Genomic DNA, 114045 nt, shown 5'->3' on the forward strand with positions numbered 1-114045 from the left:
TCACGCGCGAGCTCGCGGTCGTAGCCCTCGTAGGCCAGCGGCGGCAGCTTGCGCACGTTCGCTGAGCAGCCGAAGTTCGCGCAGATCAGCGTCCCGATCGTGTCCCCGTTGCGGCCGGCGGCACCCGCCTTGCGGGCCGAGAAGAACTGCACGTCGTTGCGGAGCGTGACGTCATCGCACCAGGAGCACTGCGCGCGCATGGCCGTGCGCTGCTCGGTGCGCTGCAGCAGGATGCCGACGTTGTGGTCGTCGACCTCGGCGACGACGTATGCCCGCCGGGGCATCTTGGGGTCGAACCAGCCGAGGAAGTCGATCCTCTCGAAGTCGATCTCGTCGAAGTCGAGTGGCAGGTTCAGGGAGGAGACCTCCTTGCGGGAGGCGTTGCGGAAGGAGGCGCGGATGACGCGCTCGTCGATGGGACGCATGAGGAAGTGCTTTCTGTGTCAGGACCGCCGAAGCCGGCGGGAGAGGTGGGACGCGCCCGGATGCGGGTACGGCCGGAGATGAGGGCGGTCCCGGAAGCCGGGTACGCCGAGAAGAAGATGAGCCCGGATGCCGGGCATGACGCTTCTCCGGTGACGGGAGTTCCGCCGCCGGATCGCTCTCAGCCTCTGCCGTCGGCGCGTGACGCGCCGACGATCACCTCTCGCGCCACGAAGGCGCCCTCTGCGAACAGCACGTCGCCCAGTGTACGCCGCCTGCGCTCCCGCTAATCTGGACGCAAAGAGGGGGGCTCTTCATGGCGACGAAGCCGGGCGCAGGTATGCCGCTGCGCGACTACCGCATCCACCGGTACGTGAATGCGTTCTGTCCTCGCTGCCATGAGGACAAGCCGGACCAGCCGCTCAGCGAGGTGCGCCGCCTGTCGGGCTGGCTCGCCGACCGCGACGGCACGGTCTGGCTGGAGCGCGGATGTCCCGAGCACGGGCTCGTCTCCACGCTCTACGACGAGAACGCCGACATCCTGCGGTACCTCGAGCAGTGGACGGCGCCGACCAAGGTGCACACGCCCGACACGATGGGCAACTTCAAGCCCGTGCCGCAGGCGTACGAGGACGGCTTGCCGCAGATGCAGACGCAGCACACCTGCATCCTGCTGGAGGACATCACCGACCACTGCAATCTGAAGTGCCCCACCTGCTTCGCGGAGTCGAGCCCCGCGGCATCCGCCGTCGCCCCGCTCGCCGAGGTGCTGGCATCCGTCGACGCCAAGCTCAGCCGCGAGAACGACCGCATCGACGTGCTCATGCTCTCCGGCGGCGAGCCGACGCTGTACCCCTGGCTGGAGCAGCTCATCGAGCACCTGGTCGCGCGGCCCATCGTGCGCATCCTGCTGAACTCGAACGGGCTGCGGATCGCGAACGACGACGAGTTCGTCCAGTTCCTGAAGAAGCACCGCGAGCGCGTCGAGGTGTATCTGCAGTACGACGGCGAGGAGGCGGCCTCCGTCGCCTTCCACCGCGGCGCGGACATCCGCCGGTTCAAGGAGCGGGCGTTGGAACGGCTGTCGGATGCCGGTATCTTCACGACCCTGACCATGACCGCGGCACTGGGCGTCAACGACCACGAGATCGGCAACGTCATCCGGCGAGCGCAGGCGACGCCGTACGTCGGAGGGGTGACGATCCAGCCGGTGTTCGGATCGGGACGGAACTCGGGGATCGACCCGAACGAGCGACTCACCCACACCGGCGTGCTCGCCCGGATCGGCCCGCAGACCGAGGGCGAGATCACCTGGCGCGACCTGACCGCGCTCCCCTGCAGCCACCCGCACTGCTGCTCGGTCGGCTACTTCCTGAAGGACGACTCCGGCGATTGGAAGTCTCTCGTGGGGTTGATCGGGCACGAGAGGCTCAAGGAGTTCCTCGACCTCAACCCCGACCTGATCGCCAACCGCATCGCGGACTCGAACGTGAACAAGGCGATACGCGACGTGGTGAAGAACTCGCTGCTGGATCTGCTCAGCGAGCAGTCGTCGCTCTCGCACCCCTCGATGGGCGATATCTGGCGCGACATCTGCGTGAACTGCGACCTGGGCGTGGGCACACTCGCGACGCTTGCCGCGTCGAAGCTGCCGGGTCAGCACAAGCGGATGCGGGCCATGCTCGCCGAGCGGGTGCTGCGCGTCACGGTCAAGCCGTTCATGGACATCAACACCATGATCGAGGAGCGCCTCACGCAGTGCTGCGTGCACGTGGCCACGGTGAACGAGCAGACGAACGCGCACCAGTGCGCCCCGTTCTGCGCGCTGCAGGCGTGGGCGCCGCTCAGCCGCACGCGCATCTCCACGGCGCTCGGGCGTCCCGCGTCGTCGACGACCGAAGTGCGCGAGACGGGCGGGCGCACCCGGCTTCCGGTGGTGCAGGCGTCATGACCTGGGCCCCCGAGCCTGTCGAAGGGCACCCGCTCAACCAGTTCGACCCCGCAGTCGGTCATCCCGCGCCGCCGTTCGACCCGCTGCGGCTGTGCGTGTTCACCACGATCGCGGCGATCTCGTGCGTCCTGGGGCCGGCGGCCGTGCTCGTGTTCGCGCTGGTCGCGATCGCCGGCTATGCGAAGGCCCGCCGTGGCGGGCTGCTGCGGTCGCGCTGCAAGCTGGGAGACACTCGCCTGGTGCTGGCGTACCTGTCGGTGCTCGCGGTGGCGTCGGCGGTCGGCATCCCGTTCTGGGTGATGCTCTGGATGCGGATGCTGGGCGGCTGATATGTTCCCCACCCTGCACGACATCGCCCCCTGGCTGCCGCGGCTGGACACGCATTCGGTGTTCGTCGCGCTGGGGATGCTGGCCGCCATCGCGGTGTTCCTCGTCGAGAAGCGCCGCCGCGCGGTGCGCGACCCGCGGATCGTCTACCTGGTGCTGGGGGCGATGGCGGGAGCCGCGATCATGGCGCGGCTCGGCACCTGGGCGCAGCATCTGGACCCGTCGAAGAACCTCAACCTCGGTGAGCAGCTGCTGCGGGGCAACGCCTCGGTGCTGTCGGCGCTCGTCGGCGCATGGCTGGGTGTGCACATCGCCAAGAAGCTCTGCCGGTACCCGGCTCGCACCGGTGATCTTTTCGCGCCGGCCGTCGCGCTGGCGATGGCGATCGGGCGGATCGGATGCCTGCTCACCGAGCAGCCCGGGACGCCGACGGGCGCAGCCTGGGGCATCGTCCTGGACGCGGACGCCGCGGCCCGGACCGGCTCGCCGGCCGGCGTCCCGCTGCATCCGAGCTTCGTGTACGAGATCGCCTTCCACGCGGTCGCCTTCGCGGTGCTGTGGTTCTGGCTGCGGCATCGTCCGATCGCCGCCGGTGAGACGCTCACGATCTACATCGCCGGGTACGCGGTGTTCCGCTTCCTCATCGAGTTCGTCCGCGGCAACGATGTCGCGTGGATGGGGCTGACGAGACCGCAGCTGTTCCTGGCGGTCACGATCCCGCTGCTGCTGGCGCGGATCATCTGGATGCTGAGGCGCGGGCGCTTCCGCGCCGAGCCCGCTGTGGAGAGGAAGGTGCCTGATGGACAGCCAGCCTGAAGACCCTGCGCAGAATGCGCCGCTGCCTGCGGACGAAGGATCGGCGACGCCGCCTGTTCCGCCATCGTCGGAGGGCACGCCGTCGGCGCAGCCCACGGCCGCCGACCCCGCGCCGCCTCCGCCGCCTGCCTACGATCCCTCCCAGGTGGTGCCGCCTCCGCCGCCGGATGCACCGGCGCCCGGCTATCCCAACGCTCCCGACGTGCCCGCACCCGGCTATCCCCCGCAGCAGCCGTCGCCGTTCCCCGTCGATCCGGCCCAGGCGGCTCCCGGCTACTACGAACCGAATCAGCAGCCCGGCTACTATCCCGGAGCGAATCAGCAGCCCGGCTACTACGACCCCGCATACGGCGTCAATCCGCTCGGGCTCGTCGATGAACGCGGCTACCCGATCGGGTACGCGCCACCGGAGCCGAAGAAGATGTCCGGCGGAGCCAAGGGCGTCCTCATCGGCTGCGGCGTGGCCGCGGCGTTCGGGCTCATCGTCGTGTTCGGATTCGTGATCGTCATCCTCGGTCCCTGCATCGGCCTGAACACCTACTGACCGGAGACAGCGCGTGACTCTGCCCAGCGATCATCCTCGCCGCGAGCCCGGCCAGCGCGGCATCGGCACCGGGCTGCTGATCGGGCTCGCCTTCCACGCATTCGGTCTCCTGCTCGCCCTCGGGTCGCTGAGCGTGATGTCTCAGCTCGGCCTCTTCGCCCTTCTCTGGCCGTTCATCGCGATCGTCGTCGTCTCCGTGATCGTCATGGCGACCGCCGGCGCGAACCACCAGCGGCGGCGCATCGCCGGCGGCGTGCTCATCATCTCGGCGGCCGTGTGGCTGATCATCATCGGGCCATGCGTCGGACTCGTGTACTCGATCCCCTGAGCGCCGCCTGGGAGAAGTGTTTCCTCACGTTTCGCGCGTGATCGACGCGCTGAGAGAGCGGTCGTAGCCTCGGATCAACCGATCGTGAGGAGATCACCGTGACCAGCCCGCAGACCCGCCTTTCGCCCCTCGAGGTGCGTGAGCGTGCTGCGTGCATGTGCGACCACGGGTACGCCTGCTCCTCGTTCGCCCCGGGGCACGCCCTGCACCTGATCCAGGCGCGCCTCGCCTCGGCGACGCCGCTCGGCTGGGTGGATGCTCTGGTCGACTCCGCGGATGCCACGACCGGCGAGATCGTGCTGCGCACGCTCGACGGCGACGTCGTCACCGTCTGGAACGCCGGGGGCGCCGCGCTCGAGGCATCTGCCGGCACTCCCGTGGCGCTGCACCGCGACTACGCCGTGCTGGCGATCGGCGCGACGAAGTACAACGTCGCGCGCTGAGTCGTCTGTCGGCCGGGCGTCAGGACGCCATCTTCATCATCGATTCGCGCATGGCCTCGCACGCGTCCATGCAGGCCTTGCACGCCTGAGCGCACATCTTGCAGACCTCGCTCATGTCGGCGTGCTCCATGCACTTGTCCATGCAGTACTGGCACATGGCGATGCAGGCGTCGAGCATCGACATCATCACGGCCGGGGTCATGCCCTGCATCCGCATCATGCCGCGCATCATCGTGTTGCACATGTCGGCGCAGTTCATGCAGGCGGGACCGCAGTCCATCATCTGCATCGAACAGACCGTACAGGCCTGCTCACAGGCCGAACACGCATCCATGCAGGCCTGCATGGCAGCCATGTCCATCATCTCCATGCCCGGCATCTGCATGTCCTTGGACATCATGTCCATCATCATCGAATCCATCGCGCACCGCTCCTCGTCATCGGCTCTCGCCGGCTTCGGGCGGGCAGGTGGACCCGCCTGATGGTCAGATTGCGCCTGCCGGATCACTCCGTCGATGGTCGATTCCGCTCTTCCGCCCCCGACGTCCCTCACCGGATGTAGGGTCGGTCCGTGCCGACGTTCACCCCGTTGCAGCGACTGGTCGTCTCGGTCGCCATCCTCGCCTCATTCGTGACCTTCCTCGACGGCACCGTGGTCAACGTGGCGCTGCCGGCCATCAGCCGGGAGCTCGGCGGCGGCATCGCCACGCAGCAGTGGGTCGTGGACGCGTACCTGATCACGCTCAGCTCGCTGATCCTGCTGGCGGGCTCGGTCTCGGATGCCTACGGCCGCGTGCTCGTGATGCGGATCGGCCTGATCGCGTTCGGCGTGGCATCCGTCGCCGTCGCCGCCGCACCGGACCCGCTGATCCTCATCATCGCGCGCGCCGCGCAGGGCGCGGCGGGTGCCCTGCTGGTGCCGAGCTCGCTCGCGCTCATCACCGCCACGATGCGCGGCGAGGTGCAGTCCCGCGCGATCGGCGTGTGGACGGCGTTCACGACCGGTGCACAACTGGTCGGCCCCGTGATGGGCGGCATGTTCGTGGATCTGCTCTCGTGGCGGTTCGTGTTCCTGATCAATGTGCTGCCGATCGCCGTGAACCTGATCCTGCTCGGCAGGCTTCACCTGCCCGCGCACCAGCGCACCACGAGGGTGGACTGGTGGAGCGGCGTGCTCTGCGCGATCGGTCTGGGCGGGCTCGTGTTCGCGCTGATCGAGCAGGAGCGGATGGGCTGGGCGGCCGCTGCGATCTGGATCCCCGGCGCGCTCGGCATCCTGCTGCTGATCCTCTTCCTTCTGCGACAGCGGGGATCGGATGCTGCACTCATGCCCCTCTCACTGTTCACCGTGCGCAACTTCGCCTGGGGCAACCTGGCCACGCTGTTCATCTACGCCGCGCTCTCGCTGAACGGCTTCGTGATCGGCGTCTACCTGCAGCAGGGCCCCGGGCTGAGCGCGACGGCGGCGGGACTCGCGAGCCTCCCCATCACGATCCTGATGATCCTGCTCAGCTCCCGCGCGGGTGCCTGGGCCGGCAAGCTCGGGCCGCGCCTGTTCATGACCGTCGGCCCCCTGCTGATGGCGGTCGGCGCCGCGCTGCTGCTGACCGTCGGCGTCGAGTTCGACTACTGGTGGCAGGTGCTGCCGGCGATGATCGTGCTGGGCGTGGGGCTCTCGCTGACCGTGGCACCCCTCACCTCGGCGATCCTCGGGGCGATCGACGAGAACCGCAGCGGCATCGCCTCGGCCGTCAACAACGCCGTCTCCCGCGTCGCCGGACTGCTGGTGGTGGCGCTGCTGTCCACGATCGTCGGCGGAGCGCTCGATCTGAACGGATTCCACAGCGCCGCACTGGTCACGGCGGGCCTGTTCGCGCTGGGCGGCGTGGTGTCGTGGATCGGCATCCGCCGCAACCCGGTCGAGGAGCCCGCCGCGTCCTGATCGGCTCAGTCCACCGCGCGGATCGTGGCCTGCACCGCTTGGAAGGCCGAACCGTCGAACGCCACGATCCGGGCATCCTCCAGCTGCACCTCGGCCGCGAGGATCGTGTCCACCGCGACCTGGATCGCGTCCTCCCGCGGCCAGCCGTACACGCCGGCACTGATCAGCGGGAACGCGATGCTGCGCGCTCCCAGCTCGTCGGCGACCTGCAGGGAGCGGCGATAGCAGGAGGCCAGCAGCTCGCGATCGCGCTGCCCGGCATTCCAGTTCGGGCCGACCGTGTGCACCACCCAGCGCGAGGGCAGGTCGCCGCCGGTCGTCCAGCCGGCGTCGCCGGTCGCGAGGCCCCGCGGGAATCGGGCGATGCAGTGCTGCAGGATCGCCGGTCCCCCGGCGCGGTGGATCGCGCCGTCGACTCCCCCGCCGCCGCGCATCGCGTTGTTCGCGGCGTTGACGATCGCATCGACCTGCTGGGTCGTGATGTCGCCGTGGACGGCGGTGACGGTGGGCATGCCACCAGTCTGCTCCGGCCGGATGGCCGGCGGAACCCGTGCCCGCGTCGGCCCTGAGTCAGCGGATGCCGTGGTCGTGCACGGTCGTGCTGAGGTGCGTGCCGTTGAGCTCCAGGTACAGCTGCCGCTCGGTGACCGACACGGTCATCGTGTTGCGGCGCGCCAGCGCCGCCGCGGCATCGTCGAGGAAGCCCGGATCGAAGCTGTGCAGCACGATGGCATCCGCCTCGTGGATGGTCTTCCCCGCCCAGTTCGCGATGACCTTGGCGGGGTCGCGGTAGGTGTACACCGTGGTGCGATCGGCCAGTTTGCTGCCGAAATGCAGGCGGGTGGCGTCGGGCGCGCCCGCCTCGATCCACGCGGTCACCCGTCCGGTGAGATCGCGCACGAGGACGGCGGGCTCGTCGGTCGCCGCGACACCCTCGGTGAACGCGATGCCCTCCTCGTACTCCAGGCAGTACGCCAGCAGGCGGGTGAGCATGTAGGCGTCGGTCTCGGAGGGATGCCGCGCCATGCGCAGCGTGAAGTCGTCGTAGACGCCGCGGTCCACATCCGCCAGCTGGACGTCGAACGTGTGGATCGTGGAGCCTGTCGCCATGAGTGTCGAGCCTACGCGGGAGGTGGCGGAGCGCTCGAATCCGGACGCGTCCAGGTCGTCATCCCCTTCGCACGCCCGGTCCCGGGCGACAGCCCGGCCAGTTCCAGCGAGCGCCGCACATGCCGCGGCAACCCGGGCAGCGCCGCCGCGGCGCCCTTCGGCACGCGGGCGAGACCGGCGATGAGCGAGACATCCACGGCATCCGTGCGCACCTCCACGCGCGCCTCCTCGCTGTCGGTGCGCCAGCGCAGCATCCGGATGTCAGCGAAGTCCACCTCGAATCGCTCGGCGTCCGCGACGATCCGCATCCTGCCCGGCGCGAACCACACCGACGCCTCGATCGTGCGCCGATGGTAGTAGGCCATCAGTCCGTAGTAGGCGGGGAGCCCGATCACCGTGCCGAGCAGGATGACCGTCATCTTGGGCCCCAGTACGAACGCGTCGAACGCGATCAGCAGCGCGACGGCGCCTCCGCCGAGTACGACGACGAGGACGACCACGGCGATCCGCAGGTCTCGGATGGGCATGCGCACGGCGGGGAAGCGCACGATCGAGCCGTCGTTCTCGCGCCCGAAACCCGGCACGACCTTCTCCACCCGCGGTCGCTGCACGGCGCTCGTCACCCGGCCGATCAGGGCGAGCCAGGTCCAGCCGACCGCCGGGATCGCCGCCATCTGCAGCAGCACGAGCAGCGCCCGGAACCAGTCCGGGAGGCCCGTCGGCGGGATCACGTCACCGAAGATCACCGTGGCCACGACGGCGGCGGCCAGGAGCGCGACCACCACGTGCAGCACGACCCCGCGCCGCTGCGGCATCCGCAGGGTGAGGTTCACGAAGGAGAAGCCGAAGGTCCAGCCGCCGACGAGCGTGAGCAGGTACGGCAGCAGGTCGAGGCCGACGCCCGAGAGGTACCACGGCAGCGCGATGAGCAGCAGCAGCGCGCCCCACGCCCAGGGGCTGCGCCACGGACGCCAGGGACGGGGACGGACCTCGGCTTCAACCTTCTCGAGCGTCACTCGGCGGGCTCCGTCGCACGATCGCGCGGCCGCAGCACCAGCCACGCGAGCGCAGCTGCATCGCCGCGGGCGTGCAGGCGGGCGAGAGTCATCCGATCAGGATGGCACAGCACCGCACCGAGCCGCGCACGGATCGCGTCCGCGGCTCGGGCGCTGGAGCGTCAGCGACGCGGGTGGCTCTCCGTGCGCAGCCCGAATCCGTGACGGAACAGCGGATCGGCCGTGTCGAACGGCACGTCCTCTCGGGACGCCTCCACCGCGGCCATCGACGACGGGATGTCGAAGGGCAGGATGCCGGTGAGCGGCGCGATGCCACGGAAGGCGTCCAGCACGACGGCATCGGCGGCGCCGAAGTCGCCGATGAGCATCGTCGAGCTGTCGGTCATCGGCGTGAGCACGGCCGGTCGCTCGAGGTACACCGAGAGGTAGACCGGCGCCGAGGCCGAGTACCGGGCGATCTTGGCGACCGTGGCCGCATCGAACTCCAGCCTGCCGCCGCGGAAGAAGTCGCCGAGCGATCCCTTACCGGGCTCGAACGGAGCATCCAGGCGCACGACCACGGCATCCGCTTCGGCGAGGTCGTCGACGGGAACGAGTCCCGCATCGGTCGCGGCCTGGGCGTCGACGCCGTCGAGCAGCACGCGCGCGCCGTCGGCAATGCGGTCGCCGCGATCGGCGAGCAGCACCAGCGACTTCCGCTGCGCCTCCACTCCGGCCGCCGCGAACGCCGGCGAACCGCAGATCTCCGCGGTGGCCGCGGTGTCGACCCGTCGGTTCTCGAACACGCCCAGGCGGAACTTCTCGCGCAGCAGCCGGCGGATCGACTCGTCGATGCGGGACTCGGAGATGCGCCCGGAGTCGACGAGCTCCTCGATCAGAGCCGCATTGCGGTCGCCGCCGAACTGGTCCACCCCCACGTCGAGCGCGATCGCGGCGCGTTCCAGCGGCGTGAGATGCTCGAGTCCCCAGCCGTTCGGACCGAACTCCATGCCCGCCATGTCCTCGGACTCCAGCAGGTTCCAGTCGGTCACGACGATGCCGTCGAACCCGAGGCGCCGGCGCAGGATGTCGCGGACGACAGGCTCGTTGAACGCGAAGCCCACCTCGGGCCATTCGGTTCCGACGGGCTTGCCGTAGTAGGTCATCACCTGGCTCGCGCCCGCGGCGAACGCGCGCTCGAACGGCTTCAGGTGCAGCTCCTGCTGTCCGCCCGGGTACACCTGCTCGGGGTAGCGCGGGTCGTGCGCGTCGTCTCCGCGCAGCTGGGGACCGCCTCCGGGGAAGTGCTTCACGACCGCCGCGACCGAGTGCGGCCCCAGCTCGCCACCGCCCCGCAGCGCCTCGATGAAGGCGACCGTGAGCTCGGCGACGCGTTCGGGGTCCTCGCCGAAGGTGCCCGAACCGCGCGACCACCGCGGCTCGCTGAAGATGTCGGCCATCGGACCGAGCAGCACCCGCACGCCCATGGCCAGCAGCTCCTGGCGCATGGTGTCGCCGAAGACGCGCGCGGCGTCCGTCTCGCCGATCGCCGCGACACCCGGGTAGTCGGGCCAGCGCGACAGGCTGTCCATGGCCTGTCCCGTGAACAGGTTGCTGCGGAAGCCGTGCCGGGGATCGGTCGACAGCGTGACCGGGATACCGAGGCGGGTTCCCTCCGCGATCTCCTGCAGGGTGTTGTGCCACTCGGCCACGGCCACGCTGTCCTCGCCGCCGAGGACGTTGAAGTGGCTGATGCCGACCTCTCCCGCGTATCGCTCCGCCGCGGCGACCGCATCCGCCTGGCTCAGGCCGTCACCGGCCGGCGCGGTCGAGGGGTGGAACATCATCGCCGCCTTCTCGGCCACGGTCATCCGTCCGAGGAGGTCGTCGACGCGGCGCTCGATGGGCAGAGCGGAATCGCGGTAGTCGTTCATGTCAGTCCTTCAGGTCGTCGTCGGGTCGGTTGCCGTGCGCGGGTCAGCGCGTGGAGCGCACCATCAGCATCGGCACGAACGCGAGCAGCGTGAGCACGGCGCTGACGATCAGCAGCGCGGGGTAGTTCGATCCGCCTCCGCCGATGCCCAGCAGCAGCGGCGCGATGAACGGCATGACGGAGTACGGCAGCGAGAGGGCGATGTTCACGACGCCCAGGTCGCGGGCCGCGGTGGCGGGATCGTTCATGGTGGCCACGGCGAACCCGATGTAGCTGCCGTAGGCGATGCCCGTCCCGAGTCCGGCGACGAGGACGAGTCCGATCATGAACATCGGAACAGTGGTGGCGAACGCGAGCACCAGGATGCCGGCGGCGATGAACACGGCGGCGGCGCCGAGCACGGCCTTGCGGCGGCCGGTGCGGTCGTTGAGCCAGCCCGCGACCGGGGCGCTGAGCACCGCGACGACACCGGGGATGACATAGGCGAGCGTGATCAGGCCGGGCAGCTCGGCCTCGGGCGGGGAGACGCGGTCCTGCAGCAGGTACACCGTGTAGGTGGAGATCACGCCCATTCCGCAGGCCACCAGGAACAGCGCGACGAGGAACTTCGCGAAGTCGGGCGAGGTGCGGGGGTTGATGTAGAAGCTGCCGAAGAACTCCTTGAAGTCGAAGGGCTCGATGTCCGCCGGTGCGGGTTCGTCGTCGCGGAACATGGCCACCAGCAGTCCGGCGAACAGCACGGCGACGAGCACGGGGAGCCCGAACTGGGCGAGCACGTTGGTGGGGAACCACTGCACGAAGAAGACGCCGACCAGGACCGCGGCCGAGGAGGCGGTGCCGGAGAGCGCGCCGACCAGGCCCTGCTGCTTCACCGGCACACGGTCGGGGACGATCGCGAGCGTCGCGGCGATCGCCGCGTTCACGAACGCCTGCATGATGATCCAGCCCAGCAGCAGCATCGGGAACGAGCCGCTCAGGCCGATGATGATCGCGCCGACGATGGTGCCGGCGAGCCCGACCACGATCCACGGGCGGCGACGCCCGAAGCGGCTGCGGGTGCGATCGCTCAGTCGTCCGAACAGCGGGTTGGCGATGAGCGCCACGAGCGTGCCGACGCCGGCGGCGATCGAGTAGCTGACGTTCTTGCCCTCGGGGTCGATCTGCGAGATGCGCAGGGCGAGAGTCACCGAGGCGGGCAGCATGATCGACATCCAGATGCCGAACATGGCCAGGGCGTACAGCCCGATGAAGGGAGCGCCGACCGGCTTGGGAGCGGGTGCCGTGCCGGCGGCGGTCTGGGGAGATGACATGGGGTCCTCGTCGTTGAGCGATGATCGGGTATTGATGACGTTACCGGTAACGTTTCCGGAATCGTCACCATAAGATATGTCGGAGGACGATTCCGTGTCAAGAGCCGAAGGAGCCGACATGTCGCGACGGGTCACCCTGGCCGATGTCTCCCAGGCCGCCGGAGTCGGCATCGCCACGGTCTCACGCGCGCTCGGAGATCACCCCGATGTGAGCGAGTCCACCCGGGAGCGCGTGCGCGAGATCGCGACCCGCCTCGGCTATCGCCCGTCCGTGGCGGCGCGGGCCCTGCGCATCGGCGGCTTCCATGCCATCAGCGCGATCGTGCCCGACGCGGGATGGGGATGGTGGGAGCCGGTGATGCGCGCCGCGCACGCCACCGCGACCGCCCGCGGGTACCAGCTGCTCGTGCACCCCGTCGACGCCGAGGGCGGACTCACCGCCACGGTGGACGGGCTCGCCAACATCCCCACGGAAGGCGTGATCGTGGTGAGCGTGCCGGATCAGGATGCCGTACGTGCGGCGTGCGATCGCATCGGCCTGCCCGCCGTCGCGATCGACGACACCAGCCGTGCCACCCGGTTCCCGACCATCTCGGCAGCCAACCGCGACGGTGCACGCCTGGTGGTCGAGCACCTCATCGCCCAGGGGCGTCGCTCCATCGCCCTCGCGCACGGCTTCCTCGGCGGCGCGAGCCCGGAGTGGGGCGACGGCCTCTTCCTCGAGGAGCGCGCGCTCGGCTACCGCGACGCCCTGGAGTCGGCCGGGATCGCCGTCGACGAGCGCCTGATCATCGACGTCGCCGACCCCTTCGACGAGACGGTCGCGACCTTCCCGCAGATCGACGCGCTCCTCAGTGACGGACCGGCGATCGACGCGATCTTCTGCGCCGCCGACCTGATGGCCGCGCCTGTGCTGCGGTCCCTGCGGGCCTCCGGCCGGGCGGTGCCCGGCGATGTCGCCGTCGCCGGCTTCGACGACGAGCGCGCGGCGCTGCTCGTCGATCCCCAGCTCACGACCGTGCGGCAGCCCTACGAGCAGATGGGCGCGACCGCGGTCGACATGCTGCTGCAGACCATCGCCGGCGAGCGGGTGCCGGAGCACCGCACCGAGCTCGCGCCGAGGCTGGTCGTGCGCGCATCCACCGCCTGAGCTCAGCGGAATCGCTCCTGCACCTCGGCATAGCGGAGAGCTCCGTCGAGGAACCCGAGGGTGCCCGTCTCGCGCAGTTCACGACCGGCGCGCTCGACGAACGCGAGGGCGGCGCGGGCGAGCCCGCCACCGATGCTCACCCGCTTGACTCCCAGTGAGAACAGGGTCGGCGCGTCGATGAGCGTGGGCGCGAGCCCGGCCACGATGTTCAGCGGTGCAGGGATCTCGGATGCCAGTCGGCGGATGCTGTCGGCGTCGTCGACGCCGGGGACGAAGACGCAGTCGGCACCGGCGTCGACATAGCGCTGTGCGCGAGCCACGGTCTCCGCGAACGGATCCTCGACGTGCGAGTTCGGCGCGAAGTAGGCGTCGGTGCGGGCGTTGATCACGAACGTGCCGCGAGGGGCCGCTTCTCGCGCCGCCGCGATCTTCTCGGCCGCCAGGTCCGCGTCGAACAGGCGGCCGTCCGCGGCATCCTCCAGGTTGGCGCCGACGACTCCCGCCTCGAGCGCACGACCGATCGTGACCGCCACTTCCGCCGGGGTCGAACCGTAGCCGTCCTCGAGGTCGGCGGTGACAGGCACGTCGACGGCATCGACGATCTCGGCGATGCGCTGCAGCATCCGCTCGGCTCCGGTCCCACCGCCGTCGGGCAGCCCGTACGACCAGGCGATCCCGGCGCTGGTGGTCGCGATCGCCGGGAAGCCGGCCTGAGCGAGGATGCGTGCTGACCCCGCGTCCCAGGCGTTCGGGATCACGAAGCCGGGCCCGTGATGCAGGGCGAGCAGGGCGGAGGCGAGATCTGCGGACATGGTGACCCCTTCGAATCGTGCAGGACCATCACACGCCCCGTTCGGGGCGGCGTCAAGCCGCGGGCCGGCGCGGGCCAGCGATGCAGTTCGGCCGGATCGGGCGGAGAACAGCGACCGGATCCCGACCGTCGGAAGATTCAGTCCACACGGGTAACCTCCCTCGCTAGAATCCAGATATCCGGGGGGCTGTCTGGGGCAGAGAGGCGGTACCACCGATGCGCGCAGCCGTGCGTGACACCGCGCCCGACCCCCTCTTCCTCGGTCGCGATGCCGAGCTCGCCGACCTGGTCAGGACCGGCCGCGCCGGTCTCACGAGCGGCCGTTTCCTGCTGGTGCGCGGCGAGGGCGGCATCGGCAAGAGCACGCTCATCGACGCCGCGGCAGCCCAGGCCCCGCCGGAACGGCACGTGCTGCGCGGCGCGGCGGATGCCATGGATCGACGTCTCACGTACGGCCTGCTGCTGGACGCGCTCGGGCCCGTGCTCACGGACGAGGATCGACGCGTCGCGACGGAGCACGACGAGCGCATCGCTGGCGAACGGCTGCTGTCGGTGATCGACACGGCCACCCGGGAGCCGCTGGTGCTGATCCTGGAGGATCTGCACTGGGCGGACAGCGCCTCGCTGCGCCTGCTCGCGCGCCTCTCGCGCAGGTTGCCGCGGCTGTCTCTGGTGATCGTGGCCTCGCTGCGGCCGCAGGCCCGCCACGAAGTCGCTCCCGCGCTGGACCATCTGCTCGACGAATTGGGCGAGCGCGGTCTGCTCCACTCCTTCGAGCTCGGCCCGCTGCCGGAGAGCGCCTGCATCGCGATCGCCGAGCATCTCGCGGGAGCCCCGGTGGGCGAATCCCTCGCGCACTATGCGGCGACGGCGGGCGGCAACCCGCTGTTCCTCACCGAGATGGTGCGATCGCTGCTGCGCGACGGCGCCGTCGCCGTGGGTCCGGATCGAGCGGAGCTGCGCAGCAGCCCGATGGGCCCCTCCCCCTCGCTCGCCACGGTGATGATGCGCCATCTCAGCCGGCTCAGCATCGACACGCGCGAACTGCTGTCCACCGCGGCGCTGCTCGGCGCGCGGTTCCCCGCCGCGCAGCTGCGACTGGTGGCGGATCGGCCGATGAGCGACCTGCTCCCGCTGCTGCGGGAAGCGCTCGCAGCGGGATTCCTCACCGAGATCGACGAGGATGCCCTCGGGTTCCGGCATCAGCTCATCCAGGAGGTCCTGCTGCACGACCTGCCGCATTCGGTGCGCGCCGAGCTGCACCGCGATGTGGCCCTGAAACTCGATGCCGCCGGCGTGCCCGCGGCCACCGTGGCCGAGCACTTGTTGCGTGCGTCCACGACCCGCACGGATCTGGCGTGGATGCTGCGGCTCGCCGAGCGCACCACCGCATCGGCCCCGAGCATCGCCGTGGAGCTGTGGGGGCGGGTGCTCGCCCACAGCGACGACACCGACCCGATGCACCTGATCGCCACCGACGGGATCGCCCGCGTCGCGCGTGACAGGTCGCTCGCGGAGACGGCGCTGCGCGCGTACACCGAGGTCGGCGCCGATCACGAGGCGGCGCGCGCCCGGGCATCCTTCCGCCAGGCAGGGGTGCCGGTGACGCTGCCGGCGCGGTCGCGACCGGCGTCCGGGTGGGAGTCGCTGACGCGCACCGAGGAGCGTATCGCCGGTCACGTGGCCACGGGCGAGACGAATCTCGAGATCGCGCAGAGCCTGTTCATCTCGCGGCGCACGGTCGAGACGCATGTGTCAAACATCCTCGCCAAACTCGGCCTGCGCTCGCGGACCGAGCTCGCCATCCGCTTCGCGCATCGGCTCGACCAGGCGGGTCAATGACGCCATCAGGTCGATCCACCCGCTGAATCGCAGTTCGCGCGCAGAGTCGCCGACCCGCCCCTCGGGAGGGTCGGTGCCATCCAGCCAGATGTCGATGTGCACACTGCCAGGGTCGTCCCGCGCGCGTGCAGGGACCATCCGTGAGATCACGGAAGTTCGGCGGCCGCCCTGTTCCGCGGATGCGGGCGGGTGTAGTTTCAGCGCATCGCGCACCCGCTGGGGAGAGGATGCACGACGCGGATGCCGAGAGCTGGGGACGGCGTCCGCTGTCCCGTTGTCGATCGACGATGCGCATCCGCACACCGCCCCATCCCAGCCGTCATCACGAAAGGGATGACCCATGAAGAAGAACAATCGGATGCGGCTGGTCGGAGCGCTTCTCGTCGCAGGGGCTCTGGCGTTCGCCGGTGCGCCCGCTGCCGGCGCGGCGGCGCCCGGGAGCGTCACCTGTTCCGAGGGGATGCTGGCAGCCGGCAGCTACACGGACGTGACCGTGTCGGGGATGTGCATCATCGACGGCTCGGCGCAGATCAGCGGCAGTGTGACCGTCATGAGCAGGGCGAAGGCCGTGCTCACGGGCGCCGAGGTGGGCGGGAGCGTCCGCCTGGCCGCGGACTCGATCGTGAGCGCCAGCGGCACCACGGTGCACGGGAGCATCAGTGCGGCGAACGCGAAGGCACTCTACGTGTTCTTCAGCCACATCGACGGGAACGTGTCGTTCATCGGAGGCGGCTTCGGCCCGACCTGCATGAACCCGAAGGCGCTCGAGGGCCAGGGCCACAACACCATGATCAAGGACAGCACGATCGAGGGGAACGTCACCTTCAACGGCTGGTCGGGATGCTGGTTCGGATTCCTGCGGAACACGGTCGGCCACAACGTGCTGATCGCGAACATGTACGCCAACCCGGAGAACGTCATCGAGTTCATGGGGATGACGATCCATCAGGGCCTGGACTCCACCGAGGTGGTCGCGAACCACGTCGCCGGGGTGCTGAACTGCACGGGCAACACGCCTGCCGCGCAGATCGGCGACGCGATGCCGGTCGGCAACACCGCCGGCCACCTGCTGGGTGAGTGCGCCGCGTATTAGCGGCCGCGATCCAAGGGGAGCCGGCGCTGGGCGCCGGCTCCCCCTCGCTGCATTCAGCACCCGCGGACGGATAGGGTGGCGAGGTGACAGCAGCCGCTCCGCCGAGCCCGAATCCCGCGCCGCGCGCCGGTGCCGTCTACTTCTTCGGACGGGCGATCCTCAGGCCGCTGTTCTGGGTGATGTACCGTCCGCGCATCGTCGGTCGGACGAACGTGCCCGAGCACGGTCCCGTGCTGCTGGTGAGCAACCACCTCTCGTCGCTGGACACCGTCATCATTCCGACCTCCGCCGTCCGCCCCGTGCAGTTCCTGATCAAGGCGTCGTACTTCGCGGGTTCCGGGGTTCTCGGACGCTTCAAGCGCTGGTTCTTCGGTTCGATCGGGGGCGTCCCGGTGCATCGCGCGACCGGCCGGGACGCGCGTGCCGCGCTCGACGCGGGGAGCAGCATCCTGCGGGCCGGGAGCGTGTTCGCCGTGTTCCCGGAGGGGACGCGGTCACGCGACGGGAAGCTGCACGAGGGCCACGGCGGTGCCGCGTGGATGGCGCGCGACACGGGAGCCGCTGTCGTGCCCATCGGGCTGATCGGGACCGGCTCCGTCAGACCGCTGAGCCATCTGCTGCCGGGCAGGCCGCGCCTCGAAGTGCGCTTCGGCGAGCCGCTCGACCTCACCGATCTCGCGGGGATGCCCGATGGCAGGGCTCGTCGCGAGATCACCGAGCGCATGATGGCCGCCATCGCGCGGCTGAGCGGGCAGGAGCGCTCCGGCAGCGTGAACGCGAGTTCGCGCGACTGAGCGGCGTCCTCGCGCGTCGCGTCAGCGGCTCGCGGTCAGCCGTAGCCGCGGCGGAGCAGCGTAGTCGCCGCACGGGCGAAGTCACCCGGTGACGGGATCTCGAAGTCCAGTGCGTTGGCGTTGCGGGTGATGATGTTGAAGACAGCCCCGACCGCAGCCGCATCGCGCAGGTCGTCCACGCTCAGCCCCGCGTCCAATGCGGCCCGCACGTCGTCGCCACCGAGATCGTCGGGGTCGTTCGTCATCCGGTCCAGAAAGGCCAGCGCGGCGCGCAGCCGGTCGCTGATCGGCGCCGTCCGGTAGTCCGCGAGCACCGCCGCCGCGACGGCGTCGTCCATGCCGAGCACCGCGACAGCACGGTGAGCGCCGACGCAGAACGGGCACTCGTTCCACGTCGCGACGGTCGCCGCCATCAGTTCCCGTTCCGACACCGACCAGGCGCTGGGTCCGCGCATCGCACGGTTCGTCCACTCTCCCAGTGCCCGCCCCGCGAAGTCCCGGTCGTAGAAGGCGACGCGGGCGGCATCCGGAAGGCGATAACCCGCGAAGCGCGAGATCATCCGGATGAGCAGCCGATGCCGCAGCGTGTCGCCGCGCTCGACCTCAGCGAGCCGCATCGCCCGCCTCTTCGATCGCCCGCATCGCCGCATCCCACCGTCTCAGCCCCGCACCGACGCTCGCCGCCATCACGATCTCGAAGGCAGCCTGGTCAGAGCCCACCGCGTCGCGCACGGCATCCACGTGGGCATCCGTGACGCGGAACGACGCGCGCCCGACCTGCTCGGCGAGCATCCGGTAGGGCTCGGTCAGGTCGCTCGGCTGGCCGGCGCCGGCATCTACCGCGCCCGCGTTCACACCGGGCGCACCCGCGCCGACGCTACGCGCCTGCGCCCGCAGGCGTTCCGCGAGGTCGTGATGCGAGGCATCCTTCGACATGCCCCGATGCTACTCGCGGTGCTGCTCGCCGCGGGGTCGAGTACGGCCGCCCCACGTGGGCGTGCAGATGCGACGATGACAGTGCTCCCCCACCAGGACCCGTGCCATACGGCGCGGGAGTGCGCAACCCGCTGTCGACCGGCGACGGCGGCGACTACGTTCAGGGCGACCGGCATCGGCGACGAGAAGAGGAGATGCGAGATGGCCCGCAATGCGAGGGTGATGCACTGCACACCGGAGGACGTGTTCGAGGTGCTGGCCGACGGCTGGCTGTATCCGTCGTGGGTGGTCGGGGCATCCCGGATGCGGGACGTGGATGAGAACTGGCCGCGACCCGGTGCGCGTCTGCATCACTCCGTCGGGGCGTGGCCGATGCTCATCGACGACGAGACCGTCGCGGAGGAATTCGACTCTCCGCGAGCCATGGTGATGCGCGCGACAGGCTGGCCCCTCGGCGAGGCCCGGGTCACGCTGCACGTCAAACCCCGCGGGTCCCATACGATCGTGCGCATGCAGGAGGAAGCGATCGCGGGTCCCGCGAGATACGTGCCACGCGCGATCATGGACATCATGCTGCAGTGGCGCAATGCCGAGACCCTGCGCCGGCTCGCCTTCCTCGCCGAGGGGCGCTCATCACGGCGTGCAGGTGAGCCGGTGACGCCCTCCGCGATTCCCGCCGACGAATCGGAGATGCCCGCATCGTGAGCACGCACAGCGGTGACGCCGGGCTGGACGCGATCGTCGTCGGTGCCGGACCGAACGGCCTCGCCGCCGCCGTGACGCTCGCCCGCGCAGGTCTGCGCGTGCGCGTCTACGAGCGCGCGAATCAGGCCGGCGGCGGCGCCAGCACGCGCGAGCTGACGCTGCCGGGGTTCCATCACGACGTGTGCTCGGCGGTGCATCCGATGGCCTTCGAGTCGCGGTTCTTCCGCGAGTTCGGGCTGGCCGGCAGGGTCGAGTTCATCACGCCGGAGGTGTCGTTCGCGCAGCCGCTCGACGGCGGGCGCGCCGCGGTCGCCTACCGCGATCTCGAGCGCACCAGCGCCGCACTCGGCGCCGACGGACCCGCGTACGACCGGCTGATGCGGCCGCTGGTCGAGCGCTCCACCGAGGTCGCCGACTTCACCGGGTCGTCGCTGCTGCGCATCCCGCGCAACCCGCTCACCGCCGTCGCCTTCGGGCTGCGTGCGCTCGAGCAGGGCACGCCCGCGTGGGGCGTCCGCTTCCGCGAGGACCTGGCGCCCGCCCTTCTCACCGGGGTCGCCGCGCACACGATCCTGGCGCAGCCGAGCATCGCCGGGGCGGGCGCGGGGCTCGCCCTCACCGCCTTCGCGCACGCGCGCGGCTGGCCGATCCCGATCGGCGGCAGTCAGGCGATCTCGGATGCCATGGTCGACGACCTGCGTGCGCACGGCGGCGAGCTCGTGCTCGAGCATGAGGTCGCCTCGCTCGCCGAGCTACCGCCCTCGACCGTCACACTGCTGGATGTGACGCCCAGGGCCCTGATCCGCCTGGCCGGTGATGCGATGCCGGGCCGGTACCGCCGGTCGCTGGAGGCGTTCCGCTACGGCGACGGCGTCGCGAAGGTCGACTTCGCCCTGAACGCCCCGGTGCCCTGGACGAATCCGGACCTGCACCTCGCCGGCACGGTGCACGTCGGCGGCACTCGTGCAGAGATGGCGGATGCCGAGAACCAGGTGCAGCAGGGCGTCCATCCCCAGCATCCGTACGTCCTCGTCTCACAGCCGTCGCTGTTCGACACCGGCCGCGCACCGGCGGGGATGCACACCCTCTGGACCTACACGCACGTCCCCGCGGGCAGCGACGTGGATCGGCGGGAGGCAGTGATCGCGCAGATCGAGCGGTTCGCTCCGGGCTTCCGCGACACGATCGTCGCCACCAGCTCGCGCAGCGCGCGCGAGGTCGAGGAGCACAACCCGAACTACCCGGGTGGGGACATCGCCGCCGGCGCCCCCGACCTGTGGCAGCTGTTCCGCCGACCGGTGCTCAGCCCCGACCCGTGGCGCACGCCCATCCCGGGCGTGTACCTCGCGTCGGCGTCGGCGTCGCCGGGACCGGGGGTGACCGGGATGCCCGGATGGCTCGCCGCACTGAGCGCGCTGAGGCACGAGTTCGGCACGCGGATACTGCCTGACCTTTCGCCGGAGGGCGCGTGAGACCGCACCCCTAGACTGGGCGCCATGCGCGACGATCCGCACGGGGCAGGAACCGGTGATCGTCCGCGCGAAGTGCTCCGCATCCGCCCGTTCGCCCTGTTCTGGAGCGCCACGACGCTGCGATCCTTCGGCGGGGCGATCGCCGGCGTCGCCTTCCAGGTGCTGATCGTCACCATCGTCGCCGCCTCACCGGCGCAGATCGGCGTGCTGAGCGCACTGAGCGTGGTCCCCTATCTGTTCCTCGGGCTGATCATCGGGGCGCTCATGGACCGGTGGAGCCGCCAGCGCACACTCGTGCTGACGAGCATCGGGCGTGCCGTCGTGCTGGCCGTAATCCCGGTGCTGCTGCTGTTCGACGCGCTCACGTTCTGGTCGCTGGCAGCGGTGATGCTCGCGCTGGGTGTGCTGACGCTGTTCGCGGATTCCGCGGCGCAGCCCCTGCTGCCGAGCCTCGTCCCCCGTACGTCGCTGGTGCAGGCGAACGCCCGCCTGGGCCAGAGCGAGACGGTCGCGGGCACCGCCGGCCCCGCAGTGGGCGGGGCCCTGCTGAACCTCGTCGGTGCGCCGATCCTGTTCGTCTTCGAGGCGGTGATCCATGCGTGCGCCGCAGTGCTGCAGGCGCGCATCCCCGTGCAGGAGGCTTCCCCGCCGCCCCGCGCACCGGGCCGGCACATCGGCCACGAGATCGCCGAGGGCATGCGGTACACCTACCGCCACCGCACTCTGCGTCCCCTGGCGATCTCGGTGCACATCTGGTTCCTCGGCAACAGCCTGGCTGCCACGCTGTTCGGCGTGTACGTGATGCGGGAGCTGAAGGTCGCACCGTGGGCCTTCGGCGTGGCCCTCGCCTTCGGCGGGATCGGCGGGCTCGTCGGAGCCCTGCTCGCGCCCGTGCTCGGCACGAGACTCGGGGCGGGGCGCGCGATCCTGCTGGGGCGGGCGCTGGTGGTGATCCCGTGGGCGGCGCTCGCGCTGATCCCGGCCGATGCCCTCGGCACGGTGCTCGTGGCGGTGGTGGTGATCTCGGCCGTGCAGTTCGTCTACGGACTGTCGATGGGCATCGAGGATGCCAATGACAGCGGCTATCGGCAGGCCGCAGCGCCGGATGCCATTCAAGGACGGATGAACTCGACCATCCGCACCATGAACCGGATCATCTTCTTCTTCGGAGCCCTGCTCGCAGGTGGCCTGGCGACATTCACGGGCTACTCCATCACCTTCGGCATCGCGGCATGCGTGTTCGCCCTCGCTGCGGCCGTCGTCGTGTTCTCACCGCTGCGTGACGCGCGGCACGAGACCGCGCGGGCGGGGTGAGTCGGTCCCCTCGCTTCCGGCGATGTGGCGATGCGTGATGAGGGCGCCAGAAGGTGCTTCTCCGGCAGAGTGGTCGGCAGGCGACACGGAGCGAAAAGACTGAGGGCCCCTGCTTGCGCAGGAGCCCTCAGATCATGGCGGTGACGGTGGGATTTGAACCCACGGTAGGGGGTTACCCTACACAACTTTTCGAGAGTTGCACCTTCGGCCGCTCGGACACGTCACCGTCGTCCAGCTTACGATACGGACCGGCCTGCGCGCGAATCGAGGCGCAGAGCTCCGCAGACTAGCGCGTGACATATTACCGAGCTAGGCTCGAGTCATGCCCGACGTCATCGCCGATCTCACCCTCGTAGGCGCTCAGTCCATCGCCGAGCGCGTCAGCATGTCGGCCGCGGTCGCCGAGCTTCAGCGCGTCCTGCACGCCGGCTTCGATCCCGAGGGAGACCTCCCCCGCGGCATCCTCGACGTGCCCAACGGGCAGCTGCTGCTCATGCCCGCTGCCGTCGACGGCGCCGTCGGCCAGAAGTTCGCCACGGTCGCCCCCGGCAATCCCGCGCTCGGCCTCGAGCGCATCCAGGCGGTCTACATCCTGCTCGACGGCACCACCCTCGCGCCGACCGCGATCCTCGACGGCACCGCCCTCACCAGTCTGCGCACGCCCGCGGTCTCGATCGCGAGCGTCGACCTGCTCGCCCAGCCGGATGCCGGCGACGCGGTCATCTTCGGCACCGGCCCGCAGGCCGTGCGTCACGTCGAGGCGCTCCAGGCCATCCGCCCGCTGCGCACCGTCCGCGTGATCGGCCGCGACCCCGGTCGCGCCGCGGCAGCCGTGGAGGAGGCCCGCGCGTTCGCCCCCGATGCCGAGATCACCGTCGGAACCCCGGATGCCGTGCGCACCGCCGACCTGATCGTGTGCGCGACCACGGCATCCGACCCCCTCTTCCCCTCCGACGTCGTGCGCGACGACGCGACCATCGTCGCGATCGGCTCGCATGAGCCGCAGAAGGCCGAGCTCGACCCCGCACTGGTCGGACGCTCGCAGGTCGTCGTCGAGAGCCTGCGCGTCGCGACCTCGGAGGCCGGCGACGTGATCCGCGCCATCGAGGCGGGCGCACTGAGCGAGGGCGATCTGGTCACCATGCACGACCTGTTCACCGACGCCGTCGCTCCGGCGACCGACCGGCCGCGCATCGTGAAGACCTGCGGCATGGGCTGGCAGGATCTCGCCGTCGCCCGCCTGGCTGTCTGAGCCGGCCGACCCGAATCCCGAGAGGACCCGAATGCACTGGAGCACCGAGGACTGGCACACGGCAGGCGAGCCGTTCCGCATCGTGGAGAACGTGCCGACGCACGGCGCGACCGTCGCGGAACGCCGCGTCGAAGCGATCACCGGCGAAGCCGACGGCATCCGCCGCTTCCTCTGTCTGGAGCCGCGCGGGCACGACGACATGTACGGCGGGTTCATCACCCCCGGCGACGATGAGGGCGCCGACTTCGGCGTGCTGTTCTGGCACAAGGACGGCTTCTCCACGGCGTGCGGGCACGGCACGATCGCTCTGGGCGCGTGGGCGGTGCGGACGGGTCGCGTGCCCTCCGACCCCGACGGCGAGACCGTGGTGACCATCGATGTGCCCAGCGGCCGCGTGCAGGCGCGAGTGCGCCAGAGCGGCGGACACATCGAGGACATCGTGTTCCGCAACGTCGAATCGCGCGTGCTCGAACGCGGCATCGCCCTGACGACCTCCCGCGGAGAGGTCGTCGTCGATCTGGTCTTCGGCGGCGCCGTGTACGCCACGCTCCCGGCATCCGCCGTCGGCCTCGAGGTGACTCCCGAGCACACCGCCGACCTCATCGCGATCGGCCGCGAGATCAAGTGGGCGCTCAACGAGCATCCGTCCGCACAGCTGGAGGATTCCCGCCTCAGTGGCGTCTATGGCACCATCCTGTTCGGCGACCTCGGCCGCACCGCGGAGGGCCCGCACCAGCGCAACGTCACCGTCTTCGCCGACGGCGAGGTGGACCGCAGCCCGTGCGGCTCCGGCACCGCCGCCCGCGTCGCGCTGCTCGCGGCGACCGGCGAGCTCGCCGACGGTGAGGTGCTCACGCACGACTCGATCATCGGCACGCGCTTCCTGGCGCGGATCGCCGATCGCACGGACCGTGGCGTGATCCCCGAGGTCAGCGGGATCGCGCACCGCGTCGGCACATCGACGTTCGAACTCGACGAGGGCGACCCGCTCCCGTCCGGATTCAGCCTTCGCTGACTTGTCTGAGGAGTAACCCATGCGCACAGGATCGCTCATCATCACCGGCGCCCAGGTCTGGGACGGCGCGGGCTTCACCGCCCGCGACGTGCACATCGTCGACGGGCGGGTCGTCTCCGCCGCCGAGGCCGGAGCGGATGCCGAGAAGCTGGACGCTTCCGGCCGCTGGCTGATCCCCGGCCTGATCGACGCCCACTTCCACGCCTATGCGACCAGCATGGACGGACTCGAGAACGAACGAGGCCCCCTCAGCTTCACCGCGATCAACGGCGCTCGTCGCCTGACCCGTGCGCTGCAGCGCGGGTTCACCACCGTGCGCGACGTCGCCGGCGGGGACATCGGCCTGGCGCAGGCGGTGGATGCCGATCTCTTCCTTTCTCCGCGCTACCACTTCACGGGTCCGGCGCTCAGCCAGACCGGTGGCCACGGCGACCCGCGATCCGCGCACGTGGACGTGTGCTTCTCGCACGGGCACATGTGCGAGGTCGTCGACGGCGTGGACAACCTGCGCCTGGCCGTGCGGAACCGGATGCGCACCGGCGCGCACGCCATCAAGGTGATGGCATCCGGTGGCGTGTTCTCGCTGGTCGACCCGATCCGCAATCCCCAGTACTCCTCAGAGGAGTTGCGCGCGGTGGTCGACGAGGCCACCCGCCGCGGCAGCTACGTGTGCGCGCACGCCTACTCCTCCGAGGCGGTGCAGCACGCCGTCGCCGCCGGCATCCGGTCGATCGAGCACGGCAACCTGATCGATCAGGCGACAGCTGAAATGATGGCGGAGGCGGGCGCGTTCCTCGTGCCGACGCTCGCCGCGTACGACGCCATGGACCGTCGGGGCGAGGATCTCGGACTGAACGAGACCTCACTCGCGAAGAACGCGATCGTCCTGGAGAAGGGCCAGGATGCGGTGCGCCTCGCGCACGCCGCCGGCGTCCGCGTCGGTTTCGGCACCGACCTGATGGGCGATCTCGAAGACGACCAGCTCGCCGGCATCCGCCTGCAGGTCGCGGCGTCGAGCGCGGCCGAGACGCTGCGCTCCATGACCTCCGTGAACGCCGAGCTCATCGGCGACGACGCTCTCGGCCACCTGGGCGAGGGCGCCTACGGCGACGCCGTGCTGCTGGCATCCGATCCCCTCGCCGATCCGAGCGTCCTGTGGGAGCAGGATGCTCGCGTCGCCGTGGTGCGCGGCGGCGTCGTGGTCTGATTCCGCCCCGAGTGCATCGTCTGCCGACGAGTGCACCACCTGGCCACGTCGGCAGGCGGTGCATTCGACGTCAGATGGTGCACTCGAGCGTGCGGGGCAGCGGCGCGGGCGCCGGCAGCACCGCGCATCGCGTAGCGTCGAGGGGTGAGCGAGATCATCATCCGGCCCGCCACGGCCGCCGACCACCCCGCCCTGGTGCGCATCTGGCGCAGCGCCGTCGATGCCACGCACGATTTCCTCGCCGATGCTGATCGGGACGAGATCGAGTCGCGACTGGCGTCCGACTACTTCCCCGCGGTCACCCTGGTCCTCGCCGAGGTGGAGGACTCTCCCATCGGCTTCGCCGGCGCACTGAACGGCAATCTGGAGATGCTCTTCGTGGACGCCGCACGGCGCGGCGCGGGGATCGGAACGCTCCTGCTCGAGCACGCGATCGCCCACCTCGCGGTGACCCGGGTCGACGTCAACGAGCAGAACCCGTCGGCGGCGGCGTTCTACGCTCGCCGCGGGTTCGAGGTCATCGGACGCAGCGAGTTCGACGACGCCGGACGCCCCTACCCGCTGCTGCATCTGCGCCTGCGCGGCTGACCGAGCTCCCTTGTAGAGCATCACCGCCCCTGCTCAGCGTCACCGCCCTGTCCAGTTGCGCAACTGAACAGGGGCGGCGGCGACAGACAGGGGCGGGACCGCGTCGAAACCCGGCTCAGCGCACCGAAGCGCCCCATGAGGTCGAGTTGCCGGCCCGGCTGATGCTCTGCGGCACACCCCAGGGGTTCGCGTCCTGCAGCGGCGCGGGCAGGAGGTCCTGCGGGGCACCCTGGTAGGCGACGCCGCGCAGGAAGCGCGTGATGGCCGCCGTGCCGACGCTCGTGCCGTCGCTCGTGGTGGCCGGGTACGGACCACCGTGCTGCATGGCCGGGGTGACCGAGACGCCGGTCGGCCAGCCGCCGAACAGCACGCGTCCGCTGGTCTCGGCGAGCGCGTCGACCAGCTCGGACAGCGATCCGTCCTCCAGCTCCGCCTCGCGCGCGTGCACGGTGGAGGTGAGGTTGCCGGGGAACAGATCGGCGTGCAGCGCCGGCAGCGCGTCACGGTCCTTGTATCGCACGACCACCGACAGCGGGCCGAAGGACTCCTCCAGCAGCGCCTCGCGGTCAGCCAGCAGTGTGTCGACGTCGACCGCGACCACCGTGGGCGTCGCGAAGGTCTGCCCGTCGTCATCCACGCGCACCTCGCCCTGCGAGAGGACGTCCACGCCCTCCGCGCCCAGCACGTCGCCGCGGCGCTGGGTGAACGCACGGCCGATACCGGGGTTCAGCAGGCGGTGCTCGGCGACCGCGGATGCCGCGCCGCCGATCGACGACAGGTCGGCATCGGCGGGCACGAACAGGAAGCCGGGCTTGGTGCAGAGCTGTCCGGCGGAACCGGCGACGGATGCGACGAAGCCGTCGAGCAGCGCGGCATCCGCGTACGTCGCGTACACGGGGTTCACACTGCCCAGCTCGCCGTAGAACGGGATCGGCACCGGACGCGAAGCGGCGATGTCGGCCAGCATCCGTCCGACGTGCGTGGACCCGGTGAAGGCGCCCGCGCGGATGCGCTCGTCCTTCAGCAGGGCGACGCCGTTCTCCTGACCGCTGATCAGCTGGAACGTGCCCTTCGGCATCCCGGCGCCCTCGAGGGCGCCGATCACGACGGCCGCGGTCGCGCGGGAGAGCTCAGGATGCCCGGAGTGCGCCTTCACGACGACGGGGCAGCCCGCGGCGAGCGCGGCGGCGGAGTCGCCGCCGGCCACCGAGAACGCGAACGGGAAGTTCGAGGCGGCGAAGTTCAGCACGGGCCCGACCGGCTCCAGCATCCGCCGCACGTCCGGCCGCGGGCCGATGACGTACTCCGGGTCGGCGAGGTCGATGCGGGCGTCGAGGTACCCGCCGTCCACGATCGTGTCGGCGAACAGCCGCAGCTGCCACGACGTGCGGCGCAGCTCGCCGGTCAGCCGCGCCTGGGCCAGGCCGGTCTCGCGCATGCCGATCGGGATGAGCTCGCCGGCGGCGGCGTCCAGCGCGTCCGCGACGGCCACGAGTGCCGCGGCGCGCGCGCGCGGGCTGGTGCGGGCGAAAGGACGCGCGGCGGCTGCTGCCGCAGCGGCGACCTCTTCGATGTTCTGGTTCTCGGTCACGTCGGTCTCCTTGGTCTCACGTCTCAGGTCTCAGTCACGGGTGGTGCGCGTGCGCCTGCCGCGGAAAAGTGCGCTTCGTGCGGACGGATGCCGGGAATCGGTCCGCGGCAGGTGTACATCCCCGCGCGAAGCGCTCAGCCCGGCATTCGTTCCCTGGCGCATCAGAACACGAACCCCTCGGGGAACGGGTCGTTCTCGTCGAGCATGTACTGGCCGAGCCCGGTCACCCAGGCCCGTCCGGTGATGGTCGGAACCACGGCGGGGCGATCCCCGACCGTGGTCTCCCCCACGAGCCGCCCGGTGAACTCGGTGCCGATGAACGACTCGTTCACGAAGTCGGTGTCCAGCGCGAGCTCGCCGCGCGCGTGCAGCTCCGCCATCCGCGCGCTGGTGCCGGTGCCGCAGGGCGAGCGGTCGAACCAGCCGGGGTGGATCGCCATCGCGTGGCGGGAGCGCACGGCATCCGATCCCGGCGCGATGAACTCCACATGGTGCACGTGGTTCGCGCCCTCCAGCACCGGATGCACGGGCGGGGCCTGCTCGTTGATGGCATCCATGATCTTCAGCCCCGCGGCCAGGATGTCGTCCTGCCCAGCGCGGTCGAACGGCAGCCCCACCTGGTCGAGGTCGACGAGCGCGTAGTAGTTGCCGCCGAAGGCGACCGAGTAGGTGATCTCGCCGATGCCGGGCACGTCGATGCGCTCGTCGAGCCGGTCGACGAAGCTCGGCACGTTCTCGATCGTGACGTCGACGGCGCGGCCGTCCTCCACGCGCACGCGCGCGATCACGAGACCGGCCGGGACGTCGAGGCGGATCTCGGTGACCGGCTCGGTCACCTCCACCATCCCCGTCTCCACCAGCACGGTGGCGGCGCCGATGGTGCCGTGTCCGCACATCGGGAGGAACCCGGATGCCTCGATGAAGACGATGCCCCAGTCGGCGTCGTCGCGGGCGGGCGGCTGCAGCAGCACGCCCGACATGGCGGCATGACCGCGGGGCTCGTTCATGAGGAATCCGCGGAGCCCGTCGAGGTGCTCCATGGCGTACAGGCGACGGTCGTTCATGGTCGCGCCGGGGATGCGGCCGACGCCGCCCGTGACGACGCGGGTCGGCATGCCCTCGGTGTGGGAGTCGACGGCCTGGATGGTGCGGCGAGCGCGCATCAGCTGCCTCCGTGCAGGGTTTCTGGAAGGTGCAGGGTTTCGGGAAAGCGGGGAGGGAGGGGACGCCGGCGCGCGGCATCCCCTCCCTGAATCATCACACGCGTCAGGCGACCACGGCCGCGCGGGCCGCGATGGCGGCCAGGGCGCGCTCGGTGTCGGCCGTGACCTGGGCGCGCTGCTCGTCGCTCAGCGGGCCGCGCGGCGGGCGGGTCGGACCGCCGTAGGAGTTGCCGCAGATGTCCATCGACAGCTTGATGGCCTGCACGAACTCGGTCTTCGAGTCCCAGCGGAACACGGCGACGAGCTGCTCGTACAGCGCCTTCGCCTCGTGCCAGTTGCCGTCGGCGCAGAGGTTGTAGAGTTCGACGGCCTCGCGCGGGAAGGCGTTCGGGTAGCCGGCGAACCAGCCCACGGCGCCGTTGACCATCAGCTCGAAGAGCACGTCGTCGGCACCGGCGATGATGTCGATGTCGCAGAGCTCCTTGATCTCGTAGACGCGGCGCACATCGCCGGAGAACTCCTTGATCGCGACGACCTCGGGGATCTCGGCGAGCTTGGCGACCAGCGAGGGCACCAGGTCGACCTTGGTGTCGAACGGGTTGTTGTAGGCCATGATCGGCAGGCCGACCTTCGCGACCTCCTGGTAGTGCGCGATGACCTCGGACTCGTTGGCGCGGTAGATGGTCGGCGGCAGCAGCAGCACACCGTCGGCGCCGTCCTCACGGGCGTACTCGGCCCACTGGCGGGCCTGGTGGCTGCCCACGCCGTGCACGCCGGCGATCACGATGCCGCGGCCGTCGACGGCCTCGACGGCGACCTGGATCACCTTGCGGCGCTCGTCGTCGGTCAGCGAGGAGTACTCGCCGAGCGAGCCGTTGGGGCCGACGCCGCGGCATCCGTTCGACATCAGGAAGTCGACGTGCTCGCCGAACCTGTCGTAGTCGACGGCCAGGCCCGCCGGCGCGGATGCGTCTTCCTTGAACGCGAGGGTCGTGGCGACGACGACGCCGCCGAGGTCCATGCTCTTGTCGGTCATAGCTGTTCTCTTTCTCATCTGTCGCGCCGCGGATGCGGCGGTTCTGTCGGGGGTGTCAGGGGTCGGTGCGCTCAGTCGCGCATCGACCGTCGGTTGGTCTCGGGCATCGTCACGACGACGAGCAGCGCCAGCACGGTCACGATCACGACGTACCAGGCGGGTGCGACCGTCGAGCCGGTCAGGCTGATCAGGCCGGTGGCGAGCAGCGGCGCGGTGCCGCCGAAGATCGTGAAGGCGAGGTTGTAGCTGATGGATGCGCCGGTGTAGCGCACCCGGGCGGGGAACAGCTCCACGAAGGCGGGGCCGGCGGGGCCGAAGAACAGTCCGAGCGCGAGCCCGAGCAGCCCCTGGCTGAGGATGGCCGCGCCGAGCGTGCCGAGACCGACCAGCAGGTACGCCGGCACCGCGATGACGGCGCCGAAGAGGCCGGCGATCAGCAGCATCCGCCGGCGGCCGATCCGGTCGGAGACGAGCGCCGCCACGGGAACGGTGAAGAACGTGATGAGCAGCGCGATGCTGTTCGAGATCAGCGCGGCGGAGGACTCCAGGCCGATCGTCACCGTCATGTACGAGTAGAAGTAGCCGGTCAGCGAGTAGTAGCCGAGGCTGGCCACGGCGGCGATGCTGAAGCAGACCAGCATGCTGCGCCACTGCTCGCGGAACACGGTGCGGATCGGGGCCTTCTCGACCTGGCGGCTCTCGCGCATCTCCAGGAAGGCGGGCGACTCGTCGACACGGGTCCGGATGTAGAGGCCGACGACGGCGAGCGGGGCGCCGAGCAGGAACGGCACGCGCCAGCCCCACGACTCGTACGCGTCGGGCGAGAGCATCGTGGTCAGGCCGAGCACGAGCAGGGCCGCGATCACGGGAGGCAGGTTCGACCAGGTGTAGACCATGCCGACGTTGAATCCGCGGCGGGCCGTGGGCGAGTGCTCTGCCACGAAGGAGTTGGAGCCGATCGTCTCGCCGGCGGCGGACAGGCCCTGGATCATGCGCAGCACGACCAGGAGCACGGGGGCCGCGACGCCGATGGCCGCGTAGGTCGGGAGCAGGCCGATCAGCGTCGTGGAGACGCCCATGACCAGGATCACGCCGGCGAGCACGCGCTTGCGGCCGAAGCGGTCGCCGAGGTTGCCGAGGAGGAAGGCGCCGACGGGGCGCGCGACGAAGCCGACCGCGTAGATGGCGAAGACCGCCATGAGGGCCGCCGCCGCGTCGGACTTGGGGAAGAACAGCGCGGCGATGACGGGAGCAGCGTAGGCGTACACCGCGAAGTCGAACCATTCGACGAAGTGTCCGATGGCCGAGGACGTCATGACCTTGCGGACACGGCGGGCCTCGGCTGCGCCGGGCGAGGCGATCTGGTCTTCGATCTCAGTGGTGGTGCTCATGCGGCTCCTTCGTCGCGTGGGGGAGTGATATGTAACATATCACACGCTACTGCGATGCGCCAGGGTGGCGGGCGGTGTGCGCTATGCGGCGTCAACTCCCGTCGACGGGGTCGGCCGTGGCGGGCGATCGGTGCGCCGCGAGCTCGCCGATGCGCACCGAGGAGAGCACCGGTCGCCGGTCGATGCCCGTCGGGGCGCCGAGGATGTCCTCCACGCTGCGACCGCAGGTGCGCCCCTGGCACGGCCCGAGCCCCGCCCGGGTGGCGAGTCGCATCCCGCGCGTGGAGGCCTCGGCGTACTCGAGGATCGTGGCACGGGTGGTCGACTCGCAGCGGCAGACGATCGTGTCGTCGTCGAGCCAGGCGGTCCAGCCGGGACGGATGCTGTGGGTCTTCAGCCGCTCGGCGAAGGCGCGCATCCGGCGACGGGCCGACAGCGGCGCGCGGTAACGGAGGTCGGCCTCGGGGACGCCCGCGGCGGCGAGGCCGGCGATCGCGCCCTCGGCGAGCGCGGCATCCGCTCCCCCGATGCCGGTGATCTCACCGGCGGCGTGCACCCCGGGGACGCTGGTCAGCTGCTGGCCGTCGACCCGGACGAACCGATCGCTCGTGATCTCGCAGCCGAACTGGATCGCCGCCTCCAGGCGAGGGGTGAAGCCGTGCCCGAGCGCGACGGCGTCGCACTCGACGGTGCGCTCGGTGCCCGCGATGGGACGCCAGTCGCGGTCGATGCGCTGCACGGTGACGGCCTCGACGCCGCTCGTGCCATGGATGCGCGTCACGGCGCTGCCCAGACGGTACGGCGTGCGGTGCTTCACGAGGGTGCTGAGGTACGAACCGAGCTCGCCGGCCTTGCCCGCGGCTGCGGTGAGCTCCCAGGGTCGGCGACCCCAGCCGCCGAGCAGGGTGGACACGGATGCCGCTTCGACGACCTCCGCGACCTCGCCGCCCAGGATCGCCACGCTCTGCGCCACGGGGAGCAGGAAGGGGCCCGCGCCCGCGACGACGGTGCGGGTGCCGAGAGCGATGCCGTCGCGCTTGGCGAGCGCCTGCACGGCGCCGGCGGAGGTGGCTCCGGGGAGGGTCCAGCCCGGCACGGGGAGCACGCGGTCATGGGCCCCGGTGGCCAGCACCACAGCATCCGCCTCCAGGGTCTCACCCTGCCGCTGCGCGGCGTCGACCGGGCCGATCAGCGCGTGCACCCGCAGCGGCGTGCCGGCCTCGACCCGCCAGACGCTCGCCGACGACAGCACGCGCACCTGCGCCAGCGCCGCCTCGAGCTCCGCGAATCTGCCGAGCTGGTGCTGCAGCCGCGGGTCGGTGAACGTCGGATGGTGCCGCCAGAACTGGCCGCCGACGCGCTCGCCCTCGTCGACGATCACGACGTCGGCGCCGGCCTGAGCCGCGGATGCTGCCGCCGCGAGGCCGGCGGGCCCCGCTCCGATCACGACGATGCGAGTCATGCCCGCACCTCCCTCTCGACGACGTCGCCCTCGCAGGCGGTGCGCTGGCAGGCGCGGACTCCCTCGGTCCCGTTGACGGTCACGACGCAGTCCTGGCAGATGCCGATGCCGCAGAAGATGCCGCGCTCGGCGCCGGCCGCGGTGCGCCAGGTGCGCTGCCCGTTCGCCAGCAGGATGCCGCCGATGCTCTGCCCGTCCTGGCCGTCGAGCGTCTGCCCGTCGAAGCTGATCCGGATGCTGCTCATGCAAGGGCCCCCTGCAGGGTCGGACGGGAGGGGAGGAACGGCGTCGGGTCGAGCGGCGCCGGCGTGCCGAGGACGGCGTGGGCGATCAGCGCACCGGTGGTCGGAGCCAGCCCGATGCCCGCGCCCTCGTGGCCCGCGGCGTGGAACAGACCCGCGATCCGGGCGTCTGCCCCGATCGCGGGGAGGTGATCCGGCGCGTAGGGCCGGAAGCCGAAGTACGTGCGCAGCAGCATCGTGTCGCGCAGGAACGGGAACAGGCGGGTGGCCTTGTCGGCGATCTCGGCGAGCGGTGCCAGCAGCCCTTCGGACGAGAATCCGACGCGCTCGCGGCTCGAGCCGATCAGCACCGTGCCGCCCGGAGTCGACTCGACGACCGTGGAGGTCTGCAGTGCGGCGTCGCCCGAGCCGACCGCGCCGACGTAGTCGGCGTCGTACACCTTGTGGAACACGCGCTGCGGCATGGGCGCGGTCACGAGGATCGTGCCGCGACGCGGGCGGATGTCGAGCATCGAGCCGAACAGGGCCGCGGCATCCCCCGACCACGGACCCGCGCAGTTCACCACGGCGTCCGCGTCGATGCGGCCCTCCGTGGTCTGCACACCGCGCACCCGGTCGCCGTCGACGATGCCGCCGGTGACCTCCACGATCCGCAGCTGCGCGCCGAGGTGCCGTGCGCGGGCGAGCATGGCCTGCGCGGCGAGACTCGGCTGCACCTGCGCGTCGTCCGGATAGTGCACGCCGAGCGCGACCTCCGGCGAGAGGTGCGGCTCCGCCGCACGCAATGCATCCGCGTCGAGCACGTCGGCGCGGATGCCGATCTCGCGCTGCGTCTCGGCGAAGCGCTCCAGGGCGGATGCTCCCCCGTCGAACGCCACGACCACGCCGCCCTTGGCCTCGAACTCTGTGGCGGGCTGTCCGGGGACGCGATCCTCGTCGAGCCGCGCGGCCAGCTCGCGCCAGGCGCGGTTCGCCTCGATGGCCATCAGCGCCTCGGCGCCGGGCTCCTTGTCGGAGACGAGGATGTTGCCCTCGCAACGGCTGGAGGTCTCGCCCGCGACGCCCGTGCGATCCAGCACGATCACCTCGGCTCCCGCCTCGGTGAGCGCGAGCGCGCATGCGGCTCCGACGGCGCCCGCGCCGATCACGATGATCCGCATCCGTTCTCCTTCTCCGTCCGGCACCGCGGGGATCCCGGCATCCGCGACAGTTGTGCCGCGTGACATATTACTCTGCGCGAAGAAGGGATGCACCGCCCTTCGCCATCGGCTCCAGGCAGTGCATCCCTCGCGCGTCAGCCGCCCAGGTAGGCGTCGATGACCCGGGCGTCGGCCGCCAGCTCGGCGGCCGGCCCGTCCATGGTCGTCTGCCCGGTCTCCACGACGTAGGCCCGGTCGGCGATCTTCAGCGCGGCACGGGCGTTCTGCTCCACGAGCAGCACCGTCGCGCCCTGCGCGTTGACAGCCTGGATCGTCTCCATGACCTGCTTCACCACCAGGGGCGCCAGCCCCATCGAGGGCTCGTCCAGCAGCAGCAGCTTCGGACCGCCGATGATGGCGCGGCCGATGGCGACCATCTGCTGCTCACCGCCGGAGAGCGTGCCGCCCTGCTGCCTGCGGCGCTCGGCGAGACGCGGCATCAGCTGATACACCTGGTCCACCCGCTGCGCGATCAGCTTCTGATCCCGCACCGTGTAGCCGCCGAGCAGCAGGTTCTCGTGCACCGTCATGGTCGAGAAGATGCGTCGCCCCTCGGGCACGTGGATGAGCCCGGCCGACACGATGTCCCACGGCTTGGCCGTGGTCAGATCCATGTCGCCCCAGCGCACCGTGCCCGACTTCGGGCGCACCAGCCCCGAGAGCATGTTCATGGTGGTGGACTTGCCCGCGCCGTTGTTGCCGAGCAGGCAGACGATCTCGCCCTCGCGGACCTCGAAGCTCAGCTCGCGCAGCGCGTGCACACGCCCGTAGTAGACGTCGGCGGCGTCGACGGTCAGAGTGCTCATGAGCGCTTCCCCTTCTTGCCCTTGCCCTGCGACGAGCCGTCCAGCAGCGAGTCCTCCAGCAGCGACAGATCGACGGTGCCGGTCTGCAGCTTGGTCTCGTCCAGCGGCTCGTCCTCCACGCCCAGGTACGCCTCGATCACGATCGGATCGTTCTTGATCTGCTCGGGGCTGCCCACGGCGATCTCCTTGCCGTAGTTGAGCACCACGATCCGTTCGGCCAGATTCATGATCAGGCCCATGTCGTGCTCGATCAGCACCACCGCGACACCCAGATCCCGGATGCTGCGGATCAGCTGCATCAGCGCCTGCTTCTCGTTGAAGTTCAGGCCTGCGGCCGGCTCGTCCAGCAGCAGCAGCTTGGGCCCCGTGGCGAGTGCACGGGCGATCTCGACGCGACGCTGCTCCCCATAGGGCAGCTGCGTCACGTAGAGGTTCTCATCCCCCGTGAATCCGACGAAGTCGAGCCAGCCGCGCGCCTGCTCGGCGCACTCCCGCTCGGCCTTCCGGTAGCCCGGCGTGTGCAGCAGCGTGGCCCAGAAGCCCTCGCGGATGTTCGCGTGCATGGCGGTCTTGACGTTGTCGAGCACGCTCAGCTCGCGGAACAGCCGGAGGTTCTGGAATGTGCGCGCCATGCCCCACTTGGTCACCCGCGAGGGCAGCACGCGGTAGAAGCCGAAGCTCTGCAGCAGGTCGACCAGGCGCAGGCTGCGCCAGAACGACGGCGCCTGGCGGACGATGTCCCTGCCGTCGAAGACGACGGAGCCGGACGTCGGCAGGTAGAACCCGGAGATGCAGTTGAACGCGCTGGTCTTGCCGGCGCCGTTCGGGCCGATCACCGCCAGGATCTCCCCCGCCTCGACAGTGAAGCTCAGTCCGTCGACGGCCTTGACGCCGCCGAACTGCAGACGCAGGTCCTTGACCTCGAGCAGCGCGCTCATCGGGTCTCCTCCCCTTCGACGGTCTCGAGATCCTCGTTGGCGGAGGCCGCCGGAACGGCCATGAACCCCGCCGTGGGCGGCGGCACGGGCTTGAGCTTCTTCAGCCACGGCAGGATCGCGGTCGACGGCCACAGTCCCGCGGGGCGGAACAGCATGACGACGACCAGCAGCACGCCGAAGATCAGGAAGCGCCACTCCGAGAACTCGCGCAGCAGCTCGGGCGCCAGCGACACGAAGAGCGCGCCGATGATCACACCCGGGGTCGATCCCATGCCGCCCAGCACGACCGACATCAGGATCAGCGCTGAGTACAGGAACTGGAAGCTGTTCGGGCTGATCGCCGAGAGATGCGTGGCCATCAGCTGACCCGCGATGCCGGCCCAGACCGCGCCGATGATGTAGGCGGTGATCTTGGCGATGTAGGTGTTGATGCCCATCGCCTCGGCGGCGTCCTCGTCGTCGCGAACGGCCTTCCAGGCCCGGCCCATCTTGCCCTTGGCGAGGCGCCCGGCGCCGATCACGCCGACCAGGACCACCACCGCGGCGACGAAGTAGTAGAACACCACGCGCTGCGGGAACTCGAGGCCGAACAGGGTGAACCCGTCGGCGAAGCTCCAGTCGCCGAACGACCAGGTCGGGATGCCGTGGATGCCCGACGGGCCGCCGGTGATCTGCAGGTTGTTCGCCGTGATGCGGATGATCTCGCCGAAGCCGAGGGTGACGATGGCGAGGTAGTCGCTGCGCAGTCTCAGCGTCGGAGCGCCGATGATGATGCCGGCCACGATGCAGGCCACGATCGTCATCGGCAGCGCCGCCCACATCGGCCAGCCGAGCACGGTGGTGAAGATGCCGGAGATGTAGGCGCCGACCGCGAAGAAGGCGATGTAGCCGAGGTCGAGCAGGCCGGCATAGCCGACCACGACGTTCAGGCCCATCGCGAGCATCACGTAGATCAGCGCGCTGGTGGCGATCGACATCAGGTACGGGGTCGCGTTGATGAACGGCAGCACCGCGAGCAGCACGACGGCGAGCGTGCCCAGCGCCCGCAGGAACCCCTTGTTGGAGTTGAGGATGCCGGCCGGCGCAGCCGGACGGTCGAACAGCGGAGACGGCGCGCGGAGCGCGGCATCCGCTCGTGTCTGGGAACGGGACATGTCACATCCTCTCGACGACGCGGGCGCCGAGGAGCCCGGTCGGCTTGAACGTGAGGAACAGGATGAGGAAGGCGAACGAGAACACGTCTCGCCACTCGCCGCCGAACCAGGCGGAGCCGAACGACTCCAGCAGTCCGAGCAGCAGGCCGCCGAGCATGGCCCCGTAGAGGTTGCCGATGCCGCCGATCACCGCCGCGGTGAACGCCTTCAGGCCGATGATGAAGCCCATCAGGAAGTCGATCGAGCCGTAGTAGGCGCCGGCCATGACGCCGGCGGCTCCGGCGAGCGCCGACCCGATGAAGAACACGGTGGCGATCACGCGGTTGACGTTGATGCCCATCAGCTGGGCACCCTGCGGGTCGAGGGCGATCGCGCGCATGGCGCGTCCCGAGCGGGTGCGCTCCACGATGTGCGCGAGGACGAGCATCAGGCCGGCGGCGATCACGACGAGCACGATCTGCGCGGCGGTGATGCGCATGCCGGCGAAGTCGAAGCCGTTCGACTCGAGCCGCACGGGGAACGCCTCGGGGTTGGGGCCGAAGATCTGCCGCACCGCGTACTCGAGCGTGAACGAGACGCCGATCGCGGTGATCAGCACGGCCAGGCGGGGGCTCTTGCGCAGCGGCCGGTAGGCGATCCGCTCGATGCCGACACCGATCAGGCCGGTGGTCACCATCGAGAGCAGCATGATCACCAGCAGCAGCGGGATCGAGGTCTGGTTGGAGATGCCGAAGGCGGAGAGGGTCGCGAAGCCGGTGAAGGCGCCGAGCATGTAGATGTCGCCGTGGGCGAAGTTCAGCAGCTTGATGATCCCGTAGACCATGCTGTAGCCGAGGGCGACGAGGGCGTAGAACGAGCCGACGATCAGGCCGTTCCAGATGAGTTGCATCACGGGGATGTCCTTCCGAGAGGGAGGCCGAGTCGGGCGGGACGGCCTGCGCCGTCCCGCCCGGATCGGATCAGCCCTGCAGGTCGTCCTTGAGGACGAACTGGCCGGAGCTCGGGTCGATGGAGACGATCACGAAGCCGCCGCCGGAACGGGTGTGGTCGGGCATGAACGTGAGCGGGCCGCCGAGGGTCTTGAAGTCCTTCAGCCCCTCGAGCGCCTTGACCACCTTGTCGAAGTCGGTGCCCTTGGCCGTCGTCATCGCCTCGGCCACGACGTTGACGGCGTCGTAGGCCTGCGTGGAGTACGGGCCGGGGTCCGCGCCCGCGAGCTTCTTGTAGTCGGCGATCCACTTGTCGGCGCCCTTGAGCATGTCGGGCGTCTGGGTGAAGGTGCCGAGCACGTGGTCGGTGTAGCCGTTGCCCGCGATCTGCGCGAACTTCGCGTCGACCGAGCCGTCACCGACGAGGAAGGTCCCCTCGAAACCGGCGTCCGTCGACTGGCGGACGATAAGGCCGCCCTCCTGGTAGTAGCCGGTCCAGTAGACGAGGTCGGGCTTCGCGTTCGCGAGCTGGGTCGCGACGGCGGAGTAGTCGTTCTCACCGGGCGTGATCACGGCGTTGAAGTCGACGGTGAGGCCGGCGTCCTTCGCCTGCTGGGCGAACGAGTCCGCGAGGTCCTTGGAGTAGGCGGTCGCGTCGTTGATCGCGGCGACGGTCTTCGCGCCGGACTTCTGTGCGTACTTCACGGCCGCGGCAGCCTGCTGCGTGCCGGTGCCGTTGATGAGGAAGACGCCGGGGAGCTTCTGCTTGACCAGCTCGTTCGAGTTGGCGGCGGGGATCACCATCGGGATCTTGGCCTCGTTGAAGATCGGCAGGGTCGGCAGGGTCGCGCCCGAGCAGTAGCCGCCGACCGAGGCGACGACGCCGTCGGTGACGAGCTTGTTGGCCGCGGCCACCGAGGTGGTCGCATCGCACGCGTCGTCCTGGACCTCGAGCTCGAGCTTGCGTCCGTCGACGCCGCCCTTCGCGTTGATCTCGTCGATGGCGAGCTGCGCGCCGTTCTTCATGTAGTTGCCGAAGGCCGACTCGCTGCCCGAGAAGGGGGCGAGCATGCCGATCTTGATCGGGCCGTCACTGCTGCCGCCGGTGCCGCCTCCGCCGCCGAGGCCGCCCGAGCAGCCCGCGGTGATGATGATGGCGCCGATCGCTGCGGCGATGGACAGTGCGCGTCGGATGCGCGGGGTACGGGTATGCATGTGCTGGTCCTCCTGGATGCCTCATTGCATTGCCATGTAATAGCACGTGACACATTACTCACCTGGGGGCGTCAGCGGAACCCTCCGAGACCTATCCGTGATGCACGGATGGGTCACTCCTCCTCGTGGCCGCTCCAGACGCCGCCGACGTGGTGGATGTGCCTGCGCATGAGCGCTTCGGCCTCCTCGCCGCGACCGGCGACGAGCAGGTCCACGAGCTCGGCGTGCTCGAGGGAGGTGGAGATCAGGGCATCCGTCTCGGCCAGACGCACCAGGCCCACCAGGCGGGTCTGCTGGCGCAGCTCTCGCACGGTCTCGACGAGCTTGTGGTTGCCGGTGCACTGCAGGATGCGCAGGTGGAACTCGGTGTCGGAGGCGAGGTACTCGTCGAACTGCCCCGTCTTCGCCGCGTTCACGATGCGGTCGGCGGTCTCGCGCAGACTCGTCACGGTGGCGTCGTCGAGCGTGCCGGCGACCTGCCGCATGGGCGGTGCCTCCAGCAGCATCCGCACCTCGGTCAGTTCCCGCAGTTCGTCGGGCGAGACCTCGGTGACCTCGAAGCCGCGGTTGCGGATGGGACGCAGGAAGCCGCGGCGGGCGAGGTTCAGCATCGCCTCGCGCACGGGCGTCGCGCTGACGCCGAAGTCGCCGGCCAGCGTCGGCACGGTCAGCACCTGTCCCGGAGGGATCTCACCGGAGACGATTCGCGACGCGAGCTGCCCCTCGACCTGCTCGCGCAGGCTCTCAGCGGGTGAGAGGAGGGAGCCGAAGCCGGTCATCGGTCACCGGTCACAAGGTGAGTCATGCGTCATATGCTACTCACCCGCGGTCTCACCAGGCGGAGGCGACCTCGGCGTGGGTCCGCAGAATCCCCTCGGTGGTGCCTGCCGGCGCGCGCCCGATGCCGCATTCGGTGGCGATGCCGAAGCGGGCGACCACGGCGGATGCCGCGGCGATGCGCCGGCGCGCGCCCTCGGCGCCGTCCTCGCGGTGCACGAGACCCAGGTAGAGCTCGGAGGTCGGGGCGAGGCCGGCCAGCGGGGCGAAGTAGTCCTCGTCGTCCCGGTCGATCGGCACGGGCAGGTGCAGCCAGGTGAGGTCGCGGGCGGATGCCGTGATCACGGCGTTCGCGAACCGGACGAGCGTCGCGGTGTCAGCGGGCTCGACGAAGTGCTTCTCCCCCGCGTCGCCGTAGCAGAGGTGCACGCCGACCTCGACATCGGCGGGCACGGCGTCGATCAGTGCGGCGAGGCGCTCGACGAGCCCGTCGAAGGGGTCGCCCGGCCACCACGCCTCCATCGTCCTCCCGTACCCCGAGGCGCGCTCGACGATGCCGAGCTCGCTGGCGACGTCCCACTGGATCGCGAGGTCGTCGTGCGGGATCGCGGCGAGGACGCCGTCCAGCTCGCGCAGCATCGCGGTCGTGTACACCGGATCGATCGCGGCGCGGTCGTCGCCGCTGAAGTAGGAGGAGATGACGGCGACCGGGGTCGGCAGCGACACCTGGAAGCGGACGCCGGCGGCGACGTCACCGGCATCGCGCAGGCGCGTGAAGATCGCGTAGGACTCGATCGCGGCATCCGCGTAGCCGAGCGGCGGCAACTGGATGCCCGCCGCGTTCACGCCCTCGGCGAGACGCAGCGGCCGGATGTCGATGCCGCGCAGCAGGCGCGGCTCGTCGCCGACCCGCTCGATGCCGTCCGCCTGGCCCAGCACGTCGGGCTGGAACATGATCCAGTGGAACCGCCGACCGACCTCGCCGTCGGGGATGCGACGCAGGAGGCCGCCGAGCATCGCGGACGCCGTGCTCATGGTCTGCTCGGCGTCGTCGTAGTTCACGCTGCCGACCAGCAGCGCGCCCTGAGGCTGGGAGGAGGTCGGGGTCATGCGTCCAGGTTATCTAGGCTCGTGAGCATGGACTGGCGTGAAGACAGGATCGGGTCGGCGGCCCGCGGCGAGAATCCGACGCTGCTGGCGGCGACCCCCGCGGGGTACGCCGTGATCGGCGACGTGCAGTTCCTGCCGGGGTACAGCGTGCTGCTGAGCCGGGTGCCGGAGGCCACGGCGCTGGCCGACCTGCCGCGCGCGGAGCGGGTGCAGTACCTGGCCGACGTCGATCTGCTGGCGACGGCCGTGGAGCGCGCCTGCCGCGCGCACGATCCGGCGTTCCGGCGGATGAACATCGAGATCCTGGGCAACACCGACGCGTTCGTACACGCGCACATCTGGCCGCGCTACGACTGGGAGCCGGAGGAGATCGTCCGCAAGCCGGTCTGGATGTACGACCCCTCGCACTGGCGCGACCCGGCGCACGAGCTGGATTCCCGGCACGACGCCCTGCGCGCGAGCATCACCGCGGAGCTGAACGCGCTGCTGGCCTCCGAGGCCTGATCAGGCGGCAATCGGCGTGAGCCCGCCGCGGATTTGTGCTCTTCCCGCGGATGAATTCGCGGCATCCGTCCGCGTGAAGCGCACATCTCCGCGCGAGACGTGCGGCCGATGGGTGAAGCGCACGGCAGTCTCGCGGGGCTGAGCCGAGCGGATGCCTGTGATCAGGCGGCGTCGAGCCGCAGCTGCACCGTGCACTCCTCCGGGCGCGCGGCGGCGCGCACGCAGTCCGCCGCGAGCGGGCCACCGGCCTGGTTCAGCACGCCCTGCATGAGCCCGAGGTGCACCTGGCACAGCGTCGGCCGGTGCTCGGGTGCGCTCGCGGCGTGCGGGCAGGGGCTGAGCTCGACGGTCAGCTCGCGCTCGTCGATGACCGGCTCGAAGCCGCTCTCCTCGAGATGCTCGATCAGGGCATCCAGCTGGTAGGTCGCGTCCCGGCCGAGCCCCGAGTCCTCCTCGGCGAGGATGCGGCGCATCATGTCGCCGCGGCGGGCGGCCTCCGCGACCTTGTCGCGGGCGACAGGGCTGGACGCCTCCGGCATGCCGGTCGCGGCGCTGTACAGCGTGCGCGGGCGGCCGCGTGTGGTGCGGCGCTCGGTGCTCTGGATGACGTAGCCGCCGTCGATCAGCCGCTGCAGATGCTCGCGGACCGTGTTGGGGTGCAGCCCGGTGGCCTCGCACAGCTCCCCGATGGTGCGCTCGGCTCGGCTCTGCTCGGTGCCGGCCTCGAACAGGGTGCCGGCCTCGAACAGCAGGTGCAGGATCCGCACCCGTGAGTAGCTCGAGATCGGCCCGTACACGGCCCCGCCACCTGTCATGCACCCATCCTCCCAGAGTGCCGACACGCCCGGTCGGGGACGGGCCGTGAATAATGCTCCGGCGAGCGCGGATCCGGGCGCCCGGCGCGCGGCCCGGGCGGTGTCGGATGCCGCGGCTAGCCTTGCAGCATGGCCACCACCCGTCGTCCTGCACCGCCCGCCTTCGTCTGCACGGAGTGCGGCTGGACGACGGCGAAGTGGGTGGGCCGGTGCGGCGAGTGCCAGCAGTGGGGCACGGTGCAGGAGCAGGGCGCGAAGACCGGCCTCGTCCGGCAGACGGATGCCGTGGCTCCGCCCGCCGAGCGCGCCGCACGCCCCATCACGCAGATCACCACGAGCGACGCCCCGCGGCGCTCGAGCGGGGTGGACGAGTTCGATCGGGTGCTCGGCGGCGGCATCGTGCCGGGTGCGGCGATCCTGCTGAGCGGCGAGCCCGGCGTCGGCAAGTCGACTCTGCTGCTCGAGGTGGCGGCATCCACCGCCAGATCCGGGCGGCGGGTGCTGTACGCGAGCGCCGAGGAATCGCCCGCCCAGGTGCGGCTGCGTGCCGAGCGCACCGGCGCCCTGCACGACGAGCTCTACCTGGCCAGCGAGACCGACCTCGCGACGATCCTCGGGCACATCGACGAGGTCAAGCCCGATCTGGTCATCGTCGACTCGGTGCAGACCGTCGCATCCGGCCTGATCGACGGCGCCGCCGGCCAGCCCAGCCAGGTGCGCGAGGTGGCGGCGACGCTGATCCGCATCGCGAAGGACCGCGGGCTGCCGGTGATCATCGTCGGTCACGTCACGAAGGACGGCCAGGTCGCCGGCCCTCGCGTGCTGGAGCACCTCGTCGACGTGGTGTGCCACTTCGAGGGCGACCGGCAGACGGCGCTGCGGTTCATCCGCGCGCTGAAGAACCGGTTCGGCCCGACCGACGAGGTCGGATGCTTCGAGATGACGGGCGCCGGCATCGCCGAAGTGCCCGACCCCAGCGGCCTGTTCCTCTCGCAGGGCGCCGCGGAGCCCGGCACCTGCGTGGCCATCGCGATGGAGGGTCGGCGCGCGCTGCCCGTGGAGGTGCAGGCGCTGACCATCGCCACCGCCGCCCCGAACCCGCGTCGCGTGGTGCACGGCCTGGACTCGTCGCGGGTGGCGATGGTGCTCGCGATCCTGGAGCGGCGGGCGGGCATCGAGACGTCCAAGCTCGATGTCTACGTGTCGACGGTGGGCGGCGTGCGCTTCACCGAACCCGCCGCCGACCTGGCGATCGCCGTGGCCGTGGCCGGCGCGATCACGCAGCGGTCGGTGCCCCGCACGATCGCCGCCGTCGGCGAGCTGTCGCTGGCCGGAGAGATCCGTCCCGTGACGCAGGCCCCGCAGCGCCGCAGCGAAGCCGCCCGGCTCGGCTACCGCCAGGTGGTCGACGACCGCTCGAAGACGCTGCGCTCCGCGCTCAGCGACATCCGCTCGCACACGACCGAGCGACGCCCCGAAGCGGACATCCCGCCGTTCTGATCAGGCATCGAGTCGCGTTCCGACGGCCCGCTCCTCAGGACGAGCGGGGATCGCTGGGCCCGCCACGGGTTCCCTTGTGCGCCTCCTCGATGATCCGCACGTTGCTGATCACCACCGTGTCGGCCATCAGCAGGTCGAGGGAGGTCACGAACAGCCGCCCGATCTCCTCGTCCGTGATCTCAGGACCCGGGATGTCGATGCGGAACCCCTGGGCCTGCAGTCCGCCGTCGTTCGAGAACGTGATCTCGGCGTCGAACACCGCGCGGTAGCTCGCCATCAGGCCTCGAGGGCCTTGAGCAGCTCGTCGGGCGGCGCCTGCATGGGGTGGGGCCCGGCGATATCGAGGAACACCGTGGTGATCGTCTCGCGGTGCGTGGTCAGGAACGCCCGCAGCCATGCCGGCGAGTAGATGCCCACGCCGGGCGGCAGGTTGGCGGGCTTGTGCTTCGCGTCGCTGAACAGCAGCAGCGCCACCTCCCCCGTGCCCGCGTCACGGTAGGTCCAGACCTCGCCGCCGTCGAGCGGGTTGTCGCGCGGGCCGGGCTTGATCAGGGGGACGACCGTATTGCCGTTGCGCAGCGCCAGGGCGACCGCTGCCATGTCCTGCTTCTCGAGCGCCTGCGCGAGAGCCTCGGAGCGGAAATCCTGGGGTGCGGGGCGCTTCGCGCCGGCCCTCTTCTTCGCCATGGTCTCCAGCCTAGGAGACGCGGCCCGAGAGGGACCGTCGGCTGGACAGAGTGGGGCCCTCTCGAATCCTCCATTGGGGACTGGGGTACTCGAGAGGGCCCTCTGGCTCTCACCACGATGATTGTCGAAGCGCTGGGGACGCTGATACCGACACCACTGGGGATGGCTTCACCGTATTGTTCGGAGAACCACACTCCATGGTATCCCAAAATACTGGTCCGCGGGGCGGAAATTCAGACCCGATCCACGTGGAGCGCCCCGTATCAGCGGAGGATGATCTGCCGCGTGCTCACGCTGGCGAAGCCGCCGATGGAGACCTCGACATGGTACGAGGCCCCGCCGCCCGGGGCGCGTGCACGGTTCTGCTGATCGCAGGTGCCGACCGCCGAGCGAGTGCGGTCCCACACGACCGGCGTCTTGGTGCTCACGGTCGCGCCCGCGGTGAGCGTGGCGATCTGATCGCTCGGATCGGTCTGGCAGTCCGTCGAACGCCACCAGACGTCGTTGCCGCTCGTGATCGTGAACTTCTGCGTCGCCGACCCGACGTTCATCGTGCAGTCGCGGTCGCTCTTGTTGGTGAGCGTGATCGACAGCTTCGGCAGCGCGTCCGCGGCATAGGTCTCGGCATCCGTCACCGCGGTCACCTCGACGTCGCCGGCCTCGCAGGCGACCACGCCCGGAGGTGCCGACGGGTCGCCGGACGGATCCGGGCTCGCCGAGTCCGACGGCGTCGTGGGCGGAGCATCCGTGGCCGTCCCGTCCGTCGGCTGAGCGGACGGCGTCTTGGGTGCCGGCTCCGCGCCCGTCTTCCACGGCTGCGCGATGGCCACCCACAGTCCGCCCGTGACCGCGGCGAGCACCACGATGAGGATCAGCAGGACAGCGAGTCTCCGGCGGCGATAGACGGCGGCGGACTGACGGGGCATGCCTCCAGGCTAGACGAGGTGCTTGAGCATCCTGGTGTTGCCGAGCGTGTTGGGCTTGACGTGCGCGAGGTCGAGGAACTCCTCCACGCCGGCGTCGCCGCTGCGCAGCAGCTGCGAGTACACGTCGGGGTCGACGATGTGCTCGCCGATCGGCTCGAACCCCCGCCGGGTGAAGAAGCCCGTCTCGAAGGTGAGGCAGAACAGCCGGGAGAGACCGAGCTCGCGCGCACGCTGCTCCAGGGCCTCAACGATCGCGCGGCCGACGCCGTGATGCAGGAAGTCGTCGCGCACGAGCAGCGTGCGCACCTCGCCGAGGTCCTCCCACATGACGTGCAGGGCACCGCATCCGATCAGCTCGCCGTCGACCTCGGCGACCACGAACTCCTGCACGGCTCCGTAGAGGATCGCGAGGTCCTTCCCGAGCAGGATGCGTCGCTCGACCAGCGGCTCCAGAAGTGCGTGGATGCCGTTGATGTCGGCGGTGCGGGCCGCGCGGAGGGTGTACTCGCTCACACTTCCAGACTAGGACGCCGCCCGCCCGGAACCTGCGAAGGGCTCGGATGCCGAGGCATCCGAGCCCTTCACCGCCGCAGCGGGTGCGTCAGACCGTGACGATGACGTCGTCGCCCTCGACGCGCACCGGCAGACGGCGCAGCCCCACGCTCTGATCGGCGGGATGCTTGCCCGTGAGGATGTCGAACTCGAAGCCGTGCCAGGGGCAGACGATGTTCCGGTCGCTCGGGTGGTGCCCCGGGCCGCCGCTCTTGAGGCCGCCCTCCCCGCGGACGAGCTGCACCGTGCGCGGCATGATCTTGCCCTGGCACACCGGTCCGCCCTGATGCGGGCAGACGTTGTACCAGGCGCGCACCTCGCCGTCGTGGAAGTAGACGCCGAACTCCGTGCCGTCCACGTCGAAGACGATGCGCTCGCGCTCCTTCAGGTCGGCCAGGCTCGCGACCACCACGTCGCGACGCACGATCTGAGCGCTCATTCCGCTCTCCGGTACCAGATCGCCATGTCGAAGAGGTTGACGTCAGCGGCATCCAGCAGCGCCGTCACCAGCACCACGGTCTCGGTGGCGTTCAGCGCGTCCTCGCGGATCGGCCAGGCGATCTTGCCGACCCGATCCCGCTTCGCGGAGAACAGCCGGGCGGCCGCGTACAGGATGTCGGCGATCTGCTCGTCGGGCACCTCGGCGCCGAGCTCCTGCTCGGTGACGTGGCGGGTCAGCTCCCCGAGCCGGGCGACGAGGCCCTCCAGCTCGGCGAGCTCAGCGGTGGTGGTGTTCGTTTCAGTCATCACGAGATCCCAGGTCGGTCCTGCAGCACCTGCTCTGCAGAGGGCTTCTGTCGGTCGGTCGGGAGGTTGAACACGCGTGCGGCGTTCAACCCCAGGATGTTGCGCTTGGCCTGCTCGGAGAGGAACGGCAGGCGCGTGATCGTCGACGGCGCGTCCCAGTCCCAGTGCGGCCAGTCGGACGAGTACAGCAGCTGGGTCTCAGCATTGAACGACTTCATGGTCGCCTCGAGCAGCTCCATGTTGGTGCGCTCCATCGGCTGCGTCGTGTACCACATCTCCTTCATGTACTCACTCGGGAGGCGCTTGAGGCCGGGGGCCTCGCTCGGGCGCATGAGCACCTCGTGGTCGAGCCGCTGCATGAGGAACGGGATCCACGCCAGGCCGCTCTCCACCCAGACCATCTTGAGCTTGGGGAAGCGCTCGGGCATCGCGTTGATGATCCAGTTGGTGACGTGGATCTGGTTGTAGTGCGTGAACGACAGCGCGTGCATCGACAGGAAGCGGTTCAGCTGGGAGAACGACGGGTCGCCCCAGTGGTAGCCGGAGTGGAAGGCGAGCGGCTTGCCACTGTCCTCGATGAGCTTGTAGAGGCGGGTGTACACGTCGGAGTGCACCGGGTTGTTCCGGGTGGAGCACACCGTGTACCCGATGATGCCCGGGTCGTCCGCGTACTTCTCGACGAGCTCCTCGCACACCTCGGGGGTGTTGTAGGGCAGGTACAGCATGCCCTTCAGGCGCGGGTTCGGCGGGAGGATGACCTCGGTGAGCCAGCGGTTGAACGCCCGGCCGAGGACGACCTCGACCTCGTCCTGCGGATGCATGCCGAGCAGCAGCATCGCGCTCGGGAAGACGACCTGGTAGTCCAGGCCCATGGCATCCATCCCGCGCCGGGCAGCGGTGACGAACGGATGCCCGTCGTCGGGACCGACCGGCTCTTTGCGGCCCTGGTGCCCGATCCGGCCGCCGACGCTCTGGTGCGACATGCCGGGCTGGATGTTCAGCAGGGCGTTGCCGCCGCCGAAGCCGGCGTACTGCTGGAGGCCGATCTGCTTCCAGACGTCGTTGTCGATGAGGTCGAGCACCTCTTTCCAGAAGTGGTCCTCGGAGACGTGCGCGTCGATGTCGACGATGAAGTAGTCGTCGTAGCTCTCCTGCGCCTGCTTGGTCGCGTGCGCGAGCACATCGCGCGTGTCGGAGCGTCCGCCGATCTCGGCGAGCTCGCGGATGCGAGGCGCGTCGGAGCGGGGGGTGGGCAGATCACTCATGGTTTCCTCTCGGGATCGGTCGGTCAACGGGGCGAGACGATCGCATTGGTCGCGACGGTGAGGTATTCGCTCTCGCTCTGCTGCTTCTGCTGCGAGATCACGACCGCCCTCGCCGGCGCGACGGCGAACGACAGCTGCTCGCCCTCGCGCGGGATCTCGTCGGCGCTCAGCTCGGAGATCTCCACCCGGACGCGCAGCGGGATGCCGTCGGCGCGCACGAGCAGGTTGACGGCGCTGCCGAGGTACGTGGTGCGCTCCACCACGCCGACGAACCGTCCGGCCCCGGACGCCGATGGTTGCCGGTCCACGCGCACATGCGCCGCGCGAAAGGCGACGTCGGCCCGCTCGCCGACGACCACTTCGGTGGTCGCGACGCCGGTCACCACCAGGGAGGTGTCGTCGACCCGGATGTCGGCGCGGCCGTCGGAGACGGCGACGACGGTTCCGGGGAGGATGTTCTGGAACCCCATGAAGTCGGCGACGTACGTCGACTGCGGGTGGTCGTAGAGCTCGGACGGGGTGCCGTCCTGCACGATCTCGCCCTCGCTCATCACGATGATGCGGTCGGAGAGCGTGATCGCCTCCTCCTGGTCGTGCGTGACGTAGACCGAGGTGGTCTGGAACTGGTTGTGCAGTGCCCTGACCTGCTGCCCCATCTGGTAGCGCAGCTTGCTGTCGAGGTTCGACAGCGGCTCGTCGTAGAAGATGATGCCCGGTCGGGCGGCCAGGGCGCGCGCCAGTGCGACGCGCTGCTGCTGGCCGCCCGACAGGGCGGTGACGGGACGCTTCTCATATCCTGCGAGGCCGACCGCGTCGAGCATCTCGCCGACGCGCGCGACGCGCTCCCTGGTGGGGACGCGCGCCACCTTGAGCGGGTACGCGACGTTCTCCGACACGCTCATGTGCGGCCACAGGGCGTAGCTCTGGAAGACCATGCCGACCTGTCGCTTGTCGGCCGGCACGAAGGTGCGCCGCTCGATGTCGACGACCGTCCGCTCCCCCATCACGACTCGGCCCGTGGTGGGACGCTCCAGGCCGGCCAGGCAGCGCAGCGTCGTCGTCTTCCCGCAGCCCGAAGGGCCGAGGAGGGTGACGAACTCGCCGGATCCGATCGTCAGATCGAGTCCGTGCAGTGCCGACTTGCTGCCGTACCGCTTGGTCAGTCCGGATACCAGGACCTCAGTCATGCTGATCCACGCTCTCTACAGGATTGAAGAAGGGAAGCGACTACTTCTTGAACTGGGAGTCCAGGAACTCGAAGTAGGGCTTGTTGAACTCGGGGTCGGGGTTGGAGAAGGGCAGGCGACCGAGCTTCTCGAGCGCGGGAGCGCCCTTCGGGCCGGGAGCCGCGGGAGTCCAGCCGTAGGAGTTGTTCTTCTCGGCGAGCGCCTGCTGACCCTCGGGCGAGTACAGCCAGTTGATGTACAGCTGGGCGGCGTCGGCGTGCGGGCTCTCCTTCACCATGCACATGCCGGTGCGCGACATGAAGTTGCCCCCGTCGTCGAGCGGGAAGACGGCCGCGATGGGAGCGCCCTTCGCCTTGGTGTCCTCGTAGAAGCCCTGGTAGACGGCGATGCCGATCGGGAAGCGGCCGCTGGCGACGTCCGCCGGGACGTTGGGCTCGGACTGCGCGAACTGGAGGTCCTGCTTGGCGAGCTTCTCCATGAACGGCTTGCCCCACTTCTCGGCGCTGCCGCCCTCGTCCACCATCAGCGAGGTGAGGATGTAGCGCACGCCACCGGGGACCGTCGGGTCGCCGATGGTGATCTTGCCCTTCCACTTCGGGTCGAGCAGGTCGTGCCAGTTCTTGGGCGCCTCGCTCTCCTTCACCATGTCGGTGTTGTAGACGAAGACGAAGTAGCGCATGGCGTAGTAGGTGAGCCGGCCGTCCATGTTGGTCGGGATCTCGAACCCGTCGGGACCGGTGCGCACATCCGCCTTGGTGCAGAGGTCGGGCTTGGCCGCCACCTGCGGCGACTCACCGCCGTCGTAGATGTCGGCGATCTTGTTGCCGCTCTGCGCCTCGGTCTCGATCTTGGTGATGCTCTGCGCGTCCGGCTGGTTCTGCGGAACGATCTTGATCCCGGGGAAGCGGTCGGTGAACACCTTGAACAGGGCCTTCTGTGCGGTGACGCTGGGGCCGTAGAGCACGACGTCGGTCTTGCCGTCCTTGACGGCCTTGTCGTAGAGCTCGTTCATGTAGGCGTTGCCGTCGGCACTGGCGCCGGGGACCTCGACCGGCTTGTCGGACTTCGGGGCGGGGTCGCCGCCGGACGAGCAGGCGGCGAGGGTCAGCAGCATTCCGGTGGCGAGCACTGCTGTGGTGATCTTCATGGTGTTGCGGGAGAACTTCATCATTCTTCCTCTCGATGGGTGGTGTTCGGGTACAGAACTGAGGGTTGAGCCGATCCGGAGATCACGGGCGACAGGGCGTGTCCGGGCTTGTCTCGCAGCAGGGTGCCGATCTTCATGGACAGGGCGGCGAGGCCGAGCACGGCCATGGCGGCGACCAGGATGATCAGGAACAGCGCCGCGCCCTGCGACATGTTGCCGAGCAGGAACTGCTCGAAGGCCGTCAGCGACACCGGCTGCAGCCCGGGGGGCGCCAGCAGCATCGGCACCGCGAGGTTGCCGGAGATGAACAGCGCCGACAGGAACCATCCGGACAGGAAGCTGGGGATGACCAGGCGGAAGACGATGGTCAGCAGCACCCGCGGGGTCGCAGCTCCCGCGGTGCGCGCCGCCTCCTCGAGCTCCGGGGAGAGCTGGGCGAGCGCGCCTTCGGCGATCCGGCTGGAGACCGGGATCGTGGCGACGATGAGCACGAGAGTCATCAGGAAGGCGGTGCCGTAGAGGCTGCGGAACGCAGGCAGGTAGAGGACGGCGAACATGTACGCCAGGGCGAGGACGATGCCGGGCAGCGCCCAGGGGATCCATACCGCGAACGAGGTGTAGGAGCGGATGAAGCCGGTGCGGCGAGCCGTGACGTAGGTGGTCAGGAGCGCGACCGCGATCGAGCCGAAGCCACCGACGATGGCCAGCCACGCCGTCAGCACCAGGCTGTCGCGGAACTGCGGGTCGGTGAGCATCTGCACGTAGTTGTCGAAGGTGAGACCGGTGCTCATGACGCCGAAGATCGGCTGCAGGCTGCCGAGGATCATCGCGAACAGCGGCAGCACGAGGTTGAGCAGCATGAAGACGACGATCAGGGCGGAGAGCACCCAGCGCACCGGGCCGAGCTCCTGCGGCTCACGCCGCGAGGTCTTCCCGGTGAGCGTGGTGAAGCTGCGCCCGCGCAGCAGCCAGCGCTGGGCGAGGAACAGCACGAGCACCAGGATGATCAGCACCAGCGAGAGGGCGAACGCCTTGGTGTACTCCGCCGGCGCCTGATCCCGCACGTAGTGGTAGATCTGCGTCGAGAACACGAAGATGTTCGCCTGCCGCCCGATCAGCTGCGGGCTGTCGAAGGACTGGAACACCAGCACGGCGACGAGGATCGCCGCGCCCGTGATGGCGGGGCCCACCGAGGGGATCGTGATCGTGAAGAACGTGCGGGCCGTGCCCGCGCCGCTGATGGCCGCGGCCTCATCGAGCGACTGGTCCCTGTTCTTGAATGCGCCCAGCATCAGCAGGTACGCGAAGGGCATGTAGCCGAGCGACAGGAGCAGGATCAGTCCGCCCCACGACTGGATGTTCAGCAGCGGTCCCGTCATGCCCAGCGCGCGTCCGAACTGGTTCAGCAGGCCGTTCTGCGGATTGCCGAGCATGATCCAGCCGAGGGTGTGGAACAGGGGCGGCACGAACAGGTTCAGCGCCATCAGGCCGGTCAGCATCCGCCGTCCGGGAACGTTCGTGTTCGCCGCCATCCAGGCGAACAGTCCGCCGCCGGCGACCGAGATCGTGCCGCAGACCAGCACGAGGACGACCGAGTTCCACATGGTCTGCCACGTGCCGGGGTCCTGGAACGCGACGATCAGACCCTGGATCGTGAACGGGGCGTTGTCGGACGGGAGACCGTCGCGGAACGCGCCGATGACGATCATCGAGACCGGGTAGATGAACACCAGCGCGAGCACGAAGACGAACAGGGCCCACAGGGCGGTGCTCGTCGCGGAGCGCCGGATCGACGCCCGCCGATCGCGTTGGAAATCGATCGTGGCAGTCACTCCCACATCCCTTCGGGCTCCTCGGATCACCGCGGTCCACTCGGGCGGGACCACTGCGTCCATCTGTCATGACAGCGTATGAACGGACCCTCGGAGCGGGCATCCGTTCCCGCTCCGAAGTCCTCTGCGGCGGTTCCGACACTGTGTCGGAGCGCCTTGGTTACAGCAGTGCAGCCAGCGCCGCGTCGTTCTCGCTCGGGAGCCCCACGGTCACGCGGACTCCCCCGGACTGCGGGAACGGCCGCGCCAGCACGCCCTGATCGGCGAAGCGGCCCATCAGCTCGCCCGCGTCGCCGTGGATGAAGATGAAGTTCGACTGGCTCGGCAGGAACGACACCCCCGCATCGGTCAGCGCCGCCTGCATCCGCTCGCGCTCGGCGACGATGATCGCGATCCGCTCGTCGGCGATCGCCTGCGCCTCCGCACCGAAGGCGGCGATGACCGCGGCCTCGGCCAGGCTGTTCAGGGCGAATCCGACCGAGGTGCGGCGCAGCGCCTCCGCGATGCGCGGGGACGAGACGGCGTACCCGGCGCGCACTCCCGCGAGTCCGTGCGACTTCGACAGCGTGCGCAGGATGATCAGGTTCTCGAACTCGTCGAGCAGCACCGTGGTGGCCTCGACCGGCTCGGCGGTGACGAACTCGCGGTAGGCCTCGTCGAGCACGACGAGCACATTCGCGGGGACCTGCGCGAGGAACGCGCGGATCTCCGCCGCCGCGACGAAGCCGCCGGTGGGGTTGTTCGGATTGCACAGGTAGACGATGCGGGTGTCCTCGCCGATCGCCGCGAGCATGGCGGGCAGATCCATGGCACCGTCGGCGGCCAGGCCCACGGGGGTGCGGTGCGCACCGGCGAGCCCCAGTGCGGCCACGTACGCCTCGAACGACGGCCAGCAGTAGACGCCGTCGGCACCGGGTTCGCACACCAGTCGCGCGGCGCCGTGCAGCAGCGATCCCGATCCGTTGTCGATGGCGATGCGGTCGGCGTCCACGCCGATCGAGTCGGCGATCGCGCGCCGGGCCGCGGCACGGTGGTAGTCGGGATAGCGGTGGGCGTTGTCCACGGCGGCCACCATCGCGTCGACGATCACGTCCGCCGGGCGCCACGGCATCTCGTTCTGGGAGAGCCGGATCGGGGGAGGCGTCGCACCTGCGGGCCGGTTGGGCGTGGCGAGCATCTCATCGATCACGCTGCGGAACTCGATCATCTGCGACTCCTCCGAAGCAGCCAGGAATAATTGTTAATAATGAATATGTAGATTATTCATCGATGCGGATGCTGTCAAACCGGCGGAGCCATCATTTCGCCGGACGTCTCAGGGCAGCACGGCGGCCATGGATGACCCGCGATGGCGCTCGAGCGCCGAGGTCGCGAGCCCGTGGTCGTGCGAGACGATCGCCGCGGCGAAGTCGAGGTGGGTGCGCAGGCGCTCCGCCGTCGTCGGCGCCGTCGCCCCCTCGAGCTCCTCCTCGATGATGTAGTCGACGAGGTTGGTGTAGAGGCTGCGCAGCAGCTCGTTCGGCGTGATCTGCGCGATCCGCGCGTGCAGGGCCCAGTTGGCGGCTGCCGACCGCGGCGTGCCCCAGCTCGCCTCCAGCCGCTCCGCGAGCAGCCGGACATCCTCGACATCCGCCTCGGTGGCGAAGTCCACGGCGTCGTGCAGCACGGGTGCGTCGAGGGCGTCGAGGACCCGCAGGCAGTCGGCGACGGTGGCCTGACCCTCGCGCAGGCTGAGCAGCTGATCGCTGAGCCGCATGAAGGGCGACCTGTCGGCGACGAAGATCCCGCCGCCCGGCCCGGGCTTGGCGTCGACCACGCCGCGCGAGCGCAGCAGTTGGATCGCCTCGCCGAGCGTGGCCGGCGCGACGGAGAATCGCGCGGCGAGCTCCTGGCGGCGACCGATGAAGTCCCCCGGCTTGCCGCCACTCGAGGTGATCTCCTCCTCCAGCAGCCGTGCGACTCGCACCGCCACAGCGGCGTTCGTGACCCGCGCCATTGCATTCCCCTCCGGACCCGGCCGCGCATCACGAATGTGATTCGCTATATTGAACCGATCTTATTCGACGCCGCTGTCGCGCGTCGACCGCCGGCGAGGAGGCCCATGATCGATCCCGCCCGTCTCCGCGGCGATGCCGCAGCCCTGCTCCCCCGGCTGATCGACCTGCGTCGGTCGTTGCACCGCACGCCCGAACCCGGCTTCTCCCTCGTCCGGACACGCGATGCCGTGCTCGGCGCCCTGCAGGGCCTGGACCTGGAGATCGTCGCCGGGCCCGACGACTTCTCCTCGATCACCGCCGTCCTCCGCGGGGCCCGCGCCGGTCCGTCCGTGCTGCTGCGCGCGGACATGGATGCGCTCCGCGTCGGGGAGGAGACCGGCCTGCCGTACTCCTCCCAGGTCGAGGGCGTCTCGCACGCCTGCGGTCACGATCTGCACACGGCCGCTCTGGTCGGCGCCGCGCGGCTGCTCAGCGCCCGGCGCGCCGAGATCAGCGGCTCGGTCGTGCTCATGTTCGAGCCGGGCGAGGAGGCAGGCGGCGGTGCCCGGCGGATGATCGCGGAGGGCGTGCTCGCCGCGGCCGGCGAACGGGTCGTCGCCGCCTACGGCATCCACGTCCTGCCCGGCACCGCGGGAATCTTCTCGACACGGGCCGGCGCGCTCATGGCCGGCGCGAACGGCCTGGCCGTGCGCGTGATCGGTCGCGGCGGGCACGGCTCGCGTCCCCACCAGGCCGTCGACCCCGTGCCCGCCCTCGCGGAGATCGTGCTGGCCCTCCAGACGTTCGCCACCCGCCGCTTCTCCCCCTTCGACCCGGTGGTCATCACCGTGACGAAGCTGCACGCGAGCGACATCGTCAACGCGATCCCGGACGAGGCGACACTGGAGGCGACGGTGCGCACGCTCTCCGCGCACACCACGACCGTGCTCGCGCAGGAGCTCCCGGCGCTGGTCGAGGGCATCGCCGCCGCGCACGGCTGCCGCGGCGAAGCGGTCTTCCGTGCGGTGTACCCCGTCACGACGAACGACGCGGATGCCGCGCGCCACGCGCTGTCCGTGCTCGAGCAGACCTTCGGGGCCGACCGCGTCGAGGAGCTCGCCCATCCGGCGATGGCGTCCGAGGACTTCTCGTACGTGCTCGACGAGATTCCCGGGGCGTTCGTGTTCCTCGGAGCGACCCCCGCGGGAACCGACCCCGAGGAGGCCGAGATGAACCACTCACCGCGGGCGGTGTTCGACGACGGCATCCTCGGCGACCAGGCAGCGGCGCTCGCCGCGCTCGCGCTGAGCCACGTCGGCAGCACCCGCTGACCCTCGCGCGGGCCGGCACGCGGCCGGCCCGCGGGTGGGTCAGTGCTTCTCGTGGATGAGGGGCCAGGGCGACGGGAACACGTCGACCGGCACCTTGATGACGGCCGGGCGGCGTGCGGTCACGGCCTCGCCGATGGCGCGCTGCACCGCGTCCGCATCCTCGGCGAGCGCGAAGTCGATCCCGAAGGCCTTCACGAGCAGCTCGAAGTCGGGATTGACGAGGTCGGAGCCGATGAACCGGCCGCCATAGGTGTCCCGCTGGATGCGCCAGACGTTGCCGAAGCGGTTGTCCTCGAAGAGCACGGTGATCAGGGGGATCCCGTACCGCTTCGCGGTCGCGAACTCCTGCAGCGACCAGCCGATGCCGCCGTCGCCCGTGACGACGACGACCGGCCGATCGCCCGCACCCACGGCCGCGCCGAGCGCGGTGGGCATGGCATAGCCGAGCGTGCCCTGGTACCCGGGCCAGACGTAGGAACGCGGCGCCTGCACCGGGAATCCGTAGGTCGACACGTAGCCGATCTGGGTGAGCTCGTTGACGAAGATGCCGTCGGCCGGCAGCGAGGCACGGATGGCGTCCACGAACGCCATCTGCGGTGCGACCTGCGCGCGGATGCGCTCCTCGCACTCGCGGCGGAGACGTGCCAGCTCGTCGCCCCACCCCGTGCGGTGCTCCTGTCCCTCCAGCCGAGCCACGAGCGCCTCGAGCACCGCGGTCGCGTCGGCGAGCACGGTCACGTCGGGACGGCGGGGGGTTCGCACGTCATCGGGATCGACGTTCACCAGCGCGAGGCGCGCCTCGCCGATGTTCAGCTGCTGACCGAACGGAGTGAGGAAACGGCTGCCGAAGGAGACGACCGCATCCGCCGTGTCGCGCAGCTCCCAGAGGGAGAAGGCGGGCAGCGCGTGCGGGTCGCGGGCGTCGATCGCACCGCGGCCGTTCTCGCTCATCACGACCGGAGCGTCGAGCAGCTCCGCGAGACGCGGCAGCAGCTCGAAGGCGCGAGTTCCGCGCACGCCGCCGCCCACGTGGATGACGGGGCGCCGGCTCGCCGCCAGCAGTGCGAGGATCTCGGACACGCCGTCCTCCGGCGCGCTCGGCGTCTCGACGGCGAACGGCTCCCCCACCTCGAAGTCGGCCTCGGCGTGGAGGATGTCGGGTCCGAGCTCGAGCGCGACGGGTCGCGGACGACCGGTGCGCATCTGGCGGAAGCCCTCGTGCACCAGCTCGGGGATCTCCTCGACGCGCGTGGGTCTTGCGGTCCACTTGGTGAGGCCCTCGATCGTCTCGCTCTGCTTCGGGATCTCGTGCAGTGCACCCAGCCCCCCTCCGACGAGCTTGCTGGGGATCGTGCCGGCCAGCAGCATGACCTGTGAGGAGCAGGCGTAGGCGGTCGCCATCCCGGCGCCGGCGTTGAGGACGCCCGGACCGGGGACGACCATCGCGACGCCCGGCTTGCCGGTGACGCGGTGGAATCCGTCGGCCATGTAGGTGGTGCTCTGCTCGTGGCGAGGGACCAGCAGGTTCAGCTCGTCCTGCCTCCGGTACATGCCGTCGGTGAGGCCGTCCAGCTGCACGCCGGGGATGCCGAAGACCGTCTCCGTCCCCTCGCTGATCAGAGCCTGAGTGAGCGCATCGCCGCCCGTCATCTTCGCCATAGGTGAACGCCTTCCTGAATTGACTATAATGAATATAGATCAGCACGCTCGGCGTCACAACTCGGCCGGATCCGGGCGGGCGCCCGGCATAGAATCGGTGCGATCGGACACGGTGTCGCAGAGCCGGCGCACAGACCGTCACGCGCAGAGGGAGTCGACCGGTGAATCTCGAAGAGCACGTTCAGGCGTACGCCGACCGCTTCGGAAGGCCGGTCATCGTCTTCGACGCCGACCTCAACGTCACCGCGTTCAGCATCCATGACGAGGACGTCGACCACGCACGGCTGGCGATCATCCTCTCCCACCGCGGATCCTCCCGCGCGAAGGACTCGATCCGGGAGTACCGGGTCGCGCAGGCCGACGGCCCGGTGCGCATCCCCCCGATCGACGGCGGGCGCTCGCGCGTCGTCGCACCCGTGCGCCACGAGGGGCACGTCGTCGGCTACGTCTCCTCGGCGATCCCCGACGACCTGCCGGACGACGCGATCGTCGAGGACGACGCCATCCGCGAGAGCCGCGCCCAGATCGGCGTGATCCTGGCCGCGATGGCGCTGGGCACCCGCGAGGACGAGGACCGCACGCGTCGCCTGGTGACCGCTCTGCTCGACGCCGACGGCGACCACGGAATCCGGGCCGCGGACGAGCTGCTGACGGACCGCCTCATCTCGCCCGCCCCGCACTACACCGTCATCGTGCTGTCACCTCCGCCCCACTCGGACGTCAACGCGGCCGCCCTCCGACTGGCACTCGACCGCGCCCTGGCCGCCATTCCAGCATTCCCCACACTGAAGGCCGTCGGCACCGTCTTCGAGGGCGAGGCGGTTCTCGTTGTGCCCTACGAGATCGACGGCAAGCGCCTCAGCACCCTGCTCGCCCTGCCGGCCTTCGCCGAGCTGCGCGCCGGTGTGGGCGGCGCCCACTCCCGTCTCGCCGATGCGCGCAGCTCGCGCCGCGAGGCGCGCATCGCCCTCCGCGGCGCGGATCTCAGCCCCGCCCGCGGTCGCGTGGTGCAGTGGGACGAGCTCGGCCTGGATCGCATCCTGCTCCAGCTGCCCGTCGAGGCGCTCACGCTCACCGACCTGCCCGCCCCCGTGCAGCGGCTGCTGCAGGCGCAGTCGGGCCCGGACCTCGCCGAGACGCTCGAGGCCTACCTCGACTGCGGCTGCGACGCCCAGCGCACGGCGCAGGAACTGCACATCCACCGCAGCACCCTCTACTACCGGCTCGACAGGGTCAAGGCGATCGCCGACGTCGATCTCGCCGACGGCCTGATGCGGCGCGAGCTGCACACCGCGCTGCGCGTCGCGACGCTCGCCGGCCTGCGCTGATCCGGATCCCAGCCGGAGCATGTCGCGTCATCGCATAATTGACTATATTGAATAGATATCTTTCACGCACGACGCCGAGGTCGCCCGATCCGGCGGCACAGACGAGAGGAACCCGCCGATGAATGCCCTCCTGGAAGCCGTCTCGGTGGATGCCGAGCACGGCCGCCCCATGCTCGATGCCGCCACCCGCGAGGTCTTCGGTCACGCGCCGGAGCAGACCGTCGACGACCTGAACGCCGCGATCGCGGCCGCGGCCGCCGCCCAGCCCGGCTGGGCCGCACTCGGCCACGCCGAGCGCTCCCGCCTGATGCGTGCGATCGCCGACGACATCGATGAGCACGCGGAGGAGCTCGGCGAGATCATCACGCACGAGCAGGGCAAGGTGGCCGGCGCGGGAGAGGCGCACGGCGCAGCCCACTTCCTGCGCGGCGCCGCCGACACCGTGCTGGAGCCGCAGCGGCTCGACGACCGCTCGGAGCTGCACTACATGCCGCTCGGCGTGGTCGCCTCGATCGGCCCGTGGAACTTCCCCGTCATGATCGGCGTGTGGCACATCGCGCCCGCGCTGCGGATGGGCAACACGGTCGTCATCAAGCCCTCGGAGTACACGCCGCTGAGCGTGCTGGCCCTGGTGGAGATCTTCCGCCGGCACCTGCCCGAGGGGGTCGTGACCGCGGTCTCCGGCGGGCGCGAGGTGGGAGCGGCGCTCGCCTCCCACCCCGATGTCGCGAAGATCGTGTTCACCGGGTCGACCCCGACCGGCAGGCGCATCGTGGAGAGCTCCTCGAACAACCTCGCCCGCCTGACCCTGGAGCTCGGCGGCAACGACGCCGGCATCGTGCTGCCGGGCACCGACGTCTCCCAGGTCGCCGAGAAGCTGTTCTGGGGAGCATTCATGAACACCGGCCAGGTGTGCGCGGCGCTCAAGCGCCTGTACGTGCACGACTCCGTGTACGACGAGCTGGTCGAGGCGCTAGCCGGCATCGCCGAGACCGCACCGATCGGCTCCGGACACGTGAAGACCAACCGGCTGGGACCGGTGCAGAACCCCTCGCAGTTCGACATCGTCTCGCGGCTCGTCGACGACGCCCGCGCGCGCGGCGCGCGCATCGTGACCGGCGGCGAGCCCGCGACCGACCTCGGCCCGCTGTTCTACCGCCCCACGATCATCGCCGACGTCGAGGACGGCGCTGCCATCGTCGACGAGGAGCAGTTCGGTCCGGTGCTGCCCGTGGTCCGCTACAGCGATGTCGAGGATGCCGTCCGCCGCGCGAACGGCACGGACCAGGGGCTCGGCGCATCGGTGTGGGGGCCGGACGAGGAGGTGGCGAAGGAGATCGCACTGCGCCTCGAAGCCGGCACCGTGTGGATCAATCAGCACGGAGGCGTCGACCCGTCGACCCCGTTCGGCGGTGTGAAGGCCTCCGGCTACGGGCTCGAGTTCGGCGTCGAGGGGCTGAAGGCGATGGCGGCGACGAAGGTCATCCGGCGCTGAGCCCGGCCCTCTCCCGAGAACGAGGAAGGTGCCGGATCGGTCGATCCGGCGCCTTCCTCGTTCCGCAGCGGGGCGGCTCAGGCGGCGACGCGCACGCGGGCGCCGCGGAGCAGTTCGCAGAGCTCGGCGGCGTCGGCCGCGTCGAGCGCGGCGCCCCGCCAGACCACCTGCTGATCCTGGCGGACCAGCGTGAGCGGGGCCGTGTACTCGGCGGGCAGCAGCCTGTCTCCGGGCTCCACGATGACCAGCGGGATGCCGCGCCGCTCGGCCTCCGCGACGAGGGCGGGGCTGCCGTGCCCGTCTCGTGCCACCAGGGTGTAGCCGTCGGAGAGCCGGTCGTAGAACGAGGTGCCGTCGGCGAGCACGAAGTGCGGGGCGCGGCAGCCCGGAACGGTCGAGGGCGTGTACGTGCCCATCGTGTACCCGGGCGCCTCCGCTCCGTCGTAGGAGATGATCGGCGAGGCGTCGTACACGTAGCCGTAGTTGAGCCCGGCCGCGGCGAACTGCGGCTCGTTGAGGGCGTGCACCGCGGCGCCGAACTCGGCGCGGGCCCGCTCCCCTGCGTCCGTCGCATCCTCGATCTCCGCGGGCATGCCGGGCCGTGCGAGCTTCTGCTGGTGATTCATCGCGAAGTGCGAGACCTGCTCGGTGATCGGGCGCCGCTCGGCCTCATAGGCGTCGAGGATGCCCTCGTCGGCCCATCCGCTCAGGTGCGCGCCCAGCTGCCAGGTGAGGTTGAGCACGTCGGCGATACCGGCGTTCATCCCGAACCCGGCGAAGGGCACCCAGAGGTGGCTGGCGTCGCCGGCGATGAACACCCGGCCGCTGCGGAAGCGGTCGGCGAGCAGCCGGCGCGCGATCCAGTCCTCCTTCGACACCGCCTCGTACTCGAAATCGTCCCCGACGCCGAGGATCGCGCGGATCGCGGCATCCCGGTCCACCGACCCCTCGGTCTGCGCCTCCTCGGGCGAGAGGTAGGTGTGCACCAGGAAGGTCTCGCGCCCGTCGATCGCGTAGACGTGGCCCAGGCGGCGCTGATTGAACGTGTAGTAGCCCCAGGCGCGCGGCTCGTCCGCGGACATCCGCTCGTACAGCTCGGCGGATCGGATGCAGGTGGACTGGACGTGCTGCAGCACGGGGTCGCCGCTCAGCTTGGCGCCGATCTGCTTGCGCACCATCGAGCGCCCGCCGTCCGCGCCGATCAGGTAGCGGGCGCGCACCGTGCGCTCGTTCGACCCGTCGAGGTCGGAGATCACGGCCGACACCGAGGACTCGTCCTGCGCGAGACTGTGGAAGAGGGTGCGGTTCAGCAGCGTGACCCCGGGTGCCTGCGCGGCGTGGCGGGCGAGGATCGGCTCGAGGAAGGTCTGGTTGATGCGGTGCGGCGGCTCGGGCGTCTGCCACGCGGTGTCCGGTCCGGTGCGCGACGTGTACCGCTCGCCGCTGGCGGGGATCGGGATGCGGGCGAACTCGATGCCGGTCAGCGAGGTGCGGAAGGCCACGTCCTGCGGGTAGTCCGCGGGCAGCCCGGCCGCGCGCACCTCGGCGGCGATGCCCAGCCGTCGGAAGCTCTCCATGGTGCGGGAGGCGACGTGGTTGCACTTCACGTTCGGCGGCTGGAGGAACTCGCGCTGCTCCACGACGATCGTCGACACCCCTCGCGCGCTGAGGTCGAGCGCTGCGACCAGTCCGACGGGGCCCGCCCCGATGATGAGGACGTCCGCGTCCAGCGCCGCCTGCGTCATGTGATTCTCCCGATTCCGATCAGTGTGAGGTGTCTGCGTCCGGTCGCGCGGTCGTCGTTCAGCGTTCGGCCGGCCCGCGCTCCGGCGCCCCGAGCCCGCGGAAGTCGTAGAGGTCGAGCGTGCTCTCGCCGTCCCGCAGCCTGGCCATGAAGGCGTCCTCCTTGGCCGCGCGCTCCCGCGAGGATGCGAGCACCTCGTCGTAGCGCGCCGAGGGGATCACGGCGATGCCGTCGCGGTCCGCGACGATGACGTCGCCGCGGTGGACCACCCGTCCGCGCAGCGTGACGGGGCGGCCGAGCACTCCCGGCCACTGCTTGATCGTGCCGCGGATGGAGATGGAGGTGCTGAAGGCGGGAAAGCCCAGGCCGGCCAGCTGCGCGGTGTCCCGCACGCCGCCGTCGATGACGAGACCGCGGATGCCGCGCGCCTGAGCGGCGACCGTCATGACCTCGCCCCAGTAGCCGTGGGCCCCGCCGCCGGCGTCCACGACGAGCACGTCTCCGTCGCCCGCGGCCTCGATGCCGTGGTGCAGGGCGAGGTTGTCACCGAGCTGGGCGGACACCGGGTACGCGCGCCCGACGATCTGCGCGCCCTCCCAGGCGGGGCGGAACGCCGCATCCAGGAAGCAGTCGCTGCGCGATGCCTCGTAGAGCGTGGCGCTGCCGAGCCGCAGCAGCTCCTCGGCATCCTGCAGAACCTCGGCGGAGGTCATCCCTCTGCCCTCTGCAGGTTGTGGTAGCCGAAGCGCGCGCGGGCCTCGGCGATGGTGGCGCCGTTCAGCGCAGCCTCGAGGATCGACTCCTCGCGACGATGGATGGTCTCCGCGGTCTCGAGGATGTCCTCCTCGATGTCCTGGGGGATGACGACGACGCCGTCGGAGTCGCCGAGCAGGATGTCGCCGGGGCGCACGGTCACACCGCCGATCGTGACGGGTCCCTGCTCCTCGGCGACCTCGACGCGGTCCTTGCCGGTGCGCATGAAGCGGCCGTGACTGTAGATCGGGTAGCCGAGCGAGAGCGCACGGTGGGTGTCGCGACACACGCCCTCGATGACCGTGCCCGCGATGCCGCGATGATGCGCGACGGCGGTCAGGATGTCGCCCCAGACCGTGCAGTCGACGCGCGCGTCGTTGTCGAGCACGACCACCTGGCCGGGCTGCACCTGGTCGATGTAGTCACCGACCGTGCCCGCGGGCGTCTGCGCGCTGACGTAGCGGACCGTGTAGGCCCGCCCCGCCATGTGCTGTCCGTCAGTGAGCGGGGCGAGGCCGAGCAGGCTGCCGGGGCGGACGTGCTTGTCGAGCGCGTCCGACACGGTCGCCGTGCCGAGCGCGGCGAACCTCTGGACGATGGGGTCGTCTGACATGCGATCACTCCGAAGCTGTGACGGTGGGGAACTGGGAATCGTGCATGACCTCGCTCACGTCGCGGCCGCTGCGCACGGCCTCGGCCATCCGCGACTCCCGATCGGCGATGCGTCCGGCGAGCTCGACGACGCGTTCGACCTCGGCCGCCGCGACGAAGACGACGCCGTTGACGTCGGCGATCACGTAGTCGTGCGACGCCACCGAGACGCCGGCGACCTGGATGCGCTCGTCCATCGCCTGTTGCACGATCCGGCCGCGCGCGCTGACGGGCACCGCCTGACGGGCGAACACGGGCAGCCCCAGCGCCTCGCTCTCCTGCACGTCACGGCAGGCGCCGTCGACGATGATGCCGGCGATGCCGCGCTGGACGGCGGCCTCGGCGAGCAGGCCGCCCCAGCAGGAGACGTCCGTGCGGCCGTGGTTGTCGATGACGACGACGTCATCGGGGTCGGCGACGGCGACCAGCGGCGTGGCGATGTGGGTGGCCGGACCCGCGGACGCCTTGGGCGCCGCGGTGACCGTGCGCACCCGGCCGGCCACCGTGCGGCCGGCGGGCCACATCGGCGTGAGGGCCGTCACGGCGCCGGGGAGCCCGAGGGTGTCGAGGGCATCCGAGACGGCGCAGCTGTCCAGCGCGCGCAGCGCCGCGACGATGGCATCCGTCATCTCAGGCACGCCCCCAGGTGACGAATCCCATGGCGTTGCCGGTGCCGGCCTCGGTGCGGTAGCAGGCCTCGTAGTCGACGCCCGTGACCTGCAGGCCGACCTCGTCGGCGATGCCGGCCACGGCTATCCAGTTGCGCAGCTCGGACGCGCCGGACATCATCTCGCCGGCGGGGACCTGCGAGAGGTACTCCGCGTCGTGGTTCTTCATGGCCTCGATGAACTCGCGGTCGAGCTTCTCGTCGATGACGAAGTGGCTGAGCCCGCCCGACGCGACGACGCCCACCCGCAGGTCGCCGGGGAAGGACTGGATCGCCCGCCCGACGGCGCGGCCGAAGTCGTAGCAGCGCTTCGCGCTCGGCGGGTTCGGCTCCCAGAAGGTGTTGATGAAGATCGGCACCATGGGCACGGTGGAGTCCTCGCCCATGAAGCGCTGGTAGATGAAGCCGAAGCCATGCGGGATCGAGTGGTTCTCGTAGCGGCCCGCCGGAACGATCTCGGTGGCGCCGGTGTCGAAGTCCTCGGCCTGGGTGGACTGGATGATGTGCTTGCCCAGCTCGCGATGCGTGGGGCGGATGATCGTGTGATCGGGCACGTCGCCCATCGCCGCCTCGGCGAGGCCGGGGGCCATCGCGTCGAGCTGCTCCTGCGTGAACGGCACGTGCGCGACCTCGTCGCCCCAGAACACCGAGAACGGGGCGAGCCACTCGTCGCCGTACGTCTCCTTGTGGTCGCTGGAGACGATGACCAGGACGTCCACGTCCTGCGCCTTGATGTACTCGGCGACCTTGTCCATCGAGCCCTGGCAGCTGTCCCAGCGGCGCTGCATCACCTCGTGCGTGATCTCGTGCGAGAAGTCCTCGCGCAGTTCACGCAGCTCATCGAAGGTGTACGTGCCGCCGCGGAACTTCAGTCCCTTGCTGCGGCGGTCGGCGACGCCGCGGGTCTCCCAGGCCTCCGGCGGGGCGGCCTTCAGCTGCGGTCCGTGCGAGGTGCCGAATCCGGCGACGATCTCGGTCATGGTCGGTCCTTTCCCGAATTGCGTTCGGTGCCTACAGGCGGAAGAGGCTGCGGGCGTTGTTCTCGAGCACATCGGCGCGACGGTCCGCGTCGAGCCACTCGATGTCGTCGATGAGCAGGTGGATGTCGTCGAACCAGCGCCCGGTCTCCGGGTCGATCTGGGATCCGGTCCCCGGCTTCTCCGAGCCGAACAGCACGCGGTCGGTTCCGACGGCCTTCATCAGCAGCTCGAGGCTGTCCTGCGTGTAGAGGCACGAATCGAAGTAGAAGTTGCGCAGCTTGTCGAGGTACGAGACGCCGGTGCGCACGACAGAGGGCAGGAATCGTCCCATCTGGTACGGGATCGCTCCCCCGCCGTGGGCGACGATCACCTTGAGGTCGGGGAAGTCGGCGAAGACGTTCGCCTGGATCATGCTCCAGACCGAGACGGTCTCCTCCTGGATGAAGTGCAGGCTGTACGGCTCGCGTGCCGGGAACTTGCAGCCGGCCGAGTGCAGCAGCATCGGAACGTCCAGCTCGCACAGCGTCTCGTACAGCGGATACCAGTACCGCTCGCCCATCGCCGGCGGCACCTCGGTGCCCTCGTAGGGGTCGGAGTTGACCATGGCGCCGACGAAGCCGAGCTCCGTGATCGCACGACGCAGTTCGGGCAGCCACTGCTCGACGGTGACGTACGGGCTCTGCGGGATGCCCGCGATGCCCTTGAAGCGTCCGGGGAACAGCTCGGTCGTGCGCTTGATGATGTTGTTGGTCTCGGCCGTGAACCATTCGACGATGCGCGTCGGACGCTCGGAGTGCATGGCGTGGAACGGGCGCGGCGAGATGAGCTGCAGATCGATTCCGGCGCCGTCGATGTGCTCCATGTGCGAGACGTTCCCGAAGCTCGGGTGCGGCGCGTGGTACGAGGCGATCAGCTCATCGTCGCTGATCACGGGGGGCTTGCCGCCGTGTGACCCTCGCGCGGCCAGCAGCGACGCCTTCCACGCGTAGTACGAGTCGGGGGCGGTCATGTGGCCGTGGACATCGATGATCACGGTTACTCCTTCGGAATGTGTCGTACGACTCTGTTCGACGCTACGAGAGCGGCATCCGGCGAGGATCGGCCCGCTGCGGGAATCTCCCGCAGGCCGATCCGACACGGTGTATGAAGGGCGCGACGGGCCGCCGCCGCGCCCTTCGACGTCACTGCACCAGCACGCTCGCGGCGGCGCGGATCCGCTTCAGGAACGGTTCCGCGGGGTCGTGGTCGGGAGCGTCGCCGCCGCGCAGCACCACCTCGAGCGCGTCGCGCAGTGCCGACGCGCGGTCGGCAGGAGCGGATGCCGCTCGCCAGGCGACCTTGCGATCAGGACGCAGCAGCAGCGCGCCGTCGTCGTCGATCTGGCGCACGGCGCGCCAGCCCTCGTCATCCGGGACGGCGACGACGGTCACGGGCATCGTCCCGGGCAGCGCGTCGACCGCCCGCTGCCAGTCCGGCGCGGCATCCGCCGACGTGAGCAGGGTGAGCCCGTGCTGACGGACCAGGTCGTGCGTCGACCGGGGCGCGCCGCCGGCGGCATCCGCGAGCCACACGTGGGGAAGGTGATGCCCGGGACGGGACGTCGGGTGGAAGGCCACGGGGTCCGACTCGTCGCCCGGCGCGGGTGTGCCGTCCGGCACGAACGCCCCGGCCCAGTAGTGGTAGCCCGCCTCGACGCCCAGCTGGCTGTAGTCGTGCGCGTTGTGCTGCACCTCGGCCGCCACGCGCCGGCGCATCTCGTCGCTCTCGGGGCCCTCGCCGACGAAGACCTCGAGATTGCGGATTCCCTCCGCCTCGTCCTCGCTGAACCCGAGCGCCTCGGCGATCGGAGGGTGCCGGTTCGCGTTCTCGAGCGAGTGCGCGGTGTACCAGGCGACGATCGGGCGACGCTCGGCCTGGTAGCTGTCCAGCAGCGCCTCGGGGGCCTCGTCGCGCAGCACCGCCGACAGCTTCCAGCACAGGTTCTGCACGTCCTGGATGCCGCTGTTGAGGCCGAGGCCTCCGGTCGGCGGATGCTTGTGCGCGGCGTCACCGGCGAGGAAGACCCGTCCCGCGCGGAAGCGCTTGGCGACCAGTCCGTTGTAATTCCACCTGGTCATCGAGTGCATCGTGATCTCGTGGTCGTCGGCCAGGCCCAGCATCCGCCGGATCGACTCGAAGAGCGCGCTCTCGTCGTCGGGGTCGCCCTCGATCATCCATGCGGCCACCGAGACGAGCCACTCCTCCGAGTCGCGGTTGTAGTGCGTGGGGCCGAGCGCCTGGATCGTGCCGCGCCGGCGGGCGCCGCCGGCGGGGTGCAGGAAGTGGCCGAGCAGGGCATCCGGCTCCGACCAGGACGAGAGGTCGAGGCTGACGTGGTAGTTGACCACCTCGCGCATGTCGCGAGGGCCCTCCAGCTCGATGCCCAGCATGTCGGCGCTGTTGCGCCCGCCGTCCGCGGCGACGACGTAGCGCGCACGCACCCGGCGGATCTCACCCGTGTCGCGGTCGCGGATCCGGACGCTCGCGGCCTCGTCGTCCTGCTCGATGCCGACGACCTCCTGCCCCTGACGGATCCTGCCCGGTGCGGCGGCGACGGCGTGCTTGTGGATGAGCGGGTCGAGGCGCAGCTGCGGCATGTTCGCGAACGCGCGCGGGCTCGACGAGCGGTAGCGCTCGGCGTCCTCACCGCCGCCCCAGGCCGGGACCTCGCCGATCTTCAGGCCGTCGAAGCGGCCGGGCCCGGTGGCGGTCGTGTACCAGACGGCCTTGCGCCAGCGGTCGTGCTGCGGCGTCGCGGCGTAGATGTCTTCGGCGACGCCCATGTCGTGGAACGCCTCCATGGTCCTCGTGTTGAGCAGGTGCGCACGCGGGAAGCGGAACACGAAGTCGCGGCGCTCGACGAGGAGCACGTCGATCCCGCGCTGCGCCAGCAGGATCGCGCAGGACAGCCCGACGGGGCCGCCGCCCATGATCAGCACCTCGGTGGACTCCGGCCAGACGTCGTCTTCGATGGGGGGCAGGGACAGGCTGCGACTGTTCTGGGATGCGGACACGGACTCCTCCTCGACTGCGGGAACCCCAGATTATGAAGCGCCTCCCCCGCCCGGATACGTGAGTCCGGCGTGAAACTCGGGCTCCGATTCCGACACGATGTCGCATCGAGGACTCCGCACGCGACCGGGGATGACAAAGGGGCGAGCCGTGCCTCTCCGCACGCCTCGCCCCTGGTCGCGGCCGGGTCTCGGCCGGGTCTCACCCCGAGATCGTCGGCACCGTCACCCACTGCCAGTAGGTGAACTCGTCGAGGTTCCAGTGGCCGCCGTGCCGCCCGCCATTGCCGGATGCCCCGATGCCGCCCATCGGGATGTGCGCGGCGTCGTAGATCGTCTGCCCGTTCACGGCGACCATGCCGGCTCGCAGCCGCGAGGCGAAGCCCAGTGCCCGCGCGACGTCGCGGCTGTGGATCGCGGCGGACAGTCCGTAGTCGCTGGCGTTGGCGAGGGCGAGGGCCTCCTCCTCCGTCGAGAACCGGGTGATCGGCGCCACGGGTCCGAAGATCTCCTGCCTGAAGGCGGCGTTGTCGGAGGTCACGCCGTCCAGGATCGTGGGCTGGTAGAAGACGCCCTCATGCGTGCCGCCCCGCACGATCCGCGCGCCGTCGGCGACGGCGGCGTCGACGATGCCCTGCACGCGCTCCGCCTGGCCGACGGTGATCAGCGGTCCGAGCGTCGTCTCGGGCGATAGCGGGTCGCCGAGGCGCATCCGCTCGGTCGCGGCCCGCATCCGCTCGACGTACTCGTCGGCGATGCTCTCGTGCACGAGGTGCCGGCCGGTGGCCATGCAGATCTGCCCCTGGTGGCGGAAGGAGCCGCCGAGGCCGCTCGCGACGGCGTGGTCCAGGTCGGCATCGGCCATCACGATGAAGGCGTTGTTGCCGCCGAGCTCGAGCACCACCCGCTTGAGCAGTCCTCCGGCGACCTCTCCGACGCGCCTGCCGGCCGCCGAGGATCCGGTGAACGAGATGACGTTCGTGTGCGGGGAGCGCACGACGGCCTCGCCCGTCTCCGGTCCGCCGGGGAGGACGTGCAGCACCCCGTCGGGGAGGCCCGCCCTGGCGAAGGCCTCGGCGATGGCCGCGCCTCCGGAGAAGGCGGTCTTGACGTCGGGCTTGACGATGACGGCGTTGCCGAGCGCGATGGCCGGCGCCACCGACCGGATCGCGAGCATGAGCGGTGCGTTCCAGGGCGCGATCACTCCGACGACTCCGACCGGGATGCGGCGGGCGATGCCGAGCGTGCTCGGGTCCTCGACGGGCAGGATGTCACCCTGGGACCGGGTGACGAGGCCGGCCGCCTCGACGAGCTCGTCGATGGCCTTGTCGACCTCGTGCCTGGCTTTGCCCGGCAGGGACCCGCTCTCCCGGATCAGCACGTCCTCGACGTCGGCTCGGATCTCGCGCATCGCCTCGGCCGCGCGATGGAGCACGTCGGCCCTGGTGCGGTAGGAGGCGCGCCCCCACTCCGCCTGCGCGGCGACCGCTCGCCGTCCTGCCCGCTCCACATCGCCGTCGTCGGCGATGCCGGCCCTGCCGACGGTGCTCCCGTCTCCGGGCGAGACGATGGGGAGCACCCCGCCGCCCGCCTCGCGCCAGCCGTCCGAGAAGATGCGCCCGTCGGCCTCGGAGCGATCCCATCGCGTCATCGTCGACCTCCAGCTGTGCGTGCGTGAGCGGAACCGTTGCGATGCTAGCCGCTCACCGGAGGCGCCGGTTCCGCATCGCGTAGCGAAGCACCCTGTGCAGCATGGACACCATGTCGCACGGGATGCGGGGGCGTGTTCGTCACGTCGTCGGGACCGTCACCCACTGCCAGTGCGTGAACTCGTCGAGGTTCCAGCGGTCCCCGTGCCTGCTGCCGTTGCCGGAGGCGCCCATTCCGCCCATCGGGATGTGCGGCGCGTCGTACACGGTCTGCCCGTTGATGGCGATCATCCCTACGCGCAGACGCTGGGCCAGTCCCAGCGCCCTCCCCACGTCGCGGGTGTGGATCGCGGCCGTCAGCCCGTAGTCCGTGCCGTCGGCCAGGCGCAGCGCCTCCTCATCGGAGGAGAAGCGCGTCACCGGCGCCACCGGGCCGAAGATCTCCGAGCGGAAGGCGGCGTTCTGCTCGTCCACGTCGTCCAGCACCGTCGGCTCGTAGAAGGGCCCGTCGTGCGCGCCTCCGGTCACGAGTCGCGCGCCGCCGGCGACCGCCTGATCGACGATCGTCTGCACCCTCTCGGCCTGCGTGGTGCTGATCAGCGGTCCGAGAGCGGCTCCGGGCTCCGACGGATCGGCGGGGGCCATCGCGGCGAGGGCGTCCGTGAGCCTCCGCACGTACTCGTCGGCGATGCTCTCGTGCACGAGGTGCCGGCCGGTGGCCATGCAGACCTGCCCCTGGTGCCGGAACGCGCCGCCGACGCCGCACCGCACGGCGAGGTCGAGATCGGCGTCCGGCAGCACGATGATCGCGTTGTTCCCTCCGAGTTCCAGGCTGACCCTCTTCAGCATCCGCCCGGCGATCTCCCCCACCCGGCGGCCGGCGGCGGATGAGCCCGTGAACGCGATGACGCCCGTGTGGGGCGAGCTCACCACGGCCTCGCCGGTCTCGGCATCCCCCGGGAGCACGTGCAGAAGCCCCTCCGGAAGGCCGGCGCGCTCGAAGATCTCGGCGATCAGCGCACCGCCCGAGAACGGCGTCTTGATGTCGGGTTTGACGAGCACGGCGTTGCCCAGCGCGATCGCCGGCGCCACCGAACGGATCGCAAGCGTCAGCGGTGCGTTCCAGGGCGCGATCACGCCGACGACGCCGACCGGGATGCGCCGGGCGAAGCCGAGCGTGCCCGGGTCCTCGACGGGAAGGACATCGCCCTGCGGCATCGTGGTCAGGCGCGCTGCCGCCTCCAGCTCCGCGATCGCCTTGGCGACCTCGTAGCGGGCCTTGAGCGGCAGCGATCCAGACTCGCGCACCAGCATCCGCTCCGCCTCCGGCTGCAGCTCGCGGAGCGCGGCCGCCGCACGGACGAGCACGCCGGTGCGCACCTGGTACGACGCCGTGGCCCAGTCGCGCTGGGCGGCGACGGCGATGCCGGCCGCCCGCTCGACGTCGTCCTCCCCCGCCACTCCGGTCTCGCCGACGCGGCCGCCGTCGCCCGGCGAGATGACGCCGGCGACCCCTCGCGAACCGGGCCGCCACCCGCCGCTGTAGATGCGCCCCTGCGCGCGACTCAGATCCCACAGCACGTCGCGCCGCCCGCCGGCCGCCGCAACGGCGCTCGTCATCGGACGAGCACCCCGGCCGCGGCGCGGATGCGCTCGAGGTACGGCGCTGCGAGGTCTTCGGCGGGGATGTCGCCGCCGCGCACGACCGTCTGCAGCGCGTCGCGGAACGCCGACTCCGGATCGTGCGGCAGGTGCGTCGCCCGCCAGGCGACCTTCCTGTCGGGTCGCACGAGCAGGGCGCCGCTCTCCGTGATCTGACGGACGGATGCCCAGGAGCCGTCCCCGTCGAACACGGGGACGACCGTGACCGGCATCGCACCGCCGGCGGCGCTGACCGCGGCCTTCCAGCGGGGCGCGGCGGTCGGGGAGGTGAGCAGCGTCAGTCCCTCCGCCCTCACGAGGTCGTGCACGGCCCGCCGGCCGCTCTCACCGGCGGACGGCGCGAGCCAGGCGTGCGGCAGATGATGGCCGGGACGCGAGGTGGAGTGGAAGGTGATCGGGTCGGACTGGTCACCGGGCAGCGGCGTCCCGTCGGGCACGAAGGCGCCGGCCCAGTAGTGGTACCCGCACTCGACGGCGAGCTGGCCATAGTCATAGGCGTTGTGCTGCACGGCCGCCTCCACCTCCTGGCGCATGCGCTCGCCCTCGGGGGTGTCCGAGACGTACCTCTCCAGGCTGCGGAAGCCCTCCGCCTCGTCCTCGCCGAAGCCGAGGGCGAGCGCGATCGGAGGGTGCCTGTTCGCGTTCTCGAGCGAGTGCGCCGTGTACCAGGCGACGGTCGGTCGGCGCTCGGCGTCATAGCTGTCGAGCAGCGAGTCGGGGGCCTGACCGTGCAGCACGGCGGCGATCTTCCAGCACAGGTTGTGCGCGTCCTGGATGCCGCCGTTGACGCCGAGCCCTCCTGTCGGCGGATGCTGATGTCCGGCGTCGCCTGCCAGGAACGCCCGACCCGAGCGGAAGCGCTCCGCGATCAGGCCGTTGTACGTCCAGTGGGTCGTGGAGATCATCTCGATGTCGTGGTCGTCCGGCAGGCCCAGCATCCGCCGGATCGAGTCGAAGAGCACGGTCTCGTCGTCGCGGTCGCCCTCCACCATCCAGGCGGCGACGGAGACCAGCCATTCCTCCGAGTGCCGGTCGTAGTGCTCGGGCCCGATGGCCTGGATCGTTCCGCGACGGCGCGCGCCGCCGGCGGGATGCATGAAGTGCGCAAGCAGCGCGTCCTCCTCCGCCCATTCCGACAGGTCCATCTTCACGTGGTAGTTGACGACCTCGCGCAGATCGGCGCGGCCCTCCTGCTCGATGCCGAGCAGGCGCCCGCTGTCCCGGCCGCCGTCGGCGGCGATCAGGTACTTCGCGCGGATGCGGTGCTGCTCGCCGGTCTCGACGCCCCGGACGGTCGCGGTGATCGAGTCCGCGTCCTGCTCGACGGCCACGACCTCCTGCAGCTTGCGGATGCGCCCCGGCGCGTCGGCGAGCGCGTGCCGGTGCAGCAGCGGATCCAGGCGGATCTGGGGCATGTTCGCATGCCGGCGGGGGCCGGCCGATGCGTAGCGCTCGGCATCGTCGCCGCCGCCCCAGGCCACCACCTCGCCGATCTTCATGCCGTCGAACGGGCCGTCGCCGAGCGCGGTGGTGTACCAGACCGCCTTGCGCCAGCGATCGTGCTGCGGTGTCGCCGCGTAGATGTCGTCGGCGACGCCCATGTCGCTGAACGCCTCCATGGTCCGCATGTTCAGCAGGTGCGCCCGCGGGAACCGGAACACGAAGTCCCGCCTGTCCACGAGCAGCACGTCGATGCCGCGCTGCGCGAGGAGCAGGGCGCACGAGAGTCCGACCGGGCCGCCGCCCATGATCAGGACGTCGGTCTGCTCGGGCCATTCGTCCTCGCCGAGGGGCGGGAGGGCTCGGGTGTCGTCGGCATGCATGCGCTGCTCCTTCTCTGTCGTCTGGACGTCTCTGTCGTCTCGGCATCGGTTCCGGGTTCACGCCCAGAGGTCGTCGTTCACGCGGACCTCGATCAGCCGCGGTCCGTCGGTCTCGTCGAGCGCCAGGTGCGCCCGCAGCTCCTCCCGCAGCGAGGAGGCACCGTCCACGACCACGGCGGGGATGCCGAAGGACGCGGCGAGCGCAGCGATGTCGACGCCGCTGATGTCGGTGAGCGGATAGTCGTCGTGCCGCCGGGCTGCACCGCCGCTCTGGCGGAGCCCGGAGACCACCGCCTGATAGCGGCCGTTGTTCACGACGACGAACGTCACCGGCAGGTGCGAGCGCGCCGCGGTCCACAGCGCGGGGACTCCGAACTGCACCACACCGTCTCCGACGACGGCGAGCGTGCGCTCCTCTCGGGCGAGGGCGACGCCGAGGGCGGCTCCCATCCCCCAACCGAGGGAGCCGCTGGCCGTCGCGAACAGCGTGTCGCGCCGGGTGCGGGTGAGGAACCGGAGAAGGGGCAGCGTGGAGGTCACGGCGTCCAGGACGAGCAGTGGCTCGCCGCCGACCGTGTCGGCCAGCACCCGCATCGCCGAGGCGGCGCTGAACGCCGCACCCTCCACGGTCACCGGCACCTCGTCCTCCCAGCGCCGGCGCTGCCCGGCGGCGTGATCGAGAACGGCGGCCAGCCAGGCGGCTCGTGCGGCGGATTCCGACGCGTCGGCTTCCCGACCGGATGCCGGTGCGTCGACGCACTCGGCGAGCAGCTCGAGCGAGAGCCGGGTGTCGCCGACGACGGCGCACGCGGTGCGATGCCTTCTGCCGGGTTCGGCGGCATCCTCGGCGACGTGGAGGATCGGCACCCCCGGCGGCACGCTGGGCCGCTCGGACGAGAACTCCAGCGGCGTGGGCATCCCCGCCAGCACCAGCAGATCGCAGTCGGCCAGGAGCGGGGCGGACGGCTCGAAGAGCCCCGCGAACGCGGGATGGTCCGTGCGGAACGACCACCTCTCCAGATCGCGCCGGGACTCCACCAGCACCGGGGCGCCGGAGCGCTCGGCCAGTCGCTCCAGGGCCGACTCGGCGCCACGCCTGGCGACGTCGGACCCTGCGACGATCACCGGATGCCGCGCGTGGCGCAGCAGCTCGGCGGCCTCGCGCACAGCATCCGGATCCGGGCTCTGGCGCGCGGACGAGCGCACGTGCACGTGCCCTGCCGCCGCGGCTTCGGACATCAGATGGTTCTGCGGCACGGTCAGCACAGCGGGCTGCTCGGGCACGACCCCGGTGCTCCACAGCATCCGCGACACGTCGTCGAGCAGATCCTCGGGGCGCAGGTTCTGCCAGACGTGCCCCGCGTACGGTGCCGCCGTCTCGAGCAGCCGGGGCGAGGTGGTCAGCGCCCGGTGCGGCAGCGTGGCGGTGCCCTTGATCCCGGCGAGCACCGCGACCCGGCTGCGCGCGACCTGCGCCGCGTACAGGTGCGCCAGGCCGTTGGCGACGCCGACGTTCGTGTGCAGGTAGGCGACGCCGATGTCTCCGGAGGCGCGGGCGTAGCCGTCCGCCATGCTCACGGCGATCGCCTCGTGCGTGGTCAGGATGAACTCCGGGGCGTGCGCCTCACCGCGCACTTCGACGATCGCGTCCAGCACGGGGATCTCGCTGGTGCCCGGGCAGCAGAACACGTGACGCACCTGCCACTCGGCCAGTGCTCCGATGAGTGCGGATGCCGCGGACATGTCACCCTCCCTCCCGGGCGACAGCGCCCCGGGACGATCACTCGAACGCTACGGGAGCCGTCACGCGGCCGCATCGACATGGCGGAGGAAGAGCGGGTGCCGGTTTGCGACGCCGCGTCGGCGCGGGCTGCGGAGCCTGCGGTCCGCTGCGCCCCGAGACGACGAAGGGCCCGGATGCCGAAGCATCCGGGCCCTCGTGTCCGTGCGAACCGGTCAGCCTGCGGCCAGATCCGGGGTGGACGGGATCGTCGGGGTGGTGTTGACACCGACCGAGACCTTCTCGCCGCGCGGGGCCGCGTCGAACGTGAACGTGCCGTCGGCGACGTCGACCTTCACATGGTCGCCGCTGTTCAGCTCGCCGTGCAGGATCTTCTCGGAGAGTTGGTCCTCGACCTCGCGCTGCATGGCGCGGCGCAGCGGCCGGGCGCCGAGCGCCGGGTCGAAGCCGATCTCGATGAGCTTGTCCTTCGCGGCGTCCGACAGCTCCACCGTCATGTCGCGGTCGAGCAGGCGGTCGGCCAGCTGCTTGACGAACAGGCCCACGATCTGACGGAGCTCGTCCTTGTTCAGCTGCGGGAAGACGATGATGTCGTCGAGACGGTTCAGGAACTCGGGCTTGAAGTGACGCTTGAGCTCCTCGTCGACCTTGCCCTTCATCCGCTCGTAGGTGGTCTGCGAGTTGCCCTCCACCTGGAAGCCGACCGGGCCACCGGCGATCGCCGACGAGCCGAGGTTGGTCGTCATGATGATCACGGTGTTCTTGAAGTCGACCACGCGACCCTGACCGTCGGTCAGGCGACCCTCTTCGAGGATCTGCAGCAGCGAGTTGAAGATGTCCGGGTGGGCCTTCTCGATCTCGTCGAACAGCACGACGGAGAAGGGCTTGCGGCGCACCTTCTCGGTGAGCTGGCCGCCCTCTTCGAATCCGACGAATCCGGGAGGGGCACCGAACAGACGCGAGACGGTGTGCTTCTCACCGAACTCCGACATGTCGAGGGAGATCAGAGCTGCCTCGTCGTCGAACAGGAACTCGGCGAGCGCCTTGGCGAGCTCGGTCTTTCCGACGCCGGTGGGGCCGGCGAAGATGAACGAGCCGGAGGGACGCTTCGGGTCCTTCAGACCGGCGCGCTGGCGGCGGATCGTGCGGGAGAGGGCGGCGATCGCCTCCTCCTGACCGATGACGCGCTGGTGCAGCGCCTTCTCCATGAACACGAGGCGGCTGGACTCCTCCTCGGTGAGCTTGAAGACCGGGATGCCGGTGGCCTGGGCGAGCACCTCGGCGATCAGACCCTCGTCCACGACCGCGGGGGTCGAGACGTCGCCGCTCTTCCACTGCTTCTCCAGGCGCAGCCGCTCGCCGAGCAGCTCCTTCTCCTGGTCGCGCAGAGCCGCGGCCTTCTCGAAGTCCTGCTCCTCGGAGGCGGCCTCCTTGTCCTCACGGACCTTGGCGATCTTCTCGTCGAACTCGCGCAGCTCCGGCGGAGAGGACAGGATGCTCAGGCGCAGGCGGGCGCCGGCCTCGTCGATCAGGTCGATCGCCTTGTCCGGGAGGAACCGGTCGCTGACGTACCGGTCGGCGAGGTTCGCCGCGGCGACGAGCGCGCCATCGGTGATCTGCACCTTGTGGTGCGCCTCGTAGCGGTCGCGCAGGCCCTTCAGGATGTTGATCGCGTGCGGCAGCGTGGGCTCGTTGACCTGCACCGGCTGGAAGCGGCGCTCGAGCGCGGCATCCTTCTCGAAGTACTTGCGGTACTCGTCGAGCGTGGTCGCGCCGATGGTCTGCAGCTCGCCGCGGGCGAGCAGCGGCTTCAGGATGCTGGCGGCGTCGATGGCGCCCTCGGCGGCACCCGCACCCACCAGTGTGTGGATCTCGTCGATGAAGACGATGATGTCGCCGCGGGTGCGGATCTCCTTGGTGACCTTCTTCAGGCGCTCCTCGAAGTCACCGCGATAGCGGGAACCGGCGATGAGCGAGCCGAGGTCGAGCGAGTAGAGCTGCTTGTCCTTGAGTGTCTCGGGCACGTCGCCCTTGACGATCGCCTGGGCCAGGCCCTCGACGACGGCGGTCTTGCCGACGCCGGGCTCGCCGATCAGGACGGGGTTGTTCTTGGAGCGGCGCGAGAGGATCTGCATGACCCGCTCCGCCTCCTTCTCGCGCCCGATCACCGGGTCGAGCTTGCCCTCGCGGGCGGCCTGCGTGAGGTTGCGACCGAACTGGTCGAGCACCTGCGAACCGCCCTGTGCGGATGCCGGGCCCTCATTCGTCTGCGCACCGACCGTGGCCGCCTCGCGCCCGCCGGGGGCGCCGGAGAGCAGCTGGATGACCTGCTGGCGCACCTTGTTCAGGTCGGCGCCGAGCTTGACGAGCACCTGGGCTGCGACGCCCTCGCCCTCGCGGATGAGGCCAAGCAGGATGTGCTCGGTGCCGATGTAGTTGTGGCCGAGCTGCAGCGCCTCGCGCAGGGACAGCTCGAGCACCTTCTTGGCACGCGGGGTGAACGGGATGTGGCCGGTCGGCTGCTGCTGACCCTGGCCGATGATGTCCTGAACCTGCTCGCGCACCGCGTCGAGGGAGATGCCCAGGCTCTCGAGCGCCTTCGCAGCGACGCCCTCACCCTCGTGGATGAGGCCGAGCAGGATGTGCTCGGTGCCGATGTAGTTGTGGTTGAGCATCTTCGCCTCTTCCTGGGCGAGGACGACCACACGACGGGCTCGGTCCGTGAATCTCTCGAACATGCTGTGACTCCTTGGCTCTACGCCTGGCACACAGCTTCAGCTGCGGCCTTGTATCGAGGGTAACGACCGGCGCGGGGTCGGACGGCCGTGTTCGCCGTCGGCATACCTTCTGTTGCGAGTGACTTCCCGTTGCCGGTGGGCGGGCTCCGCGAAGCGTCCTTCGTTCGCAGAACGGGGGACCCCTCCCGCTCCGCGGGCCCCTCCCCGATGCTCACTCCGGAAGCTTCGCTCCGCCCTCACGCTCAGGAGACCTTGACGCCTTTATCGACTGTCGTTATGTTAACGAAAAGCGATAACAACGATTGTCGATACGGAGGGTTGAGGGGATGAACAGCAGGAGCAGGGGGATGCCGCTGGCCGAGTCCGTCACGCTCGGACTGGTGGCGACGGGAGCGGTGAGCATCGCGATCGCGGCGCTGACGGGAGCGGTGGGCAGGGCGATCGAGATCTTCTCCTCGCCGGTCGCGGTGGACATGCCGGTGCACGATGCCGCGATGCCGGCGCTCGCGGGCGCCGCGGGGGTGGCCTCCGCCGAGTTCACGGAGTCGACGGTGTCGTTCGAGACGCTGGACGCGAGTGTCCGCTGGCTCCTGCTGGGCGAGACGGTGCTGCCGGCGCTGGCCACCGTCATGGTCTGCATGACGCTGTGGTGGCTCGGCTTCTCGCTGATCCGTCAGCGGGCGTTCCGCAGGTCGATGGTGCCCGTGCTGGCCACGGCGTCGCTGGGCCTGATCGTCGCGGGGATGATCGCGCCGCTGCTCGGCGGCATCGCGCGGGCCGAGGCCGTGAAGGCGCTGCCGGAGACGGCATCCGACCTGTTCTGGACGTTCCTCGTGCGACTCGACGCGAGCCCAATCGGCTGGGGCATCGCTCTCGCGCTGATCACCGCCGCGTTCGAGGTCGGCCGGCGCATGCAGCGGGACACGGAGGGTCTGGTCTGATGGGCGAGCCGTCGACCCCCACTCCCGCAGGCGCGAGCCTCGTCTGGACGAGCATCCTGGCGGCAGCCACATTCGCGGGCATCATCGTTGTCGCGGTGATCCGCTTCACCGGGGCGTTCACGAGTGCGGGGCTGTCCCTGGAGGTGCCGATCCCGGAGAGCTTCGGCGCGCAGCACGCGCCGTCCGGGGCGTCGATGCAGGTGACGCAGGCGATCGTCACCGTGACCGGAGCGGATGCCGGGCTCGTCACGCTCGTGTGCAGCACGATCCTGCTGGCGGCGATCGCGGGCGTCGCGGGGGTGGTCTGCTATCTGCTGCTGACCGTCGAGGTCTCTCGGTCGCGGACGTTCTCGCGCAGGTCGATCCGGATGCTGAGCGCGATCTCGGCGATCATCCTCATCTCGACGACCGGATGCTACCTGCTGGACAGCGCGATCGCCCGTGCCGTGCGCACCGCGGCGGGCCTCGGCGAGGTCGGCGCGATCACGTCGCTGAGCTACTGGATGAGCTTCGCGATCGTCGGCACCCTCGGGCTGATCGCCTATGCGTTCCGGAAGGGTGCGGCGCTGCAGCGGGAGACGGAAGGATTGGTCTGATGCAACTCACATCGGATGATCTGCTCGGCGGTCTGGGATGGATCGCGCTGTGGCTCGCGATCGTCGGGGTGATCGTGGCCTTCTCGATCTGGCGCGCGCGCCGGCACGGCAGCACCACGCTCGCGCTGGATGCGACGCGCAACGCGTCTCTCGCCTACCTGGCCCTCTGCGCCGCGGGGATCGTGATGGGCGCAGCTCGATACCTGAGCTCGGGATCATTGGCTCTCGACGATGCGATGCAGCGGTGGGTGACGCAGCAGCAGGATTCCCTGCGAACCCCGCACTGCAGCACCGATGGCGTCTTCCCGGACGATTCCGCATCTCACCCGGGTACTGATCTGATGACGTTCTGCCAGGGCTGGATCGACAACGTGCCGTTCGGCCCGCGCCTGGTCATCTATCTCGGCACGCTGCTGAGCATCCTCGCCTCGGCCGCGATCGCCTGGGCGATCTACACGGCGACGCGGCGGGCGGGTCAGCGAGACCCGTTCCACCCGTCCGTGTCCCGCACGTTCGGCGTCGCGTCGATCACGGTGATGGTCTGCGGAGCACTGGGCACGGTCGCGACATCGGTCGGCATGACGCTGGCGGCTCGATCGCTGGACTGGGGTCCGGATGCTTACACCATCCCGTTCGAGCTCAGCGTCCCGCTCTGGCCGTTCGCCGTCGCCGTCGGGCTGTTCGCTCTGTCGGCGATCTTCCGCTACGGCGCGCAGCTGCAGCGCGAGAAGGAGCTTCTGCAGCGGGAGACGGACGGTCTCGTATGACTCCCGCCGACACGGACGACGAGTTCACCGGCATCCACTGCCGGCTCGACGAGCTGCTCGCCGAGCGCGGCATGACGCTGACCGAGCTGAGCGCGCGGGTCGGCGTGAGCATCGTGAACCTGTCCGTGCTGAAGAACGACCGCGCGCGGGCGATCCGCTACTCCACGCTGCGCGCGATCTGCGACGCACTGGAATGCGAGGTGGGCGAGCTGCTGGTGCTCGCGGAGCGGGGGTGAGCGGCGTCAGGCGCGCTGTTTCAGATACGCCTCGAACACCACCTCGAACTCGGCTTCGGTGACGATCGGGATGCCGTGTGCACGAGCGGTCTTCGCCTTGCCCGTCTGGCTCGCAGCATCCGCCGCGACCAGCACCACGCAGCTCTTCGTCACGCTGCCGGTCACAAGACCGGCATCCGTGACGAGCCGTGCCCAGTCCTCGGCGGGGCGGCTCAGCGCGCCGTCGAAGACGACGCGCGCTCCGGGCGCGAGAGTGAACGCGCGCTCGTCACCAGCAGGCTCATCGACGTCGGGGATCTCGGGCACCGGCAGGTCGAGGATCGTCGCGATCTGGACGAGCTCGCGGCGCTCGTCGGCGGTGACGATCCCGTCGGCGAGCACCTCGACGTAGGCGGCCGCGAGGTACGAGGCGTGCAGGGTGACGAGGCGCTGAGGGCTGAGCTGCGTCAGCTCCGCGATCGCGTCGAGGCGCGAGTACTCGCCGGTCGAGATCAGTCCGTCCTCCAGCACGCGGATCAGCATGTCGAGATAGACGGCGGATGCCGCATCCAGCGTGCCCTGCGGGATGCTGACGCGCTCCCACAGCGGGCGCTCGGCCGTGTCGACGAACCCGTCGGCCGTCGTGGAGTCACGGGCCGTCCCTGTCACGGTCGTCGACCCGTCGGCGGACAGCGGGAACGTCGCGTTCGCGGCATCCGTCCGCCAGTCGTCGGAGCCGCCCTCGCGCGCGATCAGCGCCGCGAGGATCGCGGCCTTCGCGCGGGCGTCGCCGAGCGCGGGCCGCGCCGGGTCGTAGTCGATGTCGAGCACGGCGCACACGTCACCGAGTCGCGAGACTCCGAACGCCCTGTGCGCCCACAGCATGGTGTCGAGCGCATCGAACGTCGCAGGGAGCACGAAGCCGTCGGACGCCAGCTCGGACTTGAGGAACCGCAGGTCGAACTCCTGGTTGTGCGCGACGAGCGTGCGCCCGCTGAGCAGGCCGACCAGGTGCGAGGCGACCTCGCCGATCAGCGGTGCGCCGGCGAGGTCCTCGGATCGGATGCCGCGGACCTGGGCGCGACCGGCGTCGCGCTGCGGGTTCACGAGCGTCGTCCACTCGCGCTCCGGGCGTCCGTCGTCGTCGACGAGCACGACAGCGAGCTCGATGATGCGGTCCCCGCGAGCCGGCGAGAAGCCTGTGGTCTCAAGATCGATGACGGCGTAGGCCATTGGATGTTCCCCCTGTCTCCGGTTCCCGAGCGGGCGTGGACGTGCCGACGCGGCGCTCGGGAGGCCTCTTCGATATTGGCAGACGGAGAGGAAGGATGGTGGGGGCTCTGCGCGCCGTCTTCTCATGGGCACCGCTCCCCATCTATCAATCCGCTGAGAACCCCGTACGGTTGTAAGTATGAACACCGACCGGAGCCCCCGCATCGCCACCCGCCTTCTGGCGGTCCTGCCCATCGCAGCCGTCGCCTTCTCGCTCGCCGCGTGCTCGGCGCCCGAGCGCCCCTCCGCCAAGGAGGTCGCCGCCGGGTACCACAAGATCGTCGAGGAGGCGGGCCAGACCGCCATGTACCCGGGCGACATGATCGAGTGCCTCGCCGACGCCATGGTCAAGTCCGAGATCTCCGACCAGGACCTGGCGAACATCGCCCAGGGCAAGGACCTGCAGACCAGTAAGGACTCGCAGAAGCTGCTGGTCAAGGTCGTCTCGGAGGCAGCGCCGGACTGCGCGCCGAAGCAGTGATCTGAAGTCTCAGGAGGGCGCACAGCGCACAGGGCCGGAACCGGGGGAATGGTTCCGGCCCTTTTCCGTGTCGGCCGCGGGACGCATTTCGTCTCGCTGCGCTCGCTCAATGACCGGGTCCCGTGTCATGTGACGTCACGCAGTGTCACAAGATCCCCGGAATTCCGCGGCGCGCCCTAACGTTGGGCAACATGGCGCGCATGGTGCGCGCATCGCCCCTCCCCGCTCGACCACATGGAGCCCCTGTGACCACCACCGCCCGCGCGCCGAAGGCGCCCGACACCCGAGGCCCGGTCCGCAAGCTGCTGACCTCCTTCGGGTTCCAGATCCTCGCAGCCCTCGTCCTCGGCATCGCCGCCGGCCTCATCGGCGTCTCCCTCGGCGCCAGCGACGAGAACCACACCATCCTCTCCGACACCCTCGACCGCATCGGCGGCTCGTACGTCACGCTGCTGAAGGCGGCCGTCGTCCCGCTGATCTTCACCGCGATCGTCGCGAGCATCTCCAACCTGCGCCGCGTGCAGAACGCTGCGCGCCTCGCCGGCCAGACGATCCTGTGGTTCGCGATCACGGCATTCATCGCGGTGTCGATCGGCATCGTGCTCGGCCTGGTCATCCAGCCCGGCAGCAAGGCAGGCGAGGGCCTGAAGACCGGCGAGCCGTACGCGGTCGGCACCTGGTGGAACTTCCTGCTCGGCCTGATCCCGCAGAACTTCCTCGGACTCAGCGTCTCGAGCTCCCTCGACCCGACTACGAACACCGTCACCTCGGGGGTCGGCTTCAACATCCTGCAGGTCATCGTGGTCGCCGCCGCCGTCGGCATCGCCGCGCTGAAGGCGGGCAAGAAGGCCGAGCCGTTCCTGGCGTTCACCGAGTCGCTGCTCAAGGTCATCCAGCGCGTGCTGTGGTGGATCATCCGCATCGCCCCGCTCGGCACCTTCGGCCTGATCGGCTCGGCCGTCATCAAGTACGGCTGGGACAAGCTCACCGCCCTGGCCTGGTTCGCGGGCGCGATCTACATCGGCCTGGCCATCGTGCTGTTCGTCGTCTACCCGATCCTCGTGAAGACGCACGGCCTGTCGATCAAGCAGTACTTCTCGGGCGTGTGGCCGGCGGTGCAGCTGGCGTTCGTCAGCCGCTCCTCCATCGGCACCCTGCCGCTCACCGAGCGCGTCACCGAGCGCAACCTCGGCGTCCCCTCCGGCTACGCCTCGTTCGCCGTGCCGCTCGGCGCAACCACCAAGATGGACGGCTGCGCCGCGATCTACCCGGCCATCGCCGCGATCTTCGTCGCTCAGTTCTTCGACGTGACCCTCAGCCCCATCCAGTACCTGCTGATCGTGATCGTCTCGGTCGTCGGCTCCGCCGCCACCGCGGGCACCACCGGCGCGATCGTCATGCTCACGCTGACGCTCTCGACCCTGGGCCTGCCGCTGGAGGGCGTCGGCCTGCTGCTCGCGATCGACCCGATCCTCGACATGGGCCGCACCGCGGTGAACGTCGCCGGTCAGGCGCTGGTCCCGACGATCGTCGCCAAGCGCGAGGGCATCCTCGATCTCGACCTGTACAACGCGCCGCGCAACGGTCTCCCCTTCGCCGAGGACATCGACGAGGCGGATGCCGCGGATGCTGCCGAGCCGGAGTCCGGCAAGGAGCCCGTCGCCGCGAAGTGACGACGAGCGGATGCCCGAGCGCCTCGCCCCTCAGGGGGCGGGGCGCTCTCGCATTCCGGCGTCAGGCGCGCGACTGCGGGCGGGTTGCGGCGCGGGTGTCGAGCGCCAGCTCCTCGGCATCCATCGCCGTGATCAGCTCGTGCATGACCTCTTCGCTGAGGTTCCCGGCATCCCGCTCGTCCAGCAGCAGACGGCGTCGCACCGCGAGCCATCCCTTCGCCATGGCCATGAACTGCTCCTGGGTGGGGCGCGGCCTCAGATCGATCTGCGTGGTCTCAGAATCCGACTCCACCCGGATCAGCCGCTTCGCGAACGCGTCGAAGGCCGCCAGCTGATCCTCGCCCTGCTCCTGCGCCCACTGCTTGCGCATGTCCCGCAGATACGCCTTGCCCGCCTCGCGACTGCGCTCGCGCACGGCCGCCATCTGCCGGGCGTCCTCCTGCTCCTCGCGGTCGTCGACCACCCGCAGCACACGGATCAGCCAGGGCAGCGTCAGCCCCTGCAGCAGCAGGGTGCCGACCGTCACCACGAACGCGACCACCACGAGGGCATGTGCGGCCTGCGCATCCATCTGGGCGATGTCGGCCGCGGCGAGCGCGGTCGCCAGCGTGACCACGCCGCGCATCCCTGCCCACGAGATCACCGCGTTGTCGCGCCAGGACAGCTTGGTCTCCGTCAGACGCTGCCGCAGCTGCTCCTCGGTGAGCGGATGCCTGCCCCGCCGCTCCACGGTGACCGGAACGGCCGCGCCGCCGTTCTTCATGCGCTCCCACTTGCGCAGGCGCATACGCGTCCACCACTGGCCCCACGCACTGGCGGGGAACACGAACAGGGGACGCACCAGCAGGACGACGAGAAGCACCGCGGCCGACAGCCCGATCACGGGCCAGACCTCGCCGTCGTTGAGGTCGGCGACCACTCGCGGCAGCTGCAGGCCGATGTAGGCGAACACGAACGACTCCAGCAGGAAGTCGGCGCTCAGCCACAGCGGCGCCTCCTGCTGCCTCGTCGTGTAACTGGTGCGCGGGGCGTTGAAGCCGACGTAGAGTCCCATCGCGACCACGGCGATCACGCCCGAGCCGCCGAGCTGCTCGGCGATCGCGTAGGCGCCGAACGGCGCGAGCAGTCCGACCGTGCCGTTGATGACCGCGTCATCGCTGCGCATCCGCAGCTGATGCATGAACAGCCCGAAGACCAGCCCGATCAGCACGCCGACGATCACCGCCAGCAGGAACTGCCAGATCGTCGACCAGAAGTTGAAGGCGGCACCCGTGACCACCGTCGCGGCGAACACGCGGTACAGCGTCAGCGAGGTGGCGTCATTGATCAGGCTCTCCCCCGACAGCACCGTCATCACCCGGCGCGGCAGACCCAGCTTGCGGCCGATGGCGGCGGCGGAGACGGCATCCGGCGGGGCGACGATCGCCCCCAGCAGCAGCGCCCCGGGAAGCGTCAGCTCCGGCAGCAGCCACCACGCGACCAGGCCGACCACGACGGTCGTCACGACCACCAGGCCGATCCCGAGCCTGCGGATCTGCGGCATGGCGCGGGTGAAGCTGATGAACGAGACGTCGAGCGCCGCCGAGTACAGCAGCGGTGGCAGCACGAGGTTCAGCAGCACGTGACCGTCGATCGAGGGGTTCGGCACGAACGGCAGGAATGCCGCTGCGAGCGCGACCACCGTGACCAGCAGCGGCGCCGGCCACCCCCGCCAGCGCGCGACCGCCGCCACCGCGACCGCACCGACGATGACGAAGAAGATGCTCGCGTCCATGGGGGCAAGGCTAACGCGGCCACTCCCGCTCATCCCGGCGCCGGACCGCGCTTCGCCGAGAGCGCCGCGCTCACCGTGCGGCGGCGAGCAGCCGGACCACCTCCTCATCCGGGGTCTGCCGGAAGTCCGTGTAGTACATGCCGACGGTCATGAAGTCACGCGGCGCGCAGAGGCAGACCACCTCGTCCGCATCGGTCAGCTGATCCAGAGCATCCGGCGCCGCCACCGGAACGGCGACCACCACGTGCGACGCACCGCGGGCGCGGGCGATCGCGCACGCCGTCCGCATGGTCGCCCCGGTCGCGATCCCGTCATCCACGATGATCGCGACACGGCCCTCGATCGACTCTGCGGGGCGGCCCTCGCGCAGCATCCGCGATCTGCGCTCCACCTCGGCGCGCTCGCGCTGCTCGGCCGCGGCGAGCGTCGCCTCGTCGGCGCCGGTGATGCTGATCACGCCGGCGTTGCGCACGACGGCGTCGTCCTCGCCGACCGCGCCCATCGCCACCTCCGGATGCCCGGGCGCCCCGACCTTGCGCACGATCAGGACGTCCAGCGGAGCGGCGAGCGCACGAGCCACCTCCGCGGCCACGGGCACGCCGCCGCGCGGCAGGCCGAGCACGACACAGTCCTCGTGGGCGCGATGCGTCAGCTCACGGGCGAGTTCCCGGCCCGCGTCGGCTCTGTCCTCGAAGTTCCACATGGCGTCACCTGATCCCGGATTACGCCGGGCGGATGCGATGCGTCAAGCCCCTGGCGCCGGGGCCACCGCCGTGCGCCACGCGACCGGCGGCCTTGGTTGCGACCGAAAGCGCGGAATGCCACAGCATCCGCTTCGGTTGCCCCTGATGATGACTTCTGCAGCGCTCTCCGTCCTCGATCTCGTTCCCGTCCGCTCCGGCGTCGACGGCTCCACCCAGACCAGCGCGCAGGCGGTGGCCGCATCGATGGCGCTCGCCCAGCGCGCCGATGAGCTCGGCTACCGGCGCTACTGGTTCGCGGAGCACCACAACATGCCGTCCGTGGCATCCACGGCTCCCCCGGTGCTGATCGCGGCCGCGGCGTCGCGCACGTCTCGGATCCGGGTCGGCTCGGGCGGCGTCATGCTGCCCAACCACGCCCCACTGGTCGTGGCCGAGCAGTTCGCCGCGCTCGAGGCCATCGCGCCCGGACGCATCGACCTCGGCATCGGGCGCGCCCCGGGCAGCGACCCCGTGATCACGCAGCTGCTGCGCCAGTCGGGCACCTCCGGCGACGTCGAGCGCTTCCCCTCGCACGTGCAGGACATCGCGCTGATGCTGCGTCACGAGGGCGCGACCGTGCGGTTCACCAGCGGCGGCGAGTACACCGTGCGCGCGACGCCGATGGCATCCGATGCGCCCGAGATCTGGCTCCTGGGTTCGAGCGACTACTCGGCCCAGCTCGCGGCATCCCTCGGCCTGCCCTACGTGTTCGCGAACCACTTCTCCGGTCAGGGACTGCAGCGTGCGCTCGACCTGTACCGGTCGGCGTTCCAGCCGTCTTCCGTGCTCGAGACACCCCGGACGTTCCTGACCGCGAACGTCGTCGCCGCGCCGTCCGCCGACGAGGCAGCGGCTCGCGCGCTGCCGCAGCTGCGCATGATGACGCGGCTGCGCCGCAACCAGCCGCTCACCCCGCTGGAGTCGGTCGAGCAGGCGCAGCGCGGTCTGGCCGAGGCGGATGCCGGCGAGCAGACGCTCGTCGACGGCATCCGCGCCAACTGGTTCATCGGCGAAGCCGGTGAGGTGCGCACCACGCTGGACGCCTTCGCCGCGCAGTACGGCGTGGACGAGATCATGATCTCGCCGGTGGCCGGATCTTTCGAGTCCGAACCGCTGGACGCGACCCCCGGTCGCGTGCAGACCCTGGAGCTGCTCGCGCGCTGAGCGCCTACGCCTCGTCGGGCTCGCCGGCGATCAGACCGCGCAGCCAGTCGCGGGCCTCGACGAAGATCTCGTCGGCGTACCGGTCGGGGTACTGCACGATGCGGCGGTCGGCACGCGGATAGGAGCCGAGGAACACCACCCGGGGGCTGAACCGGCGGATGCCGAGCAGCGCGTCGGCCATGCGCTCGTCCTGGATGTGGCCGTCGGCGTCGAGCACGAAGCGGTACCGTCCCAGTTCGTCGCCGATGGGCCGCGACTCGATCAGCGACAGGTTGATGCCTCGGGTGGAGAACTGCTCCAGCATCTCCAGCAGGGCGCCCGGTCGGTCGTCGGGCAGCTCGACGATCAGCGAGGTCTTGTCGGCACCGGTCGGCGCCCCGGCGGCGGTGGTGCGCGAGACCAGCACGAAGCGGGTCACGGCGTTGTCGTTGTCGCCGATCTGCTCGGCCAGCACCTCGACGTCCTGGTGCTGCACGATGCCGGGCGCCGCGATCGCGGCCTGCGCCGGCAGCGTTCCGTCCAGGATGCCCAGAGCGGATGCCACATTGCTGGCCGCCGGAACATGAGCGTGCCTGGGGAGGTGCGCTCCGAGCCAGCCGTGGCACTGCGCGTAGGCGACGGGGTGCGCCGCGATGACCTGCACATCCTCGAGCTTCGTCCCCGGAGCTCCGACCAGCACGAAGTTCACCTTGACGAGATACTCGCCGATGATCCGCAGGCCCGGGTTCGTCGCCAGGGCGTCCAGCGTCGTGGAGACGCCGCCCTCGATCGAGTTCTCGATCGCGATCATCGCGGCATCCGACACCCCCGACAGCACGTCGGCGAGGGCCTCGCCCACGTTGTGCACGGGCTTCCACTCGTGACCACGGGCCTCGGGCACCTGGTCCAGGGCCGCTTCGGTGAAGGTTCCGGCAGGGCCCAGGTAGCTGTACGTGCGGCGTTCGGTCACCCGGCAAGCCTAGTCCCGGGCATCCGCCGGGTTACGGCGGGCGATCCTTACGGGCTGCGCGTGCGCTTCGCGCGGAGATGTACGCCTGCCGCGGACGGAATCCGGCATCCGATCCGCGCGAAGCGCACATTCCCGCGTGAACCGTACGGCACAGGCGACCCTGATGTCCGCCCGACCGCATCCGCATGACTCCGAAGATGCGCGACGGCGACCTGCGGGGCAGACTATGCACATGACGAGCCGTGCAGGCCTCCCCGCGGAGGAAAAGGACCTCATCGATGTCGACGAGCTGATCGCCGCGTACTACGACCGGCATCCTAATCCGGCGGTCGCGACGCAGCGCGTCGTGTTCGGGACCAGCGGCCATCGCGGCTCGGCGCTGTCGTCCAGCTTCAACGAGGACCACATCCTCGCGACCACGCAGGCGATCGTCGACTACCGCAACGGGCAGGGCATCACAGGTCCGCTGTTCCTCGGCCGCGACACCCACGCGCTGTCACTTCCCGCCGAGCGCAGCGCCATCGAGGTGCTGATCGCGAACGGCGTGGACGTGCGGGTCGACTCGCGGGATGCCTGGGTGCCGACGCCGGCGCTCAGCCATGCCATCCTCACCTACAACCGCGGCCGCGCCACTGACGACGCCGGCCGCGCGGACGGCATCGTCGTGACCCCGTCGCACAACCCGCCCCGCGACGGCGGCTTCAAGTACAACCCGCCGCACGGCGGACCCGCCGACACGGACGCCACCGGGTGGATCGCCCAGCGCGCCAACGAGCTGATCGAGGCGAAGCTGGAGGGCGTCAAGCGCGAGAGCTTCGCCGACATCGACTGGGACGCCATCACCGGATACGACTTCCGCGACGCCTACGTGCGGGACCTGCCGAACATCATCGACATCGACGCGATCAAGCGCGCGGGCGTGCGGATCGGCGCCGACCCACTGGGCGGCGCCTCGGTGGAGTACTGGCAGCTCATCAAGGACCTGCACGGGCTCGACCTGACGGTCGTCAACCCCGAGGTCGACCCGACCTGGCGCTTCATGACGCTGGACTGGGACGAGAAGATCCGGATGGACCCGTCGTCGCCGTCGGCGATGGCCTCCCTGGTCGCCAAGAAGGGCGACTTCGACGTGCTCACCGGCAACGACGCCGACGCCGACCGGCACGGCATCGTCACCCCGGATGCCGGGCTGATGAACCCCAACCACTACCTGGCCGTCGCGATCGACTACCTGTTCTCGCACCGCGCCTCGTGGCCGCGTGACGCCGCGATCGGCAAGACCCTGGTGTCGTCGATGATCATCGACCGGGTCGCCGGGTCGCTGGGCCGCCGCCTGCTGGAGGTTCCGGTCGGCTTCAAGTGGTTCGTGCCCGGCCTGCTCGACGGATCCGTCGCGTTCGGCGGCGAGGAGTCCGCCGGTGCGTCGTTCCTGCGCCACGACGGCAGCGTGTGGTCGACCGACAAGGACGGCATCCTGCTGTGCCTGCTGGCCGCCGAGATCATCGCGGTGACCGGCAAGTCCCCCTCCGAGCGGTATGCCGAGCTGGAGGCCGCGTTCGGGGCATCCGCCTACCAGCGCGTGGACGCGCCGGCGACGCCGGAGCAGAAGGCGACGCTCGGCAAGCTGGCACCGGATGCCGTGACCGCCACCGACCTCGCCGGTGAGGAGATCACGGCGAAGCTCTCGCACGCCCCTGGCAACGGCGCCGCGATCGGCGGCCTGAAGGTGCAGACCGAGCACGCCTGGTTCGCCGCGCGCCCGTCGGGCACGGAGGACGTCTACAAGCTGTACGCCGAGAGCCTGCTCGGGCCCGAGCATCTCGCGAAGGTGCAGGACGAGGCCCGGGCGGTGGTCAGCGCCGCGCTCGGGGGCTGACGCACCCGCACGGCCCGCGCCGCGCGCGCGGGGACACCTGCACGGCCCGGGAACGGATGCACGATCGGATCACGGCTTCGATCGTGCAGGTGTTCCCGGGTCGTGCATCCGTGCCCGTCAGTCGCCGCCGGGCGAGCCCAGCAGTTCGCGCACGCGACTGGAGATCCGGGTGAACTCGGGCGTCTCGAGCGTCTGCGCGTAGCCGCGCTCGGCGGGCAGGTCCACGCGATGCTCCTCGAGGATGCGCCCGGGGCGCGGGCTCATCACGACCACCCGGCTGGCGAGGTAGACCGCTTCGGCCACCGAGTGCGTGACCAGCAGCACGGTGGTGCCGGTCTGCGCCCAGATGCGGTTGAGCTCGACGTTCATCTTCTCGCGCGTCAGGGCGTCCAGCGCGCCGAAGGGCTCGTCCATCAGCAGCACTCGCGGCTCGTGCAGCAGGGCACGGCACAGCGACACGCGCTGCTGCATGCCGCCGGACAGCTCGTGCGGGAGGGCCTTCTCGAAGCCGGTCAGGCCGGTCATCTCGATCAGCTCGTCGGCACGGGCCTGCGCCTTCTTCGAGTCCATGCCGCGCATCTCGGCCTGCAGCAGGATGTTGCCGCGCACGCTGCGCCACTCGAGCAGAGCCGCGCGCTGGAACACGTATCCGATGTCCTGCCTGGGGCCGGTCACGTCCTCGCCGTTGAGCCTGACCCTGCCGGAGCTCGGCAGGGTCAGGCCGGCGACGGCCTTCAGCAGGGTGGACTTGCCGCAGCCCGAGGGCCCGGCGATGGTGATGAACTCCCCCGCCTGCACGTCCAGGTCGACGCCCTCCAGCGCCGACACCCGTCCGCGCTTGGAGGCGAAGGTGATCGAGACGTCGGTGATCTCCAGCGCCGCGCTCGTCTGCGTCATGTCGGTCATCTCCTGATCGGGGTACGGGCGTGCCGCGGTCACTTGCCGGGGGCGAAGGACGCGTCGAAGTAGGTCTTCACGTCGCCGTCGCCCGAGATCAGGCCGGCCTTCGACAGCACGTCGAGCGTGGCCTGCCAGTCCTCGGTGGCGTTGGTTCCGGGCGCCTTGCCCTCGGTCGCCTTGGTGCTGAGCAGCTTGATGGTCTCGTTCCACTGGTCCAGCAGCACGTCCTTCGCCGGCATCTGCGGGTCCTTGCCCGCCATCGACGCCACGGCCGCCTCGGGGTCCTTCTGCGCGGCGGCGAACGCCTCGGAGGTGGCGGCCACCATCTCCTTGACCAGCTCGGGCTTGTCCTTGATGGTGTCGTCGGGCGCGATCAGGCCGTTGCTGTAGAAGTTCAGGCCGGCGTCCGAGTAGCGCAGGTAGGTCATCTTCTTGCCGCTCTTCGCGGCGATCGTCGGGCCCTGGTCGTGCGCGAAGCCGATCAGTCCGTCGACCTGGCCGGAGAGCACGGCCGCGATCTTGCCTGCGGGGTCGAGGTTCTGCTGCTTGACGTCGGACTCCTTCAGCCCGACCGCTTCGAGGTACAGCGGGAACGTCGTGGTCGGGGCGTCGCCCGCCGAGACCGCGATCGTCTTGCCCTCGAGGTCCTTCGGCTTCTCGATGCCGGAGTCGGCGAAGACCTGCACAGCCGACGGCGTGGTCTGCAGGAAGACGCCGACGCTCTTGATCGCCACGCCCTTGTCGATGTTGGCGAGCACGGCGGGCGTGTCGGCCCAGCCGAAGTCGACCTGCTTCTGGCCGACGGCCTGCGCGGTCTTGGTGGATCCCTGACCGGCCTTGATGGTCAGGTTGATCCCGTGGTCCTTGAAGATGCCCTTCTCGACGCCGTAGTAGAACGGAGCGTGCTCACCGTACGGGTACCAGTTGAGCATGAGCGTGACGTCGGTGAGCTGCTTGTCGCCCTTCGCGGGCGCACCGCCGTCGCCTGCCGGCGCGGAGGCGCCGCAGCCGACCAGGGCGAGGGCGGATGCCGTGATGACGGCGAGGGTGCTGAGGATGGATGCTGACTTCTTCATCAGTGCTCCTTGTGTGTGATGGTGCAGGGTACGGGTGCTGGCAGGGTCAGAGGCGGACGGTCGCGGCGCCGACGTCGCGCTTGGACGCGTGCCACGGGATGAGGAACTTCTCGGCGATCTGGATGATCGCGAACAGCAGCACGCCCATCAGCGACATGATGATGAGCGCGGCGAACAGCATCGCCGTGTCGAGGTTGCCGTTGGCCTGCAGGATGACGTAGCCGAGGCCCTCGTTCGCACCGACGAACTCGCCGACCACGGCGCCGGTGACGGCGAGCGTGGCCGCCACCTTGAGCCCGGAGAGCAGCTCCGGCAGTGCCGCGGGCAGTCGCACCTTGGTGAAGGTGCGCCAGCGACCGGCGCCCATCGTGGACGTCAGCTGCAGGATCTCGGGGTCGACCGAGCGCAGTCCCGCGAGGCCGGAGATCACGACGGGGAAGAACGCCATCAGCACGGCGACCAGGATCTTGGGCTCCATGCCGAATCCGAGCCAGACGATGAACAGCGGCGCGATGGCGATCTTGGGGATGACCTGCGCGAACAGGATGACGGGGTAGAGCGTCTGCTCGAGCCCGCGGGAGTACACCATGATCACGGCGACGAACAGGCCGACGATCACGGCGATGACGAATCCGACCAGCGTCTCGTAGGTGGTGACCCAGGTGTGCTGCGCGAGGTATGCCGCGTTGTTCGCGAAGGCCGCCCAGGTGTCGCCGGGCGAGGGGATGATGAACGGCTTGACCCACTTCAGGGTGGTGACGAGCCACCAGATGAACAGGACGGCGATCACGAACACGACCGGATGCCAGCTGCGCTGCCACCAGCGGACGAAGGCGTTCGGTTCGCCCGGCGCCTGTGCGAGCGCGAGCGACATGGTGGCGTTCTGCGTTGAAGTCATGGGGTCCTCGACGTCGTCGTCAATGATGAGATCGATTTCGGGAAAGCGTATTCCGAACCGTTGCTGCGAGTCTATGTCGCGTATCGGGGAGTGTCAATCCGACCGGGCGCGGGCCCGCGCAGGGTGCACACGGCCGGGCACGGACCTGCACATGCGGTCGGGAACAGCACAGTTGCGCGACGCGGGAACGATTGCACGACCGGATCGCCGAATCGATCGTGCAGGTGTTCCCCGGTCGTGCACCCGTACCCGTTCGCGGCCGGTCCGCAGGCGCGGGCAGGCAGGTCAGGAGCGGCCGGTCAGTCGCGGCAGGTCAGGCGAGGCGGCGGGCGAGCTCCGCGCCGGCCTCGCGCAGCCAGCGGGCGGGCTCCGCCAGAGCGGATGCCGATGATCCGGCGAGTTCGGTGAGCGAGAGCGAGCCGGCGAACAGGCCGGTGTCGGCGTCATCGGTGATGCGCCCCGCCACCACGGCGGCGCGGGCACCGGCATCCGCGGCGACCGAGGCCACGAACGAGGGCACCTTGCCGTCGCCGGACTGACCGTCGTACGACCCCTCCCCCGTCACGACCAGATCGGCGCCGGTGAGGGCGTCCGCGAGGCCGATCAGCCGGGCGACCTCCCCGGCACCGGGCAGCAGCCGCGCGCCCCAGGCGACGAGCGCACCGCCCACGCCGCCGGCGGCACCTGCGCCCGGCGTCGACGGATCGAGGCCGAGCAGCTGCGCGAGCGCGGCGAGGCCGGCATCCGCGAGGGCCCGATCCGCGGCATCCGTGAGCCCCTTCTGCGGGCCGAACACCTCGGCGGCGCCGCGGGGCCCGATGAGCGGATTGGTCACGTCGCTGAGCACGAGCGTCTCGGGCGCGGGACGGAGCGCGGTCAGATCCGCCCGGACGATCGCGGCGAGGCCGCGGGCGCCCCGTGCCGCGTCGGCACCGTCAGCGGTGAGGAACCGCGCGCCCAGAGCGCGCAGCATCCCCGTGCCGCCGTCGGTGGACGCGCTGGAGCCGATCCCGAGGATGAGGCGCGAGACGCCGTGGTCGAGAGCCGCGGCGATCGCCTGCCCGAACCCGGTCGAGTCCGCATCCCACGGGCGCAGCTCGCCGAGCAGCTCGATCCCCGAGGTGGACGCGAGGTCGATCACGGCCGTGCCTGCCGGGGCATCCGCGGATGCCGGGAGCAGCAGCCACGAGGTCTCGACCGGCACGCCGGCCGGTCCGTCGACGGTGAGGGGCATCCGCTCCGCGCCGGCCACTGCGGCGGCGAAGGCCGCGACCGTGCCCTCTCCCCCGTCGGCCATGGGCCGCAGTACGAGCTCCGCGCCCGGGGCCACCTGCGCCAAGCCCTCGGCGAGCGCCTGCGCGGCATCCGCCGCCGTGATGGTCCCCTTGAAGCTGTCCGGCGCGAAGACGACCCTCATCGAGCGATCCCGGGCGTGCTGTCGCGCACGAGCACCTCGATCTCCATCGGCGGCTGCTCCCACTCGTCGGCGACCGTCGCGCGGAATGCCTGATAGCCGAGTTCGCTGAGCGGCACGCGCACGGTGGTGAGCTGCGGAGTCACATCGCGGCTGACCGGCACGTCGTCGAATCCGCACACCGCGATGTCCTCGCCGACGGTGCGGCCCGCGTCCCGGATCGCGGTCATCGCCCCGATCGCCACCACATCGCTGAGCGCGAAGATCAGCGTGCCGGGCTCGACGCCGGCGGCGAGCGCCTCCGTCATCGAGGCCGTGCCCGACTCCCGCTCGAAGGTGCCGCGGTGCACGCGGACGACCTCGCCGCCACCGGCGGTGAAGCCGGCGGTGAAACCGGCCAGTCTGTCGTCCGAGGTGCTCACGCCCTCGGAGGCTCCGATCCCGATCGCGCGCCGGTACCCGAGTGCCGCCATCGAACGACCGAGCTCCTCGGATCCCTCCCGGTTGGGGATGCGGATGCTGCGGTCACCGCCCTCGCCGAAGGTGACGGTACGGCCGCCGAGCGAGGCGAACTCGGTCAGCTCGTCGACAGCGGCGGCGTCCCGCTCACCGGCTCGGGATGCCGCGAGGATCACGCCACGGGGACGCTGCCCGCGCAGTGCGTGCAGGATCCGCGCCTCGCGCTGCGGCTCGCGCTCGGTGATCGCGATCGTCACGATCAGTCCCTGCTCGTCCGCACCGCGGGCGACGCCGGACGCGATCAGCCCGAAGTAGGGGTCCGCGATGTCGGCCACCAGCAGCGCGATCACGGGCGAGGTGCCCCGCGCGATCGTCTGGGCGGAGACGTTCGCGGTGTAGCCGAGCTCGGCCGCGGCCCGCTCGACGCGTTCGCGGAACGACTCGGCGACCTTGCGCTCGGAGCCGTTCAGCACGCGGGATGCCGTCGCGAGGGACACGCCGGCCGCCGCGGCCACGTCGTGCAGTGTCGGCGCGGGGCGCGCCGTCCTGCTCCGGGAAGTGTTTTCCGGGATGGTCATGCCCTGAGCCTACTGCGCTGCCCGTCACGGGGCCTTCGGCCCCACGTCGGCCGTGGTGAGCGGTGCACGGGTCGCCGGTGCGGTGGTGACCTCGTGCGCTCCCACGTCGTACACACCTGTGCGGGCGCGGCCGTCGATGTCGTCGGTCACCCAGTTCGCGTGGTTCGTCTGGGTCGCCGCGTCGACGGCGGGGCTGGACGCCCCGATCCGCCAGGTGCCCGCGGCATCCTTCGAGAGCTGCGGGTTCACCCGGACGAAGCCGACCTTCGGGATGTTGCCGTTCACCGCCGCGCCCCACAGGATGTTGCCGCGCCAGTAGAAGTCCTGCATGAGCGGGACGTCGGCGAGGTGCCCCGTGTCGCCCTGGACGATGTTGTCGACGATGGTGACGTTCAGCGGCGGGACCGTGCGGTTCGTCTCGCCGCTGATGCCGTCACCGTTGCCGACGATCGTGTTCAGTGCGATGCGGATGCGGTCGGGGGCATCGTTCTGCTTGCGCGACTCGGCGGGCTCGCCCTCGTAGTGATCCCGTTCCGTGCCCGAGCCGATCACGATGCCGTCCTTGCTGAGACCGGCGAGGTAGTTGTCGATGATCTCGTGGTCGTTGCCGTAGATCCGGATGCCGTTGGTGCCGTCCATGATCCTGTTGCCCATGACGGTGTTGTCGTTGCCGTGGCGCAGCACGATGCCGCCGAAGCTGTTGCGGATCGTGTTGTAGCGCACCGTGTTGCCGCTGGACTTGACCGAGATCGCCTCCGGGTCGCCGTTGGCGTTCTCGAACAGGTTGTACTCGACGACGGCTCCCGCCACGCTCAGCGCACGAGGGCTGACACCGAGGCGGATGCACTCCCCGCCGTTCGAACCGGTGAAGTTCTGGTCGGAGAAGTAGTTGTGGTGCACTCGTACACCGGTGGCCATGTCCGTGGTGCCCGCACCCTCGATGCCGAGATACACGCCGATGGTGTTCTTGCCGTGGAACCAGCTGTACTCCACGACGGAGTCGTCGGCACGGATCATCAGGTTGTGCTCGGCGCTCTGCGCGAAGACGAACTCGTCTCGGCTGAACGTGATGCGCCTGCTGTCCGCCGGCACCTCCAGGGTGGTCGACTGGGTGAACCGGAAGCCCTGGATGACGACGTCGTGCGCGCCCGAGAACGTGAAGCTCTTCGACCCGCTCAGCGTCACGCCGCCGACGGTCTCGGCCTTGATCGTCACGGGCACCCCCGCGGTTCCTCCTCCGGAGACGTCGATGCTTCCGGAGACGCTGTAGGAGCCGTTCTTCAGCACGATGGTGTCGCCGGCATCCGCGGAGTCGATCGCCGACTGCAGCGCGGAGATCGAGCTGACCACGGTCGCGGCGCTCCCGGGCTCGGCGGGGGTCGTCCCCGACGGCGTGACGGCGATGTTCGTGAGACCGGTGACGGCGTTCGCGACCGTGTTCGTGTCCATCACGACGTTGGGGGCATCCGCGCACTTGGACGTGGAGGTGACGTTCACGGCGTACTGCCCCACACCGCCGAGGTCGGAGCTGTTGCCGCGCCAGATGTTGCCGCAACCGGATCCGGTCAGCGGGTTGTGGGTCTCGTAGCCGTTCGCGAAGACACCGGGCGAGGCGAAGGTGCCGGTGTTGCCCTCGAAGAGGTAGCCGTTGCCCTTCACGTCCACCCAGGAGTCGGCGGAGTTCTCGCCGGACAGCCCCGTGCCGTTGAAGGTGTTGCCGCGCACGATGCCGTCCCGCGTTCCCTCCTTGACGTCGATCAGCTCGGCCGCGACGCCGGGGCCGATCCTGTTGTCGAGCACCTGGATGCGGTCGGAGCGGTCGAAGCCGCTGGCGTCGGCGTAGCAGTCGTAGTTGGAGTTCGCCGAACCGAGGTAGACCGCTTCGCCGTATCCCGGCTTCACCAGTCCGGTGCGCACGATCTCGGAGTTGCGCAGCACCCCGTCGGCGGACGAGCGGCGGAAGTGCACGCCCTCCTCGGCGATGTCGCGCACCAGCACTCCGTCGATGGTGACGTGGGTGGCGCCGTCGAGCACGATGCCCTTCTTCGAGTCGGCGACCGTCAGCCCGGTGACGTTCCAGTAGGAGGCCCCGAACAGCCACAGCCCGTATCCGGAGTTCCAGTCGGCGGACGGCGCCGGGCAGCCCGACAGGCTTCCCGAGGAGGCCTCGTTGATGATCACGGCGTCGCGAGGACCGGTCAGGGTGATCGGCGCGGATGCCGTGCCCGCGGTGGCGGCGACGAAGCTCCCGCGGTACGTGCCGGCCGCCATCTTGATGGTCTGCCCGGGCTTCACGGCTGCGAGGGCAGTGGTCAGCTGGGCGGCGGTGGAGACGCTGATGACATCCCCGGTCGAGGGGTCGGTGCCGCCGGCGCCGGTGGTGCCGTACACCTTGAGGTCGTAGAGCGAGTATCCGTAGCCGGTGCCACGGGCGGTGCCGTAGACGCGCAGATAGCGGCCCGTGCCGGTCAGGGCGGCGAACTCGTCCGTGCCCCCGTCGCCGGCGGACTCGGTCGCGAGGGTCGTCCACGACGTGCCGTCCGCGGAGATCTCGACGCGGTACGTGCTCGCGTACGCGGCCTCCCACTTCAGCACCACCTTCGACACCGTCGCGCCCGCGCCCAGGTCCACGCGGATCCACTGCGGATCCACACCCTCCTCACTGGCCCACCGCGTCGACGTCGCATCCGCATCGACCGCCTTCGCCCCCTCGAAACCCGCGTCCTCGATCGACGACGTCGCCGTCGGGCGACCCTGCGAGATCAAGACCGAAGCCTCCTGCTCTCCGCTCGTGGCAGCCGCATGAGCGGCGCCGGACTGCGCGATGAGCCCCAGGGGGACGACGAGCGCGGCCGCTGTCAGAGCAGTCAGCGCCCGGCGGCGGAGGGAGAGGTGGGCATAGGACATCGTCGTCTCCTGCACGGTTCGAAGCGGTTCACGATCAGCCCGGCCGGCTGTTCGTAAAACTTCTTACCATGAGGGATCGACCCAGCACCAGACTTTTTGGCAAACGCTTGCCAGATTCGTCGAGACAACCCGCTGCTCCCGCCTCCGGGCGTCGACCGCGCGGTCGTCAGGCGCCGGCGAGCCAGCCCCGCAGCGTCGCGGCTTCCGGCGCGAGCAGCGCCGGATCGTCGCCGGGGACGAACTCGAGCAGGGCGTCGCGGGGCGGGACGGGCAGAGCGGATGCTGCGGCGCACAGCGCCTGCCACATGCCCTGACGCTCGTGCAGCCGCAGGCGCTCGTTGAACGGCCACCACGAGAACACGTGCACCGCACTGGTGTGCGCGGCGATCGCGTCGAACTCGGCGAGCGCCGTCGCGTCCGGGGCATCCACCGACGGCTGCCAGTACGTGGACAGCGCCGGCACATCGGCGAGCAGGCGCAGCACGGCAGCCGGGTTGTCGGCGATCGTGCCGCGGTGGTACTCCAGCGCGAGGCCGATCCCCCGCTCGGACGCCTCGGCCGCGGCATCCCTCAGCCGCGCGACGAGCTGCGCGTACTGCTCGGGCGTCGCGTCGGCGGAGTCCACGCGCCCGGCCCAGATCCGCACCCGATCCGCACCGAGCGCCTCGGCGCTGTCGAGGATCGGGGTGAGCGCCTCGTCGGCACCGGCACGGAAGTACGAGCCGTACGAGCAGACGTCGAGCCCTGCGTCCCGCGTCACCCGCGCGACGTCGGCGGCTCGGCCCTGGTCACCCGGGGGCACGTGCACGTCGCCGCCCCACTCGATCACCTCGAGCTGCGCCTCGGCGGCGAGCGCGACGATCTCCTCCGGGGCGAGCTGCCGGAAGGTCACCGAGCAGAGTCCTGGGCGCATGGTCATGTCTTCATCCTCGTGCAATCATCCTCGTGCCGTCGTCCTTCGTCTCGCTGCGCTCGCTCAGGAACCGGCTCCTGAGCGAGGAGCGGAGCGACGAGACGAAGGGCGGGTCAGGCCAGGTGCGGGGAGACCGCCGCGCTGAACGTCTCGGCCGTACGACGCACGACATCCTCCGGAGCATCCGCCCAGATGTCCGCGTTGAAGATCTCCACCTCGACGTCGCGATCGTAGCCGGTCGCCATCACCGCACGGGTGAGCGAGCCGAAGTCGATCACTCCCTCGCCCGTGTAGTGCCGCGACAGCAGAACATCCTCGGCGAGCGGGGTCTTCCAGTCGCACACCTGATAGGTGGCGATACGGCCCTCGCGACCGGCACGCGCGATCTGGTCGAGCACCTGCGGATCCCACCAGATGTGGAACGTGTCGACCGCCGCCCCGACCACTTCGGGGGCGAAGTCCGCGGCGATGTCGAGAGCCTGTCCGAGCGTCGAGACGACGCAGCGGTCGGAGGCGTACATCGGATGCAGCGGCTCGATCGCCAGCGTCACGCCGGCCTGCTGGGCATACGGAGCCAGCTCGCCGAGTGCGTCGCGCACCCGCTCGCGGGCGCCGACGAGATCACGGGAGCCCGGGGGAAGACCCCCGGCGACGAGCACGAGCACCGCGGTGGAACCGGCGGCTCCTGCGGCGGCGAGCGCGGCGGTCTCATCGATCGCCCGGCGGTTGTCCTCGACTGCGGCGGTCCGCTCGGGCCCGTCGGGCAGGGTGAAGAACCCGCCGCGGCAGTGCGTCGAGAAGCGCAGTCCCGAGTCGTTCAGCATCCGGCACGCGACGTCGAGCCCGACGTCGTTCACCGGCTCGCGCCACAGTCCGATCGACTGCACGCCGGCGTCGGCGGTGACCTTCAGCGCCGTCGCGAGGTCGGCGTACTTGATGGTCGCCTGGTTGATCGACAGGCGGGGGTCGACAGCACTCACAGAGTGACTCCGTTCAGGCGCAGCATCCCGTGCCAGCGCTCGCGCGCGAGCTCCGGGTTCTCCAGGGCGAGCGAGGCGTTGGCCAGCTCGACGATGCGCGAGAGGTGCGGAAGGCTGCGCGCGGAGTGCAGGCCGCCGACCATCTGGAACGCGGGCTGGTGGCCGTTCAGCCAGGCCAGGAATGCGACGCCGGTCTTGTAGTAGAAGGTGGGCGCGGCGAACACCTGACGGCTGAGCTCCTCCGTCGGGCCGAGGATGCGCTGGTACGCCGCCGCATCGCCGGCATCGAGCGCCTGGATGGCGGCCGATGCGACGGGCGTGATCGCCGCGAAGGCGCCGAGCAGCGCGTCGGAGTACGGCCGAGCCCCGGTGCCGGAGTCGCCGATGAGTGAGACGTAGTTGAAGTCGTCGCCGGTGAACATCCGCACACCCTCGGGAAGGCGCTCGCGCACCGAGATCTCGCTCTCGGCGTTCAGCAGGCTCATCTTCACGCCCGCGACCTTGTCCGGGTTCTCGGCGATGATGTCCAGCAGCACGGCGGATGCCGTCTGCCAGTCGGATGCGCCGAAGTAGCCCTCGAGCTCAGGATCGAACGCAGTGCCGAGCCAGTGCAGCACGACGGGAGTGGTGGCGCTCTCCAGAACGGACCGGTACACCCGGCGGTAGTCGTCGGCGCTCTCCGCGACGCGGGCGAGGTGCCGGGATGCCATCAGCACCGGCCCCGCCCCCTGCTCCTCGGTGAAGTGCAGCTGCGACTTGTACGCGTCGATCACCTGGTCGAGGGAGATGTGCGTCTCGTCCACATGGTCGGTGTTGACGCCGACCACGACGGAGCCACCCTCCTCACGCGCCACCTGAGCGCTGCGGGAGACGAGCTCGCGCGTCGCAGCGGCGTCGAGGCCCATGTTCCGCTGCGCGGTGTCCATGGCATCCGCGACCCCCAGGCCCCAGGAGTAGACGTTCCGACGGAAGGCGAGCGTCGAGTCCCAGTCGATGTCGGCGGGCTGGCCCGGGGTGTTGTCGCCCCAGACGACCGGCACGACGTGCGCGGCGGCATAGGCGACGCGCGAGCGCAGCGGCGCGGTGGGGCGGGTGAATCCGGTGACCTCGTTGAGCTCGGCATCCGAGACGGCCCCGGATGCCGACAGCAGGCGCAGCGCGGTCACAGCGACAGCTTCTCGATGGCGATCTTGCGGCCCTCGGCACTGGAGGCGAGGCCGGCCTCGGCGAACTGCACGCCGCGGGCGCCCGCCAGCAGGTCGAAGGCGTAGTCGGTGCCGAGCACGTACGACTCCAGATACTCCTCCCACTGCTGGCGGAAGCCGTTCAGGAAGACGTCGTTGGTGGGGACGTTCTGCCAGTCGGCGTCGTAGTCGTGGGTGTCCTCGAGGTCGGGGTTCCACACCGGCTTCGGAGTGGCGTTGCGCGGCTGGATCTTGCAGCCGAACAGGCCGACCACGGCCGATCCGTGCGTGCCGTCGACCTGGAACTCGACCAGCTCGTCGCGGTTCACGCGCACGGTCCAGGAGGAGTTGATCTCGGCGATGATGCCGCCCTCCAGCTCGAAGATGCCGTACGCGGCGTCCTCGGCGGTGGCGTCGTAGCGCTCGCCCTTCTCGTCCCAGCGGTCGGCGATGTGCACGGCGGCCTGGGCGTAGACGCTCTTGACCTCGCCGAACAGGTTCTCGAGCACGTAGTTCCAGTGCGGGAACATGTCGGTGATGATGCCGCCGCCGTCCTCGGTGCGGTAGTTCCAGCTGGGGCGCTGCGCGGGCTGCCAGTCGCCCTCGAACACCCAATAGCCGAACTCGCCGCGCACGGAGAGGATGCGGCCGAAGAAGCCCGAGTCGATCAGGCGCTTGAGCTTCTGCAGGCCGGGGAGGTACAGCTTGTCGTGCACGACGCCGGCCTTCACGCCGGCGGTGTTCGCCAGCTGCGCGAGCTCGATCGCCTCCTCCAGCGACTCGGCGGTGGGCTTCTCGGTGTAGATGGCCTTGCCCGCGGCGATGGCCTTGCGGATCGCGGTGGCGCGCGCCTTGGTCACCAGGAAGTCGGCGTAGATCTCCCACTGCGGGTCGGCGAGGGCTGCGTCGAGGTCGGTGGTGTAGTCGGCGATGCCGTGCTTGGCGGCGAGCTCGGCGAGCTTCTCCTCGCTGCGGCCGACGAGGATCGGCTTGACGGTCACCTTCGACCCGTCGGAGAGCTCGATGCCGCCCTGGTCGCGGATCGCGAGGATCGACCGCACGAGGTGCTGCCGGTAGCCCATGCGTCCGGAGACGCCGTTCATGATGATGCCGATCTCGCGCACGTTCGCCATTGGTGTTTCCGTTCTGTTCGGGAAGTCATCGCGCCACCGACTGAGTCGGTAAGCGCTTTCCCATATCAAAGCAGGTTGTCACGTGGAGCGCAAGGGCCGGGTTACGCCCGTCAGCGGCCGAGCGCGTCCAGCAGCTCGGCGAAGTGATTGAGGTCGCCGGCCGACCAGGCCCGCAGGCGCGCGCCGATCCGCTGCTCGTAGGCCGCGCGGGCCGCGGCCACGCGCTCCTTCGCCAGCTCCGTCGGCGCCAGGCTGCGCGCGCGGCGGTCATCGGGGTCGCGGATGCTGTCCACCAGACCGAGCTCGGTGAGGTGGCGCACCTGCCGGCTGACCGCGGACTTGTCCGCCTGCACGCGCTCGATGATCTGCCCGGCCGTGGTCGCCTCGCCGCTGACGATGCCGACGAGCACCTGGTAGCCCAGCGGCTGCAGGTCGGGGTGCACGGTCGCCGCCGCCTCACGCCAGCCGATCCGGATGCGGGCGAACAGCCGGCCGAGCTCTCGCTCGACGCGCTCGACGGCGGCATCCAGCTCCGCCCCGTCGAGCGTGGGTCCGGACGCGTGCTCACTCATGCCCGCCAGCTTACGGCGAAGCCCGCCTCCCGATTCGGGAGGCGGGCTTCAGGACGGTGGAGCGGATGCCGCGGATCAGACCTCGGCGAGCAGCCGGAACACCTTCGAGGCGGCCTGCACCTCTTCCGGCGTCAGCTCGGCGAGCACCGAGCGCATCCGCTCGGCGTTCTCGGCCCGCAGCTGGGCGAGCACGGCCGAGGCCTCCGGCGTCGCCGTCAGCACCCGCAGGCGCCCGTCGCGCTCGTCCGGCCGCGACTGCAGCAGGCCGAACTCCTCGAGCATCCGGATCTGCCTGCTCACGACCGACTTGTCCATCTCGAACAGGTCGGCGAGCCGGTGCGCGCTCGTGTCGCCGTTGCGGGCGATGTACGCCAGCAGCTTGTAGCCGGAGGGCTGCAGGTCCGGGTGCATCCGGGCGGCCGACTCCTTCCACAGCGCCTTCGCACGCGCGAAGATCAGGTTCATGTGAGCCTGGAAGTCCGCGAGCGTGTCGTCGGCGGTCTGCGTCGCCATCTCAGCGCACCGCGTCCTCGTCATCCGCGCCGTCGTCGTCGCGCTCCAGCACCAGGACGCGGCCGGAGGCGGTCTCCGCGCCGTCCGCGTCGATCACGCGGATGCTGCCGGTGGCGGCACCCACCTCGGCCTCGGCGACCTCGATCGCCGACTCCTCGGCGTTGGCGCGCAGCTGCTCGGCGGAGTTCTTCGTCGACAGCGGCTTGTTGCGGATGAAGGCGATGGCGATGACGCCGATCACGGCGAGCGGGATGGCGATGACGAAGGCATCCGCGATGCCGTGGCCGTACGCCGACTCGACGATGTTGCGGATCGACTCGGGCAGGTCGGACATCTTCGGGACGTTGCCCGAGTCCAGCGCCTTCAGCGCCTCGAGGTCGGACGGCGACGAGGGCTTGAAGCCCTTGAAGCCGTCGACGATGTAGTCCTTGACGTTGGTGGCCAGGATCGAGCCCATGATCGTCACGCCGATGGTGCCGGCGATCGTGCGGAAGAAGTTCACACCGGACGACGCGGCGCCCAGCTGCTGCGGCGGGGTGTCGTTCTGCACGATCAGGGTGAGGTTCTGCATCACCATGCCGAGGCCGGCGCCGAGCACGAACATGTAGACCGCGACGAGCGCGAACGGGGTGTCGTAGCGCAGCGTGGCCATCAGGCTGACGCCGGCGAGCGCGAGCACCGAGCCCAGCAGCATCCAGCTCTTCCACTTGCCGAAGCGGCTGACCAGCTGGCCGATCACGATCGACGCACCCATCTGGCCGACGATCATGGGGATCGTCATCAGGCCCGACTCGGTCGGCGTGGCGCCGCGGGCGAGCTGGAAGTACTGCGCGAGGAACACCGAGGTCGCGAACATCGAGACGCCGATGGCGATCGAGGCGATGACCGAGAGCGTGAAGGTGCGGTTGCGGAACAGCGACATCGGGATGAGGGGCTCCTTGACGAACACCTCGACCAGCACGAACGCGAGCAGCATCACGCCGGAGCCGATGGCGAGCACGTAGCTGGTGACCGAGTCCCACTCGAACTGGTCGCCGCCCATCGACACCCAGATCAGCAGCGCCGAGACGCCGACCGCCAGGAGCACGATGCCGAGGTAGTCGATGGAGACCTTCGCGGTCTGCGGCTTGGGCAGGTGCAGGGTGATCTGCAGCAGGATCAGCGCGACGATCGCGAAGGGCACGCCGACGAAGAAGTTGGCGCGCCAGCCGAACACGTCGGTGATGAAGCCGCCCAGCAGCGGGCCGCCGATCGTGGCGAGAGCCATGATGCCGCCGACGACGCCCATGTACTTGCCGCGCTCACGCGGCGAGATGATCAGCGCGACCGCGATCATGACGAGCGACATCAGGCCGCCGACGCCGAGGCCCTGCAGCACGCGCATGGCGATGAGCATGTTGATGTCGTGCGAGAAGCCGGCGGCGACCGTTCCCGCGGTGAACAGCACGAGCGACAGCTGCACGAGGATCTTGCGGTCGACGAGGTCGGCCAGCTTGCCCCAGATCGGGGTGGTGACGGCGGTGGCCAGCAGGCTCGCGGTGATGACCCAGGTGTACTGGGCCTGGGTGCCGCCGAGGTCGGCGACGATGACGGGGAGCGAGGTCGACACGACCGTGCCGGACAGCACGGCGACGAACATGCCGACGATGAGGCCGGAGATCGCGGTGAAGACCTCTCGGGCCGAGCGCGTGGCCTCGGTGGAGGGATGTGTGGTGGAGTTCAAAAGAAGGCTCTCCTGCAGAGAATGGTTGATCTTCGTCAACGATACATCATTGGTTGATCTTTCTCAACCATTGCCTCGGGTCAACTATTCCCGGCCGCCGTGTTCAGGTGTGTTCACCTGAACACACCTGATGCGCCGCTGCTGTCACGATGTGGGCATCCGAGGCCACCCCGGCCCGGGTGCGTGATTCGAGGAGGAATCCCTTGCGCATCAGACGAACACGGATGCCCGCGGTCATCGCCGTCGGCGCCGTCTGCCTGGCCGGCCTGGCCGGCATCCCCGCCACCGCCGCCTACGGTGCGGACGGACTGGCGGGCTCCATCCACTACGCCAGCGACATCGCCTGGGTCTCCGCCGAGAACGGCTGGGGACCGGTCGAGCTCGACTACAGCAACGGCGCCCGCGCCGTGCCCGACACGACCCGCACGATCCAGTCGATCCGCGGCGTGCAGTACCCGAAGGGCCTGGGCACGCACGCCCCGGCGAAGATCGTCTACGACGTGGGCGCGCAGTGCACGCAGCTGCTCGGCTACGTCGGCATCGACGACAGCCAGAGCGGCAAGGGCAGAGTGGACTTCGTCGTCGCCGTCGACGGCACGGAGAAGTTCCGCATGGAGCGGACGGGGACCTCGCCCGCGGGCCGGCTCAACCTGGACCTCCGCGGCGCGTCCCGCGTCGAGCTGCGCGCCGAACCCGGCCCGGAGGGCAACGGCAACGACCACGCCGACTGGGCGGATCTGAAGTTCAACTGCACCGACGGCTTCGTCGCCCAGCCGCTCGCGCTCACCGCGAAGGACGTCGACCTGTCGCTGCTGGCGCCGGGCATGCCGGTGTCGATCGCGATCGAGGGCGCCGCGCCGCGGGTCCCTGTCACGGTCGCCTTCGGCGACACGAGCGTCGTCGCGAACTCCGACGACAGCGGCCGTGCCGTCGCCGCCTTCGTGGTGCCGGAGGGCATGACCGCCGGCACGCACGCGATCACGGCATCCGCCGAGGCGCTGTTCGGCGCCGTCGCCACCGGCGAGATCACCGCGAACGTGGTCGCGGTGTCGGATGCTGTGCATCACGTCGACTGCTCCGCCGCAGGCGTGGGCGACGGCTCGGGCGACGACCCCTACACCTCGCTCGCCCAGCTGGACGGCATCCTGTTCCAGCCCGGCGAGAAGGTGCTGTTCAAGCGCGGCGCGACCTGCACCGGGACGTTCGCCCCGAAGGGGTCCGGACTGTCGACCGCACCCATCACCGTGGCGCCCTACGGCGACGGCGACGCGGAGGCCACCATCGACGGGCACGGAGCGCTCGCCGGCATCCACCTGCTCAACGTCAGCAACTGGACCGTCGACGGCATGCACGTGATCAACCCGGGCACCCCCGACCAGCGTCGCGTCGGCATCCTCTACGAGATCAACGACGGGTCGAAGCGCAGCGGCGTCGTGCTCACCCGCAACCACGTCGAGAAGGTCGCCGGCTGGTCCGACAAGACCAGCCTCGGCAACGCCTTCTCGCGGTCGGCCGGCATCTCGGTGCTCGGCGACGGCATCGGCTGGTTCGACGGCATCACGATCACCGACAACGTCGTGAACGACACCGCCGCGGGTGGCATCAAGCTGTCGGCGCCCGACACCACGAAGCACTACAACGAGAAGGTCTACGTCGCACGGAACGACATCCGCGCCGTCGGCGGCGACGGCATCGTGATCCACAACTCGGACAAGCCGGTCATCGAGTACAACTCGGCGATCGACCTCGGACACGGCGAGTACCCCTTTCTGAAGGGCAACTTCGCGGGCATGTGGCCGTACAACTCGGTGGATCCGCTGTTCCAGTACAACGTCGTGGGCAACAGCGTGGGGTCCACCTACGACTCCACGGCCTGGGACTGCGACATGAAGATCAAGGGCAGCTGCACCTTCCAGTACAACTACTCGTACGGCAACGCGGGCGGCTTCTACCTGGACTGCATCTCGGGATGCGGCACGGCGTCGACCACGACCGACACGATCCTGCGCTACAACGTCTCGCAGGACGACTGCCGTCTCGCGGGCTCCAGCGGCGGACCGGGAGTGCATCGGATCTACAACAACACGTTCTCGTGCCTGAACCGGCCGTTCCTGGATGACATGAACGCGCCCCGCGAGGTGAAGAACAACGTCTTCATCGCACCGGGCGGCGCGCTCAGGGCCGACAAGGGCGTCTACGCGAACAACGCGTGGTTCGGCGGCATCCAGCCTCCCGCCGGCGAGACCGGGTCGGTGCTCGCCGATCCGCAGCTGATCGCCGCCGGCAGCGGCCAACTGACGCGTGCGCTTCCCGGATACCGCCTCGCGGTCGGCTCGCCGCTGCTGGGCGCGGGTACCCCCGTCGCGGATGCCGGTGCGCAGGACTTCTTCGGCGACCCGATCCCCGCGACGCCGAACATCGGCGCCTACCAGGGCTCGGGCGTGGAGGTCGCGCCGCTGCCGTTCCGCGCGCTGGTGAACCAGACCGCGGTCGCCTCGGCGGCCAACCCGCGCAACGGGGCGATCACCACGGATCTGCGGGTCCTCTCCGCCGAGGCGCTGGATGCGGCCGGGTTGGCGATCGGGGCCACGGCGTCCGCGTTCGGCGCGGACATCGACTGGCACCCGACCGCGGTCGGCACGCCCGACGCGATCAAGTCGTCCGGGCAGCAGGTGGCTCTGAACGGGGAGGGCGACGAGCTCATCGTCGCCGGGTTCTCCTCCGGGACGGCCACCTCCGGCACCGCGACCGTGCACTATCAGGACGGCACCACCGCCGAGGTCGAGATCAGCCTGCCGCTGTGGTCGCAGACGCAGGTCGATGCCGCCGACACGACGGTGCTCGCCACGTCGGCCTCGTACCTGAAGCGCACCGCCGCGTACATCGGCGGGACGATCTCGACAGTGCAGGAGCCTGCCTCGGTGTTCGCGCAGCGCATCCCGCTGTCGGGCAAGCCCGTCGCGAGCGTCACCCTCCCGGAGGGCAGCCCGCTGACCGGCGACGGACTCACGCTGTTCGCGGTCGAGCTCGCCGGCAGCGCGGTGCCGACGTCCGCCTCGGTGCTCACGGAGTGCCGCGGACCGTTCGCGTGGGTGCACGTCGACGTCACCAACGAGCACGACGAGCAGGTGGCCGTGACCGTGGACACCGCACTGGGCGACCGCGTGGCCGAGAAGCTCAAGCCCGGCAAGGACGTTCGGCTGTCGTACAAGGTGAGCACGGCCGTGGACGCCGGTGCGGCCACCCTGGTCGCGACCACGGAATCCGGGGCGCGCACCACGACCACCGTCCCCTACGCGGCGGTGAGCTGCCGCTGAGCGCATTCCAGGGGCGGGGCGCGGGCATCCGCACCCCGCCCCTGGTATGAACGGAAGCGAACAGAACGCACAGAAGGGTGACCGGGTGATCGCCGAGGAGCGGCGGGAGCGGATCCTGCGAGAGATCGTGATGCGAGGACGCATCGAGGTCGGGGACTTCGCCGCCCGCACGGGACTGAGCGGCATGACGATCCGCCGGGACCTCGCCGTGCTCGCGGACCGCGGTCTGATCCGCCGGGTGCACGGCGGGGCGGTGCTCCCCGACACCGCCGAGGCGCCGGCCACGGGCGTCCGCGGCATCGGGTCCTCCACACGGCCGCTGGCCACGATCGGGCTGATCGTGCCGGATGCCGGCTATTACTTCCCGCCGCTGATCCGCGGCGCCAGCGAGGCGGCGCTGGCCGCCGGCGTACGGCTCGTGCTCGGCACGACCAACTACGACCCGGCGGAGGAGACCCGCCAGCTGCACCGGCTGAGCGCAGGCGGGGCGGATGCGACGATGCTCGTCACCGCCCGGCCCGACGTGGTCGACCAGGAGTTGTGGCGGGCGATCGCCGCGGTGGAGACCCCCGTCGTCCTCGTGGAGCGCGCGGCCGACGGAGCACCGACCTCACTGCGCATCGATGCCGTGCGCAGCGACCACGCCTTCGGCGCGGAGCTCGCCGTCGACCACCTCGCGGAGCGCGGCCATCGCTCGGTCGGCCTGCTGTGCCGCGAGACCGCCACCGCCCCGTGGATCGCGAAGGGGCATCGGCGTGCGGTGGAGCGCCACGGCCTGGCATCCGCACCGGTCATGACGGCCCCGTCGCCGCGCTGGGGCGACGACTCCCGCGCGGACGTGCTGCGGGAGTTCCTGGACGCCTGCCTCGCGGAGGGCGTGCGGGCGGCAGTGGTGCTGCCGGACGAGCTCGCCATCGGCCTGCTCAGCGTCGTCGAGGAGCGCGGCCTGCGCGTGCCCGAGGACTTCTCGATCGTCGCCTACGACGACGAGGTGGCCGCGCTCGCCAGCGTGCCGCTGACCGCCGTGGATCCGCCCCGCACCGCCGTCGGGCGCCGGGCCCTGGAGACCGCACTGATGCGACTCGAGCGCCGCGACGACGCGCCCGCGCATCGCATCAAGCTCGCGCCGTCGCTGCACGTGCGCGAGTCGAGCTGACCCGGATCACACCGCGACGGTCGACTCCCGCGCGTACAGCGTCGGCACCACCTGCACCCGCTCGACGGGGCGCGCCGATCCCTCGGTCAGCCGCGCGAGCATGACCTCGACGGCCCGTCGTCCGACGTGCTGCTTGGGAGGGCGCAGCGCCGTGATCGGAGGTGCTCCGCTCTCGGCGACCTCGTCGTCGTAGGCGATGATCGACAGGTCGTCGGGCAGCTCCCAGCCCCGGTCGAGGGCGTTCTGCTGCACCAGCAGCGCCTGCGGGTCGGAGTGGATGAGCATCGCCGAGGTGCCGGTCTCGCGCACGCGGTCGAGCAGCGCCTCCACGAACACGGCCCGCTCCGGGCCCTCCATGTAGTCCAGCGACGCGTTCAGGTCGATGGTCTCCTGCAGCCCGAGCTCCTCGACGGCCTGCGCCCAGCCGCGGCGCAGCTGCCACGAGGTCGGAGACTGGGCCGAGGTGAGGATGCCGACACGGCGGTGCCCCAGCGATGCCAGGTGCGACGCCGCGAGGTGGCCGCCGAACACGTGATCGGTGGTCACCCATTCCAGTCGGGTGAGGGCGAGGGATGCCGGGGCGCGGCGCTCGACGAGCACGACCGGCACCGGCAGCTGCTCCAGCCAGCTCAGCAGGGCGTGCCCGTCGGGCCCTTGGTTCTCGGGCGCCACGATCAGGCCGTGGAATCCGCCGGACTCGACCAGCGAGCTGATCTGCCGGCGCTGATCCTCCGGCTCGTAGCTGGCGCCGCGCAGCACCAGCTGCACGCCGAGCTCGGTCGCCGCGGCCCGGGCGCCGATGACGACCTGCGGCCAGTAATAGCTCAGCGAGGGGACCACCATCCCCACCCGGTAGCGCGGGCCGCCGGCGGATGCGCGGGGTGCGACAGTCGTGTCGAGCCGGCTGCGCAGGGTGGCCCCGCCGTGCACCCGGGTGACGAGGCCTCGATCGGCGAGCTCGCCGATGTCGCGCCGGATGGTCAGCTCGGACACCCCGAACTCGCGCGCCAGGTCCGCCACGCGCACGGCTCCGGCCGTGCGCAGCTGGTCCATGATCCGCTCGCGCCGGGCGATCCCGAACACAGGCGGCATCTCCGAATCGGTCATCGCGCCTCTCCCCTCAGTTCCCAACTCGCACCGGATGCCGGTCGGAACAGCATCCGCGTGACCCGCTCGCCCCACGACCTGCGCAGGTACCGGTCATCGACCTCCACGGTCTCGAACTCGATGTCGGCCGGATCGAAGGTCAGCCGGAGGCCGCGGGAGCCGTCCCGGCCCGGCACGACGATCCCGTCCCCGTCGCGCTCCGGCACGCCCGTGCACACGAAGACGATCCGGGTGGCGGGGTCGTGGAGGGCGTCGCTCTCGTCGCGCACGCTGAGGCCGGCATCCGTGAGCCGCACGGTGCGGATCCAGCGCTCCCCCGCGGGGTGCGCCGCGCTCAGATCGAGCGACCACCCGCCCTCGACAGGATCCATCGCGACCCGCCACTGCGCTCCGGGGAGCTGCACCTCTCCGCGGGGCATCGGCGCGGAGTGCCAGTCGCTGCGCATGTTCCACAGCTCGTAGCGGCGCTCCGAGAACGTCTCGGCGCGATACTCGGCGCGACCGAGATCGGGCAGCAGCGGCACTCCGTCGACGGCCACGGCGATCGACCCCAGGTCGTTGTGATTGTGGTTCTCGCCGTTGTGCCCGCCCTTGGCGACGACGGTGAGCCCAGCGCGCTCGCGGATGCCGAGACCGATCGAGGCGAGGAAGACGTCGGGCCGTGCCGGGCCGGATGCCGGATGCTGCCCCGCATCCGGCGGCGCGTCAGGCGCCGCTGCGGCGAGCGCGCCGGAACGCGCGTCGGTCAGCTCCGCCAGCATCCGTCCGAGGCCGGCGTGCACGCCCTCGTCGAGCCCGCACAGCGGCTGCTCGCCCCGCTCCGCCCGCGCGAACGCCGCGACATCGGAGGTGCCGCACAGCGTCGCCGCTCGCAGCAGCACGTGCCAGGGCGTGCCGGCGTCGGCCCTCGCCTCGGCATCCGCGAAGCTGGCGAACCAGCCCGGGCCCACCTGCACCCGCTGGGGGAAGCGCGCGAGCTCGGCGAGTCCGCGCAGTTCGCCCTCGCGCGCGGCGGTCGCGATGCGGCCGCTGCTGAGCGCGTCGAGCAGGCTCAGGGCGTCGAACGAGCGCCCGCCGCCCTGCCACCAGTAGGCGAAGCCCTCGTCGATCGCGCCGTCGGCGGGCAGCTGCGCGAGATAGCGGTCGAGTCCGTCGACGCAGCGTTCGACGACCCGGTCGCGCAGCGGAGGCCCGGCGAAGGCGAGCGCGGCCGGAAGGAGGTTGGAGTGGATCCACGGCGCCCAGTTGTGCACGTGGTCCTCGGTGCCCTCCCAGTGCCAGTCGCGGGCGAGGAAGGGCTCCAGCACGCGCCTCCGGGCCTCCACGGCCAGCCGATCGCGCAGCCCGGGTGCGTGCTCGTCCAGCTCCCGGCCGAGCAGCAGCGCGGCCCAGGCGACGAGGGCGACGTCCTCCCCCGCGCCGAGGTCGACGAAGGGGTGCTCGGGGTCGGGCACCCGCAGTCCGCGCGAGAACGCGTCGTCGTGCGCGGACCAGCACCAGGTGGACTGCTCGACCTTGAGCCACAGGCCGTTCGCGGCTTCGCGCACCCGCTCCTCGGTCGGGTCGAGGGCCGCGGCGAGCACGGCGAGGCGCGTGCGCCGATTGCGCAGGAAGAGGGCGCTCTCGTACGCCGAGCGGTCGCCCGTGCGCGCATACGCCGCCCAGTCCGACAGCAGCGGCTGCGGCCAGGCCGTCTCGCGCACGCGATCGGCCTCGACGAGGATCGTCTCCTTCGTGCGGAGGTCCAGCCCGTCCCAGAACACCCGGTCGGATGCCGCGGGCACCGGCAGTCCGAGTGCCGGATCCCCGTGCTCGCTCCAGATCGCGCGCAGCGCCCCTCGCCGGATCAGCATCCCGCATCCTCTCGCCGATGAATCTTTATGTTCGAGTGAGTGTTTTCAGCTTCGAATCGGTTGCGTTTGATTGGGTGTTCAGTCTTCACTGGGAAAGCCGCGTCACGCAAGCGGTCTGGCACGCGAACCTCGTTGGAGAAATACATGCCCTCTTCCCGCCCCCGGGCACACGCGGTCATGTCGGCCGAGGCATACGAACTGCTGTTCGACGAGGCCCGCCGCCGCCGCTTCGCGGAGCTCGCCGACGTGCGCACGCCGATGCACATCGCCGATCTCACGGCACCCGGGCTGGACGAGCTGCTGGCCGAGGCCGAGGTGCTGATCACCTCGTGGGGCGCGCCGCGCTTCGAGGCGCCGCTGCTGGACCGGATGCCGCGCCTGCGCGCCGTGTTCCACGCCGCCGGCAGCATCCGCCAGCACGTCTCCGAGGACTTCTGGGAGCGCGGCATCCGCATCACGACCGCGGCCGACGCCAACGCCGTGCCCGTCGCCGAGTTCACGCTCGCGACGATCCTGCTCGCCGGCAAGCGGGTCTTCCCGCACGTGCGCACGCCCGCGGTGGCCGCGGCGGACTGGGGCGGGAACCTGCGCGACTTCGCGATCGGCAACCTCGACCGCACCGTGGGACTGGTCGGGTTCTCCCGCATCGGGCGGCGCGTGGCCGAGCTGCTGCGTCCGTTCACCGGCCTGACGGTGCTCGTCGCCGACCCGTTCGCCGACCCGGCCGAGGTGGCGGCCACCGGCGCCGAGCTCGTCACGCTGGACGAGATGCTCCCCCGCGTGAGCGTGCTCTCGCTGCACGCCCCGGCGCTGCCCTCGACGCACCACATGATCTCGGTGCGCGAGCTCGCCGCGCTGCCCGACGGCGCCACGGTCATCAACACCGCGCGGGGCGCGCTGCTCGACCACGACGCGCTGGTCGCGGAGTGCCGCACGGGCCGGCTGGATGCCGTGCTCGACGTCACCGACCCCGAACCGCTGCCGCTGGACTCGCCGCTGCTGGATCTGCCGAACGTGGCGCTCACCCCGCACCTGGCCGGATCGCTCGGCACCGAGACCCGGCGGCTGACGGACTCCGCCCTGGACGAGCTCCAGGCGTACGCCTCCGGCGCCCCGCTGCTGTACCCGATGGACGCGGTCTCGCTGGCGCGCAGCGCCTGAGAGGCCGCGCCCGACGGCGAGGGGATC

At 70.3% G+C, this 114045-nt stretch carries 104 protein-coding genes and 1 tRNA gene (1 of these 105 running past the window's edge); 34 read left to right on the forward strand and 71 right to left on the reverse strand.

The window, feature by feature from the left end; all coding sequences use genetic code 11:
- On the reverse strand, window positions 1-425 hold a 425-nt coding region (locus MIAR_RS14515; protein WP_285637465.1), incomplete at its 3' end, for an FBP domain-containing protein.
- A 314-nt stretch (window positions 426-739) separates the two neighbouring features.
- On the opposite strand from MIAR_RS14515, the gene MIAR_RS14520 reads away from it, so the two are divergent.
- From MIAR_RS14520 to MIAR_RS14545, 6 genes are all read left to right on the forward strand, one after another.
- Window positions 740-2374: a radical SAM protein gene (locus MIAR_RS14520; protein WP_285637466.1), complete on the forward strand. Its 1635-nt coding sequence runs from the start codon at window positions 740-742 to the stop codon at window positions 2372-2374.
- Window positions 2371-2703, forward strand: a complete 333-nt coding sequence (locus MIAR_RS14525; RefSeq protein ID WP_285637468.1) for a hypothetical protein — start codon at window positions 2371-2373, stop codon at window positions 2701-2703. The genes MIAR_RS14520 and MIAR_RS14525 overlap by 4 nt, the downstream gene beginning before the upstream one ends.
- Window position 2704: 1 nt before the next feature.
- On the forward strand, window positions 2705-3517 hold the full coding sequence (locus MIAR_RS14530) for a prolipoprotein diacylglyceryl transferase (protein WP_285637470.1): 813 nt from the start codon (window positions 2705-2707) through the stop codon (window positions 3515-3517).
- A 202-nt stretch (window positions 3518-3719) separates the two neighbouring features.
- Window positions 3720-4061, forward strand: coding sequence for a hypothetical protein (locus tag MIAR_RS14535; protein ID WP_285637472.1), 342 nt, complete (start codon window positions 3720-3722; stop codon window positions 4059-4061).
- 13 nt (window positions 4062-4074) lie between these two features.
- Window positions 4075-4389 (forward strand): hypothetical protein, encoded by a 315-nt coding sequence (locus tag MIAR_RS14540; protein WP_285637473.1) that lies wholly within the window; start codon window positions 4075-4077, stop codon window positions 4387-4389.
- 98 nt (window positions 4390-4487) lie between these two features.
- On the forward strand, window positions 4488-4832 hold the full coding sequence (locus MIAR_RS14545; RefSeq protein ID WP_285637475.1) for a hypothetical protein: 345 nt from the start codon (window positions 4488-4490) through the stop codon (window positions 4830-4832).
- Between the two features lie 19 nt (window positions 4833-4851).
- On the opposite strand, the gene MIAR_RS14550 is transcribed toward MIAR_RS14545, so the two are convergent.
- Window positions 4852-5340, reverse strand: coding sequence for a four-helix bundle copper-binding protein (locus tag MIAR_RS14550; protein WP_285637477.1), 489 nt, complete (start codon window positions 5338-5340; stop codon window positions 4852-4854).
- 63 nt (window positions 5341-5403) lie between these two features.
- On the opposite strand from MIAR_RS14550, the gene MIAR_RS14555 reads away from it, so the two are divergent.
- Window positions 5404-6774: an MFS transporter gene (locus MIAR_RS14555; RefSeq protein WP_285637479.1), complete on the forward strand. Its 1371-nt coding sequence runs from the start codon at window positions 5404-5406 to the stop codon at window positions 6772-6774.
- A gap of 5 nt (window positions 6775-6779) precedes the next feature.
- Here MIAR_RS14555 and MIAR_RS14560 read toward each other — a convergent pair whose 3' ends face one another.
- From MIAR_RS14560 to MIAR_RS14580, 5 genes are all read right to left on the reverse strand, one after another.
- Window positions 6780-7286, reverse strand: coding sequence for an O-acetyl-ADP-ribose deacetylase (locus MIAR_RS14560; RefSeq protein ID WP_285637481.1), 507 nt, complete (start codon window positions 7284-7286; stop codon window positions 6780-6782).
- 58 nt (window positions 7287-7344) lie between these two features.
- Window positions 7345-7884, reverse strand: a complete 540-nt coding sequence (locus tag MIAR_RS14565; protein WP_285637483.1) for a YaeQ family protein — start codon at window positions 7882-7884, stop codon at window positions 7345-7347.
- A gap of 11 nt (window positions 7885-7895) precedes the next feature.
- Window positions 7896-8900 carry a hypothetical protein gene (locus MIAR_RS14570; protein WP_285637485.1) on the reverse strand — a complete coding sequence of 335 codons (1005 nt, stop codon included), beginning with the start codon at window positions 8898-8900 and terminating at the stop codon, window positions 7896-7898.
- Window positions 8901-9061: 161 nt separating this feature from the next.
- Window positions 9062-10813, reverse strand: a complete 1752-nt coding sequence (locus tag MIAR_RS14575; RefSeq protein ID WP_285637487.1) for a glycoside hydrolase family 3 protein — start codon at window positions 10811-10813, stop codon at window positions 9062-9064.
- A 43-nt stretch (window positions 10814-10856) separates the two neighbouring features.
- Entirely contained in the window at window positions 10857-12122 is a 1266-nt protein-coding gene (locus MIAR_RS14580) for an MFS transporter (RefSeq protein WP_285637490.1), read from the reverse strand.
- 118 nt (window positions 12123-12240) lie between these two features.
- On the opposite strand from MIAR_RS14580, the gene MIAR_RS14585 reads away from it, so the two are divergent.
- Window positions 12241-13272, forward strand: a complete 1032-nt coding sequence (locus MIAR_RS14585) for a LacI family DNA-binding transcriptional regulator (RefSeq protein WP_285637492.1) — start codon at window positions 12241-12243, stop codon at window positions 13270-13272.
- A gap of 2 nt (window positions 13273-13274) precedes the next feature.
- On the opposite strand, the gene MIAR_RS14590 is transcribed toward MIAR_RS14585, so the two are convergent.
- Window positions 13275-14084 (reverse strand): isocitrate lyase/PEP mutase family protein, encoded by an 810-nt coding sequence (locus MIAR_RS14590; protein ID WP_285637494.1) that lies wholly within the window; start codon window positions 14082-14084, stop codon window positions 13275-13277.
- Window positions 14085-14299: 215 nt separating this feature from the next.
- On the opposite strand from MIAR_RS14590, the gene MIAR_RS14595 reads away from it, so the two are divergent.
- From MIAR_RS14595 to MIAR_RS14605, 3 genes are all read left to right on the forward strand, one after another.
- On the forward strand, window positions 14300-15925 hold the full coding sequence (locus MIAR_RS14595; protein WP_285637496.1) for a helix-turn-helix transcriptional regulator: 1626 nt from the start codon (window positions 14300-14302) through the stop codon (window positions 15923-15925).
- A 340-nt stretch (window positions 15926-16265) separates the two neighbouring features.
- Window positions 16266-17018, forward strand: a complete 753-nt coding sequence (locus MIAR_RS14600) for a hypothetical protein (RefSeq protein ID WP_285637498.1) — start codon at window positions 16266-16268, stop codon at window positions 17016-17018.
- Window positions 17019-17101: 83 nt separating this feature from the next.
- Complete coding sequence (locus MIAR_RS14605; protein WP_285637499.1) at window positions 17102-17812, forward strand: lysophospholipid acyltransferase family protein; 711 nt, start codon at window positions 17102-17104, stop codon at window positions 17810-17812.
- A 35-nt stretch (window positions 17813-17847) separates the two neighbouring features.
- Here the strand turns inward: MIAR_RS14605 and MIAR_RS14610 are convergent, their stop codons facing one another.
- Together MIAR_RS14610 and MIAR_RS14615 are read right to left on the reverse strand one after the other, a co-directional pair.
- The gene (locus MIAR_RS14610) at window positions 17848-18429 is read right to left on the reverse strand and encodes a carboxymuconolactone decarboxylase family protein (protein WP_285637501.1); all 582 of its coding nucleotides are present in this window, start codon (window positions 18427-18429) and stop codon (window positions 17848-17850) included.
- Entirely contained in the window at window positions 18416-18748 is a 333-nt protein-coding gene (locus MIAR_RS14615; RefSeq protein WP_285637503.1) for a hypothetical protein, read from the reverse strand. The genes MIAR_RS14610 and MIAR_RS14615 overlap by 14 nt, the downstream gene beginning before the upstream one ends.
- 201 nt (window positions 18749-18949) lie before the next feature.
- Here MIAR_RS14615 and MIAR_RS14620 point away from each other — a divergent pair, with 201 nt between their 5' ends.
- The 3 genes from MIAR_RS14620 to MIAR_RS14630 are packed head-to-tail and all read left to right on the forward strand — an operon-like array spanning window position 18950 to window position 22239.
- The gene (locus MIAR_RS14620; protein ID WP_285637505.1) at window positions 18950-19453 is read left to right on the forward strand and encodes an SRPBCC family protein; all 504 of its coding nucleotides are present in this window, start codon (window positions 18950-18952) and stop codon (window positions 19451-19453) included.
- Window positions 19450-20925: a phytoene desaturase family protein gene (locus MIAR_RS14625; RefSeq protein ID WP_285637507.1), complete on the forward strand. Its 1476-nt coding sequence runs from the start codon at window positions 19450-19452 to the stop codon at window positions 20923-20925. The genes MIAR_RS14620 and MIAR_RS14625 overlap by 4 nt, the downstream gene beginning before the upstream one ends.
- A gap of 24 nt (window positions 20926-20949) precedes the next feature.
- Complete coding sequence (locus tag MIAR_RS14630; RefSeq protein ID WP_285637509.1) at window positions 20950-22239, forward strand: MFS transporter; 1290 nt, start codon at window positions 20950-20952, stop codon at window positions 22237-22239.
- Window positions 22240-22374: 135 nt separating this feature from the next.
- On the opposite strand, the gene MIAR_RS14635 is transcribed toward MIAR_RS14630, so the two are convergent.
- A tRNA-Ser gene (locus MIAR_RS14635) sits at window positions 22375-22465 on the reverse strand.
- A 96-nt stretch (window positions 22466-22561) separates the two neighbouring features.
- Here MIAR_RS14635 and MIAR_RS14640 point away from each other — a divergent pair.
- The 4 genes from MIAR_RS14640 to MIAR_RS14655 all read left to right on the forward strand — a co-directional run bounded on the left by MIAR_RS14640 (window position 22562) and on the right by MIAR_RS14655 (window position 26301).
- Window positions 22562-23491 (forward strand): ornithine cyclodeaminase family protein, encoded by a 930-nt coding sequence (locus tag MIAR_RS14640; protein WP_285637511.1) that lies wholly within the window; start codon window positions 22562-22564, stop codon window positions 23489-23491.
- A 31-nt stretch (window positions 23492-23522) separates the two neighbouring features.
- Complete coding sequence (locus MIAR_RS14645; protein WP_285637513.1) at window positions 23523-24506, forward strand: proline racemase family protein; 984 nt, start codon at window positions 23523-23525, stop codon at window positions 24504-24506.
- A 19-nt stretch (window positions 24507-24525) separates the two neighbouring features.
- Window positions 24526-25713, forward strand: a complete 1188-nt coding sequence (locus MIAR_RS14650; protein WP_285637515.1) for a metal-dependent hydrolase family protein — start codon at window positions 24526-24528, stop codon at window positions 25711-25713.
- A 144-nt stretch (window positions 25714-25857) separates the two neighbouring features.
- Window positions 25858-26301, forward strand: coding sequence for an acetyltransferase (locus MIAR_RS14655; RefSeq protein ID WP_285637517.1), 444 nt, complete (start codon window positions 25858-25860; stop codon window positions 26299-26301).
- A 115-nt stretch (window positions 26302-26416) separates the two neighbouring features.
- Here the strand turns inward: MIAR_RS14655 and MIAR_RS14660 are convergent, their stop codons facing one another.
- The 14 genes from MIAR_RS14660 to MIAR_RS14725 all read right to left on the reverse strand — a co-directional run bounded on the left by MIAR_RS14660 (window position 26417) and on the right by MIAR_RS14725 (window position 41314).
- Window positions 26417-27892, reverse strand: coding sequence for an aldehyde dehydrogenase (NADP(+)) (locus tag MIAR_RS14660; RefSeq protein ID WP_285637519.1), 1476 nt, complete (start codon window positions 27890-27892; stop codon window positions 26417-26419).
- Window positions 27893-28053: 161 nt separating this feature from the next.
- Window positions 28054-29055 carry a proline racemase family protein gene (locus MIAR_RS14665; protein ID WP_285637520.1) on the reverse strand — a complete coding sequence of 334 codons (1002 nt, stop codon included), beginning with the start codon at window positions 29053-29055 and terminating at the stop codon, window positions 28054-28056.
- A gap of 103 nt (window positions 29056-29158) precedes the next feature.
- Window positions 29159-30091, reverse strand: a complete 933-nt coding sequence (locus MIAR_RS14670; RefSeq protein ID WP_285637522.1) for a dihydrodipicolinate synthase family protein — start codon at window positions 30089-30091, stop codon at window positions 29159-29161.
- 71 nt (window positions 30092-30162) lie between these two features.
- Window positions 30163-31482 carry an MFS transporter gene (locus MIAR_RS14675; protein WP_285637524.1) on the reverse strand — a complete coding sequence of 440 codons (1320 nt, stop codon included), beginning with the start codon at window positions 31480-31482 and terminating at the stop codon, window positions 30163-30165.
- A 91-nt stretch (window positions 31483-31573) separates the two neighbouring features.
- Window positions 31574-32944, reverse strand: a complete 1371-nt coding sequence (locus tag MIAR_RS14680; RefSeq protein ID WP_285637525.1) for an FAD-dependent oxidoreductase — start codon at window positions 32942-32944, stop codon at window positions 31574-31576.
- Window positions 32941-33189 (reverse strand): (2Fe-2S)-binding protein, encoded by a 249-nt coding sequence (locus tag MIAR_RS14685; protein WP_285637527.1) that lies wholly within the window; start codon window positions 33187-33189, stop codon window positions 32941-32943. The genes MIAR_RS14680 and MIAR_RS14685 overlap by 4 nt, the downstream gene beginning before the upstream one ends.
- Window positions 33186-34346: an NAD(P)/FAD-dependent oxidoreductase gene (locus MIAR_RS14690; protein ID WP_285637529.1), complete on the reverse strand. Its 1161-nt coding sequence runs from the start codon at window positions 34344-34346 to the stop codon at window positions 33186-33188. The genes MIAR_RS14685 and MIAR_RS14690 overlap by 4 nt, the downstream gene beginning before the upstream one ends.
- 134 nt (window positions 34347-34480) lie before the next feature.
- Window positions 34481-35191 carry an ABC transporter ATP-binding protein gene (locus MIAR_RS14695; RefSeq protein WP_285637531.1) on the reverse strand — a complete coding sequence of 237 codons (711 nt, stop codon included), beginning with the start codon at window positions 35189-35191 and terminating at the stop codon, window positions 34481-34483.
- Window positions 35188-36129 (reverse strand): ABC transporter ATP-binding protein, encoded by a 942-nt coding sequence (locus MIAR_RS14700; protein ID WP_285637533.1) that lies wholly within the window; start codon window positions 36127-36129, stop codon window positions 35188-35190. Before MIAR_RS14700 ends, MIAR_RS14695 begins: the two co-directional genes overlap by 4 nt.
- Window positions 36126-37283 (reverse strand): branched-chain amino acid ABC transporter permease, encoded by a 1158-nt coding sequence (locus MIAR_RS14705; RefSeq protein ID WP_285637535.1) that lies wholly within the window; start codon window positions 37281-37283, stop codon window positions 36126-36128. The genes MIAR_RS14700 and MIAR_RS14705 overlap by 4 nt, the downstream gene beginning before the upstream one ends.
- A gap of 1 nt (window position 37284) precedes the next feature.
- Window positions 37285-38172: a branched-chain amino acid ABC transporter permease gene (locus MIAR_RS14710; RefSeq protein ID WP_285638531.1), complete on the reverse strand. Its 888-nt coding sequence runs from the start codon at window positions 38170-38172 to the stop codon at window positions 37285-37287.
- Between the two features lie 70 nt (window positions 38173-38242).
- Window positions 38243-39427: a branched-chain amino acid ABC transporter substrate-binding protein gene (locus tag MIAR_RS14715; RefSeq protein WP_285637537.1), complete on the reverse strand. Its 1185-nt coding sequence runs from the start codon at window positions 39425-39427 to the stop codon at window positions 38243-38245.
- 113 nt (window positions 39428-39540) lie between these two features.
- Window positions 39541-40206: a GntR family transcriptional regulator gene (locus tag MIAR_RS14720; protein ID WP_285637538.1), complete on the reverse strand. Its 666-nt coding sequence runs from the start codon at window positions 40204-40206 to the stop codon at window positions 39541-39543.
- A 52-nt stretch (window positions 40207-40258) separates the two neighbouring features.
- Window positions 40259-41314: a hypothetical protein gene (locus tag MIAR_RS14725; RefSeq protein WP_285637539.1), complete on the reverse strand. Its 1056-nt coding sequence runs from the start codon at window positions 41312-41314 to the stop codon at window positions 40259-40261.
- Between the two features lie 27 nt (window positions 41315-41341).
- On the opposite strand from MIAR_RS14725, the gene MIAR_RS14730 reads away from it, so the two are divergent.
- Window positions 41342-41818 (forward strand): HIT family protein, encoded by a 477-nt coding sequence (locus MIAR_RS14730; RefSeq protein WP_285637540.1) that lies wholly within the window; start codon window positions 41342-41344, stop codon window positions 41816-41818.
- A 161-nt stretch (window positions 41819-41979) separates the two neighbouring features.
- On the opposite strand, the gene MIAR_RS14735 is transcribed toward MIAR_RS14730, so the two are convergent.
- Window positions 41980-42633: an ArsR family transcriptional regulator gene (locus MIAR_RS14735; protein WP_285637550.1), complete on the reverse strand. Its 654-nt coding sequence runs from the start codon at window positions 42631-42633 to the stop codon at window positions 41980-41982.
- A 129-nt stretch (window positions 42634-42762) separates the two neighbouring features.
- On the opposite strand from MIAR_RS14735, the gene radA reads away from it, so the two are divergent.
- A complete protein-coding gene (gene radA, locus MIAR_RS14740) occupies window positions 42763-44133 on the forward strand; it encodes a DNA repair protein RadA (protein ID WP_285637551.1) in 1371 nt (456 codons plus the stop codon).
- Window positions 44134-44167: 34 nt separating this feature from the next.
- On the opposite strand, the gene MIAR_RS14745 is transcribed toward radA, so the two are convergent.
- The 12 genes from MIAR_RS14745 to MIAR_RS14800 all read right to left on the reverse strand — a co-directional run bounded on the left by MIAR_RS14745 (window position 44168) and on the right by MIAR_RS14800 (window position 54472).
- Window positions 44168-44410 (reverse strand): hypothetical protein, encoded by a 243-nt coding sequence (locus MIAR_RS14745; RefSeq protein WP_285637552.1) that lies wholly within the window; start codon window positions 44408-44410, stop codon window positions 44168-44170.
- On the reverse strand, window positions 44410-44820 hold the full coding sequence (locus tag MIAR_RS14750) for a dehydrogenase (protein WP_285637553.1): 411 nt from the start codon (window positions 44818-44820) through the stop codon (window positions 44410-44412). The genes MIAR_RS14745 and MIAR_RS14750 overlap by 1 nt, the downstream gene beginning before the upstream one ends.
- A gap of 263 nt (window positions 44821-45083) precedes the next feature.
- Window positions 45084-45746: an RAD23 family protein gene (locus MIAR_RS14755; RefSeq protein ID WP_285637554.1), complete on the reverse strand. Its 663-nt coding sequence runs from the start codon at window positions 45744-45746 to the stop codon at window positions 45084-45086.
- Between the two features lie 9 nt (window positions 45747-45755).
- Window positions 45756-46259, reverse strand: coding sequence for an amino-acid N-acetyltransferase (locus MIAR_RS14760; RefSeq protein ID WP_285637555.1), 504 nt, complete (start codon window positions 46257-46259; stop codon window positions 45756-45758).
- Window positions 46260-46347: 88 nt separating this feature from the next.
- Window positions 46348-46737, reverse strand: a complete 390-nt coding sequence (locus MIAR_RS14765) for a Rieske (2Fe-2S) protein (RefSeq protein WP_285637556.1) — start codon at window positions 46735-46737, stop codon at window positions 46348-46350.
- On the reverse strand, window positions 46734-47045 hold the full coding sequence (locus MIAR_RS14770; RefSeq protein WP_285637557.1) for a hypothetical protein: 312 nt from the start codon (window positions 47043-47045) through the stop codon (window positions 46734-46736). The genes MIAR_RS14765 and MIAR_RS14770 overlap by 4 nt, the downstream gene beginning before the upstream one ends.
- Window positions 47045-48310, reverse strand: coding sequence for an amidohydrolase family protein (locus MIAR_RS14775; protein ID WP_285637558.1), 1266 nt, complete (start codon window positions 48308-48310; stop codon window positions 47045-47047). Before MIAR_RS14775 ends, MIAR_RS14770 begins: the two co-directional genes overlap by 1 nt.
- A 23-nt stretch (window positions 48311-48333) precedes the next feature.
- Window positions 48334-49497, reverse strand: a complete 1164-nt coding sequence (locus tag MIAR_RS14780; RefSeq protein ID WP_285637559.1) for an ABC transporter ATP-binding protein — start codon at window positions 49495-49497, stop codon at window positions 48334-48336.
- Between the two features lie 40 nt (window positions 49498-49537).
- Window positions 49538-50665, reverse strand: a complete 1128-nt coding sequence (locus MIAR_RS14785; protein WP_285637560.1) for an ABC transporter substrate-binding protein — start codon at window positions 50663-50665, stop codon at window positions 49538-49540.
- Window positions 50665-52476: an ABC transporter permease gene (locus MIAR_RS14790; RefSeq protein ID WP_285637561.1), complete on the reverse strand. Its 1812-nt coding sequence runs from the start codon at window positions 52474-52476 to the stop codon at window positions 50665-50667. Before MIAR_RS14790 ends, MIAR_RS14785 begins: the two co-directional genes overlap by 1 nt.
- A gap of 160 nt (window positions 52477-52636) precedes the next feature.
- The gene (locus MIAR_RS14795) at window positions 52637-53683 is read right to left on the reverse strand and encodes a pyridoxal phosphate-dependent aminotransferase (protein ID WP_285637562.1); all 1047 of its coding nucleotides are present in this window, start codon (window positions 53681-53683) and stop codon (window positions 52637-52639) included.
- A 108-nt stretch (window positions 53684-53791) separates the two neighbouring features.
- Complete coding sequence (locus tag MIAR_RS14800) at window positions 53792-54472, reverse strand: FadR/GntR family transcriptional regulator (RefSeq protein ID WP_285637563.1); 681 nt, start codon at window positions 54470-54472, stop codon at window positions 53792-53794.
- A 105-nt stretch (window positions 54473-54577) separates the two neighbouring features.
- Between MIAR_RS14800 and MIAR_RS14805 the strand changes: the two genes are divergently transcribed.
- Window positions 54578-55783, forward strand: coding sequence for a M20 metallopeptidase family protein (locus tag MIAR_RS14805; RefSeq protein WP_285637565.1), 1206 nt, complete (start codon window positions 54578-54580; stop codon window positions 55781-55783).
- 39 nt (window positions 55784-55822) lie between these two features.
- On the opposite strand, the gene MIAR_RS14810 is transcribed toward MIAR_RS14805, so the two are convergent.
- The gene (locus MIAR_RS14810; RefSeq protein ID WP_285637566.1) at window positions 55823-57442 is read right to left on the reverse strand and encodes a thiamine pyrophosphate-binding protein; all 1620 of its coding nucleotides are present in this window, start codon (window positions 57440-57442) and stop codon (window positions 55823-55825) included.
- Window positions 57443-57603: 161 nt separating this feature from the next.
- Here MIAR_RS14810 and MIAR_RS14815 point away from each other — a divergent pair, with 161 nt between their 5' ends.
- Together MIAR_RS14815 and MIAR_RS14820 are read left to right on the forward strand one after the other, a co-directional pair.
- Window positions 57604-58770 carry a PucR family transcriptional regulator gene (locus MIAR_RS14815; protein ID WP_285637568.1) on the forward strand — a complete coding sequence of 389 codons (1167 nt, stop codon included), beginning with the start codon at window positions 57604-57606 and terminating at the stop codon, window positions 58768-58770.
- 118 nt (window positions 58771-58888) lie between these two features.
- Entirely contained in the window at window positions 58889-60265 is a 1377-nt protein-coding gene (locus MIAR_RS14820) for an aldehyde dehydrogenase family protein (protein WP_285637569.1), read from the forward strand.
- Window positions 60266-60342: 77 nt separating this feature from the next.
- Here the strand turns inward: MIAR_RS14820 and MIAR_RS14825 are convergent, their stop codons facing one another.
- From MIAR_RS14825 to MIAR_RS14880, 12 genes are all read right to left on the reverse strand, one after another.
- Window positions 60343-62010: an FAD-dependent monooxygenase gene (locus MIAR_RS14825; protein ID WP_285637570.1), complete on the reverse strand. Its 1668-nt coding sequence runs from the start codon at window positions 62008-62010 to the stop codon at window positions 60343-60345.
- Window positions 62011-62068: 58 nt separating this feature from the next.
- Entirely contained in the window at window positions 62069-62722 is a 654-nt protein-coding gene (locus MIAR_RS14830; RefSeq protein ID WP_285637571.1) for a 4-carboxy-4-hydroxy-2-oxoadipate aldolase/oxaloacetate decarboxylase, read from the reverse strand.
- Window positions 62719-63375: an RraA family protein gene (locus MIAR_RS14835; RefSeq protein WP_285637573.1), complete on the reverse strand. Its 657-nt coding sequence runs from the start codon at window positions 63373-63375 to the stop codon at window positions 62719-62721. The genes MIAR_RS14830 and MIAR_RS14835 overlap by 4 nt, the downstream gene beginning before the upstream one ends.
- Before the next feature lie 4 nt (window positions 63376-63379).
- The gene (locus tag MIAR_RS14840; RefSeq protein WP_285638533.1) at window positions 63380-64042 is read right to left on the reverse strand and encodes an RraA family protein; all 663 of its coding nucleotides are present in this window, start codon (window positions 64040-64042) and stop codon (window positions 63380-63382) included.
- Window position 64043: 1 nt separating this feature from the next.
- Window positions 64044-65060 (reverse strand): DODA-type extradiol aromatic ring-opening family dioxygenase, encoded by a 1017-nt coding sequence (locus tag MIAR_RS14845; protein ID WP_285637576.1) that lies wholly within the window; start codon window positions 65058-65060, stop codon window positions 64044-64046.
- Between the two features lie 31 nt (window positions 65061-65091).
- Window positions 65092-66093 carry an amidohydrolase family protein gene (locus MIAR_RS14850; protein WP_285637577.1) on the reverse strand — a complete coding sequence of 334 codons (1002 nt, stop codon included), beginning with the start codon at window positions 66091-66093 and terminating at the stop codon, window positions 65092-65094.
- A gap of 148 nt (window positions 66094-66241) precedes the next feature.
- The gene (locus MIAR_RS14855) at window positions 66242-68113 is read right to left on the reverse strand and encodes an FAD-dependent oxidoreductase (RefSeq protein WP_285637578.1); all 1872 of its coding nucleotides are present in this window, start codon (window positions 68111-68113) and stop codon (window positions 66242-66244) included.
- A 199-nt stretch (window positions 68114-68312) separates the two neighbouring features.
- Entirely contained in the window at window positions 68313-69761 is a 1449-nt protein-coding gene (locus MIAR_RS14860; RefSeq protein WP_285637579.1) for an aldehyde dehydrogenase family protein, read from the reverse strand.
- A gap of 139 nt (window positions 69762-69900) precedes the next feature.
- Entirely contained in the window at window positions 69901-71379 is a 1479-nt protein-coding gene (locus MIAR_RS14865) for an aldehyde dehydrogenase family protein (protein WP_285637581.1), read from the reverse strand.
- Window positions 71376-73244 (reverse strand): FAD-dependent oxidoreductase, encoded by a 1869-nt coding sequence (locus MIAR_RS14870; RefSeq protein ID WP_285637583.1) that lies wholly within the window; start codon window positions 73242-73244, stop codon window positions 71376-71378. The genes MIAR_RS14865 and MIAR_RS14870 overlap by 4 nt, the downstream gene beginning before the upstream one ends.
- Before the next feature lie 57 nt (window positions 73245-73301).
- Window positions 73302-74987 carry a thiamine pyrophosphate-binding protein gene (locus tag MIAR_RS14875; RefSeq protein ID WP_285637584.1) on the reverse strand — a complete coding sequence of 562 codons (1686 nt, stop codon included), beginning with the start codon at window positions 74985-74987 and terminating at the stop codon, window positions 73302-73304.
- A 213-nt stretch (window positions 74988-75200) separates the two neighbouring features.
- Window positions 75201-77723 carry an ATP-dependent Clp protease ATP-binding subunit gene (locus MIAR_RS14880; protein WP_285637586.1) on the reverse strand — a complete coding sequence of 841 codons (2523 nt, stop codon included), beginning with the start codon at window positions 77721-77723 and terminating at the stop codon, window positions 75201-75203.
- Window positions 77724-78049: 326 nt separating this feature from the next.
- Here MIAR_RS14880 and MIAR_RS14885 point away from each other — a divergent pair, with 326 nt between their 5' ends.
- From MIAR_RS14885 to MIAR_RS14900, 4 genes are read left to right on the forward strand one after another with little or no spacing between them, the layout of a single operon-like run.
- Window positions 78050-78664 (forward strand): hypothetical protein, encoded by a 615-nt coding sequence (locus tag MIAR_RS14885; protein WP_285637588.1) that lies wholly within the window; start codon window positions 78050-78052, stop codon window positions 78662-78664.
- On the forward strand, window positions 78664-79260 hold the full coding sequence (locus MIAR_RS14890) for a DUF2975 domain-containing protein (protein ID WP_285637590.1): 597 nt from the start codon (window positions 78664-78666) through the stop codon (window positions 79258-79260). Before MIAR_RS14885 ends, MIAR_RS14890 begins: the two co-directional genes overlap by 1 nt.
- Entirely contained in the window at window positions 79260-80027 is a 768-nt protein-coding gene (locus tag MIAR_RS14895; RefSeq protein WP_285637591.1) for a DUF2975 domain-containing protein, read from the forward strand. Before MIAR_RS14890 ends, MIAR_RS14895 begins: the two co-directional genes overlap by 1 nt.
- Window positions 80024-80263, forward strand: a complete 240-nt coding sequence (locus MIAR_RS14900; protein ID WP_285637593.1) for a helix-turn-helix domain-containing protein — start codon at window positions 80024-80026, stop codon at window positions 80261-80263. Before MIAR_RS14895 ends, MIAR_RS14900 begins: the two co-directional genes overlap by 4 nt.
- Before the next feature lie 6 nt (window positions 80264-80269).
- Here MIAR_RS14900 and MIAR_RS14905 read toward each other — a convergent pair whose 3' ends face one another.
- A complete protein-coding gene (locus MIAR_RS14905) occupies window positions 80270-81475 on the reverse strand; it encodes an exonuclease domain-containing protein (RefSeq protein ID WP_285637595.1) in 1206 nt (401 codons plus the stop codon).
- A 178-nt stretch (window positions 81476-81653) separates the two neighbouring features.
- On the opposite strand from MIAR_RS14905, the gene MIAR_RS14910 reads away from it, so the two are divergent.
- Together MIAR_RS14910 and MIAR_RS14915 are read left to right on the forward strand one after the other, a co-directional pair.
- A complete protein-coding gene (locus tag MIAR_RS14910; protein ID WP_285637596.1) occupies window positions 81654-81995 on the forward strand; it encodes a hypothetical protein in 342 nt (113 codons plus the stop codon).
- Between the two features lie 200 nt (window positions 81996-82195).
- Window positions 82196-83668: a dicarboxylate/amino acid:cation symporter gene (locus MIAR_RS14915; protein WP_425561617.1), complete on the forward strand. Its 1473-nt coding sequence runs from the start codon at window positions 82196-82198 to the stop codon at window positions 83666-83668.
- 61 nt (window positions 83669-83729) lie between these two features.
- Here the strand turns inward: MIAR_RS14915 and MIAR_RS14920 are convergent, their stop codons facing one another.
- Both MIAR_RS14920 and MIAR_RS14925 read right to left on the reverse strand, forming a co-directional pair.
- Window positions 83730-85442, reverse strand: coding sequence for a cation:proton antiporter (locus tag MIAR_RS14920; RefSeq protein WP_285637600.1), 1713 nt, complete (start codon window positions 85440-85442; stop codon window positions 83730-83732).
- Between the two features lie 70 nt (window positions 85443-85512).
- A complete protein-coding gene (locus tag MIAR_RS14925; RefSeq protein ID WP_285637601.1) occupies window positions 85513-86145 on the reverse strand; it encodes a phosphoribosyltransferase in 633 nt (210 codons plus the stop codon).
- Between the two features lie 148 nt (window positions 86146-86293).
- On the opposite strand from MIAR_RS14925, the gene MIAR_RS14930 reads away from it, so the two are divergent.
- On the forward strand, window positions 86294-87349 hold the full coding sequence (locus MIAR_RS14930) for an LLM class flavin-dependent oxidoreductase (protein ID WP_285638535.1): 1056 nt from the start codon (window positions 86294-86296) through the stop codon (window positions 87347-87349).
- 4 nt (window positions 87350-87353) lie between these two features.
- Here the strand turns inward: MIAR_RS14930 and pheA are convergent, their stop codons facing one another.
- Window positions 87354-88298, reverse strand: a complete 945-nt coding sequence (gene pheA / locus MIAR_RS14935; protein WP_285637602.1) for a prephenate dehydratase — start codon at window positions 88296-88298, stop codon at window positions 87354-87356.
- 232 nt (window positions 88299-88530) lie between these two features.
- On the opposite strand from pheA, the gene pgm reads away from it, so the two are divergent.
- Window positions 88531-90174: a phosphoglucomutase (alpha-D-glucose-1,6-bisphosphate-dependent) gene (pgm, locus tag MIAR_RS14940; RefSeq protein ID WP_285637603.1), complete on the forward strand. Its 1644-nt coding sequence runs from the start codon at window positions 88531-88533 to the stop codon at window positions 90172-90174.
- A 117-nt stretch (window positions 90175-90291) separates the two neighbouring features.
- On the opposite strand, the gene MIAR_RS14945 is transcribed toward pgm, so the two are convergent.
- The 13 genes from MIAR_RS14945 to MIAR_RS15005 all read right to left on the reverse strand — a co-directional run bounded on the left by MIAR_RS14945 (window position 90292) and on the right by MIAR_RS15005 (window position 105454).
- Window positions 90292-91071: an ABC transporter ATP-binding protein gene (locus MIAR_RS14945; protein ID WP_285637604.1), complete on the reverse strand. Its 780-nt coding sequence runs from the start codon at window positions 91069-91071 to the stop codon at window positions 90292-90294.
- Window positions 91072-91109: 38 nt separating this feature from the next.
- Window positions 91110-92150: an ABC transporter substrate-binding protein gene (locus MIAR_RS14950; protein WP_285637606.1), complete on the reverse strand. Its 1041-nt coding sequence runs from the start codon at window positions 92148-92150 to the stop codon at window positions 91110-91112.
- Window positions 92151-92196: 46 nt separating this feature from the next.
- Entirely contained in the window at window positions 92197-93048 is an 852-nt protein-coding gene (locus MIAR_RS14955; RefSeq protein ID WP_285637607.1) for an ABC transporter permease, read from the reverse strand.
- A gap of 313 nt (window positions 93049-93361) precedes the next feature.
- The gene (locus MIAR_RS14960) at window positions 93362-94465 is read right to left on the reverse strand and encodes a glycerate kinase family protein (protein WP_285637608.1); all 1104 of its coding nucleotides are present in this window, start codon (window positions 94463-94465) and stop codon (window positions 93362-93364) included.
- On the reverse strand, window positions 94462-95499 hold the full coding sequence (locus tag MIAR_RS14965; RefSeq protein WP_285637609.1) for a LacI family DNA-binding transcriptional regulator: 1038 nt from the start codon (window positions 95497-95499) through the stop codon (window positions 94462-94464). The genes MIAR_RS14960 and MIAR_RS14965 overlap by 4 nt, the downstream gene beginning before the upstream one ends.
- A 24-nt stretch (window positions 95500-95523) precedes the next feature.
- Window positions 95524-98406 (reverse strand): chondroitinase-B domain-containing protein, encoded by a 2883-nt coding sequence (locus tag MIAR_RS14970; RefSeq protein ID WP_285637611.1) that lies wholly within the window; start codon window positions 98404-98406, stop codon window positions 95524-95526.
- A gap of 166 nt (window positions 98407-98572) precedes the next feature.
- Window positions 98573-99325: a sugar phosphate isomerase/epimerase family protein gene (locus tag MIAR_RS14975; protein WP_285637613.1), complete on the reverse strand. Its 753-nt coding sequence runs from the start codon at window positions 99323-99325 to the stop codon at window positions 98573-98575.
- Between the two features lie 107 nt (window positions 99326-99432).
- Window positions 99433-100299, reverse strand: coding sequence for a sugar phosphate isomerase/epimerase family protein (locus tag MIAR_RS14980; protein WP_285637615.1), 867 nt, complete (start codon window positions 100297-100299; stop codon window positions 99433-99435).
- The gene (locus MIAR_RS14985) at window positions 100296-101465 is read right to left on the reverse strand and encodes a dihydrodipicolinate synthase family protein (protein ID WP_285637617.1); all 1170 of its coding nucleotides are present in this window, start codon (window positions 101463-101465) and stop codon (window positions 100296-100298) included. Before MIAR_RS14985 ends, MIAR_RS14980 begins: the two co-directional genes overlap by 4 nt.
- Entirely contained in the window at window positions 101462-102616 is a 1155-nt protein-coding gene (locus tag MIAR_RS14990; RefSeq protein WP_285637619.1) for a Gfo/Idh/MocA family protein, read from the reverse strand. Before MIAR_RS14990 ends, MIAR_RS14985 begins: the two co-directional genes overlap by 4 nt.
- 110 nt (window positions 102617-102726) lie before the next feature.
- Complete coding sequence (locus MIAR_RS14995; protein ID WP_285637621.1) at window positions 102727-103188, reverse strand: MarR family winged helix-turn-helix transcriptional regulator; 462 nt, start codon at window positions 103186-103188, stop codon at window positions 102727-102729.
- 75 nt (window positions 103189-103263) lie between these two features.
- The gene (locus MIAR_RS15000) at window positions 103264-103701 is read right to left on the reverse strand and encodes a MarR family winged helix-turn-helix transcriptional regulator (RefSeq protein ID WP_285637622.1); all 438 of its coding nucleotides are present in this window, start codon (window positions 103699-103701) and stop codon (window positions 103264-103266) included.
- Window position 103702: 1 nt separating this feature from the next.
- Complete coding sequence (locus MIAR_RS15005; protein WP_425561618.1) at window positions 103703-105454, reverse strand: MDR family MFS transporter; 1752 nt, start codon at window positions 105452-105454, stop codon at window positions 103703-103705.
- 173 nt (window positions 105455-105627) lie between these two features.
- Between MIAR_RS15005 and MIAR_RS15010 the strand changes: the two genes are divergently transcribed.
- Window positions 105628-108741, forward strand: coding sequence for an NPCBM/NEW2 domain-containing protein (locus MIAR_RS15010; RefSeq protein WP_285637624.1), 3114 nt, complete (start codon window positions 105628-105630; stop codon window positions 108739-108741).
- A gap of 85 nt (window positions 108742-108826) precedes the next feature.
- Entirely contained in the window at window positions 108827-109897 is a 1071-nt protein-coding gene (locus MIAR_RS15015; RefSeq protein ID WP_285637626.1) for a substrate-binding domain-containing protein, read from the forward strand.
- A 6-nt stretch (window positions 109898-109903) separates the two neighbouring features.
- On the opposite strand, the gene MIAR_RS15020 is transcribed toward MIAR_RS15015, so the two are convergent.
- Together MIAR_RS15020 and MIAR_RS15025 are read right to left on the reverse strand one after the other, a co-directional pair.
- Entirely contained in the window at window positions 109904-111004 is a 1101-nt protein-coding gene (locus MIAR_RS15020) for a substrate-binding domain-containing protein (protein WP_285637628.1), read from the reverse strand.
- Entirely contained in the window at window positions 111001-112857 is a 1857-nt protein-coding gene (locus MIAR_RS15025; protein ID WP_285637631.1) for a heparinase II/III family protein, read from the reverse strand. Before MIAR_RS15025 ends, MIAR_RS15020 begins: the two co-directional genes overlap by 4 nt.
- A 144-nt stretch (window positions 112858-113001) precedes the next feature.
- Here MIAR_RS15025 and MIAR_RS15030 point away from each other — a divergent pair, with 144 nt between their 5' ends.
- On the forward strand, window positions 113002-114018 hold the full coding sequence (locus tag MIAR_RS15030; RefSeq protein WP_285637633.1) for a hydroxyacid dehydrogenase: 1017 nt from the start codon (window positions 113002-113004) through the stop codon (window positions 114016-114018).
- Between the two features lie 25 nt (window positions 114019-114043).
- On the opposite strand, the gene MIAR_RS15035 is transcribed toward MIAR_RS15030, so the two are convergent.
- Window positions 114044-114045: a 2-nt sliver of a DUF624 domain-containing protein gene (locus MIAR_RS15035; RefSeq protein WP_285637634.1), read on the reverse strand. 679 nt of this gene lie beyond the right edge of the window; only 2 of the gene's 681 nt are visible here; its start codon lies off the right edge, out of view; only part of the stop codon is in view: it crosses the right edge, with 2 bases visible at window positions 114044-114045.

Origin of the sequence: Microbacterium arabinogalactanolyticum, from assembly GCF_030268005.1 — a bacterium.
In the GTDB taxonomy this organism is placed as follows: domain Bacteria; phylum Actinomycetota; class Actinomycetes; order Actinomycetales; family Microbacteriaceae; genus Microbacterium; species Microbacterium arabinogalactanolyticum.

Bases quoted from the DNA above. Each gene is read 5' to 3' on its own strand.
- MIAR_RS14565 (WP_285637483.1), bottom strand. From the start codon at position 7,884: ATGGCGACAGGCTCCACGATCCACACGTTCGACGTCCAGCTGGCGGAT.
- MIAR_RS14990 (WP_285637619.1), bottom strand. From the start codon at position 102,616: ATGGCGAACGTGCGCGAGATCGGCATCATCATGAACGGCGTCTCCGGA.
- MIAR_RS14630 (WP_285637509.1), top strand. From the start codon at position 20,950: ATGCGCGACGATCCGCACGGGGCAGGAACCGGTGATCGTCCGCGCGAA.
- MIAR_RS14890 (WP_285637590.1), top strand. From the start codon at position 78,664: ATGGGCGAGCCGTCGACCCCCACTCCCGCAGGCGCGAGCCTCGTCTGG.
- MIAR_RS14520 (WP_285637466.1), top strand. From the start codon at position 740: ATGGCGACGAAGCCGGGCGCAGGTATGCCGCTGCGCGACTACCGCATC.
- MIAR_RS14965 (WP_285637609.1), bottom strand. From the start codon at position 95,499: ATGACCATCCCGGAAAACACTTCCCGGAGCAGGACGGCGCGCCCCGCG.
- MIAR_RS14845 (WP_285637576.1), bottom strand. From the start codon at position 65,060: ATGACCGAGATCGTCGCCGGATTCGGCACCTCGCACGGACCGCAGCTG.
- MIAR_RS15025 (WP_285637631.1), bottom strand. From the start codon at position 112,857: ATGCTGATCCGGCGAGGGGCGCTGCGCGCGATCTGGAGCGAGCACGGG.
- MIAR_RS14995 (WP_285637621.1), bottom strand. From the start codon at position 103,188: ATGAGTGAGCACGCGTCCGGACCCACGCTCGACGGGGCGGAGCTGGAT.
- MIAR_RS14780 (WP_285637559.1), bottom strand. From the start codon at position 49,497: ATGACTGAGGTCCTGGTATCCGGACTGACCAAGCGGTACGGCAGCAAG.
- MIAR_RS14910 (WP_285637596.1), top strand. From the start codon at position 81,654: ATGAACACCGACCGGAGCCCCCGCATCGCCACCCGCCTTCTGGCGGTC.
- MIAR_RS14805 (WP_285637565.1), top strand. From the start codon at position 54,578: ATGATCGATCCCGCCCGTCTCCGCGGCGATGCCGCAGCCCTGCTCCCC.
- MIAR_RS15020 (WP_285637628.1), bottom strand. From the start codon at position 111,004: ATGACCGATTCGGAGATGCCGCCTGTGTTCGGGATCGCCCGGCGCGAG.
- MIAR_RS14960 (WP_285637608.1), bottom strand. From the start codon at position 94,465: ATGAGGGTCGTCTTCGCGCCGGACAGCTTCAAGGGGACCATCACGGCG.
- MIAR_RS14745 (WP_285637552.1), bottom strand. From the start codon at position 44,410: ATGGCGAGCTACCGCGCGGTGTTCGACGCCGAGATCACGTTCTCGAAC.
- MIAR_RS14900 (WP_285637593.1), top strand. From the start codon at position 80,024: ATGACTCCCGCCGACACGGACGACGAGTTCACCGGCATCCACTGCCGG.
- MIAR_RS14580 (WP_285637490.1), bottom strand. From the start codon at position 12,122: ATGTCATCTCCCCAGACCGCCGCCGGCACGGCACCCGCTCCCAAGCCG.
- MIAR_RS14840 (WP_285638533.1), bottom strand. From the start codon at position 64,042: ATGACGGATGCCATCGTCGCGGCGCTGCGCGCGCTGGACAGCTGCGCC.
- MIAR_RS14730 (WP_285637540.1), top strand. From the start codon at position 41,342: ATGGACTGGCGTGAAGACAGGATCGGGTCGGCGGCCCGCGGCGAGAAT.
- MIAR_RS14870 (WP_285637583.1), bottom strand. From the start codon at position 73,244: ATGCATGCCGACGACACCCGAGCCCTCCCGCCCCTCGGCGAGGACGAA.
- MIAR_RS14530 (WP_285637470.1), top strand. From the start codon at position 2,705: ATGTTCCCCACCCTGCACGACATCGCCCCCTGGCTGCCGCGGCTGGAC.
- MIAR_RS14785 (WP_285637560.1), bottom strand. From the start codon at position 50,665: ATGAAGTTCTCCCGCAACACCATGAAGATCACCACAGCAGTGCTCGCC.
- MIAR_RS14875 (WP_285637584.1), bottom strand. From the start codon at position 74,987: ATGTCCGCGGCATCCGCACTCATCGGAGCACTGGCCGAGTGGCAGGTG.
- MIAR_RS14715 (WP_285637537.1), bottom strand. From the start codon at position 39,427: ATGCATACCCGTACCCCGCGCATCCGACGCGCACTGTCCATCGCCGCA.
- MIAR_RS14640 (WP_285637511.1), top strand. From the start codon at position 22,562: ATGCCCGACGTCATCGCCGATCTCACCCTCGTAGGCGCTCAGTCCATC.
- MIAR_RS14525 (WP_285637468.1), top strand. From the start codon at position 2,371: ATGACCTGGGCCCCCGAGCCTGTCGAAGGGCACCCGCTCAACCAGTTC.
- MIAR_RS14710 (WP_285638531.1), bottom strand. From the start codon at position 38,172: ATGCAACTCATCTGGAACGGCCTGATCGTCGGCTCGTTCTACGCCCTC.
- MIAR_RS14615 (WP_285637503.1), bottom strand. From the start codon at position 18,748: ATGTCGAAGGATGCCTCGCATCACGACCTCGCGGAACGCCTGCGGGCG.
- MIAR_RS14670 (WP_285637522.1), bottom strand. From the start codon at position 30,091: ATGACCGACAAGAGCATGGACCTCGGCGGCGTCGTCGTCGCCACGACC.
- MIAR_RS14585 (WP_285637492.1), top strand. From the start codon at position 12,241: ATGTCGCGACGGGTCACCCTGGCCGATGTCTCCCAGGCCGCCGGAGTC.
- MIAR_RS14665 (WP_285637520.1), bottom strand. From the start codon at position 29,055: ATGCGCGCTCGCCGCACCATCCAGGCCGTCGACTCCCACACCGAGGGC.
- MIAR_RS14575 (WP_285637487.1), bottom strand. From the start codon at position 10,813: ATGAACGACTACCGCGATTCCGCTCTGCCCATCGAGCGCCGCGTCGAC.
- MIAR_RS14735 (WP_285637550.1), bottom strand. From the start codon at position 42,633: ATGACAGGTGGCGGGGCCGTGTACGGGCCGATCTCGAGCTACTCACGG.
- MIAR_RS14920 (WP_285637600.1), bottom strand. From the start codon at position 85,442: ATGGACGCGAGCATCTTCTTCGTCATCGTCGGTGCGGTCGCGGTGGCG.
- MIAR_RS14795 (WP_285637562.1), bottom strand. From the start codon at position 53,683: ATGATCGAGTTCCGCAGCGTGATCGATGAGATGCTCGCCACGCCCAAC.
- MIAR_RS14725 (WP_285637539.1), bottom strand. From the start codon at position 41,314: ATGACCCCGACCTCCTCCCAGCCTCAGGGCGCGCTGCTGGTCGGCAGC.
- MIAR_RS14690 (WP_285637529.1), bottom strand. From the start codon at position 34,346: ATGCGGATCATCGTGATCGGCGCGGGCGCCGTCGGAGCCGCATGCGCG.
- MIAR_RS14860 (WP_285637579.1), bottom strand. From the start codon at position 69,761: ATGACGCGATGGGATCGCTCCGAGGCCGACGGGCGCATCTTCTCGGAC.
- MIAR_RS14950 (WP_285637606.1), bottom strand. From the start codon at position 92,150: ATGAAGAAGTCAGCATCCATCCTCAGCACCCTCGCCGTCATCACGGCA.
- MIAR_RS14905 (WP_285637595.1), bottom strand. From the start codon at position 81,475: ATGGCCTACGCCGTCATCGATCTTGAGACCACAGGCTTCTCGCCGGCT.
- MIAR_RS14765 (WP_285637556.1), bottom strand. From the start codon at position 46,737: ATGAGCGCTCAGATCGTGCGTCGCGACGTGGTGGTCGCGAGCCTGGCC.
- MIAR_RS14700 (WP_285637533.1), bottom strand. From the start codon at position 36,129: ATGAGCGCGCTGCTCGAGGTCAAGGACCTGCGTCTGCAGTTCGGCGGC.
- MIAR_RS14685 (WP_285637527.1), bottom strand. From the start codon at position 33,189: ATGAGCAGCATCCGGATCAGCTTCGACGGGCAGACGCTCGACGGCCAG.
- MIAR_RS14885 (WP_285637588.1), top strand. From the start codon at position 78,050: ATGAACAGCAGGAGCAGGGGGATGCCGCTGGCCGAGTCCGTCACGCTC.
- MIAR_RS14880 (WP_285637586.1), bottom strand. From the start codon at position 77,723: ATGTTCGAGAGATTCACGGACCGAGCCCGTCGTGTGGTCGTCCTCGCC.
- MIAR_RS14865 (WP_285637581.1), bottom strand. From the start codon at position 71,379: ATGACGAGCGCCGTTGCGGCGGCCGGCGGGCGGCGCGACGTGCTGTGG.
- MIAR_RS14915 (WP_425561617.1), top strand. From the start codon at position 82,196: ATGGTGCGCGCATCGCCCCTCCCCGCTCGACCACATGGAGCCCCTGTG.
- MIAR_RS14755 (WP_285637554.1), bottom strand. From the start codon at position 45,746: ATGCCCCGTCAGTCCGCCGCCGTCTATCGCCGCCGGAGACTCGCTGTC.
- MIAR_RS14810 (WP_285637566.1), bottom strand. From the start codon at position 57,442: ATGGCGAAGATGACGGGCGGCGATGCGCTCACTCAGGCTCTGATCAGC.
- radA (WP_285637551.1), top strand. From the start codon at position 42,763: ATGGCCACCACCCGTCGTCCTGCACCGCCCGCCTTCGTCTGCACGGAG.
- MIAR_RS14820 (WP_285637569.1), top strand. From the start codon at position 58,889: ATGAATGCCCTCCTGGAAGCCGTCTCGGTGGATGCCGAGCACGGCCGC.
- MIAR_RS14970 (WP_285637611.1), bottom strand. From the start codon at position 98,406: ATGTCCTATGCCCACCTCTCCCTCCGCCGCCGGGCGCTGACTGCTCTG.
- pgm (WP_285637603.1), top strand. From the start codon at position 88,531: ATGACGAGCCGTGCAGGCCTCCCCGCGGAGGAAAAGGACCTCATCGAT.
- MIAR_RS14675 (WP_285637524.1), bottom strand. From the start codon at position 31,482: ATGAGCACCACCACTGAGATCGAAGACCAGATCGCCTCGCCCGGCGCA.
- MIAR_RS14595 (WP_285637496.1), top strand. From the start codon at position 14,300: ATGCGCGCAGCCGTGCGTGACACCGCGCCCGACCCCCTCTTCCTCGGT.
- MIAR_RS14775 (WP_285637558.1), bottom strand. From the start codon at position 48,310: ATGAGTGATCTGCCCACCCCCCGCTCCGACGCGCCTCGCATCCGCGAG.
- MIAR_RS14620 (WP_285637505.1), top strand. From the start codon at position 18,950: ATGGCCCGCAATGCGAGGGTGATGCACTGCACACCGGAGGACGTGTTC.
- MIAR_RS14955 (WP_285637607.1), bottom strand. From the start codon at position 93,048: ATGACTTCAACGCAGAACGCCACCATGTCGCTCGCGCTCGCACAGGCG.
- MIAR_RS14830 (WP_285637571.1), bottom strand. From the start codon at position 62,722: ATGACCTCCGCCGAGGTTCTGCAGGATGCCGAGGAGCTGCTGCGGCTC.
- MIAR_RS14695 (WP_285637531.1), bottom strand. From the start codon at position 35,191: ATGAGCACTCTGACCGTCGACGCCGCCGACGTCTACTACGGGCGTGTG.
- MIAR_RS14680 (WP_285637525.1), bottom strand. From the start codon at position 32,944: ATGACTCGCATCGTCGTGATCGGAGCGGGGCCCGCCGGCCTCGCGGCG.
- MIAR_RS14600 (WP_285637498.1), top strand. From the start codon at position 16,266: ATGAAGAAGAACAATCGGATGCGGCTGGTCGGAGCGCTTCTCGTCGCA.
- MIAR_RS14650 (WP_285637515.1), top strand. From the start codon at position 24,526: ATGCGCACAGGATCGCTCATCATCACCGGCGCCCAGGTCTGGGACGGC.
- MIAR_RS14895 (WP_285637591.1), top strand. From the start codon at position 79,260: ATGCAACTCACATCGGATGATCTGCTCGGCGGTCTGGGATGGATCGCG.
- MIAR_RS14800 (WP_285637563.1), bottom strand. From the start codon at position 54,472: ATGGCGCGGGTCACGAACGCCGCTGTGGCGGTGCGAGTCGCACGGCTG.
- MIAR_RS14645 (WP_285637513.1), top strand. From the start codon at position 23,523: ATGCACTGGAGCACCGAGGACTGGCACACGGCAGGCGAGCCGTTCCGC.
- MIAR_RS14770 (WP_285637557.1), bottom strand. From the start codon at position 47,045: ATGACTGAAACGAACACCACCACCGCTGAGCTCGCCGAGCTGGAGGGC.
- MIAR_RS14925 (WP_285637601.1), bottom strand. From the start codon at position 86,145: ATGTGGAACTTCGAGGACAGAGCCGACGCGGGCCGGGAACTCGCCCGT.
- MIAR_RS14705 (WP_285637535.1), bottom strand. From the start codon at position 37,283: ATGTCCCGTTCCCAGACACGAGCGGATGCCGCGCTCCGCGCGCCGTCT.
- MIAR_RS14975 (WP_285637613.1), bottom strand. From the start codon at position 99,325: ATGACCATGCGCCCAGGACTCTGCTCGGTGACCTTCCGGCAGCTCGCC.
- MIAR_RS14835 (WP_285637573.1), bottom strand. From the start codon at position 63,375: ATGTCAGACGACCCCATCGTCCAGAGGTTCGCCGCGCTCGGCACGGCG.
- MIAR_RS14590 (WP_285637494.1), bottom strand. From the start codon at position 14,084: ATGTCCGCAGATCTCGCCTCCGCCCTGCTCGCCCTGCATCACGGGCCC.
- MIAR_RS14825 (WP_285637570.1), bottom strand. From the start codon at position 62,010: ATGACGCAGGCGGCGCTGGACGCGGACGTCCTCATCATCGGGGCGGGC.
- MIAR_RS14930 (WP_285638535.1), top strand. From the start codon at position 86,294: ATGACTTCTGCAGCGCTCTCCGTCCTCGATCTCGTTCCCGTCCGCTCC.
- MIAR_RS14610 (WP_285637501.1), bottom strand. From the start codon at position 18,429: ATGCGGCTCGCTGAGGTCGAGCGCGGCGACACGCTGCGGCATCGGCTG.
- MIAR_RS14750 (WP_285637553.1), bottom strand. From the start codon at position 44,820: ATGGCGAAGAAGAGGGCCGGCGCGAAGCGCCCCGCACCCCAGGATTTC.
- MIAR_RS14945 (WP_285637604.1), bottom strand. From the start codon at position 91,071: ATGACGCAGACGAGCGCGGCGCTGGAGATCACCGACGTCTCGATCACC.
- MIAR_RS14560 (WP_285637481.1), bottom strand. From the start codon at position 7,286: ATGCCCACCGTCACCGCCGTCCACGGCGACATCACGACCCAGCAGGTC.
- MIAR_RS15030 (WP_285637633.1), top strand. From the start codon at position 113,002: ATGCCCTCTTCCCGCCCCCGGGCACACGCGGTCATGTCGGCCGAGGCA.
- MIAR_RS15000 (WP_285637622.1), bottom strand. From the start codon at position 103,701: ATGGCGACGCAGACCGCCGACGACACGCTCGCGGACTTCCAGGCTCAC.
- MIAR_RS14720 (WP_285637538.1), bottom strand. From the start codon at position 40,206: ATGACCGGCTTCGGCTCCCTCCTCTCACCCGCTGAGAGCCTGCGCGAG.